Below are 115343 nucleotides of genomic sequence, written 5' to 3' on the forward strand. Positions count from 1 at the left end.
GCTTTTCGGCCTTGCCAGCTTACGTTTTCAGGGCGACCAGCATCTGTTCGACATCGCGTTCTGGTGCAGCGAAAAAGGGGTCAGCGCCCGGCAACAACTGACGCTGCGCCATAAAGATGCGCACTGGGAGCTGGCCCACAAGGAAGAGGCGAACATTCAGCCGCGCAGCGACGAAAAACGCATCCTCAGCAATATCGCCGTTCTTGAAGGCGCTCCGCCGCTGTCGGAACACTGGGCGCTTTTTGATAATAACGAAACCTTGTTCAACGAGGCGCGAACTGCGCAGGCGGCGACGATCATCTTCTCCCTGACGCAAAATAGCCAAATCGAACCCATGGCGCGGAATATCCATACGCTGCGCCGCCAGCGCGGAAGCGCGCTGAAAATTATCGTCCGCGAAAATCTCGCCAGTTTGCGGGCGACCGACGAGCGACTGCTGTTAGGCTGCGGCGCGAATATGGTTATTCCGTGGAATGCGCCGCTTTCCCGCTGCCTGACGCTGATTGAAAGCGTGCAGGGACAGCAATTCAGCCGCTATGTCCCGGAAGAGATCGCCACACTCCTGTCGATGACGCAGCCCATGAAGCTGCGCGGTTTCCAGACATGGGACGTCTTCTGCAAAGCCGTACATAACATGATGAGCAACACGCTGCTGCCCGCTGACGGGAAAGGCGTGATGGTCGCATTGCGCCCGGTGCCGGGTATCCGCATCGAGCAGGCGCTGACGCTCTGCCGCCCAAACCGTACCGGCGATATCATGACTATCGGCGGCAACCGGCTGGTGCTGTTTTTATCATTCTGTCGGGTCAACGATCTGGACACTGCGCTGAACCATATCTTCCCGCTGCCGACCGGCGATATCTTTTCCAACCGCATGGTCTGGTTCGAAGATAACCAAATCAGCGCTGAACTCGTGCAAATGCGCCTGCTGTCGCCTGAACTGTGGGGCACACCGCTGCCGCTGACTCAGGGGCCGAACCCTGTGCTCAATGCCGAGCATGACGGGCGAGTCTGGCGACGTATTCCCGAACCCTTACGACTGCTGGATGACAGCGTGGAGCGCCCACAATGATGAACGTCAACGATATCATCCAGATCATCGTCTTTTGCGCGCTGATCTTTTTTCCTCTGGGCTATCTGGCGCGCCATTCACTTCGCCGCATCCGTAACACAGCCCGACTGTTATTCGCCAGACCCCGTTATGTAAAACCCGCCGGAACCTTGCGCCGTGCAACAAACGTCAAGGCAGACAAAAAATGACTCAGCATACTCAAACCTCATCCATGCCTTCACCACTCTGGCAATACTGGCGCGGCCTTGCGGGCTGGAATTTCTACTTTCTGGTAAAGTTTGGCCTACTCTGGGCGGGATATCTCAACTTCCATCCGTTGCAGAACCTGGTCTTCATGGCCTTTTTGTTAATGCCAGTCCCTAAACTCGGCCTGCACCGCCTGCGCCATTGGGTCGCTATCCCAATCGGCTTTGCGCTTTTCTGGCATGACACCTGGCTGCCTGGCCCACAAAGCATTATTAGTCAGGGCTCGCAGGTCGCGGGTTTTAGCGCGGACTATATGCTCGATCTGGTGACTCGCTTTATCAACTGGCAGATGATCGGCGCCGTGTTTGTGCTGCTCGTCACCTGGCTGTTTTTATCGCAGTGGATTCGGGTCACTCTTTTTGTTGTCGCCATTATGATCTGGCTGAACGTGCTGACGCTGACAGGGCCAGTCTTTACGCTGTGGCCTGGCGGCCAGCCGACCGACACGGTGACGACCACCGGCGGCTCTGCGGCGGCGACGGTCGCAACGGCAGGAGACACCCCGGTGGTCGGCGATATCCCGGCGCAGACCGCGCCTCCGACCCCAGCCAATCTGAACGCGTGGTTGAACACCTTCTATAACGCGGAAGAAAAACGAAAAACGCCGTTCCCGACGGCGCTGCCGGCCGATGCGCAGCCGTTTGAACTGCTGGTGATCAACATCTGTTCCCTCTCGTGGTCTGATGTTGAAGCCGCAGGCCTGATGTCACATCCGTTATGGTCGCATTTCGATATTCTGTTTAAGCACTTTAACTCCGCCACCTCCTACAGCGGCCCGGCGGCGATCCGCCTGCTGCGCGCCAGCTGCGGCCAGTCGTCGCACACGAATCTGTATCAACCGGCAGGCAACGACTGCTACCTGTTTGATAACCTGTCGAAGCTGGGCTTCACGCAGCATTTAATGATGGGTCATAACGGCGAATTCGGCGGCTTCCTGAAAGAAGTGCGTGAGAATGGCGGTATGCAGACGGAGCTGATGGATCAAAAAGGGCTGCCCGTCACGCTGCTGGGCTTTGACGGTTCTCCGGTTTATGACGACACCGCCGTGCTCAACCGCTGGCTGGAAACCACTGAGAAAGATCAGAACTCGCGTAGCGCAACGTTCTATAACACGCTGCCGCTGCACGACGGAAACCACTTCCCTGGCGTCAGTAAAACGGCGGATTACAAAATTCGCGCGCAAAAGCTGTTCGATGAGCTGGACGCCTTCTTTACCGAACTGGAGAAATCGGGCCGTAAAGTGATGGTGGTGATGGTCCCGGAACACGGCGGCGCGCTCAAAGGCGACAGAATGCAGGTTTCCGGGCTACGCGACATCCCCAGCCCGTCGATCACCAACGTACCGGCAGCGGTGAAATTCTTCGGTATGAAAACGCCTCATCAGGGCGCATCGATTGAGATTGACCAGCCGAGCAGCTACCTGGCGATTTCCGAACTGGTGGTGCGCGCCCTTGACGGCAAACTGTTTGTCGAAGACAACGTCAACTGGGATCAGCTCACCCGTGGGTTGCCGCAGACCGCACCGGTCGCTGAAAACGCCAACGCGGTGGTTATCCAGTATCAGGGTAAACCGTATGTGCGTCTGAACGGCGGCGACTGGGTGCCTTATCCGCAGTAAACGAAAAAGGCCTGATGGCGCTACGCTTATCAGGCCTACAGGTCAGGCACAATCTCCTGAAATTATGCCGATTTGTAGGCCGGATAAGACGCTTTCGTCGCCATCCGGCAAAACTCGCGCAAGCGCCGCAACACGCTGGAAAGATTCTTGCCAGCTGGCAACTTTTCTGACGACCCGTAAAAAACGAAACCCACTAACTCGTTGATATATAAAAACTCCTTTTCTGGCACAGCGATTGCTATTTGAGTGTGAGCTGTTCTGTTCCGAATCAAAGGAGATATCATGTCTGACTGTCGTACTTACGGATTCAACACCCAGATCGTTCACGCGGGGCAACAACCCGATCCTTCAACTGGCGCGCTCAGTACGCCAATCTTCCAGACGTCGACGTTTGTTTTCGACAGCGCCGAACAGGGGGCCGCCCGCTTTGCGCTCGAAGAGTCCGGGTACATTTACACCCGCCTGGGCAACCCCACGACGGACGCGCTGGAGAAAAAGCTGGCGGTACTGGAAAGAGGCGAAGCGGCGCTGGCGACCGCGTCCGGCATTTCCGCCATCACCACCACGCTGCTGACGCTCTGTGAGCAGGGCGATCACATTGTCTCAGCCAGCGCGATTTATGGCTGCACGCACGCATTTTTGTCGCACAGCATACCGAAGTTCGGTATTGACGTGAGTTTCGTTAATGCCGCCAACCCGGATGAGATCCGCGAAGCCATCCGCCCGGAAACCAAAGTGGTGTACATCGAAACGCCCGCCAACCCAACGCTCTCCCTGGTCGACATCGAAACGGTCGCCGGGATCGCCCATCAGCGGGGCGTGCTGTTGGTTGTGGATAACACCTTTATGTCGCCGTACTGCCAGCAACCCCTGCTCCAGGGAGCCGATATCGTGGTTCACAGCGTCACGAAATACATCAACGGACACGGGGATGTTATTGGCGGGGTCATCGTCGGCAAGCAGGAGTTTATCGATCAGGCGCGGTTTATCGGGCTGAAGGATATCACCGGCGGCTGCATGAGCCCCTTTAACGCCTGGCTGACGCTGCGCGGCGTGAAGACGCTGGGGATTCGCATGGAACGCCACTGCGAGAACGCGCTGAAAATCGCCCGTTTCCTGGAAAGCCATCCGAAGATTACCCACGTCTGGTATCCGGGGCTTCCTTCGCACCCGCAGTATGAACTTGGCAGACGCCAGATGAGCCTGCCCGGCGGCATTATCAGCTTCGAAATCGCGGGTGGCCTGGAGGCTGGCAGACGCATGATCAATTCGGTAGAATTATGCCTCCTCGCGGTCAGTCTCGGTGATACCGAAACCCTCATTCAGCACCCTGCGTCTATGACACATTCGCCTGTTGCGCCAGAGGAACGGCTTAAAGCAGGTATTACCGACGGGCTAATCCGTCTTTCTGTGGGTCTTGAAGATCCAGAAGATATTATTAACGACCTTGAACACGCCATCAGAAAGGCGACATTCTGACCATTACGGTCGGAGCTGGCCTGCGTCGGCTCCGGCTGTTGAGAATCAAGGCACAACGGCCTGGCTATACGCATCATCCTTCCCGGGGTGACGTGTATTTTGGGCAGGGGGCTCTATGCAGGACAACACATTACAATTAAGCAACAGTAAAGCGACCACCGCAGCGTTATCAGGAAAACTACCGTTTACGAAATACGATTTTGGCTGGGTGCTGTTATGTATCGGCATGGCCATTGGCGCCGGAACGGTGCTAATGCCGGTACAGATTGGGCTAAAAGGAATTTGGGTCTTTATCACCGCGTTTATTATCGCCTACCCCGCAACCTATATCGTGCAGGATATTTACTTAAAGACGTTATCAGAAAGTGAAACCTGTAATGACTACACCGATATTATCAGTCATTACCTGGGGAAAAACTGGGGCGTCTTCCTCGGCGTGATCTACTTTTTGATGATTATCCACGGCATTTTTATCTACTCTTTATCCGTGGTTTTCGACAGCGCGTCGTACATTAAGACCTTCGGTCTGACCGATGCCGATCTCTCGCAGTCCATCCTCTATAAAGTGGCGATCTTCGCCGTACTGGTCGCTATCGCCTCCGGTGGAGAAAAGCTGCTGTTTAAGATCTCCGGCCCTATGGTGGTGGTGAAGGTAGGCATCATCCTGATCTTCGGTTTCGCGATGATTCCACACTGGAACTTCAGCAATATTACGGCCTTCCCGCAGGCGTCGGTCTTCTTCCGCGATGTGCTGCTCACCGTCCCCTTCTGTTTTTTCTCGGCGGTGTTTATTCAGGTACTGAACCCAATGAACATTGCCTACCGCAAACGAGAAGCCGACAGAGTGCTGGCGACGCGCATGGCAATTCGTACCCACCGCATCAGCTATATCACGCTGATTGCCGTGATCCTGTTCTTCTCGTTTTCGTTTACCTTCTCCATCAGCCACGAAGAAGCCGTTTCCGCCTTTGAGCAGAATATCTCCGCGCTGGCATTGGCTGCGCAGGTCATTCCCGGACAGATCATTCATTTCACCTCAACGGTACTGAATATCTTTGCGGTTCTCACCGCCTTCTTCGGTATTTACCTGGGCTTTCATGAAGCGATTAAGGGCATCATTCTCAACGTGCTGAGTCGGGTTATCGACGTGGAGAAGATCAATCCGCTGGCGCTGACGCTTGGCATCTGTACCTTTATCGTTATCACGCTGGTCATTTGGGTATCGTTCCGCGTCTCGGTGCTGGTGTTCTTCCAGTTGGGTAGCCCGCTGTACGGCATTGTGTCGTGCATCATCCCTTTTTTCCTGATCTATAAAGTCACGCAACTGGAAAAACTGCGCGGCCTGAAAACCTGGCTGATTCTGCTGTATGGGATTTTGCTGTGCCTGTCGCCGCTCCTGAAGCTGATTGAATAACGCGTTCCGTGCGCCGTCGGTTCCTGGCGGCGCTTAACTCACCCCCTCCAGTTGGTAGCTGCGTATTTTATTCAGCACCGTCGTGTGCGAAACCCCCAACGCTTTCGCGATATGCCGGGAGGAGACATTCTCTTCCACCATCTGCTCAATCAGCTGCCGCTCAGCATGTTGCACCTGCTCTTTGAAGGGGCGGTCGGGATGCCCCGGCAACGCTTGTGACACCGTTGAAAGCCCCAAATCATCGCAGGTGATGACATCACTTTCTGACATCAGCATCAGACGGATAATGGTGTTCTCCAGTTCGCGAACGTTGCCCGGCCAGTGGTGGTGACGCAGTGACTCAAAACAGGCTTTGTCCAGTATCAGCCGCCGTTGAAACTCTTTGGCATATTTCTGTACAAAATGGCGAATCAGTAAAGTGATATCCGAAGGGCGCTCGCGCAACGGCGGAATCGTGAGCGTCAGTACGTTAATGCGATACCAGAGATCGGCGCGCAGCAGGCGCTGTTCGACCATCTCTTCCAGGTTCGCGTTGGTGGCGACAATAATACGCGCGTTAACCGGGATCACCTGCGCCCCGCCGACGCGGCGGATGCCGCCGTCCTGAAGCACCCGCAGCAGCTTGGCCTGTAAATTCAGCGGCATTTCGCCAAATTCATCAAGAAACAGCGTTCCCTTATCCGCCATTTCAAACAACCCTTTTTTCCCTCTGCCGTCCGCACCGCTGAACGCCCCTTTTTCATAACCAAAAAGTTCGCTCTCCATCAATGCCTCAGGCAGCGTTGAGCAGTTGACGGGGATAAATGGATAAAAGCGCCGCTGCCCGGAATTATGAATGGCGCGCGCCAGCAACTCTTTACCCGTGCCGGTCTCACCACGGATCAGGACGGTATATTTGCTGTCAGCGATTTTTAGCGCTTTTTCAATCAGCACCTGCATACTCTGGCTGCTACAGATAATGTCGGAGAAATAGCGCGGTCGCGTCAGTTCGGGCGTGGCCAGTTCAGAAAGATTCTCAGAGAGATAAGCGACATTAATAATGTCGGCATGTTGATTGAGGCAGGTCTGGACGCTGGAAATATCCTGCAAATGGCGGCACCAGGATTTAATCAGAATCCGACCCGGCGTGACCTTCATGGAGATAATATTAATATCGCGGCAGGAAAACTCCTTGAGGACATCCTCAACCATAGACAGACGATCGATTGTTTTAATATCCCAGCGTATCGTGACCACGTTGGCTCCAGATATTTCTGTGGCAATCAGAAATCTGCTTACATTCTAGTCGCTATGGGATAATGTTCTGCCGATGGACTCACATTGTGGAGCCAAAAAAGGAATATAAAAAAACCGGAGCACAAGGCTCCGGTTATGAGGCAATAACCAACAGTTATTGCTGTCGGTTCTCATCCTGATCGACGGCGAAACAGGCCACCAGTTGACCGCCGTAATCTTTAAGCTGCGGCTGCAACTGGGTGCAGGGGCCAAAGCGACGACGGCAACGGGCGTTGAAGGCGCAGCCCGGCGGCGGATTCAGCGGGCTTGGCAGCTCGCCGGTCAGCTTGATGCGCTCGCGGCGGTCATCCGGGTTCAAACGCGGCGTCGCGGAGAGCAGCGCCTGCGTATACGGATGGCGCGGGTTGGTAAAGATCTGCTCCTTCGTCCCTTTCTCCACGCAGCGGCCGAGATACATCACCATCACCTCATCGGCAATGTGTTCGACCACCGACAGGTCGTGCGAGATAAAGACGTAAGACAGCCCCAGCTCCTGCTGCAAATCCATCATCAGGTTCAACACCTGCGCGCGCACGGAAACGTCCAGCGCGGAGACCGGTTCATCGGCGATCACCACGTCCGGGTCAAGCATCAGACCGCGGGCGATAGCAATACGTTGACGCTGGCCGCCGGAAAACATGTGCGGGTAGCGATCGTAATGCTCGGTTTTAAGGCCGACTTTCGCCATCATCGCCAGCGCTTTTTCACGACGCTGCTCTTTGCTGAGCGAGGTGTTGATCAGCAGTGGCTCTTCCAGAATCTGCCCCACTTTCTTACGCGGGTTCAGCGAACCATACGGGTTCTGGAACACAATCTGGATTTTCTGCCGACGCAGTTTTTGCGCCTGCGGATCGTGCCTGAGCAGATCCTGCCCCTGATAATACAGTTCTCCGCCGGTCGGCGTTTCAATCATCGTCAGCAGGCGGCCCAGCGTGGATTTCCCGCAGCCGGACTCGCCCACGACCGCCAGCGTTTTGCCGCGCTCAAGGGTGAACGATACGCCATCCAGCGCTTTTACCAGGCGCTCGGGCGCAAACAGCCCCTTCTTCACCGGGTAGTGTTTTTTCAAATCGATGGCCTGCAACAGCGGCTGTTGCAAGGTGGCCTCGTGCGTACTCATAGTGTGGGCCTCCCGGCATCATCGAGTGGATAGTGGCATTTGGACTGGCGGCCATCGCCGAGCAGATTCAGATCCGGCTCTTCGCTACGGCATTTATCCGTGGCATACGGGCAGCGCGGGTTCAACAGACAGCCGTTCGGGCGGTCATATTTTCCCGGCACCACGCCCGGCAGCGACGCCAGGCGCGCTTTATCCTGCGCGAATTCCGGCAGTGCGCGCAGCAACGCCTGCGTATACGGATGACGCGGCGCGCGGAAGATATCGTGCGCCGCCCCTGTCTCTACCACCTGTCCGGCATACATTACGATGATTTTATGCGCGGCTTCCGCCACCAGCGCCAGATCGTGGGTAATCAGCACCAGCGCCATATTTTCTTTCTGCTGCAATTCCAGCAACAGTTCGATGATTTGCGCCTGAATGGTCACGTCCAGCGCAGTGGTCGGTTCATCGGCAATCAGCAGTTTCGGACGACAGGCAATCGCCATGGCAATCATCACGCGCTGGCTCATCCCACCGGACAACTGGTGCGGGTAGACATCCAGACGCGACGCCGGATCGGGAATCCCCACCTGAGTCAGCAGGTCAATCGCCCGCTGCCGACGGGTTTTCCTGTTGCCGCCCTGATGCACCTTAATCGCTTCCATAATCTGGAAACCTACGGTGTAGCACGGGTTCAGGCTGGTCATCGGGTCCTGGAAGATCATCGCCACTTCCGCGCCCACCAGGTTGCGGCGCTCTTTCTCAGAGATGCGCTGCAAGTCCTGGCCGTTGAATTCCAGTTTTTCCGCCATCACGCGGCCCGGGAAATCAATCAGCCCCATAATCGCCAGCGAGCTAACCGATTTACCGGAGCCGGACTCGCCGACAATACCAACGACTTCGCCCTGATTTACGCTGTAGCTTACGCGGTCTACCGCGCGAAACGGCGTACCTTCGTCACCGAAGTGCACCGATAATTTATCTACGTTTAATAACGCCATCTCGAACCTCTTACTGCTTCAGTTTGGGATCGAGCGCGTCACGCAGACCGTCACCCATCAGGTTAAATGCCAGCACCGTCAGCAGGATCGCCAGACCCGGGAAGGTCACGACCCACCAGGCACTTTGTGCGAACTGCAACACGTCGGAGAGCATGGTGCCCCACTCCGGTGTCGGCGGCTGCGCACCCATGCCGAGGAAGCCCAGGGCGGCCATATCGAGAATGGCGTTAGAGAAACCGAGCGACGCCTGAACGATCAGCGGCGCAAGGCAGTTCGGGAAGATATTGACGAACATCTGGCGCATCGCGCCTGCGCCCGCCACGCGGGAAGCGGTAACGTAATCGCGGTTCACCTCCACCAGCACGGCGGCGCGGGTCAGACGCACGTAGTGCGGGAGCGCCACGAAAGTCAGCGCCAGCGCGGCGTTACCGATAGAGGGGCCAAAGATCGCCACCAGCACCAGCGCCAGCAGCAGGCTTGGCAGCGCCAGCATGATATCGACGACGCGCATGATGATGTTATCAACAATGCCGCCGAAGTAACCCGCAACCAGGCCGAGCACAATCCCCATCACCAGCGACAGCACCACCACCAGGCAGCCCACCAGCAGCGACAGACGTGCGCCATACATCAGACGCGACAGCACATCGCGACCGACATCATCCGTTCCCAGCAGGTGCGCGATACTGCCGCCTTCCTGCCACGCAGGCGGCGCCAGCAGCACATCGCGGAACTGATCTGCCGGGTTATACGGCGCGATGACGTTCGCGAATACCGCAATCAGGATCATGATGACGACATACGCCAGACCGACAACCGCACCCTTGTTGCGTTTAAAATAGTGCCAGAACTCCTGCAACGGGGTCATCGGCACCGGTGCAGAGATAACTTTATTTTCAGTAACCTGTGACATGATGGCCCCTTACTTCTTATGACGAATACGCGGGTTCACCACGCCGTACAGCAGGTCGACCAGCAGGTTGACGAGAATAATCATCGTCGCTACCAGTAACACCCCGCCCTGTACAACCGGATAATCGCGTCGTTGCAGCGCATCAATCAGCCAACGGCCAAGGCCAGGCCACGAGAAGATGGTTTCGGTCAGGATCGCCCCTGCCAGCAGCGTCCCCACCTGCAAACCGATCACGGTCACGACCGGCAGCATCGCGTTACGCAGCGCGTGTACGATGATGACGCGCATCCTTGTGAGACCTTTGGCGCGCGCGGTACGGATATAATCTTCACCCAGCACTTCCAGCATGGAGGAGCGGGTCATACGTACGATAACCGCCAGCGGTATCGTACCGAGCACCATCGCAGGCAGGATCATGTGCGCGACAGCATCAATAAAGTTGCCCTCTTCGCCCCAGATAGCCGTGTCAATCAGCATAAAGCCGGTTAACGGATTGGAGTCATCAAGGAACACCATATCGCTGACGCGCCCGGAAACCGGCGTCAGGTTCCATTGCACTGATACCAGCATGATCAGCATCATGCCCCACCAGAAGATAGGCATAGAGTAACCGGTCAGCGCCAGGCCAACAGCGGTATGATCGAAAATGGAACCGCGCTTCACGGCGGCCAGCACGCCGACCGGAATCCCTACCGCGGTGGCGAAAATCATGGCGCAGACGCCAAGTTCCAGCGTCGCTTTAAAGCGAGGCACGAACTCGTCCCACACCGGCAAACGGCTTTTCAGCGAGATGCCCAAATCGCCATGCATCACCCCCCAGATGTAATGGAGGTACTGCTGCCACATCGGTTTATCCAGACCGAGTTCAGCCAGCAGTTGAGCATGACGCTCAGGAGAGATACCACGTTCACCTGCCATGATCATGACCGGATCGCCCGGGATCATATGGACGAAGGCAAAGGTGAGAAGGGTGATACCGATAAACGTGGGGATGACGAGTCCCAAACGTCGGAGGATGAACTGCAACATAACCCGGATTCTCTCTAATGACGCGCCGCCTGGTGACAGTGCGTCTGTATTGCTCACAAATCTTATCCCACGGCATACGCCGCCGTGGGGTAAAGCATTACGCCGGGTGGCGCTGCGCTTACCCGGCCTACGATCGTAGGTTCGTGCAAACGCAGCGCCGCCGGGCATGGGGTGCTCAGGCACCCCTGGCTTTTAATTATTCGACAGAGACGTTTTCAAAGTGGTGTTTGCCCAGAGGATCAACCACATAGCCTTTGACTTCTTTACGCACAGGTTCGTACACGGTGGAGTGAGCGATGATCAGCGCAGGCGCCTGGTCATGCATCACCACCTGAGCCTGTTTGTAGAGTTCAACACGCTTGTTGTGATCGTCAGTGGCGCGCGCCGGTTGAATCAAGTCTTCAAACGGCTTGTAGCACCAGCGAGAGTAGTTGGAACCGTCTTTCGCCGCAGCGCAGCTAAACAGGGTCGCGAAGAAGTTATCCGGGTCCCCGTTATCACCGGTCCAGCCCATCATCACCGCCTGATGTTCGCCTGACTTCGCACGCTTGAGGTATTCACCCCACTCGTAGGTGACAATCTTGGCCTGTACGCCAATCTTCGCCCAGTCAGCCTGAATCATCTCAGCCATACGGCGAGCGTTCGGGTTGTACGGACGCTGTACCGGCATCGCCCACAGTTCAACGGTGAAGCCTTTATCCTGGCCCGCTTCTTTCAGTAGCGCTTTGGCTTTTTCTGGATCGTAGTTGTAGTCTTTAACGTCGTCGTTATAGCCCCACATGGTCGGCGGAATCAGGTTCTTGGCTTCAACGCCCGCACCCTGATAAACCGCTTTAATGATCGCTTCTTTGTTCACCGCGTAGGTCAGCGCCTGACGGACTTTCACGTCATCAAACGGTTTCTTCTCGGTGTTGAAAGAGAGGTAGCCGACGTTCAGACCCGCCTGCTCCATCAGGTTGATGTTTTTGTCCTGCTTCATGCGCGCGATGTCCGCCGGGTTCGGGTACGGCATCACCTGGCACTCATTTTTCTGTAGCTTGGCGTAACGCACGGACGCGTCAGGCGTAATGGAGAACACCAGACGGTCGATCTGCGGCTTGGTGCCCCAGAAACCATCAAACGCTTTATACAGAATGCGGGAGTCTTTCTGGTACTGCAACAGCTGGAACGGCCCCGTACCGATTGGGTTCAGATCCACTTTCTCCGGCGTACCGGCTTTCAGCATGTTGTCAGCATATTCTTTAGAGAGGATGGAGGCGAAGTCCATCGCCAGGTCAGCGAGGAACGGCGCTTCTGGACGGGTCAGCACGAACTGAACGGTGCTATCGTCCACTTTCTTCACTTCGCTTATCAGGTCTGGCAGACCCATCCCTTCGAAGTATTCATAGCTGCCGCCAGACACTTTGTGGTACGGGTTTTCGGCATTTTTCTGACGATCGAACGAGAACACCACGTCATCGGCGTTGAAATCGCGCGTCGGTTTAAAGTCTTTGCTGTCCTGCCACTTCACGCCCTGACGCAGGTGGAAGGTGTAGGTTTTGCCGTCTTCGCTGACATCCCACTTTTCAGCGAGGCCTGGAATAACTTCGGTTGTACCGATTTTAAATTCCACCAGACGGTTATAGATAGGTACTGAGCTGGCGTCATAGGTAGTGCCGGAGGTAAACAGCTGCGGGTTGAAGCCTTCTGGAGAACCTTCTGAACAATAAACCAGAGTTTTAGCCTGTACACTTGCTGCGACGGTCATGGCCACCAGGCTCAGACCAAGCTTCAGCATCCCTGACTTCTTCAAGGAAATACTCATTCTTCTGCTCCAAATGTGATGTTGTTGTTTTACCCTTTGCAGTGGGTTTGCACCGCCTGGCCTTTTTTGTTTTTTACCCGGCCGGGTCGGCGTTAAGAGGATGGGGATTCCGTTCACATAAGCGCCTGAGTTGCAGTGCGGATTCTCCATGAAATGCCCCTCATGCCCTACAATCTGTCAACAGAATGTGAAAACGTCAATACAGGCAACCATGATTTACAACAACGGTGAGAATTCACAAACAAAGATTAAAAAAACTTCAAACGACTATTTTCAGCAGGGAAATTTGTGCTACTCCGTTAACACCAGAATTAATCGCTTCATATTTCGCAACATTTGGTGATTAACGTTTGTGCAGATTGTGAAAAATTTCTGACGAAATGCTGCATATCTGAGCGATTAATATCACGAACGCTAAAACGCACAGCGGAAAATGCTGGGCTCAGCCATAAGTAACGCAAAAAAAAATTTAAGCAAAGATAAAAAAAGACAATGGAATATGTCACAAAAACGTGAACAAACAGTGAGAAGTGATGCACATTTTTTGCCAATGGCGAAATCGCCGTAGGCCGGATAAGGCGCCTGCGCCGCCATCCGGCGTTGCCGAAAGTGAGCGACCGATCCTGCCTGATGGCGCTGCGCTTATCAGGCCTACAATGCTGAGCCGTAGGCCGGATAAGGCGCCTGCGCCGCCATCCGGCGTTACCGAAAGTGGGCTACCAATCCCGCCTGATGGCGCTGCGCTTATCAGGCCTACAATGCTCATCCTCGTTAAATTCCGGGCAGCAAAAAGCCAGCCCACGGGCTGGCTTTTCTGAATTGGTCGGTGATAGAGGATTCGAACCTCCGACCCCTTCGTCCCGAACGAAGTGCGCTACCAGGCTGCGCCAATCACCGAATGCGGGGCGCATCTTACTGCTCAGGTGCGCGCCCGTCAATCCCTTAGTTTGAAAATGCCATTCAATCGGCGAGAAAGTCAGCAGACCGCTTACTGCACCGCTGCATTCTGTTCAGCCGGAATATGGCACCAGTCGTTGTTTTCGTTAATTCCGCCATCTGGCGAGGTGTAGCCGAGACATCCCATCACCGTGTCATACAGCTCCACATGACGGCGCGGCGTTTTCATCGCCGCCGCCTGTTGCAGGCGCGCAAGCATCTGCGCATGCTGCGGGTTCTCCAGATACTTATCCGACATCCACACCAGCATTGGCACCCGGAACTGTTCTGGCGGCGCCATCTTGCGCGGCGTGCCGTGCAAATGCTCGCGCTCATTGATCGACTCGCCGTGATCGGCGGCGTAAAACACAATGGCTTTCTTATCGCGCAGCTGATCGAACACGCGGGTAATAAAGTGATCAACATAGCTCACCGAGTTATCGTAAGAGTTGATCATCTCCGCTTTTGTGCAGCCATCATCAACGCCGACACACTCCGGCGTCCACTGCGCAAAACTGCGGGGATACCGCTGCGTATAGTTATAATGCGACCCTTTGGTATGCATTACGATCAGGTGTTTCCCGTCAGGGGTTTGCGCTAACGAACGCTGCATTTCATCCACCAGCAACATATCATCAACCATCTTACCCCGGTTGCGCGGCTCTGCGCCGATTTGCTCGCGGTAGGCAATGTTATCCGCCATCGTATTGCTGTAGAACCACATCTCGCTCTGCATCGCATACAGATCGGCGCTAAACCCTAACTGCTTCAGCACCGCAAAAATGTTTTGCTCTTTCAGAGTACGCTGCGGATTCTCCGACGCGCCACCCTCGCGCACAAACATACAGCGCAGCGAAAGTTTGGTCGCGGTATCACACGACTCACCCCGGAACGCCGCGAGATTTTTTTCCTGCGCCAGCTTCGGCGTCGTGTTCCGCTCGTAGCCGAAGATGCCCATATGATCCCAACGCGTGGTTTCGCCGATGATAAACACAACGTACGTGTCATCAATGCCTTCTGGCGCAACATAGGTAAACTTCTTCGCCGGGTTCATCAGCGAGTTATTATCCGACGACTCATCCACCTGCGCCCAGGCGTACAGCCCTAAAGCCGATAGCCAGTTCGACGGTAAATAAGAGTTCGCCACCACGCCGCCATAGCTCGGCAAATCGATACCCGTTGTTCGTTCAACATTCTTTTGCTGAACGTCAAGCAGACGAATCGGCGCCCACACCATCACCCCAGCCAGAACCACCGCCGCCACGCTGCGAACGCGCTGGCCCGGCGTGCGTAACTGCCGCAGCAGGGTGTAACGACAGCGGTTACTCCAGATAAAGACCAGCGGCAGAATGCTCACCGCCACCAGCCACAAAATGAAGTGCCAGCCGACGACCTCTTTCGATAAATCGATATCCGTGGTCATCACGGAGGCAATAATGCCGTAGCCGATCACCACGTTCAGGAGGGTCATGTAATAGCTGGCGCTCGCGGAGAACAGCACCACCAGCGTAGCCAGAACCCGCCAGACGCGGCGACCAAACAGGGAAAGCAGACGGAGTAAGAAGAACGTGGCGAGAACCGTGGCCCCAAGTTCAACCACTGCCGAGAGGCCTTTCCAGACGGTAAATTCCTGCGCATAGCTACCGAACCGGCGGTAAAACACTGCGCAATTCATAAACAGGCCGATATAGAGCGCAAGCAAGAAGCTCAGCTTCTGCTGCGTCATCGATTTAATGTATTTCATGCAAGCAAACCCTGGAAATCGGGATAAAAACCACCCGCAAAAGGCCATTCCAGACCGGGCAGGTGGATAAATGCGGTAACAGCAGATGTCAGACAGTCTACACGCGCGGGTATGTAGACCACAGGGAAGCGTAAAAGTGTCGGAAGAATAAGCAAGCGGCCCGGATATTTACAAAAATATCCGGGCCGGGAAGTGGTTAAATGATGAATAAAATCAGGCGTGAGCCTCTTTAAAGACGCGGCGCTGAGGCTGGCGAATCGTGGTCGAGAGCGCCAGAGAGAGGATCAGCAGAGCGAAAATAACGCAGAAGGTGACGTAGAACCCACCGAACAGCGAGGCGATAATCGACCCGCAAATACTGCCAATCCCAAAGCCCAGGTAAATCACGCCGTAGTTTTTCGCCAGGTTATTCAGGCCGAAGAACTCGCTCACCAGCGACGGGAACACCGTGATCGTACCGCCGAAGTTAAAGGCGACGCAGGCAATCGCGGCAAAGAACGTCACATCATTCAGCGGCGCGAACAGTAACGCAGCCATCCCGACCAGCGAGACAACCTGACCGAGGGTAATCACGCGGATACGGGCGATTTTGTCAGACAGAATGCCCAGCACCAGGCGGCCTGACAGGTTAGCGATGGAAATCACCGTGACCGCGTTGGCCGCCGAAGCAACATCCATATGCGCCAGCCCCTGAGCAATGTCTTTCGCCACGCCGATGACATACAGACCGCTCATGCAGGCCGTCAGGAACATCACCGCCAGCATCCAGTACTGCGGTTTACGCATGGACTGCGCCAGGGTGAAGTCGTTTTCCACCACCCCGTTTACCGCTTTAACATCCTGATTCGGCGCGTCTTTCATCAGCGTTGAACCAAAGACAATCATCACCAGCACAATCGCGCCCCAGATCATAAATGTCTTTTCCAGACCGACCGTCGCCAGCAGCTGGCTGTCGATGAATTTGAAGCCGAGGCTACCGAGGCCATAAGAACCAATCGCGAAGGCGGAAATCAGCCCTTTACGTTCCGGGAACCATTTTACGCAGTTAGACAGCGTTAACAGGTATCCCGCACCGTCCGCCAGGCCAACCAGCACCCCGGCGCTCAGCCACAGCATCATAAGGTTGTTGGAATGCGCCGTTAAAAAGAAGCCGATGCCCAGTAAAACACCCGACGCCATCGTGACGCGTTTTACGCCGAAACGTTCCTGTAATTTACCCGCCACGGAAGAGGAGATCGCCAGTCCCAGGCTCAACAAGCCAAATGAAAAGGCCACCTGGCTGACGGGCTCATCCAGTTTCGCAGAGAGCGCGCCATTAAACAGGCTCCAGGTGTAAACAGAACCTAACGCAAATTGCGTGATGATGGTGCCGATAAGCGTCAGCCAACGGGTACGCTGATAATCAGAAGTTTTCATGGCAGTCTTCCTGCATAAACAAAGGAGAAATTCACTGCTGACAACAATAACGAAGTGCTTTTTATGCAGGGGAAAAACGGCATGAAATGCCATCAGAACGGAATGAAATGCCTGGATTGCGGAATGAATGACGAGACAAAGACTGCGCGGCGTGATTTTTTTAAGGTCAGTTAGTACCTACTATCGCTGTACGTCTTGTTATGAAAGAGACTTAATTGTAAAAAACTTGTTTTTATTACGTGCGTATTCTCGTTAAAATCTGGCGCTAACGCCCAGGGTGTACAGATAGTCGCTATTACTTGCGCTGTTATCTGCCTGAGAGAGCGCCGCATACGCCGCGATATGCGGGTTCAGTAGCATATCCGCCCCCACCGTCACATCCAGCCAGTTGCCATTCTGATCCGCTGCCGTCATTCGACTCAGCCCCGACTGCGCTTTCCAGATGTTCTCGCCGTATTGCTGGTTATAGCTGATTTGCGCCCAGGGACGGATATCGCCAAACTGCGAATTCACCCGCCAGCCCAACGTACTGACGCTGGCATGCCACAGAGGGTCGGTCAGCGTCTGCGCCGTCACGCTGTCGCCAAATTCATTAAACATCGAGGTGGTTGAGCCGTCGTAATGCAGGCTGGCGACCGGCCCGGTCGTCACGCGCCCGGCAAGCGGAAAATTCCAGCCCATGCTCATGCCGCTGGTCGCGTCCAGTGGCGTTTGATCGGCCAGGCTCAGCACAGGGCCAGGCGCATTCTGGCTGGACCGAATCCGCTCCGCCAGAATATCGTTGTAACTTGGTTGGTGATCGCTGTCCCATGTATAGCGTTCTGTCGTATGACCCGATACGGCATCAGCGATATATTCTTGTTGCCAGGCATATGCTGTGTTAGTGAAAATTGCACAGACGATAACGCTCGCCAGGCAGCACCACACCTGGCGACCACTGCATTTTTTTATAATCATCAACGCGACTCCAGAGAAGAGCCGAATTCGGCGATATTATTGTCATTGTTTGGCGGTTCCAGGGCTTATTAGCCCTGTATTAAATATTGTCTTTTTAGCTGGCGCGTCAAGGCGGGCCGAATGAAATTTTTGCGGTAGTCAAAACAGCGAGGAAGAGTATGCAGCGTTGCGGATGGGTCAGTCAGGACCCACTATACATCGCCTATCACGACAAGGAGTGGGGCATTCCCGAAACCGACGGCAAAAAGCTGTTCGAGATGATCTGCCTTGAAGGCCAGCAGGCGGGGCTTTCCTGGATCACCGTGCTGAAGAAACGGGAAAACTATCGCGCAAACTTCCACCACTTTGATCCCGTCCGCGTCGCGGCGATGCAGGAAGACGACGTTGAGCGTCTGTTGCAGGATGCGGGCATTATTCGCCATCGGGGGAAAATTCAGGCCATCATCGGCAATGCCAGGGCGTATCTCGCGATGGAGCAAAATGGCGAACCGTTTGCTGAATTCGTCTGGTCTTTTGTCGAAAACCAGCCGCAGGTAACGCGCGCCGCCAGCCTGAGCGAGATCCCCACCTCAACCCCCGCGTCGGATGCGCTGGCAAAAGCGCTGAAAAAACGCGGCTTCAAGTTCGTCGGCACCACCATTTGCTACTCCTTTATGCAGGCGTGCGGGCTGGTCAACGACCATATCACGGGCTGTTTCTACCATCCTGGAGGTCAGCATGATTCGCGAATCCCGGACTGACGATATGGCGTCAATTTTGACGCTCTGGATGGAAAGCACGATCTATGCCCACCCGTTTATCGAAACGCGCTACTGGCGCGAAAGCGAAGCGATAGTGCGTGACGTGTACCTGCCCGCCGCGCAGACCTGGGTGTGGGAAGAAGCAGGTTCACTGAAAGGCTTTGCCAGCGTGATGGAAGCGCGCTTTTTGGGCGCGCTGTTTGTCACGCCGGACGCGATCCGCCGCGGGATTGGCAAGGCGCTGGTGCAGCATGTTCAGCAGCGCTTTACCGCGCTCAGCCTGGAGGTTTACCAGAAAAATCAGTCGGCGGTGAATTTCTACCATGCGCTGGGTTTTCGTATCGAAGACAGCGCATGGCAGGAAGATACACAGCATCCGACATGGATTATGGGCTGGCAGGCGGATTAAACGCCGTAAGCGTCAGCGAGGGGCCGGTATACTTTTCAATCCACGCCAGCGCGGTGTTGCCCGCACAGCCGTTCCCCAGTCGCGAACTGGGGAGATCTTTGGTCAACACGTTTACCGCGCCATTTTTACAGATGCCGCCAGCCGACACCTCTAAATCCGGCCATGCCCCTTCATGAATGCAGATAACGCCGGGTCTAATGCCCTCCGTCACCACCGCGCCCGCCAGAATTTGTCCTCGGTGATTCCAGACCCGCACCGTGTCGCCGTCGGCAATGCCCCGCGTCTGCGCATCCTGCGGATGCAGAGTAACCGGTTCGCGCCCCGCCACCGCATACTGTTCACGAAGCTGGCTGTAGTTAAGCTGGCTGTGCAGACGATGCGCCGGATGGGCGGACAGCACCTGTAGCTGACCGGGTTCGGCATTGCCGTGCCATTCGTCCGGCTCCAGCCACATTGGGTGTCCTGGGCAGTCCGCATAGCCGTAGTCCGCAATTCGCCGGGAATAGATCTCTATCTTGCCGCTGTCCGTTTTCAGTGGATGCGCGTCGGGGTCGCGGCGGAAATCCGCAAAGCGGATAAACTGCGCGTTGGCCGCATTCTCCGGCATTTCAATCAGATCGTTGGCTTCCCAGAACTGTGCAAACGGCGGCAGCGTCACCTGCTGGCTGGCGCCGCGTTGCCCGGCGATGTTGTAGAAGGTTTCCAGCCACTCAAGCTCGCTTTTCCCTTCGGTAAAGCGCGCATGACCGCCCGTTTCCCAGCGCTCGCTCAGTTCGGCAAACACGTCAAAGTCATTACGGGCCTCATCACGCGGCGGCACAACCTGCTTCATCGGCACCAGATGCTGGTTGCTGTAGTCGCCGGTCATAGTTAAATCGTTACGTTCATAAGAGGTCGTGGCAGGTAACACGATATCGGCATGTTTCGCCGCAGCGGTCCAGAAACATTCGGAGATCACCACCAGTTCCGGCTTTTGCCAGGCGCGAATCAGACGGTTGGTATCCTGATGATGCGTAAAGTTCGCGCCACCGGCCCACCAGACGAAGCGGATATCCGGGAAATGGCGGTTCATACCGTTGTGCTGATAGGGCGCGCCGGGATTCTCCAGCGCCTCGACAATGCGCGCCACCGGAATTTTGTCTACCGCATCGGTGCCGCCTGGCAGACTGCCCTGCATTGAAGCCAGTACGGCGGCGCGGCGCGTCGGGTTTCCCCCGTTGGCGAAATGGTACGAGAGGCCAAAACCGCCGCCGGGCGTGCCAATTTGCCCTAACATGGCGGCAAGCGTTACCAGCATCCAGTGTTTTTGCTCGCCGAACTGCTGACGCTGCATCCCCCAGCCAGACATCAACATAGTGGTGTTTTTATGGAAGAGTTCCGCCAGTTCGTGAATTTTAGCGGCGGATACGCCGCAAATATCTGCGGCCCATTCCGCCGTTTTCGCCACGCCGTCGCTCACGCCCAGCAGATAGTCGGCGAATGTCTCGTAACCGGTCGTGCAGCGCGCCAGAAACGCGTCATCATGCCAGCCGTTTTTTACCAGCGTATGCGCAATCCCCAGCATCAGCGCCACGTCAGTCCCCATATGCGGGGCGATCCACTCCATCTTATCGCCAAAGAACGCCGCGCTTTCCGATCGCATTGGATCGATGCAGATCAGCCGTTTCCCGCTGTTGCGCAGCGCGGCAAAGTAAGCAATGCCCTGCTCATCCGACGCATTCCAGGCAATTTTTAGCGTATTCAACGGGTTGGCGCTCCATAGCACCACCACGTCACTGTGCTCCAGCACAACCGGCCAGCTGGTCTGCTGCTGGTAGACTTCGTTTCCGCCCACCACATACGGCATGATGGCCTGCGCCGCCCCCGTGGAGTAATCCCCCAGATGCCCGGTATACCCGCCCGCCAGCGCCATATAACGCTGCAACAGGGTGGAAGCTTTATGCAGCACGCCATTCGAGCGCCAGCCATAAGAACCGGCAAAAATCGAGGACGGCCCATATGTTTCACGAATACGTTTGTGCTGGGTATGGATCAGATCCAACGCCTCATCCCAACTCACCCGCACAAATTCATCCTGACCGCGCACGCCCTGTGGCTTCTCTGGCGAGGCGAGAAATCCTTTACGCACCATCGGGAAACGCACCCGGGTAGGGCTGTGAACCTGGTCGCGCACGACGGTTTGCAGGGAATTGAGATGCGAAGTGGGCAGCGCCCCGCGAGACGCGAGAACCGTCTCGCCGTCAGTGTCGACCCGGACAGGTCCCCAATGGGCGGCGGTTAATACCGAATAGTGCGATGGTGCGTTGATCAAAATGCGCTCCTGAATGCGATGCAGGTGTGACGGCTTATTTATTATGCCGCTCAATGTTACTTACAAATTTAAGAGTCTTCCCTGGAATTTTCTTCATGTTCGCACGTCATAATCAACCGCCACCGTCGCTGTGGCGAAAAAATAAAAAAGTCATTAAGGAACTAAGATGAAAAAACGTGTTTTGGTCATTGCTGCTATCGTGAGCGGCGCCCTGGCAGTATCTGGCTGCACAACAAACCCTTACACCGGCGAGCGCGAAGCGGGTAAATCCGGCATTGGCGCGGGCATTGGTTCCCTGGTCGGCGCAGGCGTCGGCGCACTCTCCTCCTCCAAGAAAGATCGCGGCAAAGGTGCGCTGATTGGCGCAGCGGCAGGCGCGGCGCTGGGCGGCGGCGTTGGCTATTACATGGACGTACAGGAAGCGAAACTGCGTGACAAAATGCAGGGAACAGGCGTGAGCGTGACGCGAAGTGGCGATAACATCATCCTGAATATGCCGAATAACGTCACCTTCGACAGCAGCAGCGCAACCCTGAAACCGGCGGGCGCCAACATGCTGACCGGCGTGGCGATGGTGCTGAAAGAGTACAACAAAACCGCCGTTAACGTAGTGGGCTACACCGACAGTACCGGCGGGCAGGATCTGAACATGCGTCTGTCGCAGCAGCGCGCGGACTCCGTGGCCAGCGCGCTGATCACCCAGGGCGTTGCCGCCAACCGCATCCGCACCAGCGGCATGGGCCCGGCGAACCCGATCGCCAGCAACGGCACCGCCGAAGGTAAAGCGCAAAACCGCCGCGTGGAAATCACCTTAAGTCCGTTGCAGTAATCGTTGTGCCGGGTAGCGACAGCGCCACCGGGCACATCGCCGGATGGCGGCTTCGCCTTATCCGGCCTACATTCTTATCCGGCATGAAGCGCTTGCCATCGTTGATTTTCGCGTTAAGGTGTTGTCACCAAATTCAGGGAAATCAGCGATGAGCAAATCAACACGGGCAACCATCAGCGATGTGGCGAAAGCCGCTAAAACCGGAAAAACCAGCATTTCACGTTATCTCAACGGTGAGAAGCATTTGCTGTCCGATGCCCTGCTGGCGCGCATTGAAAAAGCCATTGCCGAACTCGACTATCACCCAAGCCTGATGGCCAGAGGCCTGAAACGCGGTCGTACCCGCCTGATTGGCCTGATCATCGCCGATATTACCAACCCCTATTCCGTTAACGTGTTGAGCGGCATTGAAGCCGCCTGCCGCGAGAAAGGGTTCACTCCTCTGGTCTGTAACACCAACAATGAGGTGGATCAGGAACTGCACTATCTGGATCTGCTGCGCAGCTACCAGGTGGAAGGCATCGTGGTGAACGCCGTCGGGATGCGCGAGGAGGGGCTGAACCGCCTGCAACAGTCGGCGCTGCCGATGGTTCTGATTGACCGTAAAATCCCTGATTTCGCCTGCGATGTCGTCGGTCTGGATAACACCCAGGCGGCAACAACCGCCACCGAACATCTCATTGAGCAAGGGTTCGAGGCGATCCTGTTTCTCAGCGAACCGCTCGGTATGGTCAATACCCGCCGCGAGCGCCTGAACGCATTTCGTGCGACGCTGGCGCGTTACCCTGGCGTGGTGGCGGAAAACGCCGAGGTGCCGCTGGCGGAAAATACGCAACTGGATAACACCCTGCGCCAGTTTCACCAGCAGCACCGGGGGATGCGCAAAGCCGTGATCTCCGCTAACGGCGCGCTCACATTGCAGGTCGCCCGTTCGCTCAAACGCATTGGTCTTAACTGGGGCAGCGACATCGGCCTGCTCGGTTTTGACGAACTGGAATGGGCAGAGCTGGCAGGCGTCGGCATCACCACGCTGAAACAGCCGACCTGGCAAATTGGTTTTGCCGCTGTCGAGCAGGTTGTACGCCGCATTGAAGGGGGCAGCGACGCGATTCACGAGCAGGTTTTCTCCGGCGAGCTGATCGTTCGCGGCTCCACCGCCCGCTAATTTTCCTTCGTGATGGTGATCATAATTTCGACACACTGCACTTTTCTTTGGAACCGGTTCCATCTAGCGTAATAGCAAGAGCGATAGATTTGGAGTTCCCATGCAAAGAAAAATTATGGTGGTCACCGCCGCCTATGGCTACGACCAGGTGCGTGCCGCAGGCGGGCAAACCGCGATGCTGCCCATCATTGCCGGAGCGGGGGCGGATGGCGTCGAGATTCGCCGTGAAATGTTCACTGACGCCGAGCTTAACGCGCTCCCGCTGCTGGCGGCCGCCATTGACATTTTCGGCCTGCTGGCCTGCTATTCCGCGCCGGAACCGCTGTTCCTGGAGGATGGCAGCCTCAACCCCCACCTTCCCGACCTGTTACAGGAAGCCCGCACGCTGCAAGCGCGGTGGCTGAAAGTGTCGCTGGGTCATTTTGAACGCCAGGATCAGCTCGACACCCTGCGTGACTGGCTGGAGAGCAGCGGCATGGCGCTGGTGGTGGAAAATGATCAAACCGCCTGTGGGAAATTGCGCCCGATGCAACGCTTCAATGCCGCCTGTCAGGTACAGAACCTGCCCATCAGACTGACGTTTGATATGGGGAACTGGCTGTGGGTAGGCGACTCGCCGGAAGACGCCGCACGCTACCTGGCGCCCGCCGTCGGCTATATCCACGTTAAAGCCGCCACGCCCCATCACGACAGTTTCCGCGCCGTTGCGCCGGATGACGCCGATCCCCGCTGGCTGGCGCTGCTGAACGCGCTGCCTGTTGATGTACCGCGCGGTATTGAGTTCCCACTGGAAGGGCAAGATTTGACGGCGGTGACTCGTCGCTACGTCGATTTGTTACGTGAGGAGTAACGCATGAAAAATTCTCTGGATGTCATCACGATTGGTGAAGCAATGGCGATGTTCGTCGCCACGCAAACGGGCGATCTCGCGGACGTAGACGCGTTTATCAAACGCGTCGCCGGGGCCGAACTTAACGTAGCGACCGGCCTGGCGCGCCTGGGGTTAAACGTCGGCTGGGTAAGCCGCGTCGGTGATGACAGCTTTGGCCGTTTTGTCCTTAAGTCGCTTGAAAAAGAAGGGATTGATGCGCAGGGCGTCACGCTGGACGGACGTTACGCCACCGGCTTTCAGCTTAAATCTAAAGTCGAAAATGGAACCGATCCCATTGTGGAATATTTCCGTAAAGGTTCTGCTGCAAGCCACCTTTCCGTGGACGATTACCACGATGCGTACTTCTCCGGCGCGCGTCATCTGCACTTAAGCGGCGTTGCGGCGGCGCTTTCCGCCAGCTCTTATGAACTGCTGGCGCATACCGCCCGAACCATGAAAGCACAGGGCAAAACGATTTCATTCGATCCGAATCTGCGCCCGGTGCTGTGGAAAAGCGAAGACGAAATGGTGGAAAAACTTAACCGCCTCGCCTTCCAGGCTGACTGGGTGCTGCCCGGTCTGAAAGAGGGAATGATATTAACCGGACAGCAAACGCCTGAGGGCATTGCCGATTTTTATCTGCGCCACGGCGTGAAAGCGGTGGTGCTGAAAACCGGCGCGGATGGCGCCTGGTACAAAACCGCTGAGGGCGAGCAAGGCTGCGTCACACCGGTAAAAGTGGACAACGTGGTCGATACGGTTGGTGCGGGCGATGGCTTTGCCGTGGGCGTGATCAGCGCCCTGCTGGAAGGCCGCACGCTGCATCAGGCAGTGACGCGAGGCAATAAAATTGGCGCGCTGGCGATTCAGGTTCAGGGCGACAGCGAAGGATTACCCACTCGTGAAGCGTTAGGCGAATAAACTTCACGCAATGATAACAGCCCCCTGTACCCTACATACAGCGGCGGCATAGTGACAGAGGCAGGCCTATGACAAGCTCAACAAATGCAGCAAAACGCTGGTGGTACATCATGCCTATCGTGTTCATCACGTACAGCCTGGCGTACCTGGATCGCGCAAACTTCAGCTTCGCTTCCGCAGCGGGAATTAACGAAGACCTCGGCATCACGAAAGGGATCTCCTCCCTGCTGGGCGCCCTGTTCTTCCTCGGCTATTTCTTCTTCCAGATCCCAGGCGCGGTGTACGCCGAGCGTCGCAGCGTACGTAAACTAATTTTTATCTGCCTGATTTTATGGGGGGCATGCGCATCGCTGACCGGGATGGTGAGTAATATCCCAATGCTTGCCGCCATCCGCTTTATTCTCGGCGTCGTGGAAGCGGCCGTTATGCCCGCCATGCTGATTTACATCAGCAACTGGTTCACAAAGTCAGAGCGTTCGCGCGCCAATACGTTCCTGATTCTCGGCAACCCGGTGACGGTGCTGTGGATGTCCGTAGTTTCAGGCTACCTGATTCAGGCGCTCGGCTGGCGTGAAATGTTCATTATTGAAGGTTTCCCCGCCATCATCTGGGCGTTCTTCTGGTGGGTGCTGGTGAAAGACAAACCGTCACAAGCTGGATGGCTGACGGAGTCAGAAAAAGCCGCGCTTCAGGCGCAGCTGGAAAAAGAGCAGCAGGGCATCAAAGCGGTACGCAATTACAGCGAGGCATTCCGCTCACGCAACGTCATCCTGCTGTGCATGCAGTATTTCACCTGGAGTATCGGGGTGTACGGGTTTGTTCTGTGGCTGCCGTCCATCATCCGCAGCGGCAGCGCGAATATGGGCATGGTGGAAGTCGGCTGGCTCTCTTCAGTGCCGTACCTGGCGGCGACGATCGCGATGATCGTTGTCTCCTGGGCATCCGATAAACTGCAAAACCGTAAACTGTTCGTCTGGCCGCTGCTGTTGATTGCCGCCTTTGCCTTTATCGGTTCATGGGCCGTTGGCGCGAACAACTTCTGGCTTTCTTATTCCCTGCTGGTTATCGCCGGTGCGGCGATGTATGCCCCTTATGGCCCGTTCTTCGCCATTATTCCTGAAATGCTGCCGCGTAACGTCGCGGGCGGCGCAATGGCGCTGATCAACAGTATGGGCGCGCTGGGCTCTTTCTTTGGTTCATGGTTCGTCGGCTATCTCAACGGCGCAACCGGCAGCCCGGCCGCCTCGTACATTTTTATGGGGGTGGCGCTTTTCGCCTCAGTATGGCTAACTTTAATTGTTAAGCCTGCTAACAATCAGCAATTACCGATTGGCGCACGCCACGCTTAAACCTTAACTCACGGAGATCCGCATGAAGCCGTCCATTATTCTCTACAAAGCGTTACCTGACGATTTACTGCATCGCCTGGAAGAGCATTTCACCGTCACGCAGGTGCCAAATCTTCGCCCGGAAACGGTAGAACAACACGCCCAGGCTTTCGCCAGCGCGGAAGGTTTGTTGGGCTCCAGCGAAACCGTCAATAGCGCACTGCTGGAGAAGATGCCGAAACTACGCGCGGCATCGACCGTCTCCGTGGGTTATGACAATTTTGATGTGGCTGCCCTCAATGCGCGCAGCGTATTGCTGATGCACACGCCGACCGTGCTGACGGAAACCGTTGCGGATACGGTAATGGCGCTGGTGCTGAGCACCGCCCGCCGCGTGGTGGAAGTGGCCGAACGCGTCAAAGTGGGGGAATGGACAAAAAGCATCGGGCCAGACTGGTTTGGCACTGATGTACACCACAAAACGCTGGGGATTGTCGGGATGGGGCGCATTGGTCTTGCGCTGGCGCAACGCGCTCACTTCGGCTTTAACATGCCGATTCTCTACAACGCCCGCCGCCATCATCCTGAGGCGGAAGAACGCTTCAACGCCCGGTACTGCGATCTGGACACCCTGTTGCAGACGGCGGATTTTGTCTGCCTGATCCTGCCGCTGACGGAAGAGACGCATCACCTGTTTGGCGCGGCGCAGTTTGCCAAAATGAAGTCCTCCGCCATTTTCATTAACGCAGGTCGCGGCCCGGTCGTGGATGAAAACGCGCTGATTGCCGCCCTGCAAAGCGGTGAAATTCATGCAGCGGGTCTGGATGTGTTTGAACAAGAACCGCTGCCGGTCGATTCGCCGCTGCTGTCGCTGCCGAACGTTGTGGCGCTGCCGCACATCGGCTCCGCCACCCATGAGACGCGCTACAACATGGCCGCCTGCGCGGTGGATAACTTAATTGATGCGTTACAAGGCAAGGTGGAGAAGAACTGCGTGAACCCGCAGGTCGCAGGATAATAAATGGCCGGGCGGCGGCGTTGCCCTGCCCGGCCTACAACGTTGCTTAACCGTATGCCCGATCGACGCCAGCGCCATCGGGCATAAACAGCGTTACTGGATCGCGTTTACCGCAGTGGTCCAGGCCTGATTAAATGCCTGGTGCTGAGACGCCAGCGGCCCAATCAGCGTGTTGTACTGGCTGGCCTGCTGTGACGTTGGGAACTGAATGCCGTTCGCGACAAAGCTCACCTGCGTATCCTGCTGCGCCACAAAGTCGCCGACCTGCACCAGTTGCTGCGTGAAAATTTGCGCAGCCGGAATCAGCGGCTGTAACGCCTCCGAAGGCGCCGTCACCACTTTACTGTAAACCTGATCAAAGACCGGTTTCAGGTCGTCGGACTGTTTCAGCGCGCTGTGCGCGGCATCTGCCTGCAATTTCGCATTCTGCAACTGCTGGCCCAGCACGCCCAGAGAACCATTTGCCTGACGCAGCGGCTCGCGCTGAGTGACATAGTCCTGAGGAACGCGGATTGCATTGACGCTATCCACAACCGGACGCAGACCGGAATCCATCGCCTGATTCACCTGCTGCGAATAGCCATACAGAATCGCATAATCAGACACGAACGGACCAAATTGTTTTTTCTGATCGGCGGTCAACGTCGGCAGACGCTCCCCGCTACGCATCGCAGTATTCTGCAGGAAATCAATAAACGCTTTACGCTGATCACCTTCTTTATCAAAACACCCGCTCAGGCTAACTACCATTAATAACGCCATAACAGGCGCAAACCAGCGAGAGCAGGACTTACCTGTCGCCATTTTAATACTCCTTTCACCCAAAAATGCGCACAACGATGCCGCGTGCCTGACGCTGACAAGGATAGTCCAGGACAGCCTTGCAAGATACCCTTTCTGCGTAATCTTGCCGTGGAATATTATACGAAGAAATGGCCAGCTTTTTTACGTGATAAAATTTTTGTTATCTTTACAATTGCGCGCCGTCGATCCGATATGTCGGCCTTTTTCAGATCCTTAGCCAACGCGCGATCCTGACCGGAATGCGCTGAAACGAATCCACTTCTTTGCCGCTTCCAACCGGCTTCACGTTTCCCGACTATTCTTAATGAGCTTCGATGAAATTCACGATCCCGCTGTGTGATTTATAGGAGTTCTCAATGGAATACAAAGATCCTATGTTTGAACTGCTGAGCAGTCTGGAACAAATTGTTTTTAAAGATGTATCGCAGACGATTATCCTGACAAACAAGCCCAACCCTTTTACAGAGTTTGAACAGTTACGAAGAGGAACCGGGCTAAAAACAGATGATTTTGCCCGGGCGATGGGCGTAACCGTTGCCATGGTGCAGGAATGGGAATCCAGACGGGTAAAACCGTCGAGTACCGAGTTAAATCTGATGCGCCTGATCCAGGCCAACCCAGGTTTAAGTAAGCAGTTGATGAAATAGATTATTGCCTGATTTTTTCGTTTAACGGTCCTGTTAAGGGGCCGTTTCCCGACAGACTTACCCGAAAGAAGTAAAATAAAAGTTGCATCCACAGGCGTTACATGAGTTAATGCGTCCAACGGTTTGACGTACAGACCATTAAAGCAGTTTAGTAAGGCAGTCCCCTTCAAGAGTTATCCGTTGATACCCCTCGTAGTGCGCATTTCCTTAACGCTTAAAAAATCTGTAAAGCACGCCATATCGCCGAAAGGCACACTTATTTTTTAAAAGGTAATACACTATGTCCGGTAAAATGACTGGTATCGTAAAATGGTTCAACGCTGATAAAGGCTTCGGCTTCATCACTCCTGACGATGGCTCCAAAGACGTGTTCGTACACTTCTCTGCTATCCAGAACGACGGTTACAAATCCCTGGATGAAGGTCAGAAAGTTTCCTTCACCATCGAAAGCGGCGCTAAAGGCCCGGCAGCTGGTAACGTAACCAGCCTGTAATCTTAGCTTTATAAGCTCAGAATTGAAGATCCCTGCCAATCGGCGGGGATTTTTTTTACCTTTTTCCCCATAAAAAAACCTGCCAGATGGCAGGTTTTTTTTATTGCGACGAACTTACTGCAACAGGGAAATATCCGCTACTTGCAGGAACAGCTCGCGCAGTTTCGCCAGCATAGAGAGGCGGTTGATGCGCAGATCTTTGTCATCAACCATCACCATCACTTTTTCAAAGAACGTATCGACCGGTTCACGCAGCTCAGCCAGTTCGACTAGCGCTTCCTGGTAACGACCTTCAGCAAACACGGGTTCAAGTTTGTCACGCAGAACCACAACTTGCAGAGCCAAAGCAATTTCCTCTGGTTCCTTCAACGTTGCCGCATTGACACGATCGTTCAGCACTTCGTCGGACTTCGCCAGAATGTTGGACACACGTTTGTTCGCCGCCGCCAGCGCGGAGGCTTCTTCCAGCGTGCGGAAGTGCGACACGGCCTTCATACGGGCATCGAAATCCGCCGGACGGGTCGGACGACGCGCCAGAACCGCCTGAATGGTGTCCACGGTGTAACCTTCATCCTGATACCAGGCGCGGAAACGACCGAGCATAAAGTCGATAACGTCATCAACCACATTCGCGTTGGTCAGCTTGTCGCCGTACAGACGCGCCGCTTCTTCGGTCAGCGTTTGCAGATCCAGATTCAGGTTCTTCTCAACGATGATACGCAACACGCCCAGCGCGGCACGACGCAGCGCGAACGGGTCTTTATCGCCTTTCGGATGCTGACCGATACCGAAGATCCCCGCCAGCGTGTCCATCTTGTCGGCAATCGCCAGCGCGCAGGCAACCGGGTTAGACGGCAGGTCGTCACCGGCAAAGCGCGGCTGATACTGCTCGTTCAGCGCGACAGCCACATCTTCCGCTTCGCCGTCATGGCGCGCGTAGTGCATCCCCATGACGCCCTGCGTGTCGGTGAACTCAAAGACCATGTTGGTCATCAGGTCACATTTCGACAGCAGGCCCGCACGGGTCGCGTGGTTAACATCCGCGCCAATTTGTTCAGCAATCCAGCCCGCCAGCGCCTGAATACGGTCGGTCTTGTCGCGCAGCGTACCCAACTGTTGCTGGAACAGCACGGTTTGCAGACGCGGCAGGTTATCTTCCAGACGTTTTTTACGGTCGGTATTGAAGAAGAACTCGGCATCTGCCAGACGCGGACGCACCACCTTCTCGTTACCGGAGATGATTTGCTGCGGATCTTTAGATTCGATGTTCGCCACGAAGATAAAGTTCGGCAGCAGTTTGCCGTCTGCGGCGTAAACCGGGAAGTATTTCTGGTCGCCCTTCATGGTGTAAACCAGCGCTTCAGACGGCACCGCGAGGAATTTCTCTTCGAATTTCGCCGTCAGCACCACCGGCCATTCCACCAGCGAAGTGACCTCTTCCAGCAGGCTCTCGCTCAGGTCAGCGTTACCGCCAATCTGACGCGCCGCTTCTTCTGCATCGGCTTTGATTTTCGCTTTACGCGCTTCGTAATCAGCAACAACTTTACCGCGCTCCAGCAGGATTTGCGGATACTGGTCAGCAGTGTCGATGGTGATTTCCGGCTCGCCCATAAAACGATGGCCGCGAATGACGCGATCGGACTGGATACCCAGAATCGTTGCCGGAATGAGCTTGTCGCCCAGCAGCAGCGTTACGGTGTGTACCGGACGCACGAAGTGAACGTCAGACGCGCCCCAGCGCATCAGTTTCGGAATCGGCAGTTTCGCCAGAGAGGTGGCAATCATGTTCGGCAGCAGCACTTCTGCGCTTTCGCCTTTCACATGCGCGCGATACAGCAGCCATTCGCCTTTGTCAGTGGTCAGACGTTCAGCCTGGTCCACGGTGATACCGCAACCACGCGCCCAACCTTCTGCCGCTTTGCTCGGTTTGCCTTCCGCGTCAAACGCCTGGGCAATCGCCGGGCCGCGTTTTTCAACTTCGCGATCGGGTTGAGAAGCAGCAAGATTCGCCACTTTCAGCGCCAGACGGCGCGGTGCGGCGAACCACTCTACGTTGCCGTGTGCGAGGCCAGCGTTATCCAGCTCCGCAGTAACGTTCGCAGCAAAGGACTCCGCCAGGCTGCGCAGGGCTTTTGGTGGCAGCTCTTCAGTGCCGATTTCCACCAGAAAAGTTTTCTCAGACATGGCCGCCTCTTATTTGTCTTTGTTGCACATCGGGAAGCCAAGGGCTTCACGGGAAGCGTAGTAAGCTTCTGCCACTGCTTTGGTCAGGGTGCGAATGCGCAGGATGTAGCGCTGACGCTCGGTAACGGAGATGGCTTTACGCGCATCCAGCAGGTTAAAGCTATGGGCGGCTTTCAGAATACGCTCGTAAGCAGGCAGCGGCAGCGGGTTTTCCAGCGCCAGCAGTTGCTGTGCTTCTTTCTCATACTGTTCGAAACAGGTGAACAGGAAATCCACATCGGCGTATTCGAAGTTGTAGGTGGATTGCTCCACTTCATTCTGATGGAACACGTCGCCATAGGTGGTTTTACCCAGCGGGCCGTCGCTCCAGACCAGGTCGTAAACGCTGTCTACGCCCTGAATGTACATAGCCAGACGTTCCAGGCCGTAGGTGATCTCACCGGTAACCGGCTTACACTCCAGACCGCCAACCTGCTGGAAGTAGGTGAACTGAGTCACTTCCATGCCGTTCAGCCACACTTCCCAACCCAGCCCCCAGGCGCCCAGCGTCGGGTTTTCCCAGTTATCTTCCACGAAACGGATATCGTGGATAGTCGGGTCCATCCCCAGCTCTTTCAGAGAACCGAGATACAGCTCCTGGATGTTATCCGGCGATGGCTTAATCACCACCTGGAACTGATAGTAGTGCTGTAAACGGTTCGGGTTTTCGCCATAGCGACCATCGGTCGGACGACGAGAAGGCTGCACATAGGCAGCCGCCATCGGCTCTGGCCCCAGCGCGCGCAGACAGGTCATTGGGTGAGAAGTCCCCGCGCCGACTTCCATGTCCAATGGTTGAACAATGGTGCAGCCCTGGCGAGCCCAGTAATCCTGTAAGGTCAGGATCAAGCCCTGGAAGGTCCTGGTATCAAACTTTTGCATATTATTTCGTGCTGGATACGTGTGGATTTAAAGGAAGGGATCAGTATACCCGCTGACCGCAAGATATACAGTACGAAACGGGAAAAAGGGGGAACTTAGCGCATGGAAAGATGTAAAAACTGCCCTTCTGCGTCAAAAGAGCAAACAAAACTCTCTTTGCGGAAAGTATTGCCGCGCATCTCATAGCTACCCTGGTATTGCTCAAAACCGGTCACATCAATTTTCTGCGTGCCGGTGTTATAACGCCGCGCCGCCTGCGCTTTGCACAATGTTTCCATATCCAGTGAGCGTTCCGGGTTCACGTTGACCTTCTGCGCCTTCTGAACCGGCTGCGCTGTCGTCGCGCATCCCACCAGCAGGAGGGTTAACAGCGCCGGAAAAACAGACTTCATCATCATTTTTATTACCGCCTTATTTGCCGGTCGCTCTTATTATTATTAAGGTTAGGGTTTAGCCCAAAAGACAGGCGCATTTTGCGAATCTCGCTGGGCCATCACAAGCTTTAGCGTAAAAACTCAGAATATTCCAGTGAGATACCGCGCCAATAAACAAGTCAGACCCTATTTAAAACGGAAGCAGAGGAACTGATGCAACCCAAAATATACTGGATTGATAATTTGCGAGGGATCGCCTGTTTAATGGTCGTGATGATCCACGCCACCACCTGGTACGTCACCAATGCGCAAAGCATCAATCCGTTTAGCTGGGATTTTGCCAATGTCCTGAACTCCGCCTCACGCGTCAGCGTACCGCTGTTTTTTATGATCTCGGGCTATCTCTTTTTTGGCGAACGTAGCGCCCAGCCGCGACATTTCCTGCGCATTGCGCTTTGCCTGCTGTTCTATAGCGCCGTCGCGCTGGTATATATCACCCTTTTTACGTCGATTAACGCAGAGCTATCGCTGAAAAACCTGCTGCAAAAACCGGTGTTCTACCACCTGTGGTTTTTCTTTGCGATCGCGGTGATCTACCTGGTATCGCCGTTAATACAGGTTAAAAACATCAGCGGCAAAATGCTGCTGGTGCTGATGATCGTCATTGGCGTTGTCGCCAACCCCAATACCGTGTCGCAAAAAATCGGCGGATTTGAGTGGCTCCCCGTTAACCTGTATATCACTGGCGACACGTTTTACTACATCCTCTATGGCATGCTGGGCCGGGCGATTGGCATGATGGAGACACAAAAACGTTCGCTGACCTGGATAAGCGCCGCGCTTTTCATTACGGCGGTATTGATTATTTCGCGCGGAACGTTACATGAACTCAACTGGCGCGGAAATTTTGCCGATACCTGGTACGTCTATTGCGGCCCGATGGTGTTTATTTGCGCCGCGTCGCTGCTCACGCTGGTCAAAAATACCCTGAATACGCGCACGGTTCCCGGGCTGGCGCTGATTTCCCGCCACTCACTCGGTATTTACGGGTTTCACGCGCTGATAATCCATGCGCTACGGACGAATGGCGTGGAGTTTAAACGCTGGCCGCCGCTGGATATCGTATGGATTTTTACCCTCACCCTGGCCGGAAGTTTGCTGCTGTCGATATTGCTACAGAAGGCTGATACGCGCAGGCTGGTCAGTTGACCGGCCCTTATTCGTCATCAGAATACGTGGCGTACATATCCGTACCCAACAGACTCACGCCCAGCCCCAGAAGGCACATCACTTTGACGGCGACCGGTAAATCAATATTCCATAGACCGACAAAAAGCATACCTGCGGCGAGAAGTAACAGATATTTGCACCGGGTGAGCAGACGCTCATTTCCCGTCGGCTCCTGGCGTATTAACAGGGGAAAACCACTCATCACCATTATCGCAAAAAAATAGCCCTTATCGCTCAACGAGTGGCAAGCAGGCCACAGCCCTGTCAGATAGACCAGCGCACCGCCCGCCAGCATGATTAAACCGACCAGACGCTTCCTGCGCGCAACCTTATCGTCCATATCACTCTCCTTATGCTTTGCCGATTCACATTAAGACAAGAAATAAGAATGGAAAAGACGATAACCGGACAATAACGTGAAAATCAGAAAACACACATATTGATTTCGATATATATCGAGGCAATCAATAGGAAATAAGAATTCCTTCCGGCCACTGCCGGAAGGAATAGCGGATTAAGACATGAGCGGTAATAACTGCTGGTAAATGCGGCGGAACGTTTCGCGACGTTCAAGGTAACGCGCATGGCGTTCAGCATCAGGGAAATGCGCCTGCTCCAGCGGAAGCTGCGGTAATAAATCAGATAATGGTTGCTCTTTATTCATCGCAATTTGCGCCAGACGCGCGGCGCCCAATGCCGGGCCTACATCGCCGCCGGTACGGTAATCAAGCTGTAGCCCGCTGATGTCCGCCAGCATTTGTCGCCAGTATTCACTGCGCGCCCCGCCGCCGATCAGCGTCACGCTGCCGGGTTTCACGCCACAGGCATGCACAACATCCATGCCATCCGCCAACGCATAACCGACGCCTTCCAGCACCGCCCGCGCCAGCTCTGCGGGGCCATGCTGATGCGTAAGGCCAAAGAATACGCCCTTCGCCTGCGGATTATTATGCGGCGTGCGTTCGCCGGAAAGATAAGGCAGGAACCAGACGGCATCCGCGTTATCATCCGCCTGGCGTGCCGCGTCAATCAGCGCGGGAACAGACGCCTGACCGGTCAATTTTGCCGCCCAGTCCAGGCAGGATGCCGCGCTCAGCATGACGGACATCAAATGCCAGCGTTCGGGCAATGCGTGGCAAAAACTGTGCACCGCACTTTCTGGTTTACTGAGAAAACCGTCGCTCACCGCAAAATAGACGCCTGATGTTCCCAGCGACAGCATGGCCTGACCCGCATTGATCATCCCCACGCCCACCGCGCCCGCCGCGTTATCTCCACCCCCTGCAACAACAGGCACCGCAGGCATCCCCCAGGAGTGCGCCACCTCAGGCAGCACCGTACCGGTGATGTCGCTGCCTTCGTACAGAGCAGGCATGTGCTCACGGGTTAGCTGACAAGCGTTGAGCATGATGACGCTCCAGTCACGCGCTGCGACATCCAGCCACATCGTTCCCGCCGCGTCCGACATATCGCTGGCAAAATCCCCCGTCATACGCAGACGCAGGTAATCTTTAGGTAGCAGCACCTTTGCAACCTGGCGGAAAATATCCGGCTCATGGCGCTGAACCCACAGCAGTTTTGGCGCGGTAAAGCCGGGCATCATCAGATTGCCGGTAATGGCGCGAGACTGCGGAACCTGCTGCTCAAGCAGCGCGCACTCTTCACCACAGCGTCCGTCATTCCATAAAATCGCCGGGCGTAGCACCTTCTGGTGTTTATCAAGCAACGTGGCGCCGTGCATCTGCCCGGCAATCCCCAGCGCCTTTACATCACGCAATGAATGCTCTCGCCCCAGCGCTTTTACGGCGCAATCCGTCGCCAGCCACCACTGTTCGGGATCCTGCTCCGACCATAATGGATGCGGGCGAGAGACGGACAGTTTCTCCGTCTGCGAGGCCAGCACGTCTCCCTGCTCATTCAGCAGGATGGCTTTCACACCGGACGTGCCCAGATCTATCCCGATATACATCGTGACCACTCCTTTATCGATGCGCCGCGTTGGCTAAACGCGGCGCAATGGCGATTACTTGTCGAACAGATAATGATTCACCAGATTTTCCAGCAGTTCCTGATGACCGCTTTGATGCACCGGCGCCAGATTACGCTGTTCAGCATAGTGCGCGACGTCGCTCAGGGATAACTGGCCTTTCAAAATTTGCTGGCCCAGTTCGCTATTCCAGCCGGAATAACGTTTCGCCACGCGTTTATCCAGTTCGCCATCTTCAATCATGCGCGCTGCCACTTTTAATGACAGCGCCATCGTGTCCATCGCGCCAATATGACCATAGAACAGATCGTATTTGTCGGTGCTCTGGCGACGAACCTTCGCGTCAAAGTTCAGGCCGCCGGTCGTGAAACCGCCCGCTTTCAGGATTTCATACATCACCAGCGCGTTCTCTTCGACGCTTACCGGGAACTGGTCGGTATCCCAGCCCAGCTGCGCATCGCCACGGTTGGCATCCACAGAACCAAAAATGCCCAGCGCAATGGCGGACGCAATCTCATGATGGAAAGAGTGGCCCGCCAGCGTAGCGTGGTTGGCTTCAATGTTCACCTTGATCTCTTTTTCCAGGCCGAACTGCTTGAGGAAGCCGTAAACCGTTGCCACATCGTAGTCATACTGGTGTTTTGTCGGCTCCTGCGGTTTTGGCTCGATCAGCAGCGTGCCCTGGAAACCTGTTTTATGTTTATGTTCCACCACCATCTGCATAAAGCGGCCAATCTGCTCGCGCTCCTGGCGCAGATCGGTATTCAGCAGGGTTTCATACCCTTCACGGCCCCCCCACAGAACGTAGTTTTCGCCGCCCAGTTTGTGCGTGGCGTTCATCGCGTTCACCACCTGCGTCGCCGCCCAACTGAAGACTTCCGGGTCCGGGTTCGTCGCCGCACCGGCGCCGTAACGCGGGTTGGTAAAGCAGTTCGCGGTGCCCCATAACAGCTTCACGCCGCTCTGTTCTTGCTTCGACTCCAGCACATCGACCATCTGCGCAAAGTTGTTTTTATACTCTTTCAGCGAGGCACCTTCCGGCGAAACATCCACATCGTGGAAGCAGTAGTAAGGCACGTTCAGCTTATGGAAAAATTCAAACGCCACATCCGCCTTGCGCTTCGCCAGCTCCAGCGCATCGCCGGGCTGTTGCCACGGACGGTTGAACGCGCCTACGCCAAACATATCCGCGCCGTTCCAGCAGAAGGTATGCCAGTAGCAGGCCGCAAAACGCAGATGCTCTTCCATGCGTTTACCCAGTACGATTTCATCTGGATTATAATGGCGGAAAGCTAACGGATTAGTGGTTTTAGGGCCTTCATAACGAACACGATCGAGTTGGTCAAAATAAGCCTGCATAATGAACTCCATAATCAGGTAATACGGCGAGGGATGGGTAATGGCGTAATATTGGTTACTCGATTCACATTGCTCAATTATGTTATTTCACTCTGCTATTTAGATAATTCGTAAGTGTGCGCTGCCTCGCAAAATAAAAGTAACCGTCTGCAAAAAATGGTTATTCATCAACAACGAAATGTAACGGGCGTAATGCGTCATTAAAAGTACGATCTCGGTCATAATTCCCGAAATAAACCAAAAATCGTAACTGCAAGATAAAAATCTATAATTGCCTTCCGCGTATTAACTGCTAAAAATCTGCTACGTCTCACGCTGTGATTGTTACTTTTACCGCTGTTCCCTCTAACAAAAGGCATCACGATTATGAAGATAAAAAACATCTTACTCACCGTCTGCACTTCACTCCTGCTCGCCAGCATAACGGGACATGCCAAAGAAGTTAAAATTGGTATGGCTATCGATGACTTACGTCTGGAACGCTGGCAAAAAGATCGCGATATTTTCGTGAGCAAGGCCGAGTCCCTCGGCGCAAAAGTATTTGTACAATCTGCCAATGGTAATGAAGAAACCCAAATGTCGCAGATTGAAAACATGATCAACCGTGGCGTTGATGTTCTGGTCATTATTCCTTATAACGGGCAAGTATTAAGCAATGTCGTAAAAGAAGCGAAACAAGAAGGAATAAAAGTATTAGCGTACGACCGCATGATAAATGATGCCGACATCGATTTTTATATTTCTTTTGATAACGAAAAAGTCGGCGAATTACAGGCTCAGGCGTTGGTCGATAAAGTGCCTGAAGGGAATTATTTCCTGATGGGCGGCTCGCCAGTAGATAATAATGCAAAATTGTTCCGCGCCGGACAAATGAAAGTATTAAAACCTTATATCGACTCAGGAAAAATTAACGTCGTCGGCGATCAATGGGTGGACGGATGGTTGCCTGAAAATGCGCTGAAAATTATGGAAAATGCGCTGACCGCAAACAATAACAAAATTGACGCGGTTGTCGCTTCCAATGACGCGACCGCAGGCGGTGCGATTCAGGCGCTCAGCGCTCAGGGATTATCAGGAAAAGTCGCTATTTCAGGTCAGGATGCCGACCTTGCGGGCATTAAACGTATTGTCGCAGGCACGCAGACCATGACGGTTTATAAACCCATCACGCTACTGGCGAATACCGCCGCCGAGATCGCCGTCGAGCTGGGTAACGGGCAACAACCTAAGGCCGACGCCACGCTGAATAACGGTCTGAAAGATGTCCCTTCCCGCCTGCTTACTCCAATTGATGTTAATAAAACCAATATTGACGAAACCGTGATTAAAGACGGGTTCCACAAAAAGAGTGATCTGTAAACGTTGCGCCCTCTACAACAGCGGAGGGCGTCAAACCCTCCATGCCGGGTTCTCGCATTGGCTTATGTGGAGTAGTTATGCCCTATCTACTTGAAATGAAAAACATTACCAAGACCTTCGGCGCAGTGAAGGCAGTTGATAACGTCAGCCTCAGGCTTAATGCCGGGGAAATCGTTTCATTGTGCGGTGAAAATGGTTCGGGTAAATCAACGTTAATGAAAGTGCTGTGCGGTATTTACCCTCATGGCTCTTATGAAGGTGAAATTCTGTTTGCGGGAGAAACACTGCAAGCCAGTCATATTCGTGATACCGAACGTAAGGGCATTGCTATTATTCACCAGGAGTTAGCGCTGGTTAAACACTTAACCGTGCTGGAAAATATCTTCCTGGGCAGCGAAATCACCCGTAACGGCATTCTTGATTACGACATGATGACGCTACGCTGCCAGAAGCTGTTAGACCAAGTCAGCTTGTCTATCTCACCGGATACCCGCGTGGGCGACCTGGGCCTGGGGCAACAACAGCTGGTAGAAATTGCCAAAGCGCTTAATAAACAAGTTCGGCTGCTGATTCTTGATGAGCCGACGGCCTCCCTCACGGAACAAGAAACCACCGTGCTGCTGGAAATTATTCGCGATCTGCAACAGCATGATATTGCGTGTATTTATATCTCACACAAGCTCAATGAAGTTAAAGCTATCTCGGACACAATCTGCGTGATCCGCGACGGCCAACATATTGGCACCCGCGCAGCCGCCGGAATGGAAGAAGACGATATCATCACCATGATGGTCGGTCGCGAGCTGACGGCGCTCTATCCTAATGAACCACATGCTACCGGGGAGGAGATTTTGCGCGTTGAGCGCCTTACCGCCTGGCATCCCGTCAACCGTCACATCAAACGCGTCAATGATGTCTCCTTTTCGCTGAAACGGGGCGAGATTCTCGGCATTGCAGGGCTGGTCGGCGCGGGCCGCACGGAGTTAGTGCAATGCCTGTTCGGCGTCTGGCCCGGGCGCTGGGAAGGAAAGGTCATGATCGATAATCAGGCCGTGGATATTCGTCATTGCCAGCAAGCGATCGCTCATGGCATTGCGATGGTGCCAGAAGACAGGAAACGCGACGGCATTGTGCCGGTTATGGCCGTCGGGAAAAATATCACGCTGGCGGCGCTCGATCGGTTCACCGGGAAGATAAGCCATCTTGACGATGCCGCAGAGCAAAAATGCATTCTGGAATCGCTGCAACGCCTGAAAGTGAAAACATCCTCGCCTGATTTAGCGATTGGGCGCCTTAGCGGCGGGAACCAACAAAAGGCCATACTGGCGCGCTGTCTCCTGCTGAACCCGCGCATTCTCATCCTCGATGAACCCACCCGAGGAATCGATATCGGCGCGAAATATGAAATCTACAAACTCATTAACCAGCTTGTTCAGCAAGGTATTGCTGTCATCGTCATCTCGTCGGAACTCCCCGAGGTTCTTGGATTAAGCGATCGCATCCTGGTGATGCACGAAGGAAAACTGAAAGCCAACCTGGTGAATCATAACCTGACTCAAGAACAGGTGATGGAAGCCGCATTGAGGAGCGAATATCATGTCGAAAAACAATCCGTCTGAAGTGAAACTCTCAGCCCCTCTGACGGGCGGTTTTCCTGGGTTAAAATCACTGAACCTACAGGTGTTCGTCATGATCGCGGCGATTATTGTGATCATGCTGTTCTTTACCTGGACCACGGAAGGCGCATATCTGAGCGCGCGCAACGTCTCCAACCTGCTTCGTCAGACGGCGATCACCGGTATTCTGGCCGTGGGGATGGTTTTCGTGATTATCTCTGCGGAAATCGACCTCTCCGTTGGCTCAATGATGGGGCTATTAGGCGGCGTCGCGGCAATCTGCGACGTCTGGCTGGGCTGGCCATTGCCGCTTACGATTGTTGTCACGCTGGCGCTGGGTTTACTGCTCGGCGCCTGGAACGGGTGGTGGGTCGCCTACCGGAAAGTCCCTTCGTTTATCGTCACCCTGGCCGGGATGCTGGCTTTCCGTGGCATTCTCATTGGCATCACGAATGGTACGACCGTCTCGCCCACCAGCTCGGCGATGTCGCAGATTGGTCAGAGCTACTTATCCAACGGTCTGGGCTTCACAATAGGCGCTATCAGCTTAATGGCATTTATCGGCTGGCAATGGCGCGGGCGTATGCGCCGGCAGACTCTGGCGCTTAGCACCCCGGCTTCTACTGCGGTAGTCGGTCGCCAGGCGCTAACCGCCGTCATTGTCCTGGGCGCAATCTGGCTGCTGAACGATTATCGCGGCGTTCCAACGCCCGTACTGCTGCTGGTATTCCTGCTGCTTGGCGGTATGTTTATGGCGACGCGAACGGCGTTTGGCCGGAGAATTTATGCGATTGGCGGCAATCTGGAAGCCGCTCGTCTCTCCGGCATTAACGTTGAGCGAACCAAACTGGCGGTCTTCGCCATCAACGGCCTGATGGTGGCGATTGCAGGGCTGATACTCAGTTCGCGCCTCGGCGCCGGATCGCCTTCCGCCGGGAACATTGCCGAGCTGGACGCGATTGCCGCCTGCGTGATCGGCGGAACCAGCCTGGCGGGTGGCGTGGGTAGCGTCGCGGGCGCCGTCATGGGGGCGTTTATTATGGCCTCTCTTGATAACGGAATGAGTATGATGGACGTGCCCACATTCTGGCAGTACATCGTGAAAGGTGCGATCTTGTTACTGGCAGTATGGATGGACTCAGCAACTAAACGTCGTTCCTGAATTCCAGAAAAGGGGTCATGCTCAATGCCGGTCAACACGTACCGGCATTGTCCTTTATGACTGATTCAGCAGGGAAAGAACTATGTTTGAGAAACGCCACCGTATCACACTGTTATTTAATGCAAATAAAGCCTACGACCGTCAGGTAGTGGAAGGCGTGGGTGAATATTTACAGGCATCGCAATCGGAATGGGATATCTTCATTGAAGAAGACTTCCGCGCGCGAATTGATAACATCAAAGAGTGGTTGGGCGATGGCGTCATTGCCGACTACGATGACGATGACATTGCTCAGGCGCTTGCCGATGTGGATGTGCCCATTATCGGCGTCGGCGGTTCTTACCACCTTGCTGCACACTATCCATCCGTCCATTATATCGCCACCAATAACTACGCACTGGTGGAAAGCGCCTTTCTGCACCTGAAAGAAAAAGGGATCAATCGCTTCGCCTTTTATGGCCTGCCCGCCTCCAGCGGCAAGCGCTGGGCGGCTGAGCGTGAATACGCGTTTTGCCAACTGGTTGCACAAGAAAAATACCGTGGCGTGGTCTATCAGGGGCTGGAAACCGCACCGGAAAACTGGCAGCACGCGCAAAACCGGCTGGCGGACTGGCTGCAAACCCTGCCGCCGCAAACCGGGATTATCGCCGTTACCGACGCCCGGGCGAGACATGTGCTGCAAGTTTGCGAGCATCTGCATATCCCGGTTCCCGAAAAGCTGTGCGTCATCGGTATTGATAACGAAGAACTGACCCGTTATCTGTCGCGGGTCGCGCTGTCATCGGTCGCTCAGGGAGCCAGGCAGATGGGCTATCAGGCGGCAAAACTGCTACACCGCCTGCTGGATAAGGAAGTGCTGCCGCTACAACGTATTCTGGTTCCGCCTGTGCGCGTCGTTGAGCGTCGCTCGACGGACTACCGCTCATTGACCGACCCGGCCGTCATACAGGCGATGCATTTCATCCGTAACCATGCCTGCAAAGGTATTAAAGTCGATCAGGTGCTGGACGCAGTCGGTATCTCCCGCTCAAACCTGGAGAAACGGTTTAAAGAAGACGTCGGGGAGACCATTCACGCCGTTATTCATGCTGAAAAACTGGAAAAAGCGCGCAGCCTGTTAATTTCAACCACGCTGCCGATTAACGAAATATCACAGATGTGCGGCTACCCATCCCTGCAATATTTCTATTCTGTTTTCAAAAAGGAGTATGACACGACGCCAAAAGAGTACCGCGATCGGTACAGTGAGGTGTTGTTGTAGCGGTGGCAGGTGGTCGTTTGTAGGCCCGGTAAGCGAAGCGCCACCGGGCGTTTGTGCCGGATGGCGGCGCAAGCGCCTTATCCGGCCTACAAAATCGGGTCATTACATATGCGCGGCGATTAAACGCTGGTTATCCTGATACATCGCGAACAGATAGTTGTTGTAGCTCTGCCCTTTCGTCGAATAACCCTTCAGCTTATGGATCATTGCGCTTGCGGTAACTTCCTGATCCGCCTTACGCAACTGGGCGCGAGACTTACGGAAAGACGAGTAAGCAGGATGCGTGTTCAGGTTAATCACGTACGCGTTAACCGACTCTTTAACCGAACCGAACTGCGAGTAACCTTTCACTTTACCCGGCGCATTGGTACAACGCCCTTTTCCGCATTTCATGCCGAACAGGTTATTGTTGTTGCGCGCCAGTTTAGAGGTTCCCCAGCCGCTTTCCGCCGCCGCCATCGTCGCCACCATACTGGTCGGGATGATGTCTACGCGTTCCAGCAAGGTATTCCACGGAATGTTACGCGTGTTGCCAGACCACTTTACCTTGTAGCGCGCCGCGATATCTTTCATACGCGTACGCTCAGAAGGCGACCAGCGGTTCTGGTACTGTTTTGAAATCAGCCAGTTACGATCCGCAGTAATCGCAGCATTTTGACTGGTGATAAAAGGCATAACCGTCCGGAGAAACGCTTTTTTCCTTGGTGTTCCGGAAGGGTATTTTCGCAAATCAGGAAGTGAACTACTCTTTGCACTATTGCGAGAATACTCTTGTTTACTGCTTACCTGTTTATGACCTGTCTTGGTTACGTGGGACTTTTGACTCGTTGTTGTCGTGTGCGCCTTCGCCAGCACCTCACCCGAAAATACTACGGTGAGTAACATAAGAATCATTGCCCCATATCGTCGTATGGGCGTCAATATCATTAGGTCTCCTGGTCGGATTTATACATTCCAACGCCTTATATTTTTCAAAAAAATGAGAGATGAATCTCAAATCATATCAAAAATAACCGTCAAGAGCACCCCAAGGAATAGTCCAATTCCGAAACCCTGTCACGCAATAATGGCGAAGAACGCTATTAATACGAAGAAAATGTGGTGGTTATCGCAAAACATGGCTATTTTCTGCGCACGATCGCTCACCCTCGCGCCTCAGCCTGGCGGAATACGCCAGAGGGATGAGTTATCCGCTATCTTTCAACGGCATACTGGCTAAAATCGCAGCAATAAGGAAAGCGTAATGAAACTTACCGCTTTTGCGCTGGCGCTTATGCCCGGCATCGTATTCGCCTCATCATGGACATCTCAGGGATTCCCGCCCTTTACGGCGGAAGGTACGGGTAAGTTTGTCAGCCATGCCGCGTTGACGAAAGGTACGCGCCCTTTGACGCTGCATATTGACCAACAGTGCTGGCAACCTGCTGATGCCATAAAACTCAATCAGATGCTGTCGCTCAAACCGTGTGAAGGCACGCCGCCGCAGTGGCGACTGTTTAAAGACGGCGACTACTCGCTGGAGATTGATACCCGCTCCGGTACGCCAACGCTGACGCTGTCGATAAAAAGCACCGCCGATCCCGTCGCCAGCACGGTGCGCCAGTGCCCGACGTGGAACGGCTCGCCGCTGACCCTGGAGGTGAGTCACACCTTCCCGGAAGGCGCGGTCGTGCGCGATTACTACAGCCAGCAAACCGCTACCGTTAAGAACGGTCAGATTACGTTACAACCCGGCGCGACCAGCAACGGGCTTTTGTTGCTTGAACGCGCGGAAACCAACGCGCCCGCCGCATTCAACTGGCATAACGCGACGGTCTACTTTGTGCTGACAGACCGTTTCCAGAACGGCGATCCGACGAATGACCAAAGCTATGGCCGCCACAAAGACGGCATGGAGGAGATTGGCACCTTTCATGGCGGCGACTTACGCGGGCTGGCAGACAAGCTGGACTATCTGCAACACCTGGGGGTGAATGCCCTGTGGATCAGCGCGCCGTTCGAGCAAATCCACGGCTGGGTCGGCGGCGGTACGAAAGGGGATTTCCCGCATTATGCCTACCACGGCTATTACACCCAGGACTGGACCACGCTGGACGCCAATATGGGCAGCGAGGACGACCTTCGCGCGTTAGTCGATGGCGCACACCAGCGCGGCATCCGTATTCTGTTTGATGTGGTGATGAACCACACGGGCTACGCCACGCTGGCGGACATGCAGACATTCCGGTTTGGCGCGCTGTATCTGCAAGGCGATGAGCTGAAAAAGACGCTGGGCGAACACTGGACTGACTGGAAGCCCGCCGCCGGGCAAAGCTGGCACAGCTTTAATGACTACATCAACTTCAGCGACAAAGCGGCATGGGAAGCATGGTGGGGGAAAGAATGGATTCGCACGGATATTGGCGATTATGACAATCCAGGCTTTGACGATTTGACCATGTCGCTGGCCTTCCTGCCCGATATTAAAACGGAATCCACAACCCCTTCCGGCCTGCCGGTGTTCTATAAAAACAAACCGGATACCCGCGCAAAAGCCATTGAGGGCTACACGCCGCGGGATTATCTGACCCACTGGCTCAGTCAGTGGGTGCGTGATTACGGCATCGACGGGTTCCGCGTAGATACCGCCAAACACGTCGAACTTCCTGCCTGGCAGCAGTTGAAAACCCAGGCCAGCGCGGCGTTGACCGAGTGGAAACAGGCCAACCCGGAAAAGACGCAGGACGACGCGCCTTTCTGGATGACCGGTGAAGCCTGGGGCCACGGTGTCATGCAGAGTGATTATTACCGCCACGGCTTTGATGCGATGATCAACTTTGATTACCAGGAGCAGGCGGCAAAAGCGGTCGATTGTCTGGCGGATATGGACGCCACCTGGCAGCAAATGGTAGAGAAATTACAGGATTTCAACGTGCTGAGTTATCTCTCCTCGCACGACACGCGCCTCTTTCGGGAAGGCGGCGATAAGGCCGCAGAGCTTCTGCTGCTGGCGCCCGGCGCCGTACAGATCTTTTATGGCGACGAATCCGCACGCCCCTTTGGCCCGACGGGTTCCGATCCGCTGCAAGGCACCCGTTCTGACATGAACTGGCAGGATATCAACGGTAAATCCGCCGCCACCGTCGCCCACTGGCAGCGAATCAGCCAGTTCCGCGCCAGACACCCCGCCATCGGCGCCGGCAAGCAAACCACGCTCTCACTGAAGCAGGGGTACGGTTTTGTGCGCGAGCACGACGACGATAAGGTCATGGTCGTCTGGGCGGGTCGCCCTTAATCCTGCCTGACGTCCGGCGTGCCTATCCGCCGGACGTCTCATCAAAACAAAACACCAGCCAGATAAAAATCTTCAGCATAAAGCATCACCCACGGCGTTAACGCCTGATTTGCACCCTGTCATAGGTAGCGCTATGGTTAGCCACTTTGATAATGAGTTCGACAGACCACCTGCTATGACATTCTCACTTTTTGGCGACAAATTTACCCGCCATTCAGGCATTACCCGCCTGATGGAAGACCTCAATGACGGCTTACGCACGCCCGGCGCAATCATGCTCGGCGGGGGTAATCCAGCGCAAATCCCGGAAATGCAGAATTACTTCCATTCGCTACTGGGCGAAATGCTGGAAAACGGCAAAGCCACTGATGCGCTTTGTAATTATGACGGTCCGCAGGGAAAAACGGAGCTACTGACAGCGCTCGCGTCGCTGCTGCGTGAGAATCTGGGTTGGGATATCGAACCACAGAATATTGCACTAACAAACGGCAGTCAGAGCGCGTTTTTCTACTTGTTTAATCTCTTCGCCGGACGCCGCGCCGACGGGACGACTAAAAAAGTGCTGTTCCCGCTGGCACCGGAATACATTGGTTATGCCGATTCCGGGCTGGAAGAGGATCTTTTCGTTTCCGCTCGCCCGAATATCGAGCTATTGCCGGAAGGTCAGTTCAAATACCACGTTGATTTTGAACATCTGCGCATCGGGGAAGAGACCGGCATGATCTGCGTGTCGCGCCCGACTAACCCAACAGGCAATGTGATTACCGACGAAGAGCTGATGAAGCTGGATACCCTTGCCAATCAGCACGGCATCCCGCTGGTGATCGATAACGCCTACGGCGTTCCCTTCCCGGGCATTATTTTCAGCGAAGCGCGCCCGCTGTGGAATCCGAATATCATCCTGTGCATGAGCCTCTCCAAACTGGGGCTGCCCGGCAGCCGCTGCGGCATCATTATCGCCAATGAAAAAATCATCACCGCCATCACCAATATGAACGGCATTATCAGCCTGTCGCCTGGCGGTATTGGCCCGGCAATGATGTGCGAAATGATCAAGCGTAACGACCTGCTGCGCCTGTCGGAAACGGTAATAAAACCGTTCTACTACCAGCGCGTACTGGAAACAATCGCGACCATTCGCCGGTATTTACCGGAAAATCGCTGCCTGATCCATAAACCGGAAGGCGCTATTTTCCTCTGGCTGTGGTTCAAAGATTTGCCGATTTCAACTGAATTGCTGTACCAGCGTCTGAAAGCGCGCGGCGTATTGATGGTTCCCGGCGACTACTTCTTCCCGGGGCTGGACAAACCCTGGCCGCATACGCACCAGTGCATGCGGATGAACTACGTTCCCGATCCGCAAAAAATTGAGGCAGGGGTGAAAATTCTTGCTGAAGAGGTTGAGCGCGCCTGGCGCGAAGGCTGACAGCCCCCCCCGGTCATCGCCTGACCGGGGTGACAATCAGACGGGTTGCGCGTGCAGTCGTTGTCGCTGCACGTTTTCCACATCAAGGCACTGCAATGCGTCAGTCGGGCAGGCCTCCACGCATGCCGGGCCCGTTTCACGGTGCCAGCAGAGATCGCATTTAATCGCCTGTACGCGTGAGGTTCGCGACACAACGTTCATCGCGCCGAACGGGCACGCCAGCATACAGCTTTTACACCCGATACAGCGCGCTTGTTCCACGAAGATGTGCCCATGATCGCGACGAATAGCCTGCGTTGGGCACACGTTCGCGCAGGGGGCATCTTCACACTGGCGACATGCCGCCGCCGTGGTAAACGCATCGTCTTTAATGACCCGGATGCGGGAGACAAATTCCCCGGACGACACCGCCGCACAGTCCTGGTTCTCCTGATGCGCCACTACGCAGGCAACCTCACAAGTACGACAGCCGATACATTTCGCCGCATCCGCCATGATAAATCGGTTCATTGCCCTCTCCACCTGCGTAAAACCCCAGAGTGCCAGAGAGGGCGCGATCGCTGCTTTGATCCGACGAGGGAAACGATTAAATTTTGTCAGATGCCCATCATCTTCCGGGCGCCTGCCTTAATCGCGCACGGTAAAACCCAACTCATTCGAGATCGCCTGCGCGGTGTCACGCAGGGGTTTGAGCAGATTTTTCTCGCCAATTTGCTTAAGCCGGGACGTCGAAAGCGAAATAGAGATGGCGTATGGCACCCGATGGTGAATATCAAACACCGGCACGGCAATGCAGGAAACGCCCAGCTCATTCTCTTCGCGATCCATCGCCATACCGCTTTCACGAATTTGCGCCAGCTCGTCATACATCGCCGGCAACCCGGTAATGGTGTTACGGGTCAGCGGCTGGATCTGATCCTTGTGGCTTTCCCAATAGGTTTCCACATAGTCAGGATGGCCGAACGCCATGTAAATCTTCCCCATCGCAGAGCAATACAGCGGCATATGCTGACCGATATAGGCGCGGGTACGCAGCATGCCAGTGGTCGGCTCCAGCTTATAGATCAGGATGGCATGATCGTCTTCACGGCTGGAGAAGTTGACGGTCTCGCCAGTGGCAATATTCAGCGTCTCAAGATGCGGCGCAGCCACATGAATGATATTTAGCGATGACAGGGCTTTCTGCCCGACAGCGATAAATTTAGTGGTCAGACGATAGCTTCCGGCGGCAGGCGCGGGGGTGACATACCCGCAGGACTGCAACCCCTGTAGCAGTCGATGCACGGTACTTTTGTTCAGCCCTGCCAGTTCAGACAAGTGCGCCAGCGGGCATCCGTTCGGGTAGTTACTGAGGATCTCAATCAGCATCAAACCACGGAACAGGCTCTGACTACCGGCTGGCCTCTCTTTTTCTTGCGTCATTTCGCTCTCTTTTATGTCCATCGCTTCCGCTCCCCTTTTCGTCGCGCTCTGATGGTAGCGCAAAGTGTGTTTCAGTTCACGATCTGAACCGAAAAAACACAACTATTTGATTTTGATGATTTTAAAAAATAGACCACCCCGTTGATCTGTCAAAATTTGATCGCTATATTTGAAATCAGATTTCGCATAGTGAAATTTAAAGATAAAAAAGCGGTCAAAAATAAACGGGAGAAGCAGGAATGAAAGTAACTTTTGAGCAGTTAAAAGAGGCGTTCAATCGGGTGCTGCTGGCGCGCGGCGTTGCGGCGGAAACGGCTGACGCCTGTGCAGAGATGTTTGCCCGTACTACAGAATCCGGCGTCTATTCGCATGGCGTGAATCGCTTTCCCCGTTTCATTCAGCAACTGGATAATGGCGACATCATTCCTGATGCCAAACCGCAGCGCATCACCAGCCTTGGCGCCATCGAGCAGTGGGATGCTCAGCGAGCCATTGGCAATCTGACGGCGAAAAAAATGATGGATCGCGCCATTGAACTGGCTTCCGACCACGGCATCGGCCTGGTGGCGTTACGCAATGCCAACCACTGGATGCGCGGCGGCAGCTACGGCTGGCAGGCGGCGGAAAAAGGCTACATCGGCATCTGCTGGACCAACTCTATCGCCGTGATGCCGCCGTGGGGGTCAAAAGAGTGCCGCATTGGCACAAACCCGCTGATCGTCGCCATCCCTTCATCGCCAATCACCATGATCGATATGTCGATGTCGATGTTCTCCTACGGCATGTTAGAGGTAAACCGGCTGGCGGGACGTGAGCTGCCGGTAGACGGCGGGTTCGACGATGAAGGCAATTTGACCAAAGAACCTGGCGTGATCGAAAAAAATCGCCGCATTTTGCCGATGGGCTACTGGAAAGGGTCAGGTCTGTCGATTGTGCTGGATATGATCGCCACCCTGCTTTCCGACGGCGCTTCCGTTGCCGAAGTTACCCAGGAAAACAGCGACGAATACGGCGTTTCGCAGATCTTCATCGCTATTGAGGTCGATAAGCTGATTGATGGCGCCACGCGCGATGCCAAACTCCAGCGCATTATGGATTTCGTCACTACCGCTGAGCGCGCCGATGAGAACGTGGCAATCCGTCTGCCAGGCCACGAATTTACCCGGCTGCGGGATGAGAATCGCCGCAACGGCATCACCGTCGATGACAGCGTATGGGCCAAAATCCAGGCGCTGTAAGGAGACATAGCATGATATTTGGACATATCGCACAGCCCAATCCGTGTCGTCTGCCAGACGCGATTGAAAAGGCGCTCGATTTCTTACGTACCACCGACTTTCGCACGCTGAACCCTGGGGTGGTGGAAATCGACGGCAAAAATATTTTTGCCCAGATAATTGATTTAACCACCCGCTCTGCGGCTGAAAACCGTCCAGAAGTTCATCGCCGTTATCTGGATATTCAGTTTCTCGCCTGGGGTGAAGAAAAAATAGGGGTTGCCATCGACACCGGTAATAACCAAATCAGCGAATCGTTATTAGAACAGCGCGATATTATTTTCTATCACGACAGTGAACATGAATCTTTCTTTGAAATGGTTCCGGGAAGCTACGCTATTTTTTTCCCGCAGGATGTTCATCGCCCTGGCTGCAATAAAACGGTCGCGACACCCATACGGAAAATCGTCGTTAAAGTGGCAATATCCGCTTTATAAAACGTTATCTTTGGAGCACAACATGAAAACGAACAATACCGGTTATATTATCGGTGCGTATCCCTGTGCACCCTCATTTCACCAAAAGAGTGAAGAGGAAGAGAAGGAATTCTGGCGGCAACTCTCCGATACTCCTGATATTCGTGGGCTGGAGCAACCCTGCCTTGAACATCTTCACCCACTCGGCGACGCGTGGTTATTGCGCCATACGCCAGGCAACTGGCAAATCGTCGTGACGGCGATTATGGAAACCATGCGCCGTCGCGGTGAAAACCGCGGCTTTGGGCTGGCCTCCAGCAATGAAGATCAGCGTCAGGCCTGTGTGGCGTACTATCGCCACCTTTACCAGAAGATCACGACAATCAACGCGGCAAGCGCCGGGAAAGTGATCGCGCTTGAGCTGCACGCCGCACCGCTGGCCGATAACCCAAACGTCGCGCAGGCAACGGACGCATTTGCCCGTTCAGTGAAAGAGATCGCTGGCTGGGACTGGCCGTGCGACCTGGTGCTGGAACACTGCGACGCGATGACCAGCGCCGCGCCGCGCAAAGGATTCCTGCCTCTGGACAACGTGCTGGAGGTGATTGCCGACTACGACATCAGCGTTTGCATTAACTGGGCGCGTTCCGCCATTGAAGGACGCAACACCACCCTGCCACTGACCCATACGCAGCAGGTGAAACAGGCTGGCAAACTCGGCGCGCTGATGTTCTCCGGTACAACGCAAAGCGGTGAATACGGCGAATGGCAGGATTTACATGCGCCTTTCGCGCCTTTCTGCCCTGACAGCATGATGACGCAAGAACATGCCCGTGAATTACTGACCTGCGCAGGAACAGACGTTCTGCAATTCATGGGCATTAAGTTACTGGAAATTAACGCTAATGCCGACGTCAGTCACCGCGTAGCGATATTACGCGACGGCATTACGGCATTAAATAACGCCAAATAATAAGACGTTGCCGGATGGCGGCGTTGGTCTGATAAGCAAAACGTCATCAGGCATTAAATAATTTACTTTTCATCGCCAGAATACTTACTTTACGAGAATACGAAGATGAATATGACCTCTCGCCCTACAGAAAAAGATATACCTCGTCAGCGTTGGCTGCGAATTATTCCGCCCATTCTGATTACCTGTATTATTTCTTATATGGACCGCGTGAATATTGCTTTCGCGATGCCTGGCGGAATGGATGCCGAATTAGGTATTTCCGCCACTATGGCCGGTCTGGCTGGCGGGATTTTCTTCATCGGCTATCTGTTCTTACAGGTTCCCGGCGGCAAAATCGCCGTTCACGGCAGCGGCAAGAAATTTATTGGCTGGTCGCTGGTTGCCTGGGCGGTTATTTCCGTCCTCACAGGCTTAATCACCAACCAGTATCAATTGCTTGCCCTGCGTTTCTTACTGGGTGTGGCGGAAGGCGGCATGCTGCCCGTCGTACTGACGATGATCAGCAACTGGTTCCCGGACGCTGAACGCGGTCGTGCGAACGCCATTGTGATTATGTTTGTGCCGATTGCCGGGATTATCACCGCCCCGCTCTCCGGCTGGATAATCACCGTACTCGACTGGCGCTGGCTGTTCATTATTGAAGGTCTGCTCTCTCTCGTCGTGCTGGTGCTGTGGGCGTACACCATTTATGACCGGCCGCAGGAAGCCCGCTGGATCTCCGGGGCGGAAAAAAACTATCTGGTGGAAACCCTCGCCGCAGAACAGAAAGCCATTGCCGGAAGCGAAGTCAAAAACGCCTCTCTCAGCGCGGTCCTTTCCGACAAAACCATGTGGCAACTTATCGCCCTGAACTTCTTCTATCAGACCGGGATTTACGGTTACACCCTCTGGCTGCCAACCATTCTCAAAGAGCTGACCCACAGCAGCATGGGGCAAGTCGGTATGCTCGCCATTTTGCCATACGTCGGCGCGATCGCCGGGATGTTCCTGTTCTCTTTCCTTTCCGACCGCACGGGTAAACGCAAACTGTTTGTCTGCCTGCCGCTGATTGGCTTCGCCCTGTGCATGTTCCTGTCGGTGGCGCTGAAAAACCAAATCTGGCTGGCCTATGCCGCGCTGGTCGGCTGCGGTTTCTTCCTGCAATCGGCGGCGGGCGTTTTCTGGACGATCCCGGCACGTCTGTTCAGCGCCGAGATGGCGGGCGGCGCACGCGGCGTTATCAACGCGCTTGGCAACCTCGGCGGCTTCTGCGGCCCCTACGCGGTTGGCGTACTGATCACGCTGTACAGCAAAGATGCGGGCGTCTATTGCCTGGCGATCTCCCTGGCGCTGGCCGCGCTGCTGGCGCTGTTGCTGCCCGCGAAATGCGATGCGGGTTCGACACCGGCAAAGACAATGAGTCCGCGTAAACACGCCGCGTAACACCATGCCCGGGGCGCAGCGCTTACCGGGCCTACAAAACCCGTAGGCCGGATAAGCGTGGCGCCATCCGGCAAAAATGAGACATGAAAGATGAGAGAGAAAGAGGCCTTCTGGCTGGGCATCGATTGTGGCGGTACTTATCTGAAAGCCGGTTTGTATGACGCCAAAGGTCATGAGCATGGGATCAACCGGCAGTCGTTACAGACGGCAACGCCACTGCCAGGTTACGCCGAACGCGACATGCACCAGCTCTGGCAACAGTGCGCAGCCACCATTGCCGGGCTTTTGCAGCGTACAGGCATCTCCGGCGAGCAAATTAAAGGCGTCGGTATCTCCGCTCAGGGTAAAGGACTGTTTCTGCTCGACAGGCAGGATCAGCCGCTGGGCAGCGCCATTCTCTCTTCCGACCGCCGGGCGCTGAAGATTGTCCAGCGCTGGCAGCAGGACGGCATTCCTGAACAGCTTTACCCCGTTACCCGTCAGACGCTGTGGACAGGGCATCCCGCCTCTCTGCTGCGCTGGATTAAAGAGAACGACCCTCAACGTTACGCACAAATTGGCTGCGTGATGATGGGGCATGACTATCTGCGCTGGCACTTAACCGGCATAAAAGGGTGCGAAGAGAGCAACATTTCTGAGTCCAACCTCTACAACATGAGCAGCGGGCAGTATGACCCGCGCCTGACCCAATGGTTGGGCATCAGTGAAATCGACGATGCGCTGCCCCCCATTATGGAGTCAGCCGAAATATGCGGGGAGATCACTGCTCAGGCAGCCGCCATCACCGGTCTGAAGGCGGGCACGCCCGTCGTCGGCGGTCTGTTTGACGTGGTTTCCACCGCGCTCTGCGCCGGTATTGAAGATGAATTCACCCTCAACGCGGTGATGGGCACCTGGGCGGTGACCAGCGGGATCACCGAGGGGTTGCGCGACCACGAAGCGCACCCTTATGTCTATGGCCGCTACGTCAACGACGGGCAGTACATCGTTCACGAAGCCAGCCCTACCTCATCCGGCAATCTTGAATGGTTTACCGCCCAATGGGGCGAACTCTCTTTTGACGAGATCAACCAGGCCGTCGCCAGCCTGCCGAAAGCGAGCGGCGAACTCTTTTTCCTACCGTTTCTGTACGGCAGCAATGCCGGGCTGGAGATGACCTGCGGCTTTTACGGCATGCAGGCGCTGCATACCCGAGCGCATCTGCTACAGGCCATTTACGAAGGGGTGGTGTTCAGCCACATGACCCATCTCAACCGTATGCGCGAACGCTTTACTGAGGCTCACACCCTGCGCGTAACCGGCGGCCCGGCGCACTCCGACGTCTGGATGCAGATGCTGGCGGATGTCAGCGGCCTGCGCATCGAACTGCCGCAGGTTGAAGAGACCGGCTGCTTTGGCGCCGCGCTCGCCGCCCGCGTCGGCACCGGCGTATATCGCAGTTTCAGCGAGGCTCAGCACGCCTTACGGCACCCGGTACGCACGCTGATGCCCGACATGGCCGCGCACCGTCTTTATCAGCGCAAATACCGCCAATACCAGGATTTGATTCAGGCATTACAGGGCTACCACGCCCGCATTAAGGAGCACGCATTATGAGCCGACCATTACTGCAACTGGCGCTCGACCACACCAACCTTCAGGCGGCGCTTCGCGATGTCGCCCTGTTACAGGACCACGTCGATATCGTTGAGGCTGGCACCATCCTCTGTTTAACCGAGGGGCTGGGCGCGGTGAAAGCGCTGCGCGCCCAGTGCCCGGATAAAATCATCGTTGCCGACTGGAAGGTGGCCGATGCGGGTGAAACGCTCGCGCAGCAGGCTTTTGCCGCAGGCGCCAACTGGATGACGATTATCTGTGCGGCGCCGCTCGCCACGGTGGAAAAAGGCCATGCCGTCGCGCAATCCTGCGGCGGTGAAATTCAGATGGAGCTGTTCGGCAACTGGACGCTGGACGATGCCCGCGCCTGGTATCGCACCGGTGTACGCCAGGCGATTTACCACCGTGGGCGCGACGCGCAGGCCAGCGGACAGCAGTGGGGAGACGCGGATCTGGCGCGGATGAAGGCGCTTTCTGATATCGGTCTGGAGCTGTCGATTACCGGCGGCATTACGCCTGCCGATCTGCCGTTGTTTAAAGATATTCGCGTCAAAGCATTTATCGCCGGACGCGCGCTGGCAGGGGCGGCGCATCCGGCACAGGTTGCTGCCGGGTTCCACGCGCAAATTAACGCCATCTGGGGAGAGCAGCATGCGTAATCATCCGTTAGGTATCTATGAAAAAGCGCTGGCAAAAGACCTCAGTTGGCCGGAGCGCCTGGTGCTGGCGAAAAGCTGCGGCTTTGACTTTGTCGAAATGTCGGTGGATGAGACCGACGAACGCCTGTCGCGCCTGGACTGGAGCCCCACGCAGCGGGCGTCGCTGGTGACCGCCATGCTGGAAACCGGCGTGGCCATCCCGTCAATGTGCCTGTCCGCGCATCGTCGCTTTCCCTTCGGCAGTCGCGATGAAGCCGTACGCCAGCGGGCGCGCGACATCATGACCAAAGCGATTCACCTGGCGCGCGATCTGGGTATCCGCACCATTCAACTGGCGGGTTATGACGTCTATTACGAAGAACATGACGAAGGTACGCAACAACGCTTTGCCGAAGGGCTGGCGTGGGCGGTGGAGCAAGCCGCAGCGGCGCAGGTGATGCTGGCGGTGGAGATCATGGACACCGCCTTTATGAACTCCATCAGCAAATGGAAAAAATGGGACGCGCTGCTCGCCTCGCCGTGGTTTAGCGTTTACCCGGATGTCGGCAATCTCAGCGCCTGGGGCAACGACGTCGCCGCTGAGCTGAAGCTCGGTATTGACCGCATCGCCGCCATCCACCTGAAAGACACGCAGCCGGTGACCGAGAACAGCCCCGGTCAGTTCCGCGACGTGCCGTTCGGTGAAGGGTGCGTGGATTTTGTAGGCATCTTCAAAACGCTGCATGAGCTGAACTACCGTGGCGCGTTTTTGATTGAGATGTGGACGGAAAAGGCCAAAGAGCCGGTGCTGGAAATTATCCAGGCGCGGCGCTGGATAGAAGCGCGTATGCAGGAAGGAGGATTCACATGTTAGAGCAGTTAAAAGCCGAGGTGCTGGCAGCCAATCTGGCGCTTCCGGCACACCATCTGGTGACATTCACCTGGGGTAACGTCAGCGCCGTCGATGAAACGCGAAAACTGATGGTCATTAAACCTTCCGGCGTTGAATATGACGTCATGACCGCCGACGATATGGTGGTGGTGGAGATCGCCAGCGGCAAGGTCGTTGAAGGCAGCAAAAAGCCCTCGTCCGATACGCCGACGCATCTGGCGCTCTATCGTCGTTATCCGCAGATCGGCGGAATTGTGCATACCCATTCCCGCCATGCAACGATCTGGTCACAGGCGGGTCTTGACCTGCCCGCCTGGGGCACCACGCATGCCGACTATTTCTATGGCGCAATCCCCTGTACCCGGCTGATGACCGTGGAGGAAATTAAAGGGGAATACGAATACCAGACGGGCGAGGTAATCATCAAAACCTTTGAAGAACGCGGTCTGAACCCAATGCAGATCCCGGCGGTATTAGTCCATTCACACGGGCCATTCGCCTGGGGGAAAGACGCCGCTGACGCCGTGCATAACGCCGTGGTGCTTGAGGAGTGCGCCTATATGGGGCTGTTTTCCCGCCAGCTCACGCCACAGCTACCGGATATGCAGCCAGAATTGCTCGACAAACATTATCTGCGTAAACACGGCGCGAACGCCTATTACGGGCAGTAAGACAATAAAAAAATCCCTGGGCGTAAAACGTCCAGGGTAAGAATCCGAAGGCGACATCACGCTACGGAATAAACGGTTACTGACCTCAGCGATATCGGTATTGATAATCTACATTGTCCACCACACTATAAAGCGGTTGAATATCATCCAGTGCCAGTATGTATCCACTTCCTTTCACGCAGACAATTGAATTCTTCGGTAGCCCCAGCAGACTTAATTTATTATTTAGATTTTTGACGACTTTAGATAAACGCTGCGTGGAAGCACATAATTCATTTTTTTCCCAAACGTTGATGAGTAATTCATCCTTTGAGACATATTGAGAACGTGCATTGACCAAAAGGTAAACAAACAGATGGAGCATTGTCCGATTAAAAAACACTCCACAGAAAGAGATGACGCTATCCATTTTATTAACCGGCAGCCGGAAAATTCGAGCTTCGTTAATATCAAGGAATATTTCCCTGCCAATCATAAATCCATGTAACTGATATTCCATACTTTAGATACTCACGTTGAGCTAAACCAGAGATACCTGCTCATGTTCACCTCCTCCTTGATTATTGTGTAAGCCTCAAGTGTAAAAAAAAGCAATTTATTTTCAATAGTTAACCGACACAACTCTTTTCCCACACCTTTCTGATGGGGTATAGGTTTAATAGCTGAAAAACATATTTGTATAAATTAATGTAATTACTAAAGACAAACGATTAGCAGTATAAGCTAAATAGACAGGGCCGGTGTATGTGACAATTAAATATTATATATTTATCTCAAATTACAGTTAATAATCCTGCGACGGGTTCCCAACGACCGAACAGCGGCTTCACTCTCCCCGGCAAATCTGCCCGATGGCGCTGCGCTTATCGGGCCTACATGTGCGATTTCCCGTAGGCCGGATAAGGCGAACCTCATGCCCGATGGCGCTACGCTTATCGGGCCTACATATGCGGTTCTCCGTCGGCTGGATAAGGCCCGATGGCGCTATGCTTATCGGGCCTACATGTGCGATTTCCCGTAGGCCGGATAAGGCGAAGCCGCCATCCGGCAACGTGGTTATACGGCGCTTAAAACAGCCCCAGCGGTTTATCGGAATAGCTCACCAGCAGACATTTGGTTTGCTGATAATGCTCCAGCATCATTTTGTGGGTTTCGCGGCCAATCCCCGACTGCTTATAGCCGCCGAACGCAGCATGCGCCGGGTAAGCATGATAGCAGTTGGTCCATACGCGTCCCGCCTGAATACCGCGCCCCATTTTGTACGCCAGGTTGCCGTTACGACTCCAGACTCCGGCGCCAAGCCCATACTGGGTGTCGTTAGCCAGTTCCAGCGCTTCCTCCATCGTCCTGAAGGTCGTCACCGCCAGCACCGGGCCAAAAATCTCCTCCTGGAAGACGCGCATATTGTTCTTACCAAACAGGATGGTCGGTTCGAGGTAATAGCCCTCTTTCAGCTCTCCTTCCAGCTGCTTGCGCCGTCCGCCGGTTAACACATCCGCGCCTTCTTTCTTACCGATATCAATGTAGTTGAGGATGGTTTCCAGTTGACCCTGAGAGACCTGCGCGCCCATCTGCGTAACGCTGTCGAGCGGGTTACCGCTGCGAATGCTTTCGACGCGACGAATGGCCCGCTCCATAAAGCGCTCATAAATGGACTCCTGTACCAGCGCACGGCTCGGGCAGGTACAAACTTCACCCTGGTTAAAGGCAAACAGCGCAAAGCCCTCCAGCGCCTTGTCGAAAAACGCATCCTCTTCATCCATCACATCGGCAAAGAAGATATTGGGGGACTTACCGCCCAGCTCCAGCGTTACCGGGATAATGTTTTGTGTCGCGTACTGCATGATCTGTTGCCCGACTTCCGTCGAACCGGTAAACGCCACCTTCGCGATCCGCTTCGACGTCGCCAGATATTCGCCGATCTCTCCGCCCGCGCCGTTCACGACGTTGACCACGCCCGGCGGGAGCAGGTCGCCAACGATTTCCATCAGCAACAGAACCGAAAGCGGCGTCAGACGCGCAGGTTTGAGCACCACGCAGTTCCCCGCCGCCAGCGCCGGGGCCATTTTCCAGCTCGCCATCAGCAGCGGGAAGTTCCACGGGATGATCTGCCCCACCACGCCCAGCGGTTCATGGAAGTGATAGGCCACCGTTTCGCTGTCAACTTCGCTGATACCGCCCTCTTGTGCGCGGATACAGGACGCAAAATAGCGGAAATGGTCGATCGCCAGCGGCACGTCGGCGGCGCTGGTTTCACGGATGGGTTTGCCGTTATCCCAGGTTTCCGCCGTTGCCAGCAGTTCCAGGTTTTGCTCCATGCGATCGGCAATCTTAAACAGAATCGCGGCGCGATCCTGCACGGACGTATGCGCCCACTGTTCTTTCACGTTATGCGCGGCATCCAGCGCCAGATCGATATCTTTTTTGCCGGAAGAGGCGACTTCACACAGCAGTTGCCCGGTCACCGGCGTCAGATTCTGGTAATACTCGCCGTCTACCGGTGCGACCCAGTCTCCGCCGATAAAGTTGTCGTAGCGGGCTTTTAATTTCAGAGGAAAACCATACTCGCCGGGCTGAATACGCGTTGAAGGGGGATTATTGGTCATGACCGTCTCCTTACTGTAGGGGTACTACAAAGGTTAGACGGGACTGGCGAAATCTTCGCCAGCCTTTTACTGCTTTACGACTGCGGTCACGATATAGACAAGCGGATGTTTAAGCCGTTTCACCTTACCGCACAGTGTAGGCCCGATAAGCACAGCGCCATCGGGCATGACGCCGGAATGACACGATGCGTATCGTATATCCAGCAATCACTCAATTACATCGCCGCGTGGTAAATCGCCATGATCTCGTCGTGGGTCGCCTGAATAGGGTTGGTCAGGCCACAGGCGTCTTTCAGCGCATTGATCGCCAGCACCGAAATATCGTCTTCTTTCACATTCAGGTCGCGCAGACCCGCCGGAATGTTGACCTGCTGCGCCAGCTGACGGATAGCGTCAATGCACGCTTTCGCGCCGTCGGCTTCACGCATCCCGGTTACATTAACGCCCATCGCAGCCGCACAGTCACGCAGACGGCCTGCCGCGACCTGGCTGTTAAATACCTGAACGTGCGGCAACAGCACCGCATTACATACGCCGTGCGGCAGATTGTAGAAGCCGCCGAGCTGGTGCGCCATCGCGTGGACATAGCCCAGAGAAGCATTGTTAAACGCCATACCAGCCAGGAATTGCGCATAGGCCATCGCTTCGCGCGCCTGCGCGTTGCTACCCTCTTCCACGGCAATCGCCAGGTTTTCCGCAATCATAGAGATGGCTTTCAGCGCGCACGCATCAGTAATCGGCGTTGCGGCAATAGAAACATAGGCTTCAATGGCGTGGGTTAACGCATCCATGCCGGTCGCGGCGGTCAGCGATTTCGGCATCCCCATCATCAACGAAGAGTCATTCACAGAGAGCAGCGGCGTAACGTGTTTATCCACAATCGCCATCTTAATATGGCGCGCCTCATCCGTAATGATGCAGAAGCGGGTCATTTCTGATGCCGTTCCCGCCGTCGTGTTGATGGCAATCATCGGTAGCTGAGGTTTCGCGGAGCGATCCACGCCTTCATAGTCTCGGATGTCGCCGCCGTTCGCCGCCACCAGCGCGATGCCTTTCGCACAGTCGTGCGGAGAGCCGCCGCCCAGCGAAATTACGCTATCGCACCCGTGTTCTTTCAGGAGTTTCAGCCCGGCAGCCACGTTTTCGGTGGTCGGGTTCGGCTGCGTGCCATCATAAATAACGCTGAAAATATCGCGTTCCTGCAACGCTTTCTGAATATCTCCAGCCATGCCTAATGTTGTCAACATACTATCCGTGACAATTAATGTACGGCGAAAACCATATTCCGCCATAGTATTCATTGCTTCTTTTAATGCACCAGCGCCGATTACATTCACGGAAGGAATAAAAAATGTTGAAGCAGCCATTGTACCATCCTTAATTACTGAAATAAGGCTGGCAGCATACGGATGAACCTGTCGTGAAAATATGATCGCTGTTGTTATTTTCCCATTATAAAATATAAAAAAGCACATTAGGTTCATCGCCTGCTGTGCTTTATATAATTCAAGAAAATAATTGTATTAATTCATTTTCTATTTTAATAATTCGTATCATTCTTTTGCCGGAAATAATAACGCATCGCGTAATAAATGATCGTTTCCGCGACGGCGCGTGAATCCTGTCCGGTCAAAATACTCCAGAATTTGAATGGCGAGTTTTCGTCCAACATTCAACCGATCGCGAAAATCAGCGGCGCAGGTCGAGCCTCTCTCCTGATCCAGTTCGCGGATCAGGTTCGCAAAAGCGACAATCCGATCGTTACGGTAATAACGATCTTTCACGATCGCGGTAATCATGCCCTGCTGTGCCGCCTGTCGCAGCACCTGCCGCATAACCTGCTCGTCCACGCCCTTTTCTTTCGCCAGATCGCGCACCCACCAGGGGTCGTCGCCAAACAGCGGCTCAATGTTTTGCCAGACGGCCTGCTGCTCGTCGCTGAAACCGGCTTTGTGATCCGGTAAATGCAACCAGCCGTGGTGGCTGTGAATCACGCCGCTTTCACGCATACGGTCGATGAGCAGCAGCACCAGCGCTTCGTCTTCCATCGGGAGCGCCATGCGCCGCAAACGCTCGCGCCCCGGGCCGGGTTCATCGCGATGGTGTTCGTGGTACATCGCGAGCGTATCCAGAATCTTACGCTGCCAGCGCGCGGCAACAGGGGCGTTCAACAGGCTGTAACCCGCCTGAATAAAACCATGCTGTTCAATAAGCTGGCGCATACCGTCGCCGTTGAGCTGCCGCGCCCACACGAAATCAGGAATATTCACCGCGCCGCGTTCGAGATGCGTCGCCAGCGCGGCGCTGTCATCCCTGGCGTTTTCCAGCGCCGACAGCCATTGCAGATATTCCGGTTTACGTTTACCGCGACGCGGCGAGTTGAGCGTCACCACACGTGCGCCAGCAAGCGTGGTTCGGGCAGAAATATCGCGTAGTACCAGCCGGTCGTTATCGGCAAGCCATAGCGGCGTATCGAACACCAGCTCCGCCAGCGTACCCTCCAGCAGGGAAATACGTCCGGTGACATGGCTGGCGGCGTGGTGAATATGCAGCGGTTGCCATTGCACGAGCGGCGCAGCATGTTCTAACGAAACGATGACGCGTGAAAAGGCATCCGGCGGTACGTCAGAGAGAAGCCAGTCACCACGGTTAAGCTGCTCTTTTTCCGCATCGCCCGCGATATTCAGCGCAATACGCTGTCCGGCATGAGCGTGTTCAGTCGCCTGATTCTGCGCATGCAGGCTGCGCACACGCATTGGCTTATTCACACCGGTAAGCCACAGCGTGTCGCCGACGTTCACTTCGCCGCTGAGCGCCGTACCGGTCACCACCAGCCCTGCGCCTTTCACCGTAAACGCGCGATCGATCGCCAGGCGGAAGCTCTGATGGCCGGGATACGCGCGGCCCGTCAACTGCCGTAAATGCTCACGCAATGCTTCAATACCGCGCCCTTCATTCGCGGCGGTAACAAACAGCGTCGCGTCGGCAAACCCGTAATGGCCCAGCGTCGCCAGAATCTCTTCCCGCACCTCTTCGATTCGCGCTTCGTCCACGCGGTCGGCTTTGGTCAGCGCAACCGTAAGCTGCGGATTGCCCGTCAGTTGTAAAATTTGCAGATGCTCGCGGGTCTGCGCCATCACGCCGTCATCGCAGGCGACAACCAGCAGCGCATGATCGATACCGCCCACGCCCGCCAGCATGTTGGAGAGAAACTTTTCATGACCGGGAACGTCGATAAATCCCAGTACGCGGCCATCCGGCTGCGGCCAGTAGGCATACCCCAGATCGATAGTCATACCGCGTTTTTTTTCTTCCGGCAGACGATCGGCATTCACGCCGGTAATCGCCTGTAATAGCGTTGTTTTTCCGTGGTCAACGTGTCCGGCGGTTGCAATAATCATTTCAACATCATCTCCATAAACCGGGTCTCGTCTTCAAGGCAGCGGATATCCAGCCACAGGCGACCATCGTAAATTCGGCCAATGATCGGGACGGGCAGCGCGCGCCAGCGAGCCGCCAGCGCCTCAAGACGGCTTCCGCGCCCGTCATGCGGCGTAAAGGTCAGCGCCGCGCTGGGCAGCCGATCAACCGGCAGCGAACCGCTGCCGATCTGCGACAGGCAAGGCATCACGTTTACCGCGAACTCCGCGCTAAAGCGTGCGGCAAGCGCCGCCTGTAGCCGCTGCGCCTGCGCCTGAATCGCCGCTTCACTGCGGGTTAACAGCCGCAGCGTCGGCAGTTTCTCCGCCAGCGCTTCCGGGTGCAGATAAAGCCGCAGGGTTGCCTCCAGCGCCGCCAGCGTCATTTTGTCGGCACGCAGGGCTCGCTTCAGCGGGTGGCTTTGCAGTTGCGCAATCATCTCTTTCTTGCCGACAATGATCCCGGCCTGCGGCCCGCCCAGCAGCTTGTCGCCAGAGAAGCTGACCAGGCTGACGCCTGCGGCAATCAGCTGCTGCGGCATCGGTTCTTTCGGCAAGCCGTACTGACTGAGATCCACCAGCGAACCGCTGCCCAGATCCGCCACCACCGGGATATCCAGCTCCAGCCCAATAGCGGCCAGCTCTGCCTCATCCACCGCTTTGGTGAAGCCTTCAATACTGTAATTACTGGTATGCACTTTCATCAACAGGCCGGTGTTTTCATTCACCGCCTGACGATAATCTTTCGCGTGAGTCCGGTTGGTGGTGCCCACCTCATGCAGCGTACAACCCGCCTGACGCATCACATCAGGAATACGAAACGCGCCGCCAATCTCCACCAGTTCGCCACGCGATACCACCACCTCTTTACCGTTCGCCGTCGCCGCCAGCATCAGCAACACGGCCGCCGCGTTGTTGTTCACAATACAGGCGTCTTCCGCCCCGGTAATGCGACATAACAGATCCGCCAGCGCCCGATCGCGGTGCCCGCGCCCGGCGCCATCCAGATCATATTCCAGTGTGACCGGAGCGCGCATTGCCTGCGCCACCGCGTCAATCGCCTCTTCCGCCTGCTGCGCTCGCCCCAGATTGGTGTGCAGCACCGTTCCCGTCAGGTTAATCACCGGACGCAGCGCGCTTTGCGCCTCTTTCGCCAGCCGGATATTCACCTCTTGCGCCCAGTTCTCGCACCACGCGGGCAACGCCTGCGTATCGCGAATCGCTTCCCTTGCTTCATCCAACATCTGGCGAAGCAGATCCACCACCCTGGTGTGCCCGTGGGTGTCACGTAAAGAGAGAAAAGTGCTGTCACGCAGTAAGCGATCGATAGCAGGAAGCTGGCTGTAGAGTGAACGCGTTTCGGTTGTCATGAAAAAGGCCTGGCTGTTGGTGGCCCCCTCCGGTGCGGAGAGGGATATCGACATGAGGGGGATTGTACCGTGAGTTTGCTCAGGCGGACATAATACGCATCAAGCCTTTGGCGGTTCCGTGCGGGCAAAGCTTTCGCGTTGAAAGAGCGTTTCCACCAGTTTGACTAAGTGCGGTCTGTCCACACACCAGCCCGGCGCCACGCGGCGGAAATTGAGATAGCCCACAGCGCAGGCAATGGCGATGGTTGCCAGATTCACGGTATCGGTCTTAATCGTCCCGTCCACCAGATAGCCTTCCAGCGCGTCCAGGCTACGGTTGATTTTCTCGCGCTGGCGCAACAGTTCCGTTTCAGACTGCTGCGCCGCCGGGCGCGCCTGTTCACGCACGGAAACCAGACCGGCATCCATAATGCCGTCCGCCAGCGCTTCAATCTGCCGTACTTTCAGTGAGGCCAGCGGTTCACGCGGAATCATCACCGGAGCAATATCCAGTAACTCAATATATTCGGCGATTATCGGGGAATCGAACCAGCACTCTCCCTTATCCGTCACCAGCGCGGGGACTTTGCCAAGCGGGTTGTACTGCGCCACGCCGTTTTCCGCGTTGTAGGGAAGTTCATTCACAAATTCGAAAGTGATGCCCTTTTCCAGCAATAAAACCGAAATCTTTCGCACAAAAGGGCTGGTATAGCTGCCGATGAGTTTCATGCCGTGTCCTTTTTGCCAACAAAAAATAAAGTGGTATCAATAAATCCTGCCTTAGTTTTGCCGGATGGCGGCGCAAGCGCCTTATCCGGTCTACACATTGCAGACATTGTTCCTGTCGGTCTGATAAGCATAGCGCCATCAGGCATTTTTACTAAAAAGCAGGTGACGACCCGCTTAATGATCCAAATAAAGATAGTGCATCCAGCTGGTCATGCGCAGTAGCACCTTACGCATCACGGAGACATGGGCGAAGTGATCGGAGTAAACCGCAACCTGGGCGTAAATGCCGTCAGGCAGGGCATCCACATCGCTATTCGGCTCCAGCTCAATCAACGCAAGCACGCCGTCCATCCCCGGCGTTACGCTTAAGGACTGTAATGTTCCCTGCGCCTGGTAAGAACCGCCGGGCACAACCGGTAAAATACTCAACAATTTGCCCTGGAATACCTGGCCGGGCAGCGCATTGAACACCACTTCTGCCTCATCTCCCGCCTCAAGACGTAATAATGAGTTCTGCCGGAACTGGGCGACAATTTGCCGTTTTTGTTCGGGAATAAAAACCATTACCGGGCGCAGCGGCAGCGCGGCGGCATAGCTACCGGGCCGGATGAGCACCTGGGTTACATAGCCATTGCTCGGCGCGCGAATAACCGTCTGTTCAAGATTGTATTTCGCCTCGGCCAGCTGCGCCCGCAGGCTGACGATTTGCGACTGCTCGCCATCGACCATGCTGTCCAGTTGGCTCTGGATCTGCGTTTGTTCAGCAACAGAACCTTTTACCATCGCATCCTGCGCTAAATAGTTTTGCCGCGCGTTATCGATATCGCTTTCAGAGAACGGATTCACCCTCGCCTGACTGCCTTTCAGATAGCGCTGATAATCCTTATAGAGGCGGTCGCGTTCTGCGGACACCCGCGTGGTATTGGCCTGAGCCTCCGCTAATTGCGCCTTCAGGGTATGTATATTATGCGTGGCCGTGACCAGGTCGGCCTGTAACCTGTCGACCCGCGCCTGATACCGCACGGGATCGATTTTGAATAAAACATCGCCTTTTTTAATCAGCTGATTATTTTTATCCGTTACCTCACTCACAATACCGGTTACCTGCGGCGTAATGGGAATAGAAATAACCGCTTTCTGCGCCGTAAAAGTATAGGGATGGTTATAGTTCATTAATAATATAAGTCCGCTAACTAAAAATACCCCGCCTAATGCCGCCGTGGAAAGTGTCCATTGATTCACCGGAATCCTGAATATTTTAAATACTGCCCAGGCTAAGGCTACGTAGGTCAAAACAATCAACAGATCCATGATTAGCTCTCCGACGGGGGAATATCAGGGGACTGTACCTCAGCCAGCTTTCGCTCCAGCGCTTCCACACGTTTCGACAAGGCGATAAGTTCCGGGTCAGGCTCCGGTTCTGGCTCCAGCTCAGGTTCCTTTTCCTGCGGTAAAACATGCGCTTGCATGCCCCAGCCCCGTTCGGGCTGATAAAGCGTGGCCCAAATCCACAGAAACGGCCAAATAACATGAAGCGTAAACAGGCTGACCCAACCAGCAGTATGAATAGCATCAGCATGGGGGTGGTTTCGTTTTTTAGCGATCAGATAAGGGATGTCATGAATCATGATGATTCCATAAAAAATCACCAGAAAAACAAAGATCAATACTCCTAACGCGAAATAATTTAGAAACATACCTGCTCCGGCTTCACGCTAATAAGAGTGTTAAATGACAGGCGGCGTATTACGATTCCACCGATATTTTGAACATAATTCGAGTCCGCCATTTTCGCCATCAAACCAAAAGATAATTTTGCACGGCGAGAGGTTGCTCAATTACACATCAGAATGAAGCATGAGGCGGAATCTGCTTAAGATCACACCACACAGGTTTCGGATGAAAATATCTTGTGATTTAGATCACAAAAATTCAACAAACCCTCAAATCAAAAATGTGAAACAGTTCACATTTAAACGCTATTTCCACTGGTGATTCCGGGTTTGTTGTTTTTCTACACAGCGGTTTTGTGATCAATATCACATCAATAACTACCATCTACCCTATATTCATGTGATCTAAATCACACAACAAGCCAGCAACTGGACAGTTGAACGATTCAGTGCCAGATTTCGCACTATCTACAGGGTCCGGCTACCTCTGCCGCTACATTAACAAACCTCGGGCTTCGAGCCTGCGCGACAGCAAACATAAGAAGGGGTGTTTTTATGTCATCCGATATTAAGATCAAAGTGCAAAGCTTTGGTCGTTTCCTCAGCAATATGGTGATGCCAAATATCGGCGCGTTTATCGCGTGGGGTATTATCACCGCATTATTTATTCCAACAGGGTGGTTGCCTAACGAAACGCTGGCAAAGCTCGTTGGTCCGATGATCACCTACCTCCTGCCGCTGCTGATCGGTTATACCGGTGGTAAGCTGGTAGGCGGCGAGCGCGGCGGCGTGGTCGGTGCTATCACCACGATGGGCGTTATCGTCGGTGCGGACATGCCGATGTTCCTCGGCTCAATGATCGCAGGCCCGCTGGGCGGCTACTGCATCAAGAAATTCGATAGCTGGGTAGACGGTAAGATCAAATCCGGTTTCGAAATGCTGGTGAATAACTTCTCTGCTGGCATCATCGGGATGATCCTCGCGATTCTGGCGTTCCTCGGCATTGGCCCGGCGGTTGAAGTCCTGTCCAAACTGCTGGCAGCCGGCGTTAACTTCATGGTTGTCCATGATATGCTGCCGCTGGCGTCTATCTTCGTTGAACCGGCGAAAATCCTGTTCCTCAACAACGCGATCAACCACGGTATCTTCTCGCCGCTGGGTATTCAGCAGTCCCATGAGCTGGGTAAATCCATCTTCTTCCTGATCGAAGCTAACCCAGGCCCGGGTATGGGCATCCTGATGGCGTACATGTTCTTCGGTCGCGGCAGCGCAAAACAGTCTGCTGGCGGTGCGGCAATCATCCACTTCCTGGGCGGTATCCACGAAATTTACTTCCCGTACGTGCTGATGAACCCGCGTCTGATCCTGGCCGTTATCCTCGGTGGTATGACTGGCGTGTTTACGCTGACCATCCTGAACGGCGGTCTGGTTTCTCCGGCGTCTCCGGGTTCTATCCTGGCGGTACTGGCGATGACGCCAAAAGGCGCCTACTTCGCTAACATCACGGCGATTATCGCTGCTATGGCGGTCTCCTTCATCATTGCCTCCATTCTGCTGAAAACCAGCAAAGTGAAAGAAGATGATGATATCGACGCGGCAACCCGTCGCGTGCAGGACATGAAAGCAGAATCTAAAGGCGCATCCGCGCTGTCCGCTGGCGATGTGACCAACGACCTGAGCCATGTACGTAAAATCATCGTTGCCTGTGATGCCGGTATGGGTTCCAGCGCAATGGGTGCGGGCGTACTGCGCAAAAAAGTTCAGGATGCGGGTCTGAGCCAGATTTCCGTCACCAACAGCGCGATCAACAACCTGCCGCCGGATGTCGACCTGGTCATCACTCACCGTGACCTGACCGAGCGCGCCATGCGCCAGGTTCCGCAAGCGCAGCACATTTCGCTGACCAACTTCCTGGATAGCGGACTGTACACCAGCCTGACCGAACGTCTGGTTGCCGCGCAGCGCCACAACACCAACGAAGAGAAAGTACGCGATCATCTGAAAGACAGCTTTGATGAAGGGGATAACAACCTGTTCAAGCTGGGCGCAGAAAACATCTTCCTGGGTCGTAAAGCCGCCACTAAAGAAGAAGCCATTCGCTTTGCGGGCGAGCAACTGGTGAAAGGCGGTTATGTTGAGCCAGAATACATCGACGCCATGCTGGAACGTGAAAAACTGACCCCGACTTATCTGGGTGAGTCTATCGCCGTACCGCACGGCACCGTGGAAGCCAAAGACCGTGTGCTGAAAACCGGTGTGGTGTTCTGCCAGTACCCGGAAGGCGTTCGCTTCGGTGAAGAAGAAGACGATATCGCCCGCCTGGTCATTGGTATCGCGGCGCGTAACAACGAGCACATCCAGGTCATCACCAGCCTGACTAACGCGCTGGATGATGAGTCCGTGATCGAGCGTCTGGCGCATACCACCAGCGTGGATGAAGTGCTGGAACTGCTGGCCGGTCGTAAGTAAGTCCGTTGCCCGGTGGCGCTCGCGCTTACCGGGCCTACGATGTGCAGTTCCCGTAGGCCGGCATCATGCCCGGCGACGCTGTGCTTACCGGGCATGCGATGTGCAGTTCCCGTAGGCCGGATAAGGCGTTTACGCCGCCATCCGGCATCATGTCCGGTGGCGCTGCTACCGGCCTGCGGTGTACGGTTTCCTCTCCCGCAAGGGAGAGGGTTTGGGTGAGGGGGGAAGCCATGCGGTCCCTCACCCCAGCCCTCTCGGGTAAAAACATTAATGAAGGTTAACACTATGAAAGCATTACATTTTGGCGCAGGTAATATCGGTCGTGGATTTATCGGCAAACTGCTGGCTGACGCGGGGATACAACTGACGTTCGCGGATGTAAACCAGGTCGTGCTCGACGCCCTGAATGCCCGTCATAGCTATCAGGTTCATGTGGTGGGTGAAAATGAGCAGGTTGATACGGTTTCCGGCGTTAATGCCGTGAGCAGCATCAGCGATGACGTGGTTGAGCTGATTGCGCAGGTCGATTTGGTCACCACCGCCGTTGGGCCGGTGGTACTGGAACGCATTGCTCCGGCCATCGCCAAAGGCCTGGTTAAACGTAAAACGCAGGGAATTGAAGCGCCGCTTAACATCATTGCCTGCGAAAACATGGTGCGCGGCACCACGCAATTGAAAGGTCATGTGATGAACGCCCTGGCGGATGAAGACAAAGCCTGGGTTGAACAGCATGTCGGTTTTGTCGATTCCGCCGTCGACCGTATCGTGCCGCCTTCCGCCTCCGCCACGAACGACCCGCTGGAAGTCACCGTGGAAACCTTCAGCGAGTGGATTGTCGATAAAACGCAGTTCAAAGGCGCGCTGCCAGATATTCCAGGTATGGAATTAACCGATAACCTGATGGCATTTGTCGAACGTAAACTCTTCACGCTGAACACCGGGCATGCTATAACCGCGTACCTCGGAAAATTAACCGGTCATCAGACCATCCGTGACGCGATTCTCGATGAGAAAATCCGCGCTGTGGTAAAAGGGGCGATGGAAGAGAGCGGCGCGGTGCTGATCAAACGCTACGGTTTTGATGCCGACAAACATGCGGCATACATTCAGAAAATCCTCGGTCGTTTTGAAAACCCGTATCTGAAAGATGACGTTGAGCGCGTTGGCCGCCAGCCGCTGCGTAAACTGAGTGCGGGCGACCGTCTGATCAAACCGCTGCTGGGCACGCTGGAATACGGCCTGCCGCACGTTAACCTGGTCAACGGTATCGCTGCCGCGATGCACTTTACCAGCGAAGACGATCCGCAGGCCCAGGAACTGGCTGCGCTGATCGCAGAGAAAGGGCCGCAGGAAGCGCTGGCGCAAATTTCCGGGCTGGATGTAAACAGCGAAGTGGTAGCGGAGGCGGTTAACGCATACAACGCGACCAAATGAGGCAAAATACGGCGCAGGTCATCCTGCGCCCGAATGACAGATTGTCAGATATGCAGGCAATAATGGAACAAACCCAGGCCTTTGAAAACCGCGTGCTTGAGCGTCTGAATGCTGGCAAAACCGTACGAAGTTTCCTCATCACCGCCGTAGAGTTACTCACCGAGGCGGTGAATATTCTGGTACTTCAGGTGTTTCGCAAAGACGATTATGCGGTGAAATACGCAGTGGAACCGTTGCTCGACGGCGATGGACCGCTGGGCGATCTCTCGGTGCGTCTGAAACTGATCTACGGTCTGGGGGTACTCAGTCGCCCTGAATACGAAGATGCGGAACTGCTGATGGCGCTGCGTGAAGAACTGAATCACGACGGTAATGAATATGCGTTCACCGACGACGAAATTCTCGGGCCGTTTGGCGAACTGCACTGCGTGACGGCGTTACCGCCGCCGCCGCATTTTGAGACCTCTGACCCGGGTTTATACGCCATGCAAATTCAGCGCTACCAGCAAGCGGTGCGCTCAACGATGGTGCTTTCCCTGACCGAGCTGATTTCTAAAATCAGCTTAAAAAAAGCCTTTCAAAAATAGACCGTTAACCACTTACTGTTTTTCTTCCGGCTGCGGCTGATAGAGCTGGCGATAATATTCCAGACGTTGCAGGTACATCTGCGCATTTGCCTTCGGCACCTCATCAGGAACCATATCGCGCGGCGGCGTTTTATTCAGATACTCCCGAAATGCCTGACTCGAAGCCATAAAATCTACAGCCTTATCAATAAGAAGCGGAACGTTGTCACCTATTTTAACCATGATGATATCTCCATGTATTCTCCGCGTCGGGGAATGCGCGGCCGCTAATTTTAGTTTAGGCTCAGACAGGGTTTTCTATTGGGGAAAACGTGCTTAATCGCAAACCGCCATGCAGAAACCGTTAACATCACGTTTTGTTTATTAAATGAGTATTAAATCAAGACGTTACACAATCAATTAGCATTATAATACTTGCCTTATTTGATTATTTTTATCCCATTAGTTGTGAATAATCCCGCTCTGCGCGCATACTATAGAAAATTCATCCTGGTTCCATCAGAAGCTATCCCATGAAAGAAGTCGAAAAAAACGAAATTAAACGTCTGAGCGATCGCCTGGACGCCATCCGCCACCAGCAGGCCTCGCTATCCCTTGTCGATGCCGCTGACAAATATGCCGAGCTGGAAAAAGAGAAAGCCACGCTGGAAGCCGAGATCGTGCGCCTGCGTGACGTTCACAGCCAGAAGCTGAGTAAAGAAGCGCAAAAGCTGATGAACCTGCCGTTTCGCCGCGCGATTACCAAAAAAGAACAGGCCGATATGGGCAAGCTGAAGAAAAGCGTGCGCGGTCTGGTTGTCGTCCACCCAATGACGGCGTTAGGCCGTGAAATGGGCCTGAAAGAGATGACCGGTTTCGCAAAAACCGAGTTTTAACCTTCTGCCGGGTACGCGCACGCTTGCCCGGCCCGCCCTTTCCCTCCCTCAATTGGCCCAACCAATTATCCCTTAATCCGATCACTGGTTCACAGTTCATTAAAATTCACCTACACTAGCGTTGCCAATAAGCAACATTTGATTAACCATTCATTGTCATTACCCCTACATCCCAATATTGGCAGGGCCACTTTTACACATAATGTGACAAAGAGATGAGCAAAAGACTCATTGCATTATGCGTGTGACCCTCAGGAGACCTGCAATGAATCTCTGGCAACAAAACTACGATCCGGCCGGTAACATCTGGATTTCCAGCCTGATCGCATCGCTTCCGATCCTGTTCTTTTTCTTCGCGCTGATTAAGCTCAAGCTGAAAGGCTACATCGCCGCCTCCTGGACGGTCGCAATCGCGCTGGCTGTCGCGCTGCTGTTTTACAAAATGCCGGTGGATAACGCTCTGGCTGCGGTGGTGTATGGCTTCTTCTATGGTCTGTGGCCGATTGCCTGGATCATTATCGCCGCCGTCTTTGTCTATAAAATCTCTGTCAGAACCGGGCAATTCGACATCATCCGGTCATCAATATTGTCGATTACCCCTGACCAGCGTCTGCAAATGCTGATCGTCGGCTTTTCCTTCGGGGCATTCCTTGAAGGGGCAGCGGGCTTTGGCGCGCCAGTGGCGATTACTGCGGCTCTGCTAGTCGGCCTGGGCTTTAATCCGCTGTATGCGGCGGGTTTGTGCCTGATCGTCAACACCGCGCCGGTCGCGTTTGGCGCGATGGGGATTCCGATTCTGGTGGCCGGTCAGGTCACCGGGCTGGACAGCTTTGAGATCGGCCAGATGGTCGGCCGTCAGTTGCCGTTCCTGACCATTATCGTGCTGTTCTGGATCATGGCGATTATGGACGGCTGGCGCGGCGTGAAAGAGACCTGGCCTGCGGTGATGGTGGCGGGTGGTTCATTTGCTATCGCCCAGTACCTCAGCTCTAACTTTATCGGCCCGGAACTGCCGGACATCATCTCGTCGCTGGTCTCGCTGGTCTGTCTGACGCTGTTCCTGAAACGCTGGCAGCCGGTACGTATTTTCCGCTTTGGCGATATGGGCGCTTCACAGGTCGATCAGACGCTAGACCACACCCATTACACGGTTGGTCAAGTCGTTCGCGCATGGTCGCCGTTCCTGTTCCTGACTGCAACCGTTACCCTCTGGAGCGTTCCGCCGTTTAAAGCGATGTTTGCCCCAGGCGGCGCGCTGTACGACTGGGTGATTAATATTCCGGTTCCGCATCTCGATAAGCTGGTTGCCCGTATGCCGCCGGTGGTACATGAAGCAACTGCCTACGCTGCGGTCTATAAGTTCGACTGGTTCTCCGCTACCGGTACGGCCATTCTGTTCGCTGCGCTGCTGTCCGTCGTCTGGCTGAAAATGAAACCGTCTGCCGCAATCCAGACATTCGGCAGCACGCTGAAAGAGTTAGCGCTGCCGATTTACTCCATCGGGATGGTGCTGGCATTCGCGTTTATCTCTAACTACTCCGGGCTCTCCTCTACGCTGGCGTTAGCGCTGGCGCATACGGGCAGCGCCTTTACCTTCTTCTCGCCGTTCCTTGGCTGGCTGGGCGTATTCCTGACGGGGTCTGATACCTCATCAAACGCGCTGTTTGCCGCCCTGCAGGCGACGGCCGCCCAGCAAATCGGCGTCTCTGACGTGCTGATGGTGGCGGCGAATACCACCGGCGGCGTAACCGGTAAGATGATCTCTCCGCAGTCTATCGCCATTGCCTGTGCGGCAGTGGGTCTGGTAGGGAAAGAGTCCGACCTGTTCCGCTTTACCGTTAAACACAGTCTGATTTTCACCTGCATGGTGGGTGTGATTACCACACTTCAGGCCTATGTCTTAACCTGGATGATTCCGTGATTGTGATGCCAAAACGCCTGTCAGACGAGGTTGCTTCTCGTGTGCGGGCGCTGATTGAAGAACAACAGCTGGAGGCGGGCATGAAGTTGCCCGCCGAGCGCCAGCTGGCCGTACAACTGGGCGTGTCGCGCAATTCTCTGCGCGAGGCGCTGGCAAAACTGGTCAGTGAAGGCGTGCTGATCAGCCGCCGGGGCGGCGGAACGTTCGTTCGCTGGCAGCATGAAACCTGGTCCGAACAGAATATCGTTCAGCCGTTGAAAACGCTGATGGCGGACGACCCGGACTACAGCTTCGACATTCTGGAAGCCCGCCACGCCATTGAAGCCAGCACCGCCTGGCACGCCGCGATGCGCGCCACGCCCGCTGATAAAGAGAAAATTAAGCTCTGCTTCGACGCCACGCTCAGTGAGGACCCGGACCTCGCCTCCCAGGCGGATGTTCGCTTCCATCTCGCGATTGCGGAGGCCTCGCACAACGTCGTGCTGTTGCAGACCATGCGCGGCTTCTTTGATGTCCTGCAATCATCCGTGAAGCAGAGCCGCCAGCGTATGTATCTCGTTCCGCCGGTGTTTTCAAAACTGACGGAACAACATCAGGCGGTGATGGACGCCATTCTGGCCGGTGATGCCGACGGCGCACGTAAAGCCATGATGGCGCACCTCAGTTTCGTCCACACCACCATTAAACGATTTGATGAAGACCAGGCCCGCCAGGCGCGTATTACCCGCCTGCCCGGTGACCATAATGAGATTTCCAGGGAGAACAAAGCATGATCATTTCAGCAGCCAGCGATTATCGCGCCGCAGCCCAACGCATTCTGCCCCCTTTCTTGTTCCACTACATCGACGGCGGCGCCTATGCGGAATATACCCTGCGTCGTAACGTGGAAGACTTGTCAGAGGTGGCGCTCCGCCAGCGCGTGCTGAAGAATATGTCCGACCTGAGCCTGGAAACCACCCTGTTTAACGAAAAGCTGTCGATGCCGGTTGCACTGGCTCCGGTTGGCCTGTGCGGAATGTATGCGCGTCGCGGTGAAGTTCAGGCCGCCGCCGCCGCCGATGCGAAAGGGATTCCGTTTACCCTCTCCACCGTTTCTGTCTGCCCCATCGAGGAAGTCGCGCCGACGATTAAACGCCCGATGTGGTTCCAGCTGTACGTCCTGCGCGATCGCGGTTTTATGCGTAACGCGCTGGAGCGCGCCAAAGCGGCGGGCTGCTCCACGCTGGTCTTTACCGTCGATATGCCAACGCCTGGCGCGCGTTACCGTGACGCCCACTCCGGGATGAGCGGCCCGAATGCCGCCCTGCGCCGCTACTGGCAGGCTGCGACCCATCCGCAATGGGCCTGGGATGTCGGCCTGAACGGTCGTCCGCACGATCTGGGCAATATCTCTGCCTACCTCGGCAAACCGACCGGGCTGGAAGATTACATCGGCTGGCTGGCGAACAACTTCGATCCGTCGATTTCCTGGAAAGACCTGGAGTGGATCCGTGAATTCTGGGACGGCCCAATGGTGATCAAAGGGATCCTCGATCCCGAAGACGCCCGCGACGCGGTACGCTTTGGCGCTGACGGCATCGTGGTCTCTAACCACGGCGGCCGCCAGCTCGACGGCGTACTCTCCTCCGCCCGCGCCCTGCCCGCCATTGCCGACGCGGTGAAAGGCGATATCGCCATTCTGGCTGATAGCGGAATTCGTAATGGTCTGGACGTGGTACGCATGATTGCGCTTGGGGCCGATAGCGTACTGCTTGGCCGTGCGTATCTGTACGCGCTGGCGACGGCGGGTCAGGCTGGCGTGGCGAACCTGCTGGATCTGATCGAAAAAGAGATGAAAGTCGCCATGACGCTGACCGGCGCAAAATCAATCAGCGAGATCAGCCGTGATTCACTGGTGCAGGAACTCGGTAAGTCTGTTCCGGCTGCGCTGGCGCCACTATCGCAGGGTGATGCGGCGTAGGCTGGATAAGGCGTCAGCCGCCATCCGACAATGTAATGTGCATCAGGGATGCCTGATGGCGCTACGCTTATCAGGCCTACTACAGGATGAGGGTGAACGTATTTTCTGCTATTCTGCCCCCCGCACTTAAGGGGGCAGTTAAGCATGTTGAATATCGTATTATTCGAACCAGAAATCCCACCAAACACCGGCAATATTATTCGTCTTTGCGCCAATACCGGTTTTCGTCTGCATATTATCGAGCCAATGGGCTTCACATGGGATGATAAACGTCTGCGCCGCGCGGGGCTGGACTATCACGAGTTTGCCGCCGTACAGCGCCATCACGATTACGCTGCCTTTGTCGCCGCCGAAAACCCACAACGTCTGTTTGCTCTGACCACCAAAGGCACCCCTGCCCATAGCGCGGTGAGCTATCAGGATGGGGACTACCTGATGTTTGGCCCGGAAACGCGCGGTTTACCGGCGACCATTCTTGACGCGCTGCCCGCAGAACAAAAAATTCGTATTCCAATGATGCCGGACAGCCGCAGCATGAACCTGTCGAACGCGGTGTCGGTCGTGGTGTATGAGGCATGGCGCCAGTTGGGGTATCCTGGCGCGGTATTGCGTAGTTGATTTTTGTCGGATGGCGGCTGACGCCTTATCCGACCTACGGAGCTGGTAGGCCCGGTAAGCGCAGCGCCACCGGGCATAAAGTCAGATGCCGTCGCCGTATTCGAACGTATGGTGAATCCCGTTAAAATGCTGATCCATATCCATTGACGGCTTATCGCTGTCGGGCTTGCCGACAATCCGCGCCGGAACGCCCGCTGCGGTGGTGTGTGGCGGTACGGGCTGCAAGACCACGGAGCCCGCGCCAATCTTCGCACCGCGCCCCACTTCGATATTGCCAAGGATCTTCGCCCCGGCGCCAATCATCACGCCTTCACGAATTTTGGGATGACGATCGCCGCTGGTTTTCCCGGTCCCGCCAAGCGTGACCGATTGCAGGATCGAGACATCGTTTTCGATTACCGCCGTTTCACCGACCACAATCCCCGTCGCGTGATCGAGCATAATGCCGCGTCCAATTTTCGCCGCCGGGTGAATATCGACCTGGAAGGTGACAGAAACCTGATTTTGCAGGAATATCGCCAGCGCGCGGCGGCCTTCATTCCATAACCAGTGGCCGATACGGTAAGCCTGGAGAGCATGGAAGCCTTTCAGATACAGAAGCGGCGTTGAGTATTTGTCTACCGCCGGGTCGCGGGTGCGTACCGCCTGAATATCACAGGCAGCAGAGGCGATCATTTCCGGGTCGGCGGCGTAGGCCTCTTCCACCACTTCACGGATGGCGATGGCAGGCATAATCGGAGATGCGAGTTTGTTCGCCAGCATATAGCTCAGCGCACTGCCCAGGTTTTCATGCTTGAGTAGCGTCGCGTGGTAGAAACTGGCCAACATCGGCTCACAGTCCGCCAGAGCCCGGGCTTCGGCTTTAATATTGTTCCAGACGATATCCAGTTCTTCACATGACATTGCTGACTCCAGGTATCAGGCTAACGACCGGCCCGTTCTTCGCGGGCCGGGTCATTTAATAAAACAGATCCTTACGGCTAGTGGCGACTACGCTCGTCCTTGCGTGCACGACCTAATAACGTCAATGCTGCCTCGCGCGCGTTTTTTCCGCAATACAATACTTGATAAATTTCCTCGGTTATTGGCATTTCGACACCAAAACGGTGCGCCAACTCACGAACTTCTTTTGTATTACGGTAGCCTTCAACCACCTGACCAATTTTGTCCTGCGCGCTCTGAACATCCATGCCCTGACCGAGCATCATGCCAAAACGGCGGTTACGCGACTGGTTGTCAGTACAGGTCAGAACCAGGTCGCCCAGACCCGCCATTCCCATAAAGGTGGTCGGATCGGCCCCCAGCGCCGCGCCAAGACGCGACATTTCCGTCAGCCCACGCGTGATCAGCGCGGTACGTGCGTTTGCGCCAAAACCGATGCCGTCAGACATGCCTGCGCCAATCGCAATCACGTTTTTCACCGCACCGCCCAACTGCACGCCGATGAAATCGGGGTTGCTGTAGACGCGAAAACTCTTACCGCAGTGCAAAAGTTCCTGCAAATCATCCGCGAAGGTTTCGTCCGTCGACGCCAGAGAAATTGCCGTCGGCAAACCCGCCGCCAGTTCTTTAGCGAACGTCGGGCCGGATATCACCGCCAGCGGGATGTCATCGCCCAACGCTTCACGGGCGACATCCTGCAACAGGCGCCCCGTTTCCGCTTCCAGGCCTTTGGTCGCCCAGACCAGGCGCGCATCAGGACGCATCAGCGGTTTAATCTGTCGCAGCACCTCGCCAAAGACATGGCTTGGCACCACCACCAGAATGTTACGGCTGGCCGCCAGCGCGGTGGCTAAGTCGCTTTCAAGGCGTAGCGTATCGGGAAAAGGCACATCAGGGAGGAACGCGACGTTGCAGCGGTCTCGCTCAAGGGTCGCGACATGTTTAGGATCGTGGCCCCACAGGACAACCTGGTGGCCGTTTCTCGCCAGAGTGATGGCAAGAGCGGTGCCGTACGAGCCAGCACCGATCACAGTCATTGAAGCATTACTTTGGTTCATCAGGCATCCTGATGTTCTTCAGTACCTTCGCCAGCCTGCTGCTGTAAATAGTTCATGAACAGTGCATCGAAGTTAACCGGCGCAAGATTCAGTTGCGGGAACGTGCCGCGTGAAACCAGGCTGGTGATGCATTCGCGGGCATACGGGAACAGAATGTTCGGGCAGTATGCACCCAGGCAATGCGCCATCTGAGTTCCTTCAATACCACTGATGGAGAAAATGCCGCCCTGCTGAACTTCGCACAGGAAAGCGGTCTCTTCGCCCAGGGAAGCCGTTACGGTAACACGCAGTACCACTTCGTATACGTCATCTGCCAGTTGAGTAGACGCCGTATCAAGATCAAGTTTAACCTCTGGCTGCCAATCTTTCTGGAAAACATGCGGCGCATTTGGCGCTTCGAAAGACACATCCTTGGTGTAGATACGTTGGATCTGGAAAGCCATTTCGGTGTTATTTTGTTCTGACATGTGTAGAAAACCCTTTAGTGTTGTCCTTAAAATACTTGCGGCATGTTTTAACGCAGCAGGGGATCCAGTCCACCACGCGCATCCAACGCATACAAGTCGTCACAGCCGCCAATGTGCTGTGCATCAATAAAAATCTGCGGAACCGTCGTGCGGCCACTACGCTTGATCATCTCTTCACGTTTTACGGCATCGCCGTCAATCGGAAGTTCCTGGAAACTCACACCCTTACTGCTCAACAACGCTTTTGCACGATGGCAAAACGGGCAGGTTGCTTTGGTGTAGATCTCGATGTTGGCCATGACTTATCTCCCGTGTTGAGTAACGCGTTATTTCCCGCGCACTAATGGCAGGTTCTCACCGCTCCAGCCCGCAACGCCTTCTTTCAGCACAAAAACTTTCTCAAAGCCCGCTTTGATCAGTGCGTTTGCGGATTCCTGACACTGCATACCGGAACCATCAACCACGATCAGAGGCTTATCTTTGTGCTTTTCAAGCTCGCCAACATTGTTGGCCTTGATTTCGCTCGGCAGCAGGTTAGTCGCGCCCGCGATATGGCCTTTGCGGAAGTCGTCACGCTGACGTAAATCCACCACAACGGCGTCTTCTTTGTTGATAAGACGCGTCGCTTCGCCGCGAGTAATAACCTTAACTTTAGACATCAGGCCTTTGAAAGTGGTGAACAACACCGCCACCAGTAACGCAATCCAGGCGATACTCAGTATGGGATGGCGGCCAACAAATTGCATAATTTCTTGCATGGGGGGTAACAACTCCCGACTCAGTGATTAAAAAACCAGGAAAGGAGTATACCTGCGCGTTGGCGCAAATACAGCCAGAGCGTGCAATGGATTGCATTTTTGCGGGGCGCTACGGAAAAAAAACGTCGATCCGCGCCGTCCCCGGCTCGCTCTCTGCCCCATTCTTTGATCTTCTGAGGCTATTTTATCGATTCAGCTGTAGTAAAATTACGCAATTATTTTGTCTATTGAGTGTGAGGTTGTCGCAATGTCGGTTTCTAAAAAACCTATGGTACTGGTGATTCTGGATGGCTATGGCTACCGTGAAGACAGCCAGGATAACGCCATTTTGAATGCCAAAACCCCGGTAATGGATGCTCTGTGGGCAAAACGTCCGCATACCCTGATCGACGCTTCCGGTCTGGAAGTGGGTCTGCCGGACCGTCAGATGGGCAACTCCGAAGTGGGTCACGTTAACCTGGGCGCGGGCCGTATCGTGTATCAGGATCTGACGCGCCTGGATGTTGAAATTAAAGAACGTACCTTCTTCGCTAACCCGGTACTGACGGCGGCGGTCGATCAGGCGAAAAATACCGGTAAAGCCGTGCACATTATGGGCCTGCTGTCTGCGGGCGGCGTGCACAGCCACGAAGATCACATCATGGCGATGGTCGAACTGGCCGCAGAACGCGGCGCAGAGAAAATTTATCTGCACGCCTTCCTTGATGGCCGCGATACCCCGCCACGCAGCGCGGAATCCTCGCTGAAAAAATTCGAAGACAAGTTTGCCGCGCTGGGCAAAGGCCGCGTAGCGTCCATTATTGGTCGTTACTATGCAATGGACCGCGACAACCGCTGGGATCGCGTTGAGCAAGCCTATGACCTGATGACGCTGGCGCAGGGTGAATTCCAGGCCGATACCGCCGTTGCTGGCCTGCAGGCCGCTTACGCGCGTGACGAAAACGACGAATTTGTGAAAGCGACCGTCATCCGCGCGGAAGGTCAGGCCGATGCCGCGATGGAAGACGGCGACACGCTGATTTTCATGAACTTCCGTGCTGACCGCGCCCGCGAAATTACCCGCGCGTTCGTTAATGCTGATTTCGACGGCTTCGCCCGTAAGAAAGTGGTTAATCTGAACTTCGTCATGCTGACCGAGTACGCCGCTGATATCAAAACCGCCGTGGCTTACCCACCGGCATCGCTGGCAAACACTTTCGGCGAGTGGATGGCGAAGAACGACAGAACCCAACTGCGCATTTCCGAAACGGAAAAATACGCCCACGTCACCTTCTTCTTCAACGGCGGCGTAGAAGAACCGTTTGCAGGCGAAGAACGCATCCTGATCAACTCGCCTAAAGTAGCGACCTACGATCTACAGCCGGAAATGAGTTCCGCAGAACTGACCGAAAAACTGGTTGCGGCTATCGGGAGCGGTAAATACGACACCATCATTTGTAACTACCCGAACGGCGATATGGTCGGTCACACTGGCGTGATGGAAGCGGCGGTTAAAGCGGTTGAAGCACTGGATCACTGCGTTGAGCAGGTTGCTAAAGCGGTTGAGTCCGTTGGCGGCCAACTGCTGATCACCGCAGACCACGGCAACGCCGAGCAGATGCGCGATCCATCCACCGGCCAGGCGCACACCGCGCATACCAACCTGCCGGTTCCGCTGATTTATGTCGGCGCGAAAAGCGTAAAAGCGGTCGAAGGCGGCAAACTTTCTGATATCGCACCGACGATGTTGACGCTGATGGGTATGGAAATCCCGAAAGAGATGACTGGTAAGCCGCTGTTCATCGTGGAATAATCCTTCCCCATGAGGGGAAAGGCGTTTAATTCCATTACACGGGCCGTGAAACCACGCAGGTTTTCAGTCAGGCCCATGATTTACGCCAGCGTGTTGAGCGCTGGCGTATTGTTGTGCGCCTTTTCCGCCCATGCGGATGACCGCGATCAGCTCAAATCCATCCAGGCGGATATCGCCGCCAAAGAGCGCGCCGTACGCCAGCAACAGCAGCAACGTTCCAGTTTGCTCGCACAGCTCAAAACGCAGGAAGAGGCCATCTCCGCCGCCGCGCGTAAACTGCGTGAAACCCAGAATACCCTTGCCCAGTTGAATAAGCAGATCGACGCAATGAACGCGTCTATCGCGAAGCTGGAACAACAAAAAGCCATTCAGGAACGCAGCCTTGCCGCGCAGCTGGATGCGGCGTTTCGCCAGGGCGAGCATACGGGGATTCAGCTCATTCTTAGCGGTGAAGAGAGCCAGCGCGGGCAGCGTTTGCAGGCCTATTTCGGTTATCTGAACCAGGCGCGCCAGGACACCATTGCCGAACTGAAACAGACGCGTGAAGAGGTGGCGTCTCAGAAAGCGGCGCTGGAAGAGAAACAGAGCCAGCAACAGACGCTGCTGTATGAACAGCGCGCCCAACAGGCGAAGCTGGAGCAGGCGCGTAATGAGCGTCAGAAAACGATCGCCGGTCTTGAGTCGTCAATCCAGCAGGGACAACAGCAGTTAAGTGAATTGCGGGCGAACGAATCCCGCCTGCGCAACAGCATCGCGCGCGCAGAGGCGGCCGCCAAAGCCCGGGCGGAGCGAGAAGCCCGCGAAGCGCAGGCGGTGCGCAATCGTCAGCAGGAAGCCACCCGCAAAGGCACAACCTACAAACCAACCGAAAGCGAAAAATCGTTGATGTCCCGTACCGGCGGTCTGGGTTCACCGCGCGGTCAGGCATTCTGGCCCGTTCGCGGCCCAACGCTGCATCGTTATGGCGAACAGCTGCAAGGTGAGCTACGTTGGAAAGGGATGGTTATCGGTGCGTCTGAAGGTACTGAAGTCAAAGCAATTGCGGACGGCAGGGTGATTCTGGCGGACTGGTTGCAGGGCTACGGTCTGGTCGTCGTCGTGGAGCACGGTAAAGGCGATATGAGCCTTTATGGGTATAACCAGAGCGCACTGGTCAGCGTTGGCACACAGGTTCGCGCAGGCCAGCCTATTGCGCTTGTAGGCAGCAGCGGCGGTCAGGGCCGACCGTCACTCTATTTCGAAATTCGTCGCCAGGGTCAGGCCGTCAATCCACAGCCGTGGTTGGGAAGATAAGTTTTGCCTCACTTTCGTCGCACAATACTCTCACTCGCCAGCCTGCTGGCATTCGCCTCCCCTGTTTTTGCTGGCAAACTCGCCATCGTAATCGACGATTTTGGTTATCGTCCGCACAATGAAAATCAGGTGCTGGCGATGCCGTCCGCCCTCTCCGTTGCCGTCCTGCCCAATGCCCCACATGCCCGTGAAATGGCAACCAAAGCGCACAACAGCGGGCATGAGGTGCTGATCCATCTGCCGATGGCGCCGCTGAGCAAGCAGCCGCTGGAGAAAGATACGCTGCGCCCGGAGATGAGCAGCGACGAAATTGAACGCATTATTCGCGATGCGGTGAATAAGGTGCCGTATGCCGTGGGTCTCAACAACCACATGGGCAGCGCGATGACCTCCAGCCTGTTTGGCATGCAAAAAGTGATGCAGGCGCTGGAGCGTTATAATCTTTACTTCCTCGACAGCATGACCATTGGCAACAGTCAGGCGATGCGTGCCGCCTCCGGGACGGGCGTGAAGGTGATTAAGCGCAAAGTGTTCCTTGATGATACGCAGAACGAAGCGGATATTCGTCGCCAGTTTAATCGCGCCATTGAGTTAGCCCGTCGCAACGGGTCCGCTATCGCGATTGGGCACCCGCATCCATCAACGGTGCGAGTCCTTCAGCAGATGGTCTATAACCTGCCTGCGGATATTACGCTGGTGCGTCCGAGCAGCCTGCTCAACGAGCCGCAGACAGATACCTCTACGCCAAATCTGACGCCGCCGAAAAACGGTACGCCGGATTCGCCGCGAAATCCGTTCCGCGGCGTGAAGGTGTGTAAATCGAAGAAACCGTTAGAACCTGTCTACGCCAGCCGGTTCTTTAGCGTGTTAAGCGAAAGCATTACGCAGAGCACGATGGTGAACTACTTCCGGCATCAGTGGCAAGGCTGGGGCAAGATCGCTGCCCCCCAGAACGCTAACGCGGATTAATCGCTTTACGGGCAACGCGGTGGTGCGAGGCCGTTTTATCACGCCACCGGTATAACCGACCCGACCACAACAGCGCCTGATAAGCCGCCTTCGCGCTTCGTATGTTAAGCATCATGCGCTTATACATGCCGGAGGCAAATATTTCGGCGATCATCCGCTGGCGAATAAGCGTGTCCTGCTCCTTACGCACCGCATGACACACCCGCAGCGCTTCCCAGGTAATTTGTTGCTTAAATTCAGGATAGACGGGAATGCGATCCGCATAATCACTATTCAACTTTTCTAATAAACGCGTGATTTTAATGTAGTGTCGCTGGTAATGCAGATTACGCTCACCTTGTCGTTTCAGGCGGCTAACAGACTGATCGTGAAGAAAATATTTATACAACACCTGTTCGGTATAGCGTACGCGCGTGGCATTGAACATCACTTCCGTGGTCCACAGGATATCCTGATGATGTAATCCTGGAACAAAGCTAATCGCGTGTTTTTCAATAAGGGCGCGCCGATAAACGCCCATCCAGACAACATGCGTCCAGCGGCGTGAAGCCAGCCCCATACGCAGCCAGTCCGGGCCGGTTAATACCCCTGTCGACCGAATGCGATCCGTGGGAATGGATGGCCAGGTATGCCCCGTCTCAAGAATGCACCAGTCTGCATTACACTGCGCCACATCCAGGTCATCCTGTAGCGCCATGGTCATCAGCGTTTCATACATGTTCGGATACACCAAATCATCGGCATCGACAAAAGCAACGTAGTCGCCGGTCGCCGCGGCCAACCCCCGGTTGCGGGCCACGGACGCGCCTGCATTATCCTGATGCAACAGGTGAACATGTGAATGGGTATCGGCAAAATGCCTTGCGATATCAACGGAGTTGTCGGTAGACCCGTCGTTAACAATGATGATCTCCAGCGCATTCCATGTTTGTGCAATCAAAGATTCCATGCATGCCTGGAAGCTATTACCCGCATTGTATAACGGAATAATAACACTCAGTGTACTTGTGCTGCTTTTCATAGAATGGCCCGTCAGTCTTTAATACATTGGCCCTTTCTACCGTGCTTTCATTAAGAAATTATTAAGTCCAGTGGAGATAATGGTTAAGGCGCACAAAACACCCTACAGATGAGAAGCCTCACCATGTATACTACGCCTTCGTATTATACGTATTTAGAATACTTATCTTGAGGGAAGTGATGACCATCAGTAAGACACATGAAAAGGGCTATACGGTCTATTACAAAGAGGAAAATAAAGACCTTAAGTCCCTGATGGATAAGTATATGAATAACGAAATCAGTGGCAAACCGCTGAACAGCGGCAACGAATTCCGCAGCGTAGAACTTGTTGAATACCAGTCACGGAAGTTCATCATCAAAAACGATCGCGAAATAGACCCACGATTTGAGAAAAAGATTCAGAATTTTCTCTCCGGGCCTTTTTATTCTCAGCTGCTCCAAAAACTGGACAGCCTGGCGCCACAAGTGCGTGCCTGTACCGCCGATCTCTACTGTGTGGCCGAGAAAACACGTTTTCGCCAGTGCTATGATGTGTATACCCTTCATGAATATATTGAAGGGGAACCATTAAATGATATTAATGAAAGCAATAAAAAAGATATTAAGGCGTGTATTCAGCAACTGCACCGGGCAGGTCTGGCCTCCAATGATATTCATGCCGGAAACTTTATCCGCACACCTTCCGGGGAATTGCGCATCATCGACTTATCCTGCAAAGGAAGTCTGAAAATTTGCCAGGCAAATGATATTTTAGTATTACAAAATAAATACCATATGAATATTGAAGGTCAGGGTCTGGTTTATAAACTTATTCAGCTTAAAGAGAAATTCAGACGCTTATCCCGCAAGATGCGCGGAAAATAAAAACGCCATTTTACGGCCAGGTTCGGGAAAACCTGGCCGCCAGCAGGATGCTGTCAGTCCCAGCTCAGAATCACTTTTCCTGACTGGCCTGAACGCATCGCATCAAAGCCTTTCTGGAACTCATCAATGGAGAAACGGTGGGTGATGATCGGAGACAGATCCAGGCCAGACTGAATCAGCGCCGCCATCTTATACCAGGTTTCAAACATCTCACGACCGTAAATACCTTTAATAAACAGCCCCTTGAAGATCACCTTCGTCCAGTCGATAGACATATCCGAAGGCGGAATCCCCAGCATCGCGATACGACCGCCGTGGTTCATGGTATCCAGCATGGCGCGAAACGCAGGCGGCGCACCGGACATCTCCAGGCCGACATCAAACCCTTCAGTCATGCCCAGATTAGCCATCACGTCGGTCAGGTTCTCTTTCGCAACGTTCACCGTGTGGATGATGCCCATTTTACGCGCCAGTTCCAGACGGTACTCATTCACATCCGTGATCACGACATGACGCGCGCCCACATGTTTCGCTACCGCCGCCGCCATGATGCCGATCGGGCCGGCACCGGAAACCAGCACATCTTCACCAACCAGATCGAACGACAGCGCCGTGTGTACGGCATTGCCGAAGGGGTCGAAGATAGAGGCTAAATCATCGGAGATGTTATCCGGGATCTTAAAGGCGTTAAACGCCGGAAGTACCAGATATTCCGCAAAACAACCGGGACGGTTAACACCGACACCCAGAGTATTGCGGCACAAATGTGTACGACCACCGCGACAGTTACGACAATGGCCGCAGGTAATATGGCCTTCGCCGGAAACGCGATCGCCAATCCTGAAGCCTTTAACTTCCTGACCGATACCGACCACCTCGCCGACATATTCATGCCCTACCACCATCGGAACCGGGATGGTTTTTTGCGACCATTCATCCCAGTTATAGATGTGAACGTCAGTGCCGCAGATGGCTGTTTTACGGATTTTAATCAGCAGATCGTTATGCCCGACTTCCGGTACCGGAACGTCAGTCATCCAGATGCCCTCTTCCGCTTTCAGTTTGGATAACGCTTTCATCTCACATCCTCAGGCAATAACGCCCAGTTGTTTACCAATACGTGTGAACGCCTCAACCGCACGCGTGATTTGCTCAGGGGTATGCGCCGCAGACATCTGGGTACGAATACGCGCCTGACCTTTCGGAACAACCGGATAGAAGAATCCGGTCACGTAAATCCCCTCTTTTTGCAGTTCGCGGGCAAATTGCTGCGCAACCACCGCATCACCCAGCATCACTGGAATAATAGCGTGATCGGCGCCAGCCAGCGTGAAGCCCGCAGCGGACATTTGCTCACGGAACTGACGCGCATTCGCCCACAGGCGATCGCGCAGTTCGCTCCCCGCCTCAACCATCTCCAGCACTTTAAGGGAGGCCGCCACAATGGCAGGCGCCAGGGAGTTCGAGAACAGATACGGACGGGAACGCTGACGCAGCCACTCCACCACCTCTTTACGCGCCGCCGTATAACCGCCAGATGCCCCACCCAGCGCTTTGCCTAACGTACCGGTAATGATGTCCACGCGTCCCATCACGTCACAGTATTCGTGAGAACCGCGACCGTTCTCCCCGACAAAACCGACAGCATGGGAGTCATCAACCATCACCAGCGCGCCGTAAATGTCTGCAAGGTCACAGACGCCTTTCAGGTTGGCGATAACGCCGTCCATCGAGAACACGCCGTCGGTGGCGATCAGCACATGACGAGCGCCAGCTTCACGGGCCTCTTTCAGACGCGCTTCCAGCTCCTGCATATCGTTGTTGGCATAGCGAAAACGCTTCGCTTTACACAGACGAACGCCATCAATAATCGAGGCGTGGTTTAACGCATCCGAGATAATCGCATCTTCTGCGCCCAGCAGGGTTTCGAACAAGCCGCCGTTGGCGTCGAAGCAGGAAGAGTACAGAATAGCGTCTTCCATACCGAGGAAGTCCGCCAGTTTTTGCTCCAGCTGTTTATGGCTGTCCTGAGTGCCGCAGATAAAGCGCACTGAAGCCATACCAAACCCGTGAGAATCCATTCCCGCTTTTGCTGCCGCAATCAGTTCGGGATGGTTAGCCAGCCCCAGATAGTTGTTGGCGCAAAAGTTGATGACGTGGCTTCCGTCTGCCACGGTGATGTCCGCCTGCTGCGCAGACGTGATAATGCGCTCTTCTTTAAACAATCCTTCCGCACGGGCGGTTTCCAGATCGTTGGTTAACTGCTTATAAAAATCCCCACGCATTGCGATTCTCCAGACTGGGCAAATTTCAGCACATATTACCCAAAGCTATACATTGATACGAGATGACGCATCATCACTTCTTGAAAATGCAGCATAAATCACGCGTACCCGCACAGCTTATCGGTGAATGGCTGAAGCCTGGGCCGTGTAGTGATATGATAAGAAGTATTCGTGTCTGAGATTGTCTCTGACTCCATAATTCGAAGGTTACAGTTATGATCATCGTTACCGGCGGCGCGGGCTTTATCGGCAGCAACATCGTTAAGTCCCTGAATGATAAAGGCATCACCGATATCCTGGTGGTGGACAACCTGAAAGACGGCACCAAGTTCGTCAACCTGGTGGACCTGAATATTGCTGACTATATGGATAAGGAAGACTTCCTGATCCAGATTATGGCCGGAGAAGAGTTCGGCGATATCGAAGCGGTTTTCCACGAAGGCGCCTGCTCTTCCACCACCGAGTGGGACGGCAAGTATATGATGGACAACAACTATCAATACTCCAAAGAGCTGCTGCACTACTGCCTGGAACGTGACATTCCGTTCCTGTATGCCTCTTCTGCGGCAACTTACGGCGGTCGCACCTCTGATTTCATTGAGTCTCGTGAATATGAGAAACCGCTAAACGTTTACGGCTACTCTAAATTCCTGTTCGACGAGTATGTACGCCAGATCCTGCCTGAAGCCAGCTCGCAGATTGTGGGTTTCCGCTATTTCAACGTTTACGGACCGCGTGAAGGCCATAAAGGCAGCATGGCGAGCGTCGCTTTCCATCTGAATACTCAGCTCAACAACGGTGAAACGCCAAAACTGTTTGAAGGCAGCGAAAACTTCAAACGCGATTTTGTCTACGTCGGCGACGTGGCTGATGTAAACCTGTGGTTCTGGGAAAACGGCGTGTCCGGCATCTTTAACCTGGGCACCGGGCGCGCGGAATCCTTCCAGGCCGTGGCGGATGCCGCGCTGGCTTATCACAAGAAAAGCGACCTTGAGTACATTCCGTTCCCGGAAAAACTGGAAGGCCGTTACCAGGCGTTCACGCAGGCGGATCTGACCAATCTGCGCGCCGCAGGCTATGACAAACCGTTCAAGACCGTTGCCGAAGGCGTAACGGAGTATATGGCCTGGCTGAATCGCGACGCGTAAGAAGAAACATGAAAATACTGGTGATTGGTCCGTCCTGGGTAGGCGACATGATGATGTCGCAAAGTCTCTATCGCACGCTCAAGGCGCGCTATCCCCAGGCGATAATCGACGTGATGGCGCCCGCGTGGTGCCGCCCGTTATTGTCGCGTATGCCGGAGGTCAACGACGCGATCCCCATGCCGCTTGGCCACGGGGCGCTGGAAATTGGCGAGCGGCGCAAGCTCGGTCATCGTCTGCGTGAAAAGCGCTATGACCGCGCCTATGTTCTGCCGAATTCGTTTAAATCCGCACTCGTTCCTTTCTTTGCCGGCATTCCGCATCGCACCGGCTGGCGCGGCGAGATGCGCTACGGCCTGCTCAACGACGCGCGCGTGTTAGATAAAGAGGCCTGGCCATTAATGGTGGAACGCTATGTGGCGCTGGCCTACGACAAAGGCGTTATGCGTACTGCCCAGGATCTGCCGCAGCCTCTGTTATGGCCGCAGCTACAGGTGAGCGAGGGCGAAAAGTCCCTCATCTGCAACGAATTTTCTCTTTCCGCTGAACGTCCGATGATCGGTTTTTGCCCCGGCGCGGAATTTGGCCCGGCGAAACGCTGGCCGCATTATCACTATGCGGAACTGGCAAAGCAGCTCATCGATGAAGGCCACCAGATCGTCTTGTTTGGCTCAGCAAAAGATCATGACGCCGGAAATGAAATTCTGGCTACACTGAATACTGAGCAGCAGGCCTGGTGCCGCAATCTGGCGGGAGAAACGCAGCTGGAACAAGCTGTTATCCTTCTATCCGCCTGCAAAGCCGTTGTCACGAATGACTCTGGTTTAATGCATGTCGCCGCTGCGCTGAACCGTCCGCTGGTCGCGCTGTACGGCCCCAGCAGCCCGGACTTTACTCCCCCACTTTCGCATAAAGCGCGGGTTATCCGTCTGATTACGGGTTATCACAAGGTGCGCAAAGGGGATGCTGCGGAGGGGTATCATCAGAGCCTGATTGACATCACGCCGACGCGTGTCCTGGAAGAACTCAATAGTCTGTTATTACAAGAGGAAGCCTGACGGATGCGGGTTCTGATAGTCAAAACATCATCAATGGGGGATGTGTTACACACATTGCCCGCACTGACTGACGCACAGCAAGTCATCCCGGGTATTCAGTTTGATTGGGTGGTAGAAGAAGGATTCGCGCAAATTCCATCCTGGCACGATGCTGTCGATCGCGTGATTCCCGTCGCTATTCGCCGTTGGCGTAAGGCCTGGTTTTCCGCGCCCATCAAAGCTGAACGTAAAGCCTTTCGCGATGCCGTACAGGCACAGCAATACGATGCGATTATTGATGCCCAGGGGCTGGTAAAAAGCGCGGCGCTGGTCACAAGACTGGGACGCGGCGTAAAGCACGGCATGGACTGGAGTACGGCCCGGGAGCCCCTGGCCAGCCTGTTTTACAACCGAAAGCATCACATCGCTAAAGCGCAGCATGCCGTTGAACGCACCCGCGAGCTGTTCGCCAAAAGCCTGGGGTACAGCAAGCCACAGTCCCAGGGCGATTATGCGATTGCGCAACATTTCCTGAGCAATCTGAATGCAGACGCAGGGCAATATGCGGTATTTTTACACGCAACTACCCGAGACGATAAGCACTGGCCGGAAGCAAACTGGCGAGATCTGATCGGCCAACTGCGTGATGCGGGTGTACGCATTAAGCTGCCCTGGGGTGCGCCCCATGAAGAAGCACGGGCAAAAAGATTAGCGGAAGGATTTGATTATGTGGATGTTTTACCACGAATGAGTCTGGAAGAGGTCGCACGCGAGTTGGCGGGGGCAAAATTTGTAGTGTCCGTTGATACCGGGCTTAGCCATTTAACCGCCGCCCTTGATCGACCTAATATCACGCTGTATGGCCCGACCGATCCGGGACTGATTGGGGGATATGGGAAGAATCAGTGCGCGCAAAAGAGTCATTCAGAGAAGATGTCAACTCTGAGTGCGGATGCCGTCAAAGTATCATTGCTTGATTTTAATTTGCTATAACTTTTAAAGAGATTAATCATGCTTCGTGGACACACGTTTTCTCGCTTTATCCGCAGCACGCAAAATAATCCGTTTAACGTTATCTATTTTTTATTTTATGCCGGGTGCCTGACGACCCTGGCGATGCTGCTGATCAATCCAGACGAAGCTTTAAAAGTTTTTATTGCATGTGCGGTTCTGTCGCTACCGATTATCGGTAAACACAGCAAGTCACTTCTGAGTGATAAGAAAAACCTGCTGTTACCCGTGATGCTGCTGCTCTTCGGTTTAGTACAAATTATTTGGGTTGAGATCTTTAAAGCACCGGGCTCATCCTTTACTGGCGCTTATCGCTCATACCAGAACGGCGGTAAAGTGATGATCTTTGCCTCATTGATTGTCACAGCCCTGCAATCGCCAATCGCATGTGCGATGAAAGATCGTATAACCCGCTACTGGGTGATTGCGACGGCTGTTGGTTTGTATCTTTTTGCGGGTTATCAACTCCTCACCTCACCAGATCCGCTTAACTACCGTGTCGAACTGGGTTTTGAACATCCGACAGGAGCGGCTTATGCGTTGACGTTTGTCGCATTGCTCGCGTCACAGGCCATCATCAACTTGCGGCTGAAGCATACAATCCTGCTCTATTTATTACACTTTTTGGTATCACTGGCGGTTATCACTATAACGCAAACCCGCGCCGCCATTCTGGTCTATCCGGTTCTGAGCATAGGGCTATTTTTCTTACACTATCGGCATAACCGCACCGTTTTGCTGCGTACGTTACTGGCCTTTATTGTTCTCGCGGGGCTGGCAGCAATCCCTTTAAAATCGGTGATTGAAAAGCGCTATAACAGCTTCGTAACCGATATGCATTCTTACAGTAAGAATAACAGTAATACCTCGATTGGCGCCCGACTCGCGATGCAACGAGCGGGTATTGATGCTGGAAAAAACCACTACTGGGGCCAATCACTTGAACAACGCGATGCTGGAATGCGGGATTTTGCCCGACAGGATACCTCGTTAAGAGGAGCACTTGGGTTCGTCGACATCCATTTGCATAACGAATTCATTGATACTTTTTCTCTTAAAGGGATTTCTGGCGTCATCGCTCTGCTCTTTTTGTATCTGGCGATGTTTTTAAAAGCTTATACACAACGTAGCCCTCTGTTATTCATCATTTCCAGTGCTATAGTTATCTATGGTTTAAGCGACTTATTATTATACGCCAAAGGTGAAACTCTGAGCAGTATGCTGGCATTATGCGCGGCGATGATGCTGACACCAGGCACGATGAGAGAGTTATGCCATGATTAACGCTTCAGATTATTTGCTGAGCATTATTATACCGGCATACAACAATGCCGAATTCATTACGGATACGCTGGCGTCTTTACATCAGGGCATCACTAATGAGGTAGAAGTAATCATTATTAATGATGGCTCAACGGATTTGACTGAAGAACGCATAAATGCGTTTTATCGCGAACATCATTGCAATAACGTGAAATACATCTACCAGGAAAATCATGGTGTTGCGATTGCCCGCAACGTCGGGCTTTCACATGCGACAGGGAAGTATATTGGCTTTGTTGACAGCGATGACATTATTAGCCCGGATTATTTTTCGGTCCTTCTCCCTAAATTAAGAGAAGAGAAATATGATATCGTTGAATTCAACTTAACCCGTGACATTAATAATCTCTATCAATGCAAAAAAGATAAGCCGGATGCGGTAAAACAGAGTGAAATTACGTTAACGGATGAAAATTTAACGCAGTTATTACCCACTTTCCGTGCGGGTCAATGGCACCTTGTAACAAAATTCTTTCGCCGTGACATTATTGGGCAAGACCGCTTCGAAGAACATCATCGTTATGAGGACATTATTTTTTGTCCATTTCAATACTTTAAATGCCATAAGATCTTAAAAATAGATAACAAGCTATATTATTATCGAATAAACGATCGGAGCATTACCGAGAATATTCTTGAAAATGATGCGCAATATATTTTCTTCGCCATGCGTAAAATGTGTGACTATATAAAAGAAAATGATGAAAAACGAACTGTAGCCACATTAATGATCATTAACTGCTTCCTTGAGGGACGCAAGTTGCTGCGCAAGAAGAAAGGTTATTATCGCTACGAAGAAGATATGATCAGTGACATTCAAGATGCACTAACATGCTGTGATACAAGCATCGTTAAAAGAAAAGTTATTTATAAAATGAAGTACCCACACATTGATCGTTTTATTTCAAAAATACGATTTAAAGCCATAAACGCTTGCAAAATGTTATTTGTTAGCAAGGAAAGTTAATATGTTTGATAAAGTAGAAAGAATTCTTATTTGCAAGCTTAAGTTTTATGGCGATGTTCTGCTCATTACCCCTGTTATTGCCAGTATCCAGGCACGTTATCCGCACGCAAAAATTGATCTTCTTCTTTATAAAGACACCAGGGCAATTTTGGCTGCTGATGAGAGAATCAACAACTTTTACCTTATTGAAAAAAAGAAAGGTCTGCTGGAAACCATTAAAAATTATATATCGGTACGCCGCCAGCTGAAAAAAAACCACTATGACCTTATTGTCAACTTAACCGAGCAATGGCCTATTGGCGCACTTATCGCTTCCCTACGCCGCCCCTCTATTGCCTTTAAAAGGGACAAGAAGCAGTGGAATTGCCTTTTTACAAAAGTCACACCAACAACCGGAACTCATATTGTTGAGCAAAACTTATCCATTCTAAAAGGCCTCGACTTTAGTGAAAGCGAGCTCAAAAAAGAGATGTTGCTCTGCTATCGCGAGAGTGACTATCAATATTTACTAACTCAGCTTCCCGCGCTTCCCACGCAAAAATACGTTGTGATTCAACCCACTGCAAGACAATCGTTTAAGTGCTGGGATGATGAAAAATTTGCGCATGTCATAGATTATTTGCAGCAACGCGGTCTGCATGTTTACCTGACCTGTGGGCCCGCAGTACAAGAACAGCAGCAGGTAGCGCGTATCGCCGGACTGTGTCAATCACCACCAGACCTGACGGTGGCAGGTAAAACGACTTTCCTGCAACTGGCGGCGTTAATCGATCATGCAGTACTGTATATCGGCGTGGACTCCGCCCCCATGCATATGGCTGCCGCATTAGGTACGCCGCAGGTATGTTTGTTTGGCGCCACAAATTATCAACAGTGGAAACCCTGGTCAGATAAAGCTGCGCTGATCTGGGCAGGTGATTATCATCCAATGCCGACCCGGGCAGAACTGGACAGATCCCGGAAATACCTGACCTGGATACCAGAACACGCAGTTATTGACGCTATCGACACTGTGCTCCATGATAGCAACCCGGTTGAAGGAAATGAGACAGCGTAAATGGATAACAAAACTAACGTAATTAATATTGCCTACTGCACAGATGCTAATTATCTGGAGTATGTTGCCGTATCCATTATGTCTGTCATAATGAATAACCCTGAGCAATCTCTTGCATTTTTTGTCTTTGTCTATGATGTCAGTGATGAAGACATTGCGAAGCTACAGTCGACCAGTAATAAAATTCAGGTTATCACGATCGATAAGGCTGATATTGAAAAATATAACAATGATTTTGCGATAAAACATCTCAATCGCTCAACTTATATGCGTCTGGCTGTGCCCCGTTTACTTAAAGACAAAGTAGCACGTTTTATCTATCTTGATGCCGATACGCTATGCTTTGACTCACTCAGTGAGATTAACAGCGTTGATATTGATAATGTTGTTTGCGCCGTCAGCCATGACTCTCTCAACATTCATGATAATAAACACGCCCGGCGATTAGGGCTGAGCATCGATCACTATTTTAACGCTGGTTTCCTTTATATTAATGTCGCGAACTGGATTAAGCATGACATTGAACATAAAGCAAATACCGTGTTATTTGAGCAAGGAAAATCATTGCCTTACTTTGATCAGGACGCACTCAACATTGCAATGAACGGCAATATTACGTTTATTGATAACCGCTGGAATTTCCTGTTTAACTGGTTTACTGACGAACAGAAAGAAAATTTCTTCTATCACAGTGACACGCTGCCAAGAATCATTCATTTTACGGGCGGAAGAAAGCCGTGGTATAAAGAACATACGGGGCTGTCGCAACAGCTTTATGTTTTCTACCACCATTTCACGCCCTGGCGGAATGCAGAGTTACGCTCTTATTCCCCTCGTATGAGACCTACCGATTATCGGGTGTACTCCCGTCAGGCGGCAAAAAAAGGAAATTATTTTACCGCCATAAAATGGTACGCAAAGTACCTCAAAACCAAGATTCATTAAAAAAAAGCTCCCCGAGGGGAGCTTTTTTACTTACCTTTGACTTTTTCGGCCAGATAGCCTATGTAGCTGATAATTGAAGTAATATATTTACCCTGTAGCCTTTCATGACGTGACTTCTTCTTATACTGCTTTGGCGTTCTGGCAGGCAACAACGGCACATTCGCCCATGGTGAAGCCTTCCATGCCTCCACAAAATACTGTGCAGACGGATAATTTGCCCAGGAATTCCAGGGTTTAGTTACCCCAATATAGTGAATAAGAATGGTATCCGCCGTTATATATTCTTTATAGCGTGATATATCTTTGCTTTTTAACTCTTGTTTTATACCATATATCGCATTGTAGATACGCGGTAAAAAGATCACCTTATTTAAGAAAAGAATATTTAAAACATCCTGATCGGGGAAAGAGAGTTTCTGATTTTTATCCAAGAGGATATCAAATGCAGCACCAATAAAGTTCTGCTCTTTCCACTTTTTAAGATTCGCATAGATCACACCAGAGTTAAAATAATCACTATTTTTCTCAATATCTCTGGCAGGACTATCATCGACGTCCCTTACTACCGCAGCAACATGCTCATCAAGGTTGAGATGACTCAATTCAACAAGTGAGCCTTTGCATATCACGTCTGCATCAATGTACAGGAGTGAATCAACTTTTTCACCTAAATATTCAAATGCGATAAAACGGAAATACATCGCATGAGACCAGGCATTACCGCTGGGCAATACCTTTAGCCCCCCGGCATCCATAACATATATTGAGATATTAGTAGAGAATTGCTGCGCCAGCATACTTATTTTCTGTTGATAATCATCATCCACATAATCAGTAAAAAGATGGAAATGGATATTGATGTCTTTATTACGTATCAACACTGATGTCATCGAAATCGCGGCGCCAAACATGAAATTTTTATCAACACCCCAGGCGATATTGAGCTGTGGGCTCTCCCCGGCTGGTGCTTGATTAAAATCAAGTATCTTTTTTATAGACTGATGGCAATCAAAAATCATTCACTACACCTATTTAAATTTATTTTCAACAAGCCACTCAATGCACTTTAGCGCCGTGTAGCTTATTTTTAATATACATTATATGGCTAAATATAGAACGAATATATTTTCGCTGTATCCTTTCATGGCGTGACTTACGCTTATATAATTTTGCCGTATTTGCATTGAGTAACGATTTTTCGGCCCATGCCGATTTTTTATAAGCCTCAATAAAGTACTTAGAAACCGGATAGTTAGCCCACGTATGCCACGGTTTTGTCACGCCGACATAATGAATTAATACCGTACTCTCAGTGATAAAGTCCTGATAACGATATTCATTTTTATTCTTCAGTTCCTGGTCTACGCCATAAATACAATTAAAATCACGCCTCAGTAGGATCACATGCCCAACAAATAAGATATTCAGGATATCCTGGTCAAAATAAAGCAGTTCTTTCTGACGCTCATGCAAAACTTCAAAGGCTTTGGATAACAGTTTTTTTTCTCTCCAGACATGGAGATTAGCGAATACCACCCCTGAATTAAAATAGTCACGAGCTAACTCAGGAATACCCAGTCTCTGCCCGGATTTTAAACGTACTCGATCAATATCATTAACAACAGCCGCATATTCTCCGGCAAAATGAATATCCGTCAGTTCCCGCAGCGAATTTTTACAAACGATATCGGCATCCAGATACAGCACAGAATCCAGTTCACGACTTAAATACTCGAACGCAAAATAGCGATAGTACATCGCATAGGTCCATGCTTTAGTACTCGGCAACTTGCGAAACGCCTCATTATCAAAAACTAAGACCGTTACCGTTGTACCATACATTTGCGTGAGTCGTTCCACGCTTTCCAGGTACTCATCATCAACATAGTCCGTCACAACATAGAAATGGATATCAATATCAGGGTTGTTCACCAACACTGATGTCATTGAAATTCCAGAGCCAAATAAAAAATTTCGATCTACACCATATGCAATATTCAACTTTTTGCTTTTCTGGTGTGTAGCGTTGTCGATAACCTTTTTTTGAATTATTACGTTTTCAAAATCAATGTTCATGATGAGATCACCTCAAACCCTGTATGTGATTTTATAACGCTTTTCTTATCGTTCTTTGTTTGATTTTTTGTGCTTTCGCCGCCGCTTGTTCAAGCAAACTGGCTTCCTTGCGAAGAATTTCACGCAGTGGCATCGAGAAATAAACGCGTAAAAAACGATAAATATCTCTCGAGGTCAGGCCAATTTCGAGTGAGGAGAAATAGAGTCCAATCAGATCCTTATCACGCCAGCGACGCGGCACCCGGCGACGAATTTGCGCGCGATGCAGATCAATCACGGAAAGTTTTATATCAGCCACATCAGCCGGTAACGGTTGCTGTAGTAAAAAATGGCAAATATAACAATCCCGATGATTCACCCCACCACGATGCATTTTCCCCACCATCTCCGCCAGTCGGGTGATAATGGTTCGTTTTAAGGTGAGGTCAGGACGTTCTTCACTCCACCTGGCGCAAAAGTCTTCAAGGCTTATTGCTGGCGAGAGGTCTTCCGTGATGATAAACGATGTCCGCTGCAACGGATTAAACCCTTTTTGCCCAAACGCGACGCCGATCATGGTATCAACATTCAGTGATTGCAGACGGTGAATAGCTAGCCACTCGCGATCCGCGCCAAGAACGGGCATACGCAAGGAAATAAGGTTTTTTAGCACTTCTTTCAGCGTGGTTCCGTGATGGTATTTCAGGAAATACCCTTTACCCATCATCTCAAAACGCAGCGTCCTCCGGGTCTCCAGAGCGCGGAAAACCTCTCCGTCCAGTTTCGTTACTTCGACAAACGGATCTTTACCTTGCCACTGCGTAGCGAATGGCTCTTTTAATTCAATCATTCTCAAAACCTAAAATGATATCAGCCGCTTTATCAGCCAGACTGTAGAGATCTTCTGTATCGGCAAAGTGTCTTGCATGGCTTGCCCATTCACTTCGCTGCTCACCTTTCTCCAGCGCATCGCAGAGGGAAGCATTCAGGACTTCCTGTGCAAAAGGCTCCGGTATAACAACGCCACACTGCGCAGCATTGATATAGTGCGCATATCCACAAACTTCGGTGGTCAGCACGGGTAGCCCGGCGACAATCGCCTCTAATAATACGATTCCGGCCGCTTCCTGAACGGCAGGATGAAGCAGCAAATCAGCAGCAGACATCAGCGCTGAAATATCATCGCGCCCTGAAAAAAACTGCACCTGCTTCTCAATCCCTAGTTGACGCGCCTGGGCCTGATACCGGTCGGCCTTGTCTTGCCCGACAACCATCAATCGCGTACGTTGACGTATTGCTTCAGGTAAAGAAGCTACCGCCAGTAACGTTCTTGGTACGCCTTTGCGTTTAAAATCCGAACCTACCTGCAAAAGCAGGAACTGATCTAACCCAATGCCATTTTTTTCTCTGACAATCTGTCTGCTGTTTTCAGGTTGCTGGCTATATTTCCTGTCCGGGTATATCCCTGGCGGCAAAATATGAAAACGGCGATCCTCAGTATGATAATGATGCTTAAAGTCACCGATTTGCTTATTTGTTAACATCAAAAGCTCGGTATGAGCACCTTGCTGGAAGGTCGCTTTTTCAAAAGCTGCATAGTGCTTATAACGACTGGTCAGCTTATAAAAGAAACCCTTTTCACGGGCGACTTTTTCCGCGTAGCACACATCTGCCGCATAATAGACATCAAGCCCGGGCATTTTATTAAACCCAACGACGCGATCGACGGGATGTTGGCTCAGGTAACTCTGAACCCACTGATAATACTGCTCATTTTTTCCATGATTAGTTCTGGCAGTCACCGGAACAAGGATAATTTCAAGGTCGGAGGGACGTTCGCCCTGCCACTGTTGAGTCAATACCTGAACATGATGGCCACGCGCCGCAACCGTATGCGCTATTCGCAGGAAATCACGCTGCAACCCGCCATAGGGAAAGTATTTGTACAAACAAAAAGCAATGGTCATGCAATAATATCCGCGTTACGTCGCCAAACATCCCAGGCCAGGCAGGTAAAAGCGCCGTAATCCTTGTCTGCAAACAAAGACTACCCTCCATATTCCCGGCGCCCTGAAGGCTGATGGCTGCCTGAATTTGCGCAATAGTATACCATTGATTAGCTCCCGAACCGAAATGAATGTTTTTTAAGCAAAAAGTTAATTTTTAATTTCAAAACAATAAGATGTAAACCATTACTACTGAAGGACAGAGCACAATTTCACGCGTTATTCGGCGTTAACAGCCTGTTTTGATGTATCTGGAGAAAAACACCTACCGCAAATAATGTATTGTCAATTCAGGTGTTTTAGTGCAACAAGGATAAAAATGATGGTAAAGCCCAGGCTAAATACATAGAATCCCCAGCACATCCATCAGTCAGCTATTTACTATGCTCGAATTGCTTTACACCGCCCTTCTCTACCTTATTCAGCCCTTGATCTGGATACGGCTTTGGGTGCGTGGACGTAAAGCGCCAGCCTACCGTAAACGCTGGGGCGAACGTTACGGTTTTTACCGTCATCCGCTTAAACCTGGCGGGATCATGCTGCATTCCGTCTCTGTGGGTGAAACACTGGCGGCAATTCCTTTAGTTCGCGCCCTGCGACACCGTTATCCTGATTTGCCGATTACCGTCACCACCATGACGCCTACCGGCTCAGAGCGCGTACAGTCCGCATTTGGCAGCGATGTTCAGCACGTCTATCTTCCTTATGATTTGCCCGATGCGCTCAACCGTTTCCTGAATAAAGTTGACCCTAAACTGGTGTTGATTATGGAAACCGAGCTCTGGCCGAACCTGATTGCCGCGCTGCATAAACGCCATATTCCGTTGGTTATCGCCAACGCGCGCCTTTCCGCCCGGTCGGCTGCTGGCTATACAAAGCTGGGGAAATTTGTTCGCAGACTGCTGCGTCGCATTACGCTAATCGCGGCGCAAAATGAAGAAGATGGCGCGCGTTTTATCGCGTTGGGTGCGAAAAATAACCAGCTCACCGTCACCGGCAGTCTGAAATTTGATATTTCCGTGACGCCGCAGCTTGCAGCAAAAGCGGTTACGCTACGTCGCCAGTGGGCGCCGCACCGCCCGGTGTGGATCGCCACCAGTACGCATGACGGCGAAGAGAGTATTGTTATCGCCGCCCATCAGGCATTGCTGCATCAATTCCCTAACCTGTTGCTGATTCTGGTTCCTCGCCATCCAGAGCGGTTCCCGGATGCGATTAACCTCGTGCGCCAGGCAGGGCTCAGCTATACCACGCGTTCCTCAGGAGAGGTGCCGTCCGCCAGTACCCAGGTTGTTATTGGCGATACAATGGGCGAATTAATGCTACTGTATGGTATTGCGGATCTCGCATTTGTCGGCGGTTCGCTGGTTGAACGCGGAGGACATAACCCGCTGGAAGCTGCCGCACACGCGATACCGGTATTGATGGGCCCTCATACCTTTAACTTCAAAGATATTTGCGCCCGACTGGAGCAAGCAAGCGGGCTGATTACCGTAACCGATGCCACAACGCTGGTAAAAGAGGTTTCGTCTTTACTGACCGACGCGGATTATCGTAATTTCTACGGTCGACACGCCGTTGAAGTACTGTACCAAAACCAGGGTGCGCTACAGCGTCTGTTACAACTGCTGGAACCTTACCTGCCACCGAAAACGCATTGAGGGCTGTCATGCAAAAACGGGCGATTTACCCAGGAACCTTCGATCCGATCACCAACGGCCATATTGATATCGTGACGCGCGCGACGCAGATGTTTGATCACGTTATCCTCGCCATTGCCGCCAGCCCCAGCAAAAAACCGATGTTTACCCTTGAAGAGCGTGTAGCGCTGGCGCAACAGGCGACGGCGCACCTCGGCAACGTGGAAGTCATGGGATTCAGTGACTTAATGGCCAACTTCGCGCGCATTCAGCAGGCCAATATTTTGATTCGCGGCTTGCGCGCCGTGGCTGATTTTGAATATGAAATGCAGCTGGCGCACATGAATCGTCATTTAATGCCGCAGCTTGAAAGCGTCTTCCTGATGCCTTCAAAAGAGTGGTCTTTTATCTCTTCTTCGCTGGTAAAAGAAGTGGCGCGCCATCAGGGCGACGTTACCCACTTCTTACCGGAGAACGTTCATCAGGCCCTGATGGATAAGCTGAAGTAAAACGCTTTTACCGGATGGCGCGTCAGCGCGTTATCCGGCCTGCAATCCATCTTATTTCTGACACTGACGGCAGTAGAACGTCGCCCGTTGCGCGTGTTTAGCCGCAACGATCGGCGTACCGCAAACCCGGCACGGTTCCCCTTTACGTCCGTAAACCTGCAACTCCTGAGCAAAATAGCCCGGCTTACCGTCGCTTTGCAGAAAATCTTTCAACGTTGTACCCCCCTGCTCGATGGAACGCAGTAAAACGGCCTTAATCACGCGGGCCAGCAGCTCACACTCGACCTGCGATAATGACGACGCCAGACGGTCAGGATGGATGCCTGCCGCAAACAACGACTCGCTGGCGTAGATATTTCCCACGCCCACCACCAGTTTGTTATCCATCAGCCAGGGTTTAATTGCCGTTTTCTTCTTCGCACATTTCTGCTGCAAATAGGCCCCGTTAAAATCGTCGCTCAGCGGCTCAGGGCCGAGATGCGCCAGCACGTTATGCCCTTCCAGCTCTTTCGTCCACAGCCAGGCGCCAAAGCGGCGAGGATCGGTGTAGCGCAGGACTTTGCCATTGCTCATCACCAGATCAACGTGGTCATGTTTTTCAGCGGGAAGTTCTTCAGGAAGGATACGCAAACTGCCCGACATTCCCAGATGAATGATGATCCAGCCATCCGGTAACTCCAGCAGCAAATATTTCGCGCGGCGTTGAACGCTGAGAACGGGTTTATCGCTCAGGCGGTAGATCTCTTCCGATACCGGCCAGCGCAGACGTCCATTACGCACATTGGCATGCAGAATGGTTGCCCCAACCAGATGCGGTTCAATGCCGCGGCGGCTGGTTTCAACTTCAGGTAATTCAGGCATAACGTCTCCGGCTCTGTTTCAGGTCTCATTAATATGGGGACGGCCAGAAAACAAAAAACCCCGCCGAAGCGAGGTTTTTCACTACATCAAAGCGAGAATTATTTGATTTTCGCTTCTTTGTAGATAACGTGCTGACGGACAACTGGATCGAACTTTTTCAGTTCCAGTTTTTCCGGCTTAGTACGTTTGTTCTTCGTGGTGGTATAGAAGTGACCAGTACCAGCAGAAGAAACCAGCTTGATTTTCTCACGAATACCTTTAGCCATGATTTATTTCCTCTAAGTACTTAGTACTTTTCGCCACGGGCACGCAGTTCGGACAGAACTGTTTCGATGCCTTTCTTATCAATTACACGCATACCTTTAGCAGATACACGCAGGGTGACAAAACGCTTCTCGCTCTCAACCCAGAAACGGTGAGAGTGCAGGTTAGGCAGGAAACGGCGTTTAGTCGCGTTCAGTGCGTGGGAACGGTTGTTACCGGTCACCGGACGCTTGCCAGTAACTTGGCAGACTCGGGACATGTCTATTCTCCAAAAATCAAATTAGCTCGAGCTTCGTATGGGGTATTGGCGCCTCGTCAGGCTTCTCAGCCTGGTTATCGCAGTTCATTGTGAACTCTCGATTGCCAGGCCCAAATGCCAAACCCGAGATTCTCAAAGGTGGCGTAGTATACGCTGTGTAAGCGATGTGCTCAAGTCCCGAACAGACAAAGATCCCGATGGATCGCGCGAAGTGTTCTAAATCCAACCACGTTCGGCAAAAGAAACGTACTCTCCGCGCCCAATCACAAGGTGATCCAGTACTCGTATATCCATGAACTGACAACATTTTACGACACGTTCGGTGATGAGTTTATCCGCTTTGCTCGGTTCTGCACACCCCGAGGGGTGATTATGCGCAAGGATCACCGCAGAAGCATTTAATTTTATCGCCTCGCGGATAATCTCGCGCGGATGCACCTCGACATGATTCAGCGTGCCGGAAAAAAGACGGCTGTGTTTAATCACCCGGTGCCGGGCATCCAGAAAGATCACAAGGAAGATCTCCCGCTCTTCCCCCGCCAACTGGCTTTGCAGAAACTCACGCGTCATTTCCGGGCTCAACAACGCGTTTTCCTTCATCATGCGCGCCTTGTAATAGCGCCTTGCCAGTTCGGCAATCCCCTTAAGCTGCGCATACTTAGCGATACCGATACCTGTACCGCGAAATTGCGCGAAATCCGCAGACAGCAACCCATAGAGCGACCCACTGCGTTGCAGCGTTTCATGCGCCAGAGCCATCACATCTTTTCCTGGCACTCCTGTACGTAAAAAGAGCGCCAGCAGTTCAACATCAGTCAGCGAACCAATTCCTGACTTCAACATTTTTTCCCGGGGCATTAAACGTTCCGGCGCATCCATACGTTCACCTCCTTAAGCACGCCTCATGGTGGCATAGCTCCTGAGGTGAATCGACGCCCGTATTTCACTCCTGCGTAGCGCCTCGCAAAGTGAATTACGGGCAACTGCACGACGGGATTCAGGATTGTGATAAAATGTCCGCCTTCTGGTGCAATCCAACAGGAAAGATCATGATGAGCCTGGCTGGCAAAAAAATCGTTCTCGGCGTGAGCGGCGGCATTGCTGCCTATAAAGCCCCTGAACTGGTGCGTCGTTTACGCGAACGCGGCGCCGACGTCCGCGTGGCGATGACCGAAGCGGCAAAAGCCTTTATCACGCCCCTGAGCCTACAGGCGGTGTCGGGTTATCCCGTTTCTGACAGTCTGCTTGACCCTGCCGCAGAAGCCGCGATGGGCCATATTGAGCTGGGAAAATGGGCGGATTTAGTTATCCTCGCGCCAGCCACGGCAGATCTGATCGCTCGCGTTGCTGCCGGTATGGCCAACGATCTGGTTTCAACGATTTGTCTGGCGACACCCGCCCCGATTGCCGTACTTCCGGCCATGAACCAGCAAATGTATCGCGCCGCCGCCACGCAACATAATCTGGATGTACTCGCGTCACGCGGAATGCTTATCTGGGGGCCGGACAGCGGCAGCCAGGCATGTGGAGACGTGGGGCCAGGACGCATGCTCGACCCGTTGACCATTGTGGATATGGCGGCAGCGCATTTCTCCCCTGTCAACGATCTGCAACATCTCAACATCATGATTACGGCGGGCCCGACGCGCGAGCCGCTCGATCCGGTGCGTTATATCTCTAACCACAGCTCCGGTAAGATGGGATTTGCCATTGCCGCCGCCGCCGCACGACGCGGCGCCAACGTTACGCTGGTTTCCGGCCCCGTTGCGCTGCCCACGCCACCTTTTGTTCAGCGCATTGATGTGATGACCGCGCTGGAAATGGAAGCGGCGGTCCAGGCAGCGGTTCAGAAGCAGCATATTTTCATCGGCTGTGCTGCGGTTGCTGACTACCGTGCAGCCGCCGTCGCCAGTGAAAAAATTAAGAAACAGGCGACGCAGGGCGATGAATTAACAGTAAAAATGGTCAAGAACCCTGATATTGTCGCCGGGGTCGCCGCACTCAAAGACAAGCGTCCTTATGTCGTTGGGTTTGCCGCGGAAACAAATAATGTGGAAGAATACGCCCGGCAAAAACGTATCCGCAAAAACCTTGATCTGATCTGCGCGAACGATGTTTCGCTTTCAACTCAAGGATTTAATAGCGACAGCAACGCATTACACCTTTTCTGGCAGGATGGAGATAAAGCCTTACCGCTCGAACGGAAAGCGCTCCTGGGCCAATTATTACTCGACGAGATCGTGACCCGTTATGATGAAAAAAATCGACGTTAAGATTCTGGACCCGCGCGTTGGGCAGCAATTTCCGCTTCCAACTTATGCCACCTCCGGCTCCGCCGGACTTGACCTGCGCGCCTGTCTCGATGACGCCGTAGAACTGGCGCCTGGCGCAACAACGCTGGTGCCGACCGGTCTGGCGATTCATATTGCCGATCCGTCTCTGGCGGCGGTAATGCTGCCACGTTCCGGCCTGGGCCATAAGCATGGTATTGTGCTCGGCAATCTGGTCGGCCTGATCGACTCTGACTATCAGGGTCAGTTAATGGTTTCCATCTGGAACCGTGGCCAGGACAGCTTTACCATTGAGCCAGGCGAACGTATTGCTCAGATGGTTTTCGTACCGGTTGTACAAGCCGAATTTAATCTGGTGGAAGAGTTTGAAGCCACCGACCGTGGTGAAGGCGGCTTCGGCCATTCTGGTCGCAAGTAAGACATTTACGCATCCTGATAACGACATAACATCGCCGCAAACGCTGAGTTTGCGGTCATAGTGTGGATGCTCGCCTGGCAAGTGCTTATTTTCAGGGGTATTTTGTAACATGGCAGAAAAACAAACTGCGAAAAGGAATCGTCGCGAAGAAATACTTCAGTCTCTGGCGCTGATGCTGGAATCCAGCGATGGAAGCCAACGCATCACAACAGCGAAACTGGCAGCCTCCGTCGGCGTTTCTGAAGCGGCGCTGTATCGCCATTTTCCCAGTAAGACTCGCATGTTCGATAGTCTGATTGAGTTTATCGAAGACAGTCTGATTACCCGTATCAATCTGATCTTAAAAGATGAGAAAGACACCAGCGCGCGTCTGCGTTTAATCGTGTTGTTGATTCTGGGCTTCGGCGAACGCAACCCAGGCCTGACGCGTATCCTCACCGGTCATGCGTTAATGTTTGAACAAGATCGCCTGCAAGGACGGATTAACCAGCTGTTTGAGCGCATTGAAGCGCAGCTGCGTCAGGTTCTGCGGGAAAAAAGAATGCGCGAAGGCGAAGGGTACGCCACGGATGAAACCCTGCTGGCAAGTCAGTTGCTGGCGTTTTGTGAAGGGATGTTGTCCCGCTTTGTACGCAGCGAGTTCAAATACCGCCCAACGGACGATTTCGACGCCCGCTGGCCGTTGGTTGCTGCGCAATTGCAGTAACAGCGTAGCCGGATGGCGGCGATGCCTTATCCGGCCTTACAGGCCCGGTAAGCGCTACGCCGCCGGGCAATTCACTTAAACCCCGTACGCTTCCCGATACGCGCGCACTGCCGCCAGATGTTCCGCCATCTCTGGTTTCTCTTCCAGATACGCAATCAGGTCTTTCAGAGTGATAATCGAGATCACCTGACACCCGTAATCGCGTTCCACTTCCTGAATCGCGGAAATCTCGCCACGGCCACGCTCCTGACGATCCAAAGAAATCAGCACCCCCGCCAGACTTGCGCCATTCGCCTGAATAATCTCCATCGATTCACGAATCGCAGTACCCGCAGTGATCACATCATCCACCAGCATCACGCGTCCCTGTAATGGGCTCCCGACCAGACTTCCGCCTTCACCGTGGTCTTTGGCTTCCTTACGGTTAAAGCAGTACGGCAGGTCTTTGTCATGGTGTTCCGCCAGTGCAACAGCGGTGGTCGTCGCAATCGGAATACCTTTATAGGCCGGACCAAACAGCAGATCGAAATCGATACCCGAATCCACCAACGCTTCGGCATAAAAACGTCCCAGCAGAGCCAGATCGCGCCCGGTATTAAACAGCCCGGCGTTGAAGAAATAGGGGCTTTTGCGCCCGGATTTCAGCGTAAATTCACCAAACTTTAGTACCTGCTTGTTAAGCGCAAACTCAATAAACTGGCGCTGATACGGTTTCATGGATTCGCTCCTCATTTCACTTTATTACAGACAAAAAAAAGGCGACTCGCTGGTCGCCTTAAAATCAATTTTCTAACGCCGCTTTCTGCGTCGCTACAATGGATTCGATTCCCCCTCGGGCTAATGCCAACAAGGTAAGGAGTTCTTCGTGACTGAACGGCTCGCCTTCTGCCGTTCCCTGCACTTCAATAATTCGACCGTCTTCGGTCATTACCACGTTCATATCGGTTTCAGCCGCGGAGTCTTCAACGTACTCCAGATCGCAGAGCGCTTCACCATTCACGATGCCGACGGAAACCGCAGCCACCATCCCTTTCATCGGGTTGGTTTTCAGCTTACCGTTCGCGACCAGCTTGTTCAGCGCATCGGCCAGCGCAACACAAGCCCCGGAGATAGATGCAGTACGCGTACCGCCGTCCGCCTGGATCACATCGCAATCCAGAGTGATAGTAAACTCGCCAAGCGTTTTAAGATCGACAGCAGCGCGCAGCGCGCGGGCGATCAGACGCTGGATTTCCATCGTGCGGCCGCCCTGCTTGCCTTTCGCCGCTTCACGCGCGTTACGGGTATGCGTAGCGCGTGGCAACATGCCATATTCTGCGGTGATCCACCCCTGGCCCTGCCCTTTCAAAAAGCGCGGTACGCCTTCTTCGATGGATGCCGTGCACAGCACTTTGGTATCTCCAAATTCGACCAGCACCGAGCCTTCAGCGTGTTTTGTATAGTTACGGGTCAGGGTTACGGGACGCACCTGATTAGCGCTACGGCCTGCTGGACGCATATTGAGATCTCCGGCTTGAAACGAATGTGGCTGCGCATTATACGGACTTCCGGCGGTTATTCCTATCCTGACAAGGCATGGATGGCTATAATCCTTCCATCTCTCCTTTAAAAACAGGAACGTCTATGATCCGCAGTATGACCGCCTACGCCCGGCGTGAAATCAAGGGTGAATGGGGTAGCGCTACCTGGGAAATGCGCTCGGTAAACCAGCGTTATCTGGAAACGTATTTTCGTCTGCCGGAACAGTTCCGTAGCCTTGAACCTGTTGTACGCGAACGCATTCGTACACGCCTGACGCGCGGAAAAATCGAATGTACTTTACGCTTTGAACCCGATGCCAGCGCGCAAGGCGAACTCATTCTGAATGAGAAGCTGGCAAAGCAGCTCGTTGCCTCCGCGAACTGGGTCAAAATGCAGAGCGATGAAGGGGAAATCAACCCGGTAGATATCCTGCGTTGGCCGGGCGTCATGGCCGCCCAGGAACAGGATCTGGACGCGATTGCCGCAGAGATCCTCGCCGCGCTGGACGGGACGCTGGATGACTTCATTGCCGCCCGGGAAACCGAAGGTCAGGCTTTGAAAGCGCTGATTGAGCAGCGTCTGGAAGGCGTCAGCGCTGAGGTAGTGAAAGTCCGCGCCCATATGCCGGAAATCCTGCAATGGCAGCGCGAACGTCTGGTAGCAAAACTGGAAGACGCACAGGTACAACTGGAAAATAACCGTCTGGAGCAAGAGCTGGTGCTGATGGCACAGCGCATTGACGTGGCGGAAGAGCTGGATCGTCTGGACGCGCACGTCAAAGAAACCTACAACATCCTGAAGAAAAAAGAGGCGGTTGGCCGTCGTCTGGACTTTATGATGCAGGAGTTCAACCGCGAGTCGAACACGCTGGCCTCCAAATCCATCAATGCTGATGTCACCAATTCTGCAATTGAGCTGAAAGTATTGATCGAGCAAATGCGCGAGCAGATCCAGAATATCGAGTAAAGTTTCACGCGATCTCGCGTAGTCTCATAAAGTCACATCAGGATAAAAAGGCCATTGTAAATAATGGCCTTTTTTGTTTTATATAGTCTCATATCGTATCACTACAGCGCGTGTTTTGTGTGCACTTAAAGGTGTACTTACTCAGTCTTAAGTACACTCATTTAAGTACACCCCCCTCTGAAGATGAGAGACATATGGGAAATCTGACCGACATACAAATCCGTACATGGAAAAGAAACAACGAGCGCTTCGCAGGACGCTCTGATGGGAATGGGTTATATCTATGTTTTCCTGAGAAATATAAAGAGTTGTTCTGGCGCTTTCGTTACAAAATCGCAGGAAAATCCAGGGTGATGCTCATTGGCTACTACCCCACCATTTCTCTCGCTAAAGCGCGGGAAATTGCTAAAGAGCTTTCCGCCCGTGTCGCTCTGGGTCATGACGTAGCGGGAGAGAAGCAGGAACGTAAGGCTGAAGCGCTGAAGAAGATGGAGGAAGAGAAACATGCGCTCCGCGTTTCAGAACTAGCGGCAGAATACTTTGAACGTCAAATCCTCAATCGGTGGAAGCACCCTGACATTCTGCGTCGTCGCATAGACAAAGACATCAACCCTAATATCGGGCATTTCAGAATCGAAGAAGTTAAAGCCTGGCATATCGACGATATGCTACAAAAAATCGTCCAACGTGGAGCGCCTACAGTTGCTAATGACGTTCTTCGCTGGACTCGCCGTATTTTTGATTTCGGTATCAAGCGACATATGCTTGAAAGCAACCCTACTAGTGCTTTTGAAATCTCGGATGCTGGTGGGCAGGAGCAAAGCAGAGAACGCTGGCTCAGCCGTGAAGAGTTGATGAAGCTCTTCCAGGCTATGCCCATGACAAAAGGCTTCTCACGTCAAAACGAGCTGACAATGAAACTTCTGCTGGTGTTCTGCTGCCGTAAGATGGAGCTTTGCGGTGCACGCTGGGAGGAGTTCGATCTTGATGTAGCGGTCTGGCACTTACCCGCTGAACGAGTGAAGAATGGTGATGCGATCGATATCCCTATCCCTGCACCAGCGCTTGAATGGTTGAAAGAACTGCATCAGATTTCCTGCAATAGCCAGTGGGTGCTTCCAGCCAGAAAGATGCAGCACCGCATGATTCCGCATATTCAAGAAAGCACACTGCCTGTTGCGTTGAGCAAGGTAAAGGGCAATCTACCTGATGTACCTAATTTTACTATTCATGATTTTCGGCGTACCGCACGATCGCACCTTGCGGCGTTAGGGGTTGACCCGGTAGTTGCAGAACGTTGCCTGAATCACAGAATTAAAGGTGTTGAGGGGATATACAACCGTTATCAGTATTTCGATGAGAGGAAGCGAGCTTTGGATTTGTGGGCTAACATGCTAGTTTCGTTGGAGAAAGGTAATGACTACAACGTAACACCCTTGAAGAAAAGTAGCTAATTATCATCATAAGTGGTGGATGCAAATTAACTTGCAAACCTTCAAGCAGGTTTTGGTTTCAATTGCTTTTCTGGGTTTACTGACTCGTAATCCAACGTTGTATTGACAATATCCGATCTGAGATAAGTGTTTTACTATCAATCAGTTATGAACTGATACATTTAAAATCAGGGAGAGTAAATGATAGATATTAGTTCAGCTAAAGTAGCTAAAGTCATTGTCCACCGTGTTGGGAATAAACTCAGAGACGAGGGGTTTCATCTATCACAGGCAGAGTGTCACCGTTCAAGCACACTCGACGAACTACTGATAAGAGATTTCCTTGCTCCTGTAGTCAGAAAAGGTCAAGAGTACAGCTTGACACATGAATCAGATGTTTCCTTGAACACTATCAATCATTATGCCAATAACGTTTTCAAAACTTCTAATGCATTCAAAGAAAGCAGTGATGCGATAGCAAAACACCTATATAGTTGCTCAGGCCATCAGAATATTGGTGGCGGTGAATTCCTTGTGATTTTATTTGAAGGTATTAGGTCTGAAGATCAATCACTACAAGCCCTTGGTCTATACAAAGTTGAAGGAAAGGATGATTACCTAGATGTTGGGGAAGAGAAAGGAGAGATCCAAGTAATTGAGAGGGTTGGAATATCTCTTAGTAAAGTCCAGAAAGGTGCTGTCATTATCTCTAATGGCCTGAAAGTATTTGCTATCGATAACTTAGGACTAAAAACAAAGTATTGGATAGAAAATTTTCTTAAAGTAGCACCAAGCCAAACACCTCAAAAATCCGCCCAAATAGCTGGTGCATTACTTAAAGCGATATCTAATAGAGTTGAAACACCGAGCAATGCACTGGAATTCACGCATCAAGTAGAAGAATTACTTACCGAGACGGATGCTCTATCTCTATCCGACATTCGCAAAATTTCAAATAACTATTTGAACAATGAAGAAGTTGATGAATTGCTGAATGGAGCTCGTCTTAAATATGGTGTTTCACTTGATGACAGCGTACCAATTGAAAGCAAACGTCTTGCTAAATTTGCAAAAGAAATTGTCACGAAGGCACGAATTGCAGAAGGAGTCAGTCTACTCGTTTCAAATCCAGATGCAAAGATCCATTCAATAGACGTAAAGCCCGTTAAGAACGGATATCGTGCGGTTGTAGATATTCAAATGAAGGAGGCAAAGTAATGGCTGGTGAAAAGTCAAAAAAATCAGGGGAAATTGGGGAAGCATTAGCCAAAGCTCTCCTAAACCGTATTGGTTGGCAACATTTAATTCACAATATTGCCATCAGTTGTAATACTCCAACTCATCTAAACGATGAGGGAAATGCACGTCAAAGCCACGGAGAAGATCAAGTCTATCTCTACAATAATCCCTTCCATGATGATCGAACTGATTTTGTTCATGTCTCAAATAAAAACACCCTTGGAAGTTATCCAAAAGAAGGGACATTAAGGTCACAGTTTAAAAGCCACATAAAAGAACTTAATCAAACTATTGAATGTGCAAAATACAACTCCACGTTACGAGAAATCGGTACTAACTTCAAAGCAAAGAGGAACAGATATCACGCAGGTCTTCTTATTTGGTTCCATAACGATCACGATAATATTGAGAAAAGTATTTTAGCAGACCTTGCCCCAGCCCGTCTGGATTTGGATACAGATATTCCATTTTATGTAATTGACAATGGCAGAGCTACTTTCCTTTTAAGGGTAGTTGATGACTTACGTAAACGTTCAACTGGTGGAGACTATCAGTTCTTTTATCCTCGGATTGGTACATCGATAACTGTTGATGAAATGCGGACAGGTAAAGAACTTCCACTTGAACTCTTAGCTTCAGATATAATTCCAGCTGTATTGAATAAAGATGGTATTAAAGAGCTAATTATTTATGCAAACGAAAGTTTCGATTCAACCTCTTATAAAAACTTAATGGCATATGGATTAAGTTTTTCGTCCGGGCTAATCACTAATATAAAGATTGGCATGCCTGATTACAACCCGGCACGCGATGAAGAAGCTGTACAAAAAGCTCGACTCGCATTCCATAATCGCCCTGAAGAAATTATACCATTTTCATTTAATCGCTCCATTCTTGATCTTCTCCAAGAGGAATCCCAATGAAGCAAATTTTGGAATCTAATTATACTATCCCATTGGGATCTGAACTTCGTGTACTACTCAACAGCGAACATATTTCATACGGTGAAATCCATTTAGCATTAAAGGCAAAAGGGATTTTTTCTGGGAGTAATGATAAATCGATAACAGTTCCACTTTTGTCAGCTACATTACTAACTCCCTCAGGTTATTCAGCTTTAATTGAAGCGTCTGTTGATAGAGATTCAAAACCTAAAGTTAAAGTTTCCTCACTCGATTTGGTTGATTCAGCTTCAGATTGGGTAACTCCGCTAAAGCAATTATTTGAAAGTGAATTCAATCCATTTGCTAACATCGAAAACGTTGAGGTTTTAGATAGTCCAGGCGTCATTGTTGATGGGAAAAATAAAGTACGAATTCCATTCTCAATAGTTCGTAAGGATTTTAGTAAAGACTGGACTCAGAGGGAACTAAGATTTGATGGCGAGGTTGCTATTGAACGTCTAGGAGGCAATCTTAAGCTCGATTTTTCGTCAACACATTCATCGAAAGAGACAGAGATTGTTAATAGAAGAATGACCGCTCAAATAACCAAAACTCTTAAAGAATCAGGAGTGACTCAAAATGAAAAAGAGCGGAGAATTACATTTGACAGTTTTACAAATATTGAACGTGTTCGTTTCTTCAAAAGGTTAACAGGCGGTCACGGGAGATTTATTAAAAAAGGTAGCGTGAGTGATATGGAAATAAATCGGGATACCTCAGGCCCTTCACTTCCAGACGATCCACAAATTTCATGGATGAAGCATACAGTAAAACGACTGAAGATAGATGGCGAAAAACTTAATGATATATTCCTAATATCTGATGAAAAATATTATGATTATTATCATGTACAGAGAATGGACGTTACGTTCGGCTTTGCTTCCGCAGCAAATACTGGTGAATTTAAAGCCAGTTTATTTTTTAGCACTCCTTCAAGAGGTGACTTAGCAAAAAATGATGCTGAACTTACTTTCGAAATTCTAAAGATCACTCATGATCACAAAGTAAACTCAGATGCAAAAAGAGAACTAAGTACAGAAATTGGTAAGCAAGTACGACTTCTTATAGAAACTGAATTTGAGAAAATTGTAGCAGAGCGGATTACTGATAAAACTGCCGCTTAAACTATGGCAAGCATCATCATAATTTATGATGCTTGCCTAATTGATTAATTATATTGGTACTGCCCATCCATTGAGCCAACAGCAGAAATACCGCAATAGTTCTCGCAACTACGGGTCATAACATTAACAGAACCATCTTTCAATTCACTAATCACTGCCACACATGCACTCGATGAGTCGCTGTAAACCCAGCGATTTCGCTGCCCTGCGCCTGCACCGACACGTTCAGCAATGCCCTCCATATTACAAACACCAGAAGCATTACCGTGAGATGCATTAATATTAAATTCAGCAGTGCCATTCCCCATCCACAACGATAAAGCACCATTTCTCTTAACGTATTCAGCTGCATGCGCCATAGTAAAGCTACTGGCCAATAACAAAGTTATAACTATCTTTTTCATTACTACTCCTTTATATGTCATTAAATATTAAAAATATTTTTACCAACAAATCATTAGCGATAAAATTTTGTACTAGAATATCCTTGTTTTCGTGTTTCCATACGCTGAGTATCATAGGTATTGCCACATTTAATACACGAATAAATATTAGTAATGTTATATCGCTCTTCTGTCCAGGTTGATTTTATAATTGCCTGCTTTCCACAATGAGGGCCTCTTGTATCTCCACCAACCACGCCTTGGTTTTGAGTTTTACTTCTGGGTATGGCTGATAAAAACTCTCTTTTAGTATCTATTAGTTTAATACTATATGAAGCATTACAAGCCTTACATCTGAGGCCGCTTGAAATAAAGTAAAAAACCACTTTTACATTAGGAAACAAAAGCAGTAAAAAAAGTAACGCACTGACAATTAAACGAATCGGCATTTCCCCTGGCGTGAATATATAACCAATCCCTGAAATAACTCCCGTTATCCCTACTCCATATAACCATGAATGAACGTTCGCTTCACGCTTAATGTCATCTTGCCCATTATTCATACTACCCTCCTAAATTAACTCACATTATTCATTGTAAATAACATAGACCTACTTACATTTCATCTTGCTTAATCAACCAATTGTATATGTATGGGACATATAGGGAGACTCAATAATCCTGAACGTCCCAGCGCCAACAATATGATTCATTACTTTTACATTCTGGACAGATGATTTTCCGCGTAGTTGTGTTCTATGGTAAAATGCAGAATATGCCACCAATGCCTCCCCCCAGCTAATATCTCTTGTTGGAGCAATAATCGCATTACAAAATGATTTGTGTAGGGTAAATAATTCTTCTGCGCCATTACCAACAGAGCAACTTGAGAAACAAATACATTTCCCTCTTAATATCGGCCATGCAATCCGATCTAAATCTCGCCATGTAATAATAGCATCATCTGTTAGAGCAAAGCCTTTATCATATCCATGCGCACTAATGTGAACATATTTTATATTTTCTCTTTGAGCGACTTTTAATGCTTTAATAAGCATTTTCTCATTAATAGCCTCAATGCTCTTGGCATTGACACCCTGCAAATGAAGTATACGCTTTAATGTTTCGCCTTCACCTCTGCCATCA

The 115343-nt window shown here is 53.0% G+C and carries 109 protein-coding genes and 1 tRNA gene (2 of these 110 running past the window's edge); 59 read left to right on the forward strand and 51 right to left on the reverse strand.

Annotation, left to right across the window (positions count from 1 at the left end; all coding sequences use genetic code 11):
- From bcsE to OGX81_RS13610, 5 genes are all read left to right on the forward strand, one after another.
- Window positions 1–1072, forward strand: the 3' portion of a protein-coding gene (bcsE, locus tag OGX81_RS13590) for a cellulose biosynthesis c-di-GMP-binding protein BcsE (protein WP_104868056.1). It extends 488 nt beyond the left edge of the window; only the last 1072 of its 1560 coding nucleotides appear in the window; its start codon lies beyond the left edge, outside the window; its stop codon occupies window positions 1070–1072.
- Entirely contained in the window at window positions 1069–1260 is a 192-nt protein-coding gene (bcsF, locus tag OGX81_RS13595) for a cellulose biosynthesis protein BcsF (RefSeq protein ID WP_012135666.1), read from the forward strand. The genes bcsE and bcsF overlap by 4 nt, the downstream gene beginning before the upstream one ends.
- A complete protein-coding gene (gene bcsG, locus OGX81_RS13600; protein WP_286487576.1) occupies window positions 1257–2936 on the forward strand; it encodes a cellulose biosynthesis protein BcsG in 1680 nt (559 codons plus the stop codon). The genes bcsF and bcsG overlap by 4 nt, the downstream gene beginning before the upstream one ends.
- A gap of 282 nt (window positions 2937–3218) precedes the next feature.
- Entirely contained in the window at window positions 3219–4415 is a 1197-nt protein-coding gene (gene megL, locus OGX81_RS13605) for a methionine gamma-lyase (RefSeq protein WP_012135669.1), read from the forward strand.
- Window positions 4416–4530: 115 nt separating this feature from the next.
- Window positions 4531–5829, forward strand: coding sequence for an aromatic amino acid transport family protein (locus OGX81_RS13610; RefSeq protein ID WP_104868054.1), 1299 nt, complete (start codon window positions 4531–4533; stop codon window positions 5827–5829).
- 33 nt (window positions 5830–5862) lie between these two features.
- Here the strand turns inward: OGX81_RS13610 and OGX81_RS13615 are convergent, their stop codons facing one another.
- The 10 genes from OGX81_RS13615 to OGX81_RS13660 all read right to left on the reverse strand — a co-directional run bounded on the left by OGX81_RS13615 (window position 5863) and on the right by OGX81_RS13660 (window position 18003).
- Window positions 5863–7065: a sigma-54 interaction domain-containing protein gene (locus OGX81_RS13615; RefSeq protein WP_058668255.1), complete on the reverse strand. Its 1203-nt coding sequence runs from the start codon at window positions 7063–7065 to the stop codon at window positions 5863–5865.
- Between the two features lie 154 nt (window positions 7066–7219).
- Window positions 7220–8224, reverse strand: a complete 1005-nt coding sequence (dppF, locus tag OGX81_RS13620) for a dipeptide ABC transporter ATP-binding subunit DppF (protein ID WP_012135673.1) — start codon at window positions 8222–8224, stop codon at window positions 7220–7222.
- Window positions 8221–9204 carry a dipeptide ABC transporter ATP-binding protein gene (dppD, locus tag OGX81_RS13625; RefSeq protein ID WP_012135675.1) on the reverse strand — a complete coding sequence of 328 codons (984 nt, stop codon included), beginning with the start codon at window positions 9202–9204 and terminating at the stop codon, window positions 8221–8223. The genes dppF and dppD overlap by 4 nt, the downstream gene beginning before the upstream one ends.
- A 10-nt stretch (window positions 9205–9214) precedes the next feature.
- The gene (gene dppC / locus OGX81_RS13630; protein ID WP_012135676.1) at window positions 9215–10117 is read right to left on the reverse strand and encodes a dipeptide ABC transporter permease DppC; all 903 of its coding nucleotides are present in this window, start codon (window positions 10115–10117) and stop codon (window positions 9215–9217) included.
- A gap of 9 nt (window positions 10118–10126) precedes the next feature.
- Window positions 10127–11146, reverse strand: a complete 1020-nt coding sequence (gene dppB, locus OGX81_RS13635; RefSeq protein ID WP_012135677.1) for a dipeptide ABC transporter permease DppB — start codon at window positions 11144–11146, stop codon at window positions 10127–10129.
- A gap of 196 nt (window positions 11147–11342) precedes the next feature.
- On the reverse strand, window positions 11343–12950 hold the full coding sequence (gene dppA / locus OGX81_RS13640) for a dipeptide ABC transporter periplasmic-binding protein DppA (protein WP_012135678.1): 1608 nt from the start codon (window positions 12948–12950) through the stop codon (window positions 11343–11345).
- An 820-nt stretch (window positions 12951–13770) separates the two neighbouring features.
- Window positions 13771–13847: transfer RNA gene (locus OGX81_RS13645), tRNA-Pro, on the reverse strand.
- Between the two features lie 91 nt (window positions 13848–13938).
- Window positions 13939–15630, reverse strand: a complete 1692-nt coding sequence (gene eptB / locus OGX81_RS13650) for a kdo(2)-lipid A phosphoethanolamine 7''-transferase (protein ID WP_104868052.1) — start codon at window positions 15628–15630, stop codon at window positions 13939–13941.
- Between the two features lie 213 nt (window positions 15631–15843).
- Window positions 15844–17046 (reverse strand): L-lactate MFS transporter, encoded by a 1203-nt coding sequence (locus OGX81_RS13655; protein WP_024131048.1) that lies wholly within the window; start codon window positions 17044–17046, stop codon window positions 15844–15846.
- 252 nt (window positions 17047–17298) lie between these two features.
- Complete coding sequence (locus OGX81_RS13660) at window positions 17299–18003, reverse strand: autotransporter outer membrane beta-barrel domain-containing protein (RefSeq protein WP_104868051.1); 705 nt, start codon at window positions 18001–18003, stop codon at window positions 17299–17301.
- Window positions 18004–18161: 158 nt separating this feature from the next.
- On the opposite strand from OGX81_RS13660, the gene tag reads away from it, so the two are divergent.
- Entirely contained in the window at window positions 18162–18743 is a 582-nt protein-coding gene (tag, locus tag OGX81_RS13665; protein ID WP_104868050.1) for a DNA-3-methyladenine glycosylase I, read from the forward strand.
- Entirely contained in the window at window positions 18721–19152 is a 432-nt protein-coding gene (locus OGX81_RS13670) for an N-acetyltransferase (protein WP_104868049.1), read from the forward strand. The genes tag and OGX81_RS13670 overlap by 23 nt, the downstream gene beginning before the upstream one ends.
- On the opposite strand, the gene OGX81_RS13675 is transcribed toward OGX81_RS13670, so the two are convergent.
- Window positions 19130–21463, reverse strand: coding sequence for a molybdopterin guanine dinucleotide-containing S/N-oxide reductase (locus tag OGX81_RS13675; protein ID WP_110493669.1), 2334 nt, complete (start codon window positions 21461–21463; stop codon window positions 19130–19132). The two genes, OGX81_RS13670 and OGX81_RS13675, sit on opposite strands and share 23 nt — an antisense overlap.
- A gap of 166 nt (window positions 21464–21629) precedes the next feature.
- Here OGX81_RS13675 and OGX81_RS13680 point away from each other — a divergent pair, with 166 nt between their 5' ends.
- From OGX81_RS13680 to ghrB, 6 genes are all read left to right on the forward strand, one after another.
- On the forward strand, window positions 21630–22292 hold the full coding sequence (locus OGX81_RS13680) for an OmpA family lipoprotein (protein ID WP_286487577.1): 663 nt from the start codon (window positions 21630–21632) through the stop codon (window positions 22290–22292).
- 148 nt (window positions 22293–22440) lie between these two features.
- Window positions 22441–23457 carry a LacI family DNA-binding transcriptional regulator gene (locus OGX81_RS13685; RefSeq protein WP_104868046.1) on the forward strand — a complete coding sequence of 339 codons (1017 nt, stop codon included), beginning with the start codon at window positions 22441–22443 and terminating at the stop codon, window positions 23455–23457.
- A 100-nt stretch (window positions 23458–23557) separates the two neighbouring features.
- Window positions 23558–24307 (forward strand): sugar phosphate isomerase/epimerase family protein, encoded by a 750-nt coding sequence (locus tag OGX81_RS13690; RefSeq protein WP_104868045.1) that lies wholly within the window; start codon window positions 23558–23560, stop codon window positions 24305–24307.
- 3 nt (window positions 24308–24310) lie between these two features.
- The gene (locus OGX81_RS13695) at window positions 24311–25249 is read left to right on the forward strand and encodes a sugar kinase (protein ID WP_047460361.1); all 939 of its coding nucleotides are present in this window, start codon (window positions 24311–24313) and stop codon (window positions 25247–25249) included.
- A 68-nt stretch (window positions 25250–25317) separates the two neighbouring features.
- A complete protein-coding gene (locus OGX81_RS13700) occupies window positions 25318–26598 on the forward strand; it encodes an MFS transporter (RefSeq protein ID WP_104868044.1) in 1281 nt (426 codons plus the stop codon).
- A 22-nt stretch (window positions 26599–26620) separates the two neighbouring features.
- Window positions 26621–27595 carry a glyoxylate/hydroxypyruvate reductase GhrB gene (gene ghrB, locus OGX81_RS13705; RefSeq protein ID WP_047460360.1) on the forward strand — a complete coding sequence of 325 codons (975 nt, stop codon included), beginning with the start codon at window positions 26621–26623 and terminating at the stop codon, window positions 27593–27595.
- Window positions 27596–27688: 93 nt separating this feature from the next.
- Here the strand turns inward: ghrB and OGX81_RS13710 are convergent, their stop codons facing one another.
- The gene (locus tag OGX81_RS13710) at window positions 27689–28399 is read right to left on the reverse strand and encodes a DUF3053 domain-containing protein (protein ID WP_024131051.1); all 711 of its coding nucleotides are present in this window, start codon (window positions 28397–28399) and stop codon (window positions 27689–27691) included.
- A gap of 356 nt (window positions 28400–28755) precedes the next feature.
- Here OGX81_RS13710 and OGX81_RS13715 point away from each other — a divergent pair, with 356 nt between their 5' ends.
- Entirely contained in the window at window positions 28756–29046 is a 291-nt protein-coding gene (locus tag OGX81_RS13715) for an HTH-type transcriptional regulator (protein WP_058668263.1), read from the forward strand.
- A gap of 280 nt (window positions 29047–29326) precedes the next feature.
- Window positions 29327–29539, forward strand: a complete 213-nt coding sequence (gene cspE / locus OGX81_RS13720; protein ID WP_000014594.1) for a transcription antiterminator/RNA stability regulator CspE — start codon at window positions 29327–29329, stop codon at window positions 29537–29539.
- Between the two features lie 114 nt (window positions 29540–29653).
- On the opposite strand, the gene glyS is transcribed toward cspE, so the two are convergent.
- The 3 genes from glyS to OGX81_RS13735 all read right to left on the reverse strand — a co-directional run bounded on the left by glyS (window position 29654) and on the right by OGX81_RS13735 (window position 33042).
- On the reverse strand, window positions 29654–31723 hold the full coding sequence (gene glyS / locus OGX81_RS13725; protein WP_047460355.1) for a glycine--tRNA ligase subunit beta: 2070 nt from the start codon (window positions 31721–31723) through the stop codon (window positions 29654–29656).
- A 9-nt stretch (window positions 31724–31732) separates the two neighbouring features.
- Window positions 31733–32644 (reverse strand): glycine--tRNA ligase subunit alpha, encoded by a 912-nt coding sequence (gene glyQ / locus OGX81_RS13730; protein WP_001168544.1) that lies wholly within the window; start codon window positions 32642–32644, stop codon window positions 31733–31735.
- Window positions 32645–32739: 95 nt separating this feature from the next.
- Entirely contained in the window at window positions 32740–33042 is a 303-nt protein-coding gene (locus tag OGX81_RS13735) for a YsaB family lipoprotein (protein ID WP_104868043.1), read from the reverse strand.
- A gap of 189 nt (window positions 33043–33231) precedes the next feature.
- Here OGX81_RS13735 and OGX81_RS13740 point away from each other — a divergent pair, with 189 nt between their 5' ends.
- On the forward strand, window positions 33232–34227 hold the full coding sequence (locus OGX81_RS13740; protein WP_012135699.1) for an acyltransferase: 996 nt from the start codon (window positions 33232–33234) through the stop codon (window positions 34225–34227).
- Window positions 34228–34234: 7 nt separating this feature from the next.
- On the opposite strand, the gene OGX81_RS13745 is transcribed toward OGX81_RS13740, so the two are convergent.
- From OGX81_RS13745 to xylA, 3 genes are all read right to left on the reverse strand, one after another.
- Window positions 34235–34588 carry a YiaA/YiaB family inner membrane protein gene (locus OGX81_RS13745; protein WP_012135700.1) on the reverse strand — a complete coding sequence of 118 codons (354 nt, stop codon included), beginning with the start codon at window positions 34586–34588 and terminating at the stop codon, window positions 34235–34237.
- Between the two features lie 174 nt (window positions 34589–34762).
- Window positions 34763–36217, reverse strand: a complete 1455-nt coding sequence (gene xylB / locus OGX81_RS13750; protein WP_104868042.1) for a xylulokinase — start codon at window positions 36215–36217, stop codon at window positions 34763–34765.
- Window positions 36218–36271: 54 nt separating this feature from the next.
- Window positions 36272–37594 carry a xylose isomerase gene (xylA, locus tag OGX81_RS13755; RefSeq protein WP_104868041.1) on the reverse strand — a complete coding sequence of 441 codons (1323 nt, stop codon included), beginning with the start codon at window positions 37592–37594 and terminating at the stop codon, window positions 36272–36274.
- A 366-nt stretch (window positions 37595–37960) separates the two neighbouring features.
- Between xylA and xylF the strand changes: the two genes are divergently transcribed.
- From xylF to xylR, 4 genes are all read left to right on the forward strand, one after another.
- Window positions 37961–38953: a D-xylose ABC transporter substrate-binding protein gene (xylF, locus tag OGX81_RS13760; RefSeq protein ID WP_047460342.1), complete on the forward strand. Its 993-nt coding sequence runs from the start codon at window positions 37961–37963 to the stop codon at window positions 38951–38953.
- Window positions 38954–39030: 77 nt separating this feature from the next.
- Complete coding sequence (locus tag OGX81_RS13765) at window positions 39031–40572, forward strand: xylose ABC transporter ATP-binding protein (RefSeq protein ID WP_012135704.1); 1542 nt, start codon at window positions 39031–39033, stop codon at window positions 40570–40572.
- Window positions 40550–41731, forward strand: a complete 1182-nt coding sequence (xylH, locus tag OGX81_RS13770; protein WP_104868040.1) for a xylose ABC transporter permease XylH — start codon at window positions 40550–40552, stop codon at window positions 41729–41731. The genes OGX81_RS13765 and xylH overlap by 23 nt, the downstream gene beginning before the upstream one ends.
- 82 nt (window positions 41732–41813) lie before the next feature.
- On the forward strand, window positions 41814–42992 hold the full coding sequence (gene xylR, locus OGX81_RS13775) for a D-xylose utilization transcriptional activator XylR (RefSeq protein WP_047460338.1): 1179 nt from the start codon (window positions 41814–41816) through the stop codon (window positions 42990–42992).
- Between the two features lie 102 nt (window positions 42993–43094).
- On the opposite strand, the gene OGX81_RS13780 is transcribed toward xylR, so the two are convergent.
- Complete coding sequence (locus OGX81_RS13780) at window positions 43095–43919, reverse strand: protein bax (RefSeq protein WP_024131053.1); 825 nt, start codon at window positions 43917–43919, stop codon at window positions 43095–43097.
- Between the two features lie 316 nt (window positions 43920–44235).
- Between OGX81_RS13780 and malS the strand changes: the two genes are divergently transcribed.
- Window positions 44236–46266: an alpha-amylase gene (gene malS / locus OGX81_RS13785; RefSeq protein WP_104868039.1), complete on the forward strand. Its 2031-nt coding sequence runs from the start codon at window positions 44236–44238 to the stop codon at window positions 46264–46266.
- Window positions 46267–46441: 175 nt separating this feature from the next.
- Window positions 46442–47692, forward strand: coding sequence for a valine--pyruvate transaminase (gene avtA / locus OGX81_RS13790; RefSeq protein WP_024131054.1), 1251 nt, complete (start codon window positions 46442–46444; stop codon window positions 47690–47692).
- Window positions 47693–47728: 36 nt separating this feature from the next.
- On the opposite strand, the gene OGX81_RS13795 is transcribed toward avtA, so the two are convergent.
- Window positions 47729–48202 carry a 4Fe-4S dicluster domain-containing protein gene (locus OGX81_RS13795; protein ID WP_012135712.1) on the reverse strand — a complete coding sequence of 158 codons (474 nt, stop codon included), beginning with the start codon at window positions 48200–48202 and terminating at the stop codon, window positions 47729–47731.
- A 117-nt stretch (window positions 48203–48319) separates the two neighbouring features.
- Window positions 48320–49135: an IclR family transcriptional regulator YiaJ gene (gene yiaJ, locus OGX81_RS13800; RefSeq protein ID WP_104868038.1), complete on the reverse strand. Its 816-nt coding sequence runs from the start codon at window positions 49133–49135 to the stop codon at window positions 48320–48322.
- Between the two features lie 218 nt (window positions 49136–49353).
- Here yiaJ and yiaK point away from each other — a divergent pair, with 218 nt between their 5' ends.
- From yiaK to araD, 8 genes are all read left to right on the forward strand, one after another.
- Window positions 49354–50352, forward strand: coding sequence for a 3-dehydro-L-gulonate 2-dehydrogenase (gene yiaK / locus OGX81_RS13805; RefSeq protein WP_104868037.1), 999 nt, complete (start codon window positions 49354–49356; stop codon window positions 50350–50352).
- An 11-nt stretch (window positions 50353–50363) separates the two neighbouring features.
- A complete protein-coding gene (locus tag OGX81_RS13810; protein WP_104868036.1) occupies window positions 50364–50828 on the forward strand; it encodes a YhcH/YjgK/YiaL family protein in 465 nt (154 codons plus the stop codon).
- A 22-nt stretch (window positions 50829–50850) separates the two neighbouring features.
- The gene (locus OGX81_RS13815; protein ID WP_104868035.1) at window positions 50851–51780 is read left to right on the forward strand and encodes a DUF4862 family protein; all 930 of its coding nucleotides are present in this window, start codon (window positions 50851–50853) and stop codon (window positions 51778–51780) included.
- A gap of 105 nt (window positions 51781–51885) precedes the next feature.
- The gene (locus tag OGX81_RS13820; RefSeq protein ID WP_047460323.1) at window positions 51886–53205 is read left to right on the forward strand and encodes an MFS transporter; all 1320 of its coding nucleotides are present in this window, start codon (window positions 51886–51888) and stop codon (window positions 53203–53205) included.
- A gap of 90 nt (window positions 53206–53295) precedes the next feature.
- Window positions 53296–54801, forward strand: coding sequence for an FGGY-family carbohydrate kinase (locus tag OGX81_RS13825; RefSeq protein ID WP_104868034.1), 1506 nt, complete (start codon window positions 53296–53298; stop codon window positions 54799–54801).
- Complete coding sequence (gene ulaD / locus OGX81_RS13830; RefSeq protein WP_047460316.1) at window positions 54798–55460, forward strand: 3-keto-L-gulonate-6-phosphate decarboxylase UlaD; 663 nt, start codon at window positions 54798–54800, stop codon at window positions 55458–55460. The genes OGX81_RS13825 and ulaD overlap by 4 nt, the downstream gene beginning before the upstream one ends.
- The gene (locus OGX81_RS13835; RefSeq protein WP_012135721.1) at window positions 55453–56313 is read left to right on the forward strand and encodes an L-ribulose-5-phosphate 3-epimerase; all 861 of its coding nucleotides are present in this window, start codon (window positions 55453–55455) and stop codon (window positions 56311–56313) included. The genes ulaD and OGX81_RS13835 overlap by 8 nt, the downstream gene beginning before the upstream one ends.
- Window positions 56307–57002, forward strand: coding sequence for an L-ribulose-5-phosphate 4-epimerase (araD, locus tag OGX81_RS13840; protein WP_012135722.1), 696 nt, complete (start codon window positions 56307–56309; stop codon window positions 57000–57002). Before OGX81_RS13835 ends, araD begins: the two co-directional genes overlap by 7 nt.
- Window positions 57003–57087: 85 nt before the next feature.
- Here araD and OGX81_RS13845 read toward each other — a convergent pair whose 3' ends face one another.
- The 8 genes from OGX81_RS13845 to OGX81_RS13880 form a co-directional block, all read right to left on the reverse strand.
- Window positions 57088–57501: a winged helix-turn-helix domain-containing protein gene (locus tag OGX81_RS13845; RefSeq protein WP_012135723.1), complete on the reverse strand. Its 414-nt coding sequence runs from the start codon at window positions 57499–57501 to the stop codon at window positions 57088–57090.
- Window positions 57502–58069: 568 nt separating this feature from the next.
- Window positions 58070–59608 (reverse strand): aldehyde dehydrogenase AldB, encoded by a 1539-nt coding sequence (aldB, locus tag OGX81_RS13850; protein ID WP_047460312.1) that lies wholly within the window; start codon window positions 59606–59608, stop codon window positions 58070–58072.
- Between the two features lie 215 nt (window positions 59609–59823).
- Window positions 59824–60975, reverse strand: a complete 1152-nt coding sequence (gene yiaY, locus OGX81_RS13855) for an L-threonine dehydrogenase (protein WP_104868033.1) — start codon at window positions 60973–60975, stop codon at window positions 59824–59826.
- Window positions 60976–61161: 186 nt separating this feature from the next.
- Window positions 61162–63009, reverse strand: a complete 1848-nt coding sequence (gene selB, locus OGX81_RS13860; protein ID WP_104868032.1) for a selenocysteine-specific translation elongation factor — start codon at window positions 63007–63009, stop codon at window positions 61162–61164.
- Window positions 63006–64397 carry an L-seryl-tRNA(Sec) selenium transferase gene (selA, locus tag OGX81_RS13865; RefSeq protein ID WP_058668277.1) on the reverse strand — a complete coding sequence of 464 codons (1392 nt, stop codon included), beginning with the start codon at window positions 64395–64397 and terminating at the stop codon, window positions 63006–63008. Before selA ends, selB begins: the two co-directional genes overlap by 4 nt.
- 99 nt (window positions 64398–64496) lie before the next feature.
- Window positions 64497–65105, reverse strand: a complete 609-nt coding sequence (locus OGX81_RS13870) for a glutathione S-transferase (RefSeq protein ID WP_047460300.1) — start codon at window positions 65103–65105, stop codon at window positions 64497–64499.
- A 174-nt stretch (window positions 65106–65279) separates the two neighbouring features.
- Complete coding sequence (locus OGX81_RS13875; RefSeq protein WP_012135732.1) at window positions 65280–66416, reverse strand: HlyD family secretion protein; 1137 nt, start codon at window positions 66414–66416, stop codon at window positions 65280–65282.
- 2 nt (window positions 66417–66418) lie between these two features.
- Window positions 66419–66802: a DUF3302 domain-containing protein gene (locus OGX81_RS13880; RefSeq protein WP_104868031.1), complete on the reverse strand. Its 384-nt coding sequence runs from the start codon at window positions 66800–66802 to the stop codon at window positions 66419–66421.
- 531 nt (window positions 66803–67333) lie between these two features.
- On the opposite strand from OGX81_RS13880, the gene mtlA reads away from it, so the two are divergent.
- From mtlA to mtlR, 3 genes are all read left to right on the forward strand, one after another.
- The gene (gene mtlA, locus OGX81_RS13885) at window positions 67334–69247 is read left to right on the forward strand and encodes a PTS mannitol transporter subunit IICBA (protein ID WP_012135735.1); all 1914 of its coding nucleotides are present in this window, start codon (window positions 67334–67336) and stop codon (window positions 69245–69247) included.
- Between the two features lie 285 nt (window positions 69248–69532).
- On the forward strand, window positions 69533–70681 hold the full coding sequence (mtlD, locus tag OGX81_RS13890; protein WP_104868029.1) for a mannitol-1-phosphate 5-dehydrogenase: 1149 nt from the start codon (window positions 69533–69535) through the stop codon (window positions 70679–70681).
- The gene (mtlR, locus tag OGX81_RS13895) at window positions 70678–71268 is read left to right on the forward strand and encodes a mannitol operon repressor MtlR (RefSeq protein WP_012135737.1); all 591 of its coding nucleotides are present in this window, start codon (window positions 70678–70680) and stop codon (window positions 71266–71268) included. Before mtlD ends, mtlR begins: the two co-directional genes overlap by 4 nt.
- A gap of 12 nt (window positions 71269–71280) precedes the next feature.
- On the opposite strand, the gene OGX81_RS13900 is transcribed toward mtlR, so the two are convergent.
- The gene (locus tag OGX81_RS13900; RefSeq protein WP_012135738.1) at window positions 71281–71490 is read right to left on the reverse strand and encodes a hypothetical protein; all 210 of its coding nucleotides are present in this window, start codon (window positions 71488–71490) and stop codon (window positions 71281–71283) included.
- Window positions 71491–71780: 290 nt separating this feature from the next.
- Here OGX81_RS13900 and OGX81_RS13905 point away from each other — a divergent pair, with 290 nt between their 5' ends.
- The 5 genes from OGX81_RS13905 (at window position 71781) to trmL (ending at window position 76642) form a co-directional block, all read left to right on the forward strand.
- Entirely contained in the window at window positions 71781–72143 is a 363-nt protein-coding gene (locus OGX81_RS13905) for a YibL family ribosome-associated protein (RefSeq protein ID WP_012135739.1), read from the forward strand.
- Window positions 72144–72408: 265 nt separating this feature from the next.
- Window positions 72409–74064, forward strand: coding sequence for an L-lactate permease (lldP, locus tag OGX81_RS13910; protein WP_104868028.1), 1656 nt, complete (start codon window positions 72409–72411; stop codon window positions 74062–74064).
- Complete coding sequence (gene lldR / locus OGX81_RS13915; RefSeq protein WP_012135741.1) at window positions 74061–74837, forward strand: transcriptional regulator LldR; 777 nt, start codon at window positions 74061–74063, stop codon at window positions 74835–74837. Before lldP ends, lldR begins: the two co-directional genes overlap by 4 nt.
- Entirely contained in the window at window positions 74834–76024 is a 1191-nt protein-coding gene (gene lldD / locus OGX81_RS13920) for a quinone-dependent L-lactate dehydrogenase (protein WP_047460285.1), read from the forward strand. The genes lldR and lldD overlap by 4 nt, the downstream gene beginning before the upstream one ends.
- Before the next feature lie 144 nt (window positions 76025–76168).
- Window positions 76169–76642, forward strand: a complete 474-nt coding sequence (gene trmL, locus OGX81_RS13925; RefSeq protein WP_047460282.1) for a tRNA (uridine(34)/cytosine(34)/5-carboxymethylaminomethyluridine(34)-2'-O)-methyltransferase TrmL — start codon at window positions 76169–76171, stop codon at window positions 76640–76642.
- Window positions 76643–76723: 81 nt separating this feature from the next.
- Here trmL and cysE read toward each other — a convergent pair whose 3' ends face one another.
- The 5 genes from cysE to OGX81_RS13950 form a co-directional block, all read right to left on the reverse strand.
- Complete coding sequence (gene cysE, locus OGX81_RS13930) at window positions 76724–77545, reverse strand: serine O-acetyltransferase (protein ID WP_012135745.1); 822 nt, start codon at window positions 77543–77545, stop codon at window positions 76724–76726.
- Between the two features lie 77 nt (window positions 77546–77622).
- The gene (gene gpsA, locus OGX81_RS13935; RefSeq protein ID WP_012135746.1) at window positions 77623–78642 is read right to left on the reverse strand and encodes an NAD(P)H-dependent glycerol-3-phosphate dehydrogenase; all 1020 of its coding nucleotides are present in this window, start codon (window positions 78640–78642) and stop codon (window positions 77623–77625) included.
- Window positions 78642–79109: a protein-export chaperone SecB gene (gene secB / locus OGX81_RS13940; protein ID WP_003024155.1), complete on the reverse strand. Its 468-nt coding sequence runs from the start codon at window positions 79107–79109 to the stop codon at window positions 78642–78644. Before secB ends, gpsA begins: the two co-directional genes overlap by 1 nt.
- 47 nt (window positions 79110–79156) lie before the next feature.
- A complete protein-coding gene (gene grxC / locus OGX81_RS13945; protein ID WP_047358806.1) occupies window positions 79157–79408 on the reverse strand; it encodes a glutaredoxin 3 in 252 nt (83 codons plus the stop codon).
- 27 nt (window positions 79409–79435) lie between these two features.
- The gene (locus OGX81_RS13950) at window positions 79436–79867 is read right to left on the reverse strand and encodes a rhodanese-like domain-containing protein (RefSeq protein ID WP_012135748.1); all 432 of its coding nucleotides are present in this window, start codon (window positions 79865–79867) and stop codon (window positions 79436–79438) included.
- Window positions 79868–80114: 247 nt separating this feature from the next.
- Here OGX81_RS13950 and gpmM point away from each other — a divergent pair, with 247 nt between their 5' ends.
- From gpmM to OGX81_RS13965, 3 genes are read left to right on the forward strand one after another with little or no spacing between them, the layout of a single operon-like run.
- A complete protein-coding gene (gene gpmM / locus OGX81_RS13955; RefSeq protein ID WP_104868027.1) occupies window positions 80115–81659 on the forward strand; it encodes a 2,3-bisphosphoglycerate-independent phosphoglycerate mutase in 1545 nt (514 codons plus the stop codon).
- A gap of 33 nt (window positions 81660–81692) precedes the next feature.
- Window positions 81693–82952, forward strand: a complete 1260-nt coding sequence (envC, locus tag OGX81_RS13960) for a murein hydrolase activator EnvC (protein ID WP_230012564.1) — start codon at window positions 81693–81695, stop codon at window positions 82950–82952.
- A gap of 3 nt (window positions 82953–82955) precedes the next feature.
- Window positions 82956–83921 (forward strand): divergent polysaccharide deacetylase family protein, encoded by a 966-nt coding sequence (locus tag OGX81_RS13965; RefSeq protein WP_024131060.1) that lies wholly within the window; start codon window positions 82956–82958, stop codon window positions 83919–83921.
- Here OGX81_RS13965 and OGX81_RS13970 read toward each other — a convergent pair.
- The gene (locus OGX81_RS13970) at window positions 83908–84942 is read right to left on the reverse strand and encodes a glycosyltransferase (RefSeq protein WP_012135754.1); all 1035 of its coding nucleotides are present in this window, start codon (window positions 84940–84942) and stop codon (window positions 83908–83910) included. The two genes, OGX81_RS13965 and OGX81_RS13970, sit on opposite strands and share 14 nt — an antisense overlap.
- A 179-nt stretch (window positions 84943–85121) precedes the next feature.
- Here OGX81_RS13970 and rfaY point away from each other — a divergent pair, with 179 nt between their 5' ends.
- Window positions 85122–85808 (forward strand): lipopolysaccharide core heptose(II) kinase RfaY, encoded by a 687-nt coding sequence (rfaY, locus tag OGX81_RS13975; protein WP_104868026.1) that lies wholly within the window; start codon window positions 85122–85124, stop codon window positions 85806–85808.
- 53 nt (window positions 85809–85861) lie between these two features.
- Here rfaY and tdh read toward each other — a convergent pair whose 3' ends face one another.
- Together tdh and kbl are read right to left on the reverse strand one after the other, a co-directional pair.
- Complete coding sequence (gene tdh / locus OGX81_RS13980) at window positions 85862–86887, reverse strand: L-threonine 3-dehydrogenase (protein ID WP_012135756.1); 1026 nt, start codon at window positions 86885–86887, stop codon at window positions 85862–85864.
- Window positions 86888–86896: 9 nt separating this feature from the next.
- Window positions 86897–88093, reverse strand: a complete 1197-nt coding sequence (gene kbl, locus OGX81_RS13985) for a glycine C-acetyltransferase (RefSeq protein WP_012135757.1) — start codon at window positions 88091–88093, stop codon at window positions 86897–86899.
- Between the two features lie 215 nt (window positions 88094–88308).
- On the opposite strand from kbl, the gene rfaD reads away from it, so the two are divergent.
- The 7 genes from rfaD to OGX81_RS14020 are packed head-to-tail and all read left to right on the forward strand — an operon-like array spanning window position 88309 to window position 95578.
- Window positions 88309–89241: an ADP-glyceromanno-heptose 6-epimerase gene (gene rfaD, locus OGX81_RS13990; protein WP_104868025.1), complete on the forward strand. Its 933-nt coding sequence runs from the start codon at window positions 88309–88311 to the stop codon at window positions 89239–89241.
- An 8-nt stretch (window positions 89242–89249) separates the two neighbouring features.
- Complete coding sequence (rfaF, locus tag OGX81_RS13995; RefSeq protein ID WP_058668282.1) at window positions 89250–90296, forward strand: ADP-heptose--LPS heptosyltransferase RfaF; 1047 nt, start codon at window positions 89250–89252, stop codon at window positions 90294–90296.
- Between the two features lie 3 nt (window positions 90297–90299).
- Complete coding sequence (gene rfaC / locus OGX81_RS14000) at window positions 90300–91268, forward strand: lipopolysaccharide heptosyltransferase RfaC (protein ID WP_049011059.1); 969 nt, start codon at window positions 90300–90302, stop codon at window positions 91266–91268.
- An 18-nt stretch (window positions 91269–91286) separates the two neighbouring features.
- A complete protein-coding gene (locus tag OGX81_RS14005; protein ID WP_181397021.1) occupies window positions 91287–92570 on the forward strand; it encodes an O-antigen ligase family protein in 1284 nt (427 codons plus the stop codon).
- Window positions 92563–93576 (forward strand): glycosyltransferase family 2 protein, encoded by a 1014-nt coding sequence (locus OGX81_RS14010; protein WP_101744167.1) that lies wholly within the window; start codon window positions 92563–92565, stop codon window positions 93574–93576. The genes OGX81_RS14005 and OGX81_RS14010 overlap by 8 nt, the downstream gene beginning before the upstream one ends.
- A 1-nt stretch (window position 93577) precedes the next feature.
- Entirely contained in the window at window positions 93578–94633 is a 1056-nt protein-coding gene (gene rfaQ, locus OGX81_RS14015) for a lipopolysaccharide core heptosyltransferase RfaQ (protein WP_104868024.1), read from the forward strand.
- Window positions 94634–95578 carry a glycosyltransferase family 8 protein gene (locus OGX81_RS14020; protein ID WP_104868023.1) on the forward strand — a complete coding sequence of 315 codons (945 nt, stop codon included), beginning with the start codon at window positions 94634–94636 and terminating at the stop codon, window positions 95576–95578.
- Window positions 95579–95604: 26 nt separating this feature from the next.
- On the opposite strand, the gene OGX81_RS14025 is transcribed toward OGX81_RS14020, so the two are convergent.
- The 4 genes from OGX81_RS14025 to OGX81_RS14040 are packed head-to-tail and all read right to left on the reverse strand — an operon-like array spanning window position 95605 to window position 99600.
- Entirely contained in the window at window positions 95605–96597 is a 993-nt protein-coding gene (locus OGX81_RS14025) for a glycosyltransferase family 8 protein (RefSeq protein ID WP_286487578.1), read from the reverse strand.
- A 37-nt stretch (window positions 96598–96634) separates the two neighbouring features.
- The gene (locus OGX81_RS14030; protein WP_012135766.1) at window positions 96635–97654 is read right to left on the reverse strand and encodes a glycosyltransferase family 8 protein; all 1020 of its coding nucleotides are present in this window, start codon (window positions 97652–97654) and stop codon (window positions 96635–96637) included.
- Between the two features lie 31 nt (window positions 97655–97685).
- Window positions 97686–98483, reverse strand: coding sequence for a lipopolysaccharide core heptose(I) kinase RfaP (gene rfaP, locus OGX81_RS14035; protein ID WP_104868021.1), 798 nt, complete (start codon window positions 98481–98483; stop codon window positions 97686–97688).
- Window positions 98476–99600 (reverse strand): glycosyltransferase family 4 protein, encoded by a 1125-nt coding sequence (locus OGX81_RS14040; protein WP_047460257.1) that lies wholly within the window; start codon window positions 99598–99600, stop codon window positions 98476–98478. The genes rfaP and OGX81_RS14040 overlap by 8 nt, the downstream gene beginning before the upstream one ends.
- Window positions 99601–100022: 422 nt before the next feature.
- Between OGX81_RS14040 and waaA the strand changes: the two genes are divergently transcribed.
- Both waaA and coaD read left to right on the forward strand, forming a co-directional pair.
- Window positions 100023–101300 carry a lipid IV(A) 3-deoxy-D-manno-octulosonic acid transferase gene (gene waaA / locus OGX81_RS14045; RefSeq protein WP_012135770.1) on the forward strand — a complete coding sequence of 426 codons (1278 nt, stop codon included), beginning with the start codon at window positions 100023–100025 and terminating at the stop codon, window positions 101298–101300.
- An 8-nt stretch (window positions 101301–101308) separates the two neighbouring features.
- Window positions 101309–101788 carry a pantetheine-phosphate adenylyltransferase gene (gene coaD, locus OGX81_RS14050; protein ID WP_012135771.1) on the forward strand — a complete coding sequence of 160 codons (480 nt, stop codon included), beginning with the start codon at window positions 101309–101311 and terminating at the stop codon, window positions 101786–101788.
- Window positions 101789–101839: 51 nt separating this feature from the next.
- Here the strand turns inward: coaD and mutM are convergent, their stop codons facing one another.
- The 4 genes from mutM to radC all read right to left on the reverse strand — a co-directional run bounded on the left by mutM (window position 101840) and on the right by radC (window position 104051).
- Window positions 101840–102649: a bifunctional DNA-formamidopyrimidine glycosylase/DNA-(apurinic or apyrimidinic site) lyase gene (gene mutM, locus OGX81_RS14055; RefSeq protein WP_012135772.1), complete on the reverse strand. Its 810-nt coding sequence runs from the start codon at window positions 102647–102649 to the stop codon at window positions 101840–101842.
- Between the two features lie 98 nt (window positions 102650–102747).
- Window positions 102748–102915 (reverse strand): 50S ribosomal protein L33, encoded by a 168-nt coding sequence (rpmG, locus tag OGX81_RS14060; protein WP_001051798.1) that lies wholly within the window; start codon window positions 102913–102915, stop codon window positions 102748–102750.
- 20 nt (window positions 102916–102935) lie between these two features.
- Window positions 102936–103172 (reverse strand): 50S ribosomal protein L28, encoded by a 237-nt coding sequence (rpmB, locus tag OGX81_RS14065; RefSeq protein ID WP_003024071.1) that lies wholly within the window; start codon window positions 103170–103172, stop codon window positions 102936–102938.
- A gap of 216 nt (window positions 103173–103388) precedes the next feature.
- A complete protein-coding gene (gene radC / locus OGX81_RS14070; protein WP_047460249.1) occupies window positions 103389–104051 on the reverse strand; it encodes a RadC family protein in 663 nt (220 codons plus the stop codon).
- A 173-nt stretch (window positions 104052–104224) separates the two neighbouring features.
- Between radC and coaBC the strand changes: the two genes are divergently transcribed.
- The 3 genes from coaBC to slmA all read left to right on the forward strand — a co-directional run bounded on the left by coaBC (window position 104225) and on the right by slmA (window position 106587).
- Window positions 104225–105445 (forward strand): bifunctional phosphopantothenoylcysteine decarboxylase/phosphopantothenate--cysteine ligase CoaBC, encoded by a 1221-nt coding sequence (gene coaBC / locus OGX81_RS14075; RefSeq protein WP_096753935.1) that lies wholly within the window; start codon window positions 104225–104227, stop codon window positions 105443–105445.
- The gene (gene dut, locus OGX81_RS14080; RefSeq protein ID WP_006687626.1) at window positions 105423–105881 is read left to right on the forward strand and encodes a dUTP diphosphatase; all 459 of its coding nucleotides are present in this window, start codon (window positions 105423–105425) and stop codon (window positions 105879–105881) included. Before coaBC ends, dut begins: the two co-directional genes overlap by 23 nt.
- Before the next feature lie 109 nt (window positions 105882–105990).
- Window positions 105991–106587, forward strand: coding sequence for a nucleoid occlusion factor SlmA (gene slmA / locus OGX81_RS14085; protein ID WP_012135776.1), 597 nt, complete (start codon window positions 105991–105993; stop codon window positions 106585–106587).
- 75 nt (window positions 106588–106662) lie between these two features.
- Here slmA and pyrE read toward each other — a convergent pair whose 3' ends face one another.
- On the reverse strand, window positions 106663–107304 hold the full coding sequence (gene pyrE, locus OGX81_RS14090; protein ID WP_024131063.1) for an orotate phosphoribosyltransferase: 642 nt from the start codon (window positions 107302–107304) through the stop codon (window positions 106663–106665).
- 64 nt (window positions 107305–107368) lie between these two features.
- Window positions 107369–108085 carry a ribonuclease PH gene (gene rph, locus OGX81_RS14095; protein WP_012135779.1) on the reverse strand — a complete coding sequence of 239 codons (717 nt, stop codon included), beginning with the start codon at window positions 108083–108085 and terminating at the stop codon, window positions 107369–107371.
- 125 nt (window positions 108086–108210) lie between these two features.
- Here rph and OGX81_RS14100 point away from each other — a divergent pair, with 125 nt between their 5' ends.
- The 5 genes from OGX81_RS14100 (at window position 108211) to gapS4b (ending at window position 113814) form a co-directional block, all read left to right on the forward strand.
- Window positions 108211–109074 (forward strand): YicC/YloC family endoribonuclease, encoded by an 864-nt coding sequence (locus tag OGX81_RS14100; RefSeq protein WP_104868020.1) that lies wholly within the window; start codon window positions 108211–108213, stop codon window positions 109072–109074.
- A 194-nt stretch (window positions 109075–109268) separates the two neighbouring features.
- Window positions 109269–110528 (forward strand): tyrosine-type recombinase/integrase, encoded by a 1260-nt coding sequence (locus tag OGX81_RS14105; protein ID WP_104868019.1) that lies wholly within the window; start codon window positions 109269–109271, stop codon window positions 110526–110528.
- 180 nt (window positions 110529–110708) lie between these two features.
- Entirely contained in the window at window positions 110709–111725 is a 1017-nt protein-coding gene (locus OGX81_RS14110) for a nucleoid-associated protein (RefSeq protein ID WP_110123647.1), read from the forward strand.
- The gene (gapS4a, locus tag OGX81_RS14115; protein ID WP_085347583.1) at window positions 111725–112669 is read left to right on the forward strand and encodes a GapS4a family protein; all 945 of its coding nucleotides are present in this window, start codon (window positions 111725–111727) and stop codon (window positions 112667–112669) included. The genes OGX81_RS14110 and gapS4a overlap by 1 nt, the downstream gene beginning before the upstream one ends.
- The gene (gapS4b, locus tag OGX81_RS14120) at window positions 112666–113814 is read left to right on the forward strand and encodes a GapS4b family protein (RefSeq protein WP_104868017.1); all 1149 of its coding nucleotides are present in this window, start codon (window positions 112666–112668) and stop codon (window positions 113812–113814) included. Before gapS4a ends, gapS4b begins: the two co-directional genes overlap by 4 nt.
- A gap of 44 nt (window positions 113815–113858) precedes the next feature.
- Here the strand turns inward: gapS4b and OGX81_RS14125 are convergent, their stop codons facing one another.
- From OGX81_RS14125 to OGX81_RS14135, 3 genes are all read right to left on the reverse strand, one after another.
- Entirely contained in the window at window positions 113859–114218 is a 360-nt protein-coding gene (locus OGX81_RS14125) for an acyl-CoA dehydrogenase (protein ID WP_104868016.1), read from the reverse strand.
- Between the two features lie 53 nt (window positions 114219–114271).
- The gene (locus tag OGX81_RS14130) at window positions 114272–114760 is read right to left on the reverse strand and encodes a hypothetical protein (protein ID WP_146209159.1); all 489 of its coding nucleotides are present in this window, start codon (window positions 114758–114760) and stop codon (window positions 114272–114274) included.
- A gap of 72 nt (window positions 114761–114832) precedes the next feature.
- Window positions 114833–115343: the 3' portion of a hypothetical protein gene (locus OGX81_RS14135; protein WP_187305234.1), read on the reverse strand. The gene runs 53 nt beyond the window's last position; 511 of the gene's 564 nt are visible here — the last part of the coding sequence; its start codon lies beyond the right edge, outside the window; it ends in the stop codon at window positions 114833–114835.

This window comes from Citrobacter sp. CK206, assembly GCF_030333125.1.
Classification (GTDB): domain Bacteria; phylum Pseudomonadota; class Gammaproteobacteria; order Enterobacterales; family Enterobacteriaceae; genus Citrobacter_B; species Citrobacter_B koseri.

What these genes read in the sequence shown, in the direction of transcription:
- ghrB (WP_047460360.1), top strand. Translation starts at nt 26,621, where the DNA reads ATGAAGCCGTCCATTATTCTCTACAAAGCGTTACCTGACGATTTACTG.
- OGX81_RS13690 (WP_104868045.1), top strand. Translation starts at nt 23,558, where the DNA reads ATGCAAAGAAAAATTATGGTGGTCACCGCCGCCTATGGCTACGACCAG.
- gapS4a (WP_085347583.1), top strand. Translation starts at nt 111,725, where the DNA reads ATGGCTGGTGAAAAGTCAAAAAAATCAGGGGAAATTGGGGAAGCATTA.
- dppB (WP_012135677.1), bottom strand. Translation starts at nt 11,146, where the DNA reads ATGTTGCAGTTCATCCTCCGACGTTTGGGACTCGTCATCCCCACGTTT.
- waaA (WP_012135770.1), top strand. Translation starts at nt 100,023, where the DNA reads ATGCTCGAATTGCTTTACACCGCCCTTCTCTACCTTATTCAGCCCTTG.
- lldP (WP_104868028.1), top strand. Translation starts at nt 72,409, where the DNA reads ATGAATCTCTGGCAACAAAACTACGATCCGGCCGGTAACATCTGGATT.
- mtlR (WP_012135737.1), top strand. Translation starts at nt 70,678, where the DNA reads ATGAGGCAAAATACGGCGCAGGTCATCCTGCGCCCGAATGACAGATTG.
- rfaQ (WP_104868024.1), top strand. Translation starts at nt 93,578, where the DNA reads ATGTTTGATAAAGTAGAAAGAATTCTTATTTGCAAGCTTAAGTTTTAT.
- rfaD (WP_104868025.1), top strand. Translation starts at nt 88,309, where the DNA reads ATGATCATCGTTACCGGCGGCGCGGGCTTTATCGGCAGCAACATCGTT.
- rfaY (WP_104868026.1), top strand. Translation starts at nt 85,122, where the DNA reads ATGACCATCAGTAAGACACATGAAAAGGGCTATACGGTCTATTACAAA.
- OGX81_RS13780 (WP_024131053.1), bottom strand. Translation starts at nt 43,919, where the DNA reads ATGATATTGACGCCCATACGACGATATGGGGCAATGATTCTTATGTTA.
- OGX81_RS13825 (WP_104868034.1), top strand. Translation starts at nt 53,296, where the DNA reads ATGAGAGAGAAAGAGGCCTTCTGGCTGGGCATCGATTGTGGCGGTACT.
- xylR (WP_047460338.1), top strand. Translation starts at nt 41,814, where the DNA reads ATGTTTGAGAAACGCCACCGTATCACACTGTTATTTAATGCAAATAAA.
- tag (WP_104868050.1), top strand. Translation starts at nt 18,162, where the DNA reads ATGCAGCGTTGCGGATGGGTCAGTCAGGACCCACTATACATCGCCTAT.
- yiaY (WP_104868033.1), bottom strand. Translation starts at nt 60,975, where the DNA reads ATGGCTGCTTCAACATTTTTTATTCCTTCCGTGAATGTAATCGGCGCT.
- pyrE (WP_024131063.1), bottom strand. Translation starts at nt 107,304, where the DNA reads ATGAAACCGTATCAGCGCCAGTTTATTGAGTTTGCGCTTAACAAGCAG.
- mutM (WP_012135772.1), bottom strand. Translation starts at nt 102,649, where the DNA reads ATGCCTGAATTACCTGAAGTTGAAACCAGCCGCCGCGGCATTGAACCG.
- mtlA (WP_012135735.1), top strand. Translation starts at nt 67,334, where the DNA reads ATGTCATCCGATATTAAGATCAAAGTGCAAAGCTTTGGTCGTTTCCTC.
- radC (WP_047460249.1), bottom strand. Translation starts at nt 104,051, where the DNA reads ATGGATGCGCCGGAACGTTTAATGCCCCGGGAAAAAATGTTGAAGTCA.
- OGX81_RS13875 (WP_012135732.1), bottom strand. Translation starts at nt 66,416, where the DNA reads ATGGATCTGTTGATTGTTTTGACCTACGTAGCCTTAGCCTGGGCAGTA.
- OGX81_RS13695 (WP_047460361.1), top strand. Translation starts at nt 24,311, where the DNA reads ATGAAAAATTCTCTGGATGTCATCACGATTGGTGAAGCAATGGCGATG.
- OGX81_RS13810 (WP_104868036.1), top strand. Translation starts at nt 50,364, where the DNA reads ATGATATTTGGACATATCGCACAGCCCAATCCGTGTCGTCTGCCAGAC.
- dppD (WP_012135675.1), bottom strand. Translation starts at nt 9,204, where the DNA reads ATGGCGTTATTAAACGTAGATAAATTATCGGTGCACTTCGGTGACGAA.
- OGX81_RS13685 (WP_104868046.1), top strand. Translation starts at nt 22,441, where the DNA reads ATGAGCAAATCAACACGGGCAACCATCAGCGATGTGGCGAAAGCCGCT.
- OGX81_RS13845 (WP_012135723.1), bottom strand. Translation starts at nt 57,501, where the DNA reads ATGGAATATCAGTTACATGGATTTATGATTGGCAGGGAAATATTCCTT.
- dut (WP_006687626.1), top strand. Translation starts at nt 105,423, where the DNA reads ATGATGAAAAAAATCGACGTTAAGATTCTGGACCCGCGCGTTGGGCAG.
- avtA (WP_024131054.1), top strand. Translation starts at nt 46,442, where the DNA reads ATGACATTCTCACTTTTTGGCGACAAATTTACCCGCCATTCAGGCATT.
- grxC (WP_047358806.1), bottom strand. Translation starts at nt 79,408, where the DNA reads ATGGCCAACATCGAGATCTACACCAAAGCAACCTGCCCGTTTTGCCAT.
- OGX81_RS14010 (WP_101744167.1), top strand. Translation starts at nt 92,563, where the DNA reads ATGATTAACGCTTCAGATTATTTGCTGAGCATTATTATACCGGCATAC.
- OGX81_RS13820 (WP_047460323.1), top strand. Translation starts at nt 51,886, where the DNA reads ATGAATATGACCTCTCGCCCTACAGAAAAAGATATACCTCGTCAGCGT.
- OGX81_RS14125 (WP_104868016.1), bottom strand. Translation starts at nt 114,218, where the DNA reads ATGAAAAAGATAGTTATAACTTTGTTATTGGCCAGTAGCTTTACTATG.
- OGX81_RS14100 (WP_104868020.1), top strand. Translation starts at nt 108,211, where the DNA reads ATGATCCGCAGTATGACCGCCTACGCCCGGCGTGAAATCAAGGGTGAA.
- slmA (WP_012135776.1), top strand. Translation starts at nt 105,991, where the DNA reads ATGGCAGAAAAACAAACTGCGAAAAGGAATCGTCGCGAAGAAATACTT.
- OGX81_RS13745 (WP_012135700.1), bottom strand. Translation starts at nt 34,588, where the DNA reads ATGGACGATAAGGTTGCGCGCAGGAAGCGTCTGGTCGGTTTAATCATG.
- OGX81_RS14105 (WP_104868019.1), top strand. Translation starts at nt 109,269, where the DNA reads ATGGGAAATCTGACCGACATACAAATCCGTACATGGAAAAGAAACAAC.
- OGX81_RS14020 (WP_104868023.1), top strand. Translation starts at nt 94,634, where the DNA reads ATGGATAACAAAACTAACGTAATTAATATTGCCTACTGCACAGATGCT.
- OGX81_RS13710 (WP_024131051.1), bottom strand. Translation starts at nt 28,399, where the DNA reads ATGGCGACAGGTAAGTCCTGCTCTCGCTGGTTTGCGCCTGTTATGGCG.
- xylB (WP_104868042.1), bottom strand. Translation starts at nt 36,217, where the DNA reads ATGTATATCGGGATAGATCTGGGCACGTCCGGTGTGAAAGCCATCCTG.
- xylA (WP_104868041.1), bottom strand. Translation starts at nt 37,594, where the DNA reads ATGCAGGCTTATTTTGACCAACTCGATCGTGTTCGTTATGAAGGCCCT.
- araD (WP_012135722.1), top strand. Translation starts at nt 56,307, where the DNA reads ATGTTAGAGCAGTTAAAAGCCGAGGTGCTGGCAGCCAATCTGGCGCTT.
- OGX81_RS13680 (WP_286487577.1), top strand. Translation starts at nt 21,630, where the DNA reads ATGAAAAAACGTGTTTTGGTCATTGCTGCTATCGTGAGCGGCGCCCTG.
- gpmM (WP_104868027.1), top strand. Translation starts at nt 80,115, where the DNA reads ATGTCGGTTTCTAAAAAACCTATGGTACTGGTGATTCTGGATGGCTAT.
- OGX81_RS13795 (WP_012135712.1), bottom strand. Translation starts at nt 48,202, where the DNA reads ATGAACCGATTTATCATGGCGGATGCGGCGAAATGTATCGGCTGTCGT.
- OGX81_RS13970 (WP_012135754.1), bottom strand. Translation starts at nt 84,942, where the DNA reads ATGAAAAGCAGCACAAGTACACTGAGTGTTATTATTCCGTTATACAAT.
- OGX81_RS13765 (WP_012135704.1), top strand. Translation starts at nt 39,031, where the DNA reads ATGCCCTATCTACTTGAAATGAAAAACATTACCAAGACCTTCGGCGCA.
- malS (WP_104868039.1), top strand. Translation starts at nt 44,236, where the DNA reads ATGAAACTTACCGCTTTTGCGCTGGCGCTTATGCCCGGCATCGTATTC.
- OGX81_RS13905 (WP_012135739.1), top strand. Translation starts at nt 71,781, where the DNA reads ATGAAAGAAGTCGAAAAAAACGAAATTAAACGTCTGAGCGATCGCCTG.
- OGX81_RS13900 (WP_012135738.1), bottom strand. Translation starts at nt 71,490, where the DNA reads ATGGTTAAAATAGGTGACAACGTTCCGCTTCTTATTGATAAGGCTGTA.
- glyS (WP_047460355.1), bottom strand. Translation starts at nt 31,723, where the DNA reads ATGTCTGAGAAAACTTTTCTGGTGGAAATCGGCACTGAAGAGCTGCCA.
- gpsA (WP_012135746.1), bottom strand. Translation starts at nt 78,642, where the DNA reads ATGAACCAAAGTAATGCTTCAATGACTGTGATCGGTGCTGGCTCGTAC.
- selB (WP_104868032.1), bottom strand. Translation starts at nt 63,009, where the DNA reads ATGATTATTGCAACCGCCGGACACGTTGACCACGGAAAAACAACGCTA.
- OGX81_RS13610 (WP_104868054.1), top strand. Translation starts at nt 4,531, where the DNA reads ATGCAGGACAACACATTACAATTAAGCAACAGTAAAGCGACCACCGCA.
- OGX81_RS13835 (WP_012135721.1), top strand. Translation starts at nt 55,453, where the DNA reads ATGCGTAATCATCCGTTAGGTATCTATGAAAAAGCGCTGGCAAAAGAC.
- cysE (WP_012135745.1), bottom strand. Translation starts at nt 77,545, where the DNA reads ATGTCATGTGAAGAACTGGATATCGTCTGGAACAATATTAAAGCCGAA.
- rpmB (WP_003024071.1), bottom strand. Translation starts at nt 103,172, where the DNA reads ATGTCCCGAGTCTGCCAAGTTACTGGCAAGCGTCCGGTGACCGGTAAC.
- OGX81_RS14110 (WP_110123647.1), top strand. Translation starts at nt 110,709, where the DNA reads ATGATAGATATTAGTTCAGCTAAAGTAGCTAAAGTCATTGTCCACCGT.
- OGX81_RS14040 (WP_047460257.1), bottom strand. Translation starts at nt 99,600, where the DNA reads ATGACCATTGCTTTTTGTTTGTACAAATACTTTCCCTATGGCGGGTTG.
- OGX81_RS13815 (WP_104868035.1), top strand. Translation starts at nt 50,851, where the DNA reads ATGAAAACGAACAATACCGGTTATATTATCGGTGCGTATCCCTGTGCA.
- rfaF (WP_058668282.1), top strand. Translation starts at nt 89,250, where the DNA reads ATGAAAATACTGGTGATTGGTCCGTCCTGGGTAGGCGACATGATGATG.
- OGX81_RS13735 (WP_104868043.1), bottom strand. Translation starts at nt 33,042, where the DNA reads ATGATGATGAAGTCTGTTTTTCCGGCGCTGTTAACCCTCCTGCTGGTG.
- OGX81_RS13660 (WP_104868051.1), bottom strand. Translation starts at nt 18,003, where the DNA reads ATGATTATAAAAAAATGCAGTGGTCGCCAGGTGTGGTGCTGCCTGGCG.
- OGX81_RS14130 (WP_146209159.1), bottom strand. Translation starts at nt 114,760, where the DNA reads ATGAATAATGGGCAAGATGACATTAAGCGTGAAGCGAACGTTCATTCA.
- dppA (WP_012135678.1), bottom strand. Translation starts at nt 12,950, where the DNA reads ATGAGTATTTCCTTGAAGAAGTCAGGGATGCTGAAGCTTGGTCTGAGC.
- rfaC (WP_049011059.1), top strand. Translation starts at nt 90,300, where the DNA reads ATGCGGGTTCTGATAGTCAAAACATCATCAATGGGGGATGTGTTACAC.
- dppC (WP_012135676.1), bottom strand. Translation starts at nt 10,117, where the DNA reads ATGTCACAGGTTACTGAAAATAAAGTTATCTCTGCACCGGTGCCGATG.
- rfaP (WP_104868021.1), bottom strand. Translation starts at nt 98,483, where the DNA reads ATGATTGAATTAAAAGAGCCATTCGCTACGCAGTGGCAAGGTAAAGAT.
- selA (WP_058668277.1), bottom strand. Translation starts at nt 64,397, where the DNA reads ATGACAACCGAAACGCGTTCACTCTACAGCCAGCTTCCTGCTATCGAT.
- coaBC (WP_096753935.1), top strand. Translation starts at nt 104,225, where the DNA reads ATGAGCCTGGCTGGCAAAAAAATCGTTCTCGGCGTGAGCGGCGGCATT.
- OGX81_RS13715 (WP_058668263.1), top strand. Translation starts at nt 28,756, where the DNA reads ATGGAATACAAAGATCCTATGTTTGAACTGCTGAGCAGTCTGGAACAA.
- coaD (WP_012135771.1), top strand. Translation starts at nt 101,309, where the DNA reads ATGCAAAAACGGGCGATTTACCCAGGAACCTTCGATCCGATCACCAAC.
- OGX81_RS14025 (WP_286487578.1), bottom strand. Translation starts at nt 96,597, where the DNA reads ATGATTTTTGATTGCCATCAGTCTATAAAAAAGATACTTGATTTTAAT.
- eptB (WP_104868052.1), bottom strand. Translation starts at nt 15,630, where the DNA reads ATGAAATACATTAAATCGATGACGCAGCAGAAGCTGAGCTTCTTGCTT.
- megL (WP_012135669.1), top strand. Translation starts at nt 3,219, where the DNA reads ATGTCTGACTGTCGTACTTACGGATTCAACACCCAGATCGTTCACGCG.
- OGX81_RS13870 (WP_047460300.1), bottom strand. Translation starts at nt 65,105, where the DNA reads ATGAAACTCATCGGCAGCTATACCAGCCCTTTTGTGCGAAAGATTTCG.
- xylH (WP_104868040.1), top strand. Translation starts at nt 40,550, where the DNA reads ATGTCGAAAAACAATCCGTCTGAAGTGAAACTCTCAGCCCCTCTGACG.
- OGX81_RS14030 (WP_012135766.1), bottom strand. Translation starts at nt 97,654, where the DNA reads ATGAACATTGATTTTGAAAACGTAATAATTCAAAAAAAGGTTATCGAC.
- OGX81_RS13880 (WP_104868031.1), bottom strand. Translation starts at nt 66,802, where the DNA reads ATGTTTCTAAATTATTTCGCGTTAGGAGTATTGATCTTTGTTTTTCTG.
- yiaK (WP_104868037.1), top strand. Translation starts at nt 49,354, where the DNA reads ATGAAAGTAACTTTTGAGCAGTTAAAAGAGGCGTTCAATCGGGTGCTG.
- kbl (WP_012135757.1), bottom strand. Translation starts at nt 88,093, where the DNA reads ATGCGTGGGGATTTTTATAAGCAGTTAACCAACGATCTGGAAACCGCC.
- OGX81_RS13655 (WP_024131048.1), bottom strand. Translation starts at nt 17,046, where the DNA reads ATGAAAACTTCTGATTATCAGCGTACCCGTTGGCTGACGCTTATCGGC.
- OGX81_RS13950 (WP_012135748.1), bottom strand. Translation starts at nt 79,867, where the DNA reads ATGCAAGAAATTATGCAATTTGTTGGCCGCCATCCCATACTGAGTATC.
- aldB (WP_047460312.1), bottom strand. Translation starts at nt 59,608, where the DNA reads ATGACCAATAATCCCCCTTCAACGCGTATTCAGCCCGGCGAGTATGGT.
- xylF (WP_047460342.1), top strand. Translation starts at nt 37,961, where the DNA reads ATGAAGATAAAAAACATCTTACTCACCGTCTGCACTTCACTCCTGCTC.
- dppF (WP_012135673.1), bottom strand. Translation starts at nt 8,224, where the DNA reads ATGAGTACGCACGAGGCCACCTTGCAACAGCCGCTGTTGCAGGCCATC.
- gapS4b (WP_104868017.1), top strand. Translation starts at nt 112,666, where the DNA reads ATGAAGCAAATTTTGGAATCTAATTATACTATCCCATTGGGATCTGAA.
- mtlD (WP_104868029.1), top strand. Translation starts at nt 69,533, where the DNA reads ATGAAAGCATTACATTTTGGCGCAGGTAATATCGGTCGTGGATTTATC.
- OGX81_RS13670 (WP_104868049.1), top strand. Translation starts at nt 18,721, where the DNA reads ATGATTCGCGAATCCCGGACTGACGATATGGCGTCAATTTTGACGCTC.
- cspE (WP_000014594.1), top strand. Translation starts at nt 29,327, where the DNA reads ATGTCCGGTAAAATGACTGGTATCGTAAAATGGTTCAACGCTGATAAA.
- rph (WP_012135779.1), bottom strand. Translation starts at nt 108,085, where the DNA reads ATGCGTCCAGCAGGCCGTAGCGCTAATCAGGTGCGTCCCGTAACCCTG.
- tdh (WP_012135756.1), bottom strand. Translation starts at nt 86,887, where the DNA reads ATGAAAGCGTTATCCAAACTGAAAGCGGAAGAGGGCATCTGGATGACT.
- yiaJ (WP_104868038.1), bottom strand. Translation starts at nt 49,135, where the DNA reads ATGGACATAAAAGAGAGCGAAATGACGCAAGAAAAAGAGAGGCCAGCC.
- bcsG (WP_286487576.1), top strand. Translation starts at nt 1,257, where the DNA reads ATGACTCAGCATACTCAAACCTCATCCATGCCTTCACCACTCTGGCAA.
- OGX81_RS14005 (WP_181397021.1), top strand. Translation starts at nt 91,287, where the DNA reads ATGCTTCGTGGACACACGTTTTCTCGCTTTATCCGCAGCACGCAAAAT.
- OGX81_RS13700 (WP_104868044.1), top strand. Translation starts at nt 25,318, where the DNA reads ATGACAAGCTCAACAAATGCAGCAAAACGCTGGTGGTACATCATGCCT.
- ulaD (WP_047460316.1), top strand. Translation starts at nt 54,798, where the DNA reads ATGAGCCGACCATTACTGCAACTGGCGCTCGACCACACCAACCTTCAG.
- trmL (WP_047460282.1), top strand. Translation starts at nt 76,169, where the DNA reads ATGTTGAATATCGTATTATTCGAACCAGAAATCCCACCAAACACCGGC.
- bcsF (WP_012135666.1), top strand. Translation starts at nt 1,069, where the DNA reads ATGATGAACGTCAACGATATCATCCAGATCATCGTCTTTTGCGCGCTG.
- lldD (WP_047460285.1), top strand. Translation starts at nt 74,834, where the DNA reads ATGATCATTTCAGCAGCCAGCGATTATCGCGCCGCAGCCCAACGCATT.
- secB (WP_003024155.1), bottom strand. Translation starts at nt 79,109, where the DNA reads ATGTCAGAACAAAATAACACCGAAATGGCTTTCCAGATCCAACGTATC.
- OGX81_RS13740 (WP_012135699.1), top strand. Translation starts at nt 33,232, where the DNA reads ATGCAACCCAAAATATACTGGATTGATAATTTGCGAGGGATCGCCTGT.
- glyQ (WP_001168544.1), bottom strand. Translation starts at nt 32,644, where the DNA reads ATGCAAAAGTTTGATACCAGGACCTTCCAGGGCTTGATCCTGACCTTA.
- rpmG (WP_001051798.1), bottom strand. Translation starts at nt 102,915, where the DNA reads ATGGCTAAAGGTATTCGTGAGAAAATCAAGCTGGTTTCTTCTGCTGGT.